Genomic DNA, 86619 nt, shown 5'->3' on the forward strand with positions numbered 1-86619 from the left:
GTTAACTTTCAGCAAGATCCAATTTTCCCTGGATAGCCTCCCTAAAACGAAATTCAATGGATTTAACTGCTCGACCCTCTTTAATAGACCTCCATTCAATTTCAAGGTTAGATTTCACTTGCAATTCTTCGACCGCAGGCTTAATCACTCGCCGAGCAACATCTGCATATCTGACATAGGGCAAATCAAGCTGACGTATCAAATCAGCCAAATCTATACGAAGAAGTCCTGTACTAGAAAATTGAGCCAGCATTTCGAAAATCCGGATCGAATAAGTACTTCGAAGGCCTGCAACACGCTGCAAACTATACGTTGTAAATTTTTCACGTAGCAAAGTGAGCAAGGGCAACACATCCATAGAAAATGTGAGCTCAGCCCACCCCTCGCCGTCGTGGTACTGGACTTTTGAGACCCAACGCATTTTGGTAGTTTGTTTACCATTGACTTCAGTAATCCGGCGTTCAAAAAGTTCGTTTGTTGCCTCTTTAAGTTCTTCGTAGGCTTTTCGCTTATCGATGCCAAATGTCGCTCCAAACTCTACCGCACTTATGCGTACTGAAGTTTGGGAGTGCTTGGGAGTACTAAAGGGGCGACGTGAGTCAAGTTTACTAATGGCCGCAAGAACTAGACGTTGTTCCTGGAGATTTAATTTATAAGACGCTCGGACTAAAGCATTAGATTTGGCAACAATATTGTCAGTTAATCCGCCAAAACTTACTGGCCCAACAGGAAACTCTTGTTCGTCAGGAACAAGTTCTGGATCTTCAGCCTCATCCGTCATCAGTGACACCTTTTATTGATGTCGTTATAATAAAAGAGTGACAAAATCAAGTCAAGTCGTCACACACGCTTTGATCACCACCTTTTTGTCACTTATTGTGGATAACAAATGAAATCAGATTTCATTGTGGATAACAGCACCTATCTGTCACTCGACGCCACCTTTTTGTCACTTTAAAGCACCTATCTGTCACTTCACGCCACCTTTTTGTCCACACACACCACCTTTTTGTCACAACACGCAAAAATTATATGCTCATATCTATATGATAATATTCATTTATATTGAGGCACGGGTTTCCTTAAAAACAAGTTTAAAAAGTTTTTTATAAATAACTAAAAATATATTAAAAACATCACCAGCTTTTATTTATTTGCTTCAACAAAAACCCGTTCCACAAACAAAAACACTACACATCATTTAAAATCCAGCGTAACATTGAACACACTAAATTGATGGAGTGAACACAAATGCCTAATGAAACCATAGTAATCGCAGTAGCAAATCATAAAGGTGGATGTGGTAAAACTACAACGGTAGTTAATTTAGCGAGTGAATTTGGAAGATTAGGTCTTCGAGTTCTGGTTGTAGATATGGATCCACAAGCTAATGCATCAATGCATATTGGAAAAAAACACCCTTCTGAAATAACGGTTACCTGTGCAGAGCTCTTAACTTCAGACATTGAAAGACTCCCACAAGCAATCAATGAAGACACCATGCTTGAAAACGTATCCCTTATTTATGGGAGTTTGGCACTGGGACGTACTGAAGATGAAATTCGAGAACAAACACCACGGCCATCAGAAGAATTGCGTCATAAGCTAGAGCCGTTACAAGGCTTATTTGATGTCATTCTAATTGACACGCCACCATCCCTTAAATTATTGACTAGCAACGCATTAGCTGTTGCTACACACGTAATTGTTCCAATTGAATCAGGTAGCCAATATGGTCTTTATGGTGTCGGCGATTTAATGCGTCACTGTACTAAGATTCGCAAAATAAATCCTTCCTTAGAACTTCTTGGAGCGCTTTTAATTCGACACGATGAACGCCAAACAGTATGTAAATTAATTGAGAACGCTGCAAGAGATCAGATTGGGCGCTTAATCCCAATTAAAATTCCAACTTCAACAAAGGTAGCTCAAGCAGCTATCGCACAGTCAAGCATTCACTCAATAGATCGTACCTCTAAAGTGGCACGTGAATTTAAAGAATTGGCTCGATGGATAGTTCAAGAAACCAAAATCGTCGTAACAAAGGAGCCAACTGATGGCGAGTGATATGAAAACCAAGCTGGCGGCTAAATTATTAGCAAATCAAGAACGCCATGCCCAGGCGGAACAAGAGCCTACCGTCGATTTGGGTCGACAACACATGATGATTTCAATTGAAAAAATTGATCCTAATCCATATCAACCAAGGACAATATTTCCAGAAAAAGAGTTGCAATCACTCGCACAGTCAATTCTTGAAACAGGCTTGATTCAACCAATAACAGTTCGAAAACAAAATGATCGTTATCAGCTAATCGCAGGTGAACGCCGTTGGCGTGCCCACATCCACTTAGAAAGGCGGGTAATTGAAGCAATCGTACAAGATGCATCAGACGATGATCTGGCAGTTGCTGCCTTAGCTGAAAACATTGATAGAGAAGACTTAACAGATTTTGAAATTGGGAAAGCAATTCGGCAAGTAGAAGCCCTATTTCCCTCGCGAACCAAGCTAGCTGAAGGGCTTGGTATGAATCGTGAAGATATGTACCGATATTTTGCTTATGATGCGTTGCCCTCATTCATTATTGAAAAACTAGAAAAAGACCCGCGATTACTTTCGCGTACAGCTGCAGCAGATATAAAATCATTATTAACTCGTGAAAATAGCACCCCAGAAGCACTTAATGCCCTTCGTTCAGCTATTGATTTAGTGATTTCCAAAGAATTAGACCAGACTAAAGTTGCCGATTATGTGACTCGTACCCTTCGAGGTGAAACTGTAAGAAGTTCACTACGAATGGCTACTCCGTTAACGAAAGATGGAATTCGGATCGGCTCCATTACACGCGACACTCGCAATCTTGTAATCAAACTAAAATCGACATCAATTACGGAAAAACAAGAGCAAGCGATTCGCGATTTTCTGGATAACCTTGTTGCGCAAAGTAAATAATAGTTTCATTTGTACATGGACCGTGATGAGATTATCCCTGTTTTGAATCTCAAGCTTGGCTCGTTGCTGCCACTTTATGCGGGTTACGCCAACTAGAAAAATATTTGGCCAGGCTGCCAAACACCAACGTTTAGTGGAAATGTCCCATGTTACAAAAGTGCTTAATGTAATCGAAAATATCCTGGTCGATCAGTTCGACTTTCATCATTTTTACCCCCCTTATTTGAAATCAGTCGTAAGGCTTAGCCTCAAAGGATTGAACATCGTTGCTTACAAGTATCCCTTATTCTCTTACACGATCAGTGACCTCAATTCGATAACAATAGTAAGCGCATGCTCTCATTAGTTGTGTGGAATTAAAACGCTTGTTAGATCTAGTCAGATGTTCTATTTGAAGCGTTCTTACAGTTAACTAAAACCGTAAAGCTGAATGAGTGACAAAAAGGTGGTATCAGTAGTGCTTCGATATACTGACGAATTATGTGTTGATGAGTGACAAAAAGGTGGTGTCTGTAGCGCTGCAACATACTGGCAAATTATGAGGGGATGAGCGATTAAGGGGCGGTATCAGTGGTGTAGAGACATACTGGAGAATTATCAGGCGAAGAGTGACAAAAAGGTGGTGCCTGTAGTGCTGTGACATACAGACCAATTATGAGTCGATGAGTGACAAAAAGGTGGTGTCTGTAGCGCTGCAACATACTGGCAAATTATGAGCTTGTGTTCCCTGCTGAAAATAATATTTCACCTCTTTTTGTAATCGGCCTGATGTTGTTGTCCGACTATTTTTTACTGCCACCTACGTGAAAAGTGCTCGAGTAAATTATGAATATGTATCGATTGTAGCAAGTTGCTACACAACTAAATTATGAGTGCATGTATTTTCCTGTGCTTTTTAAGCTATATCAACAATGACTGCGTAACCGACTAAATACGGCCATAACAAAAGATATTCGGTGTGGCGAGTTGATACACATTAATTCCAAGGAAAAAATCTGCATGAGTTTGACATTTGCCCATGCCCTGATCTACTCTTGATTCCCGTAACACAAACCAAGATCAGATCACTATGACTCAAAACTCCTGGGGCGGTCCCCGTCCCGGCTCCGGCAGAAAACCCGTCTCCGAACCCACCGTCACCCTCCGTGTGCCTGTCAGTCACAAGGAAACTGTCGTGGCGCTGGTGCAGCGCCTTAAATCTTCTCCGGTCGTTCGTGTTCCTTCCTGGCTGGAGGTCCATGCACTGGCAGAACAGCCTCCCTTCCTGGCCATCCCTCTCATGAGCCACTCCGTGCGTGCCGGCTTCCCGTCTCCTGCGGACGACTACATCGAGAAACGGATCGATCTCAATGAAGAACTGATCCAGCACCGTGAAGCGACTTTCTTTCTTCGAGTAAGAGGTCACTCCATGGTGGGGGCCGGGATTGATGATGGGGATGAGCTGATCGTGGACCGGGCTGTTACTCCTGCGCATGGCCGTATTGTGGTGGCTGTCGTAGATGGCGAACTGACCGTGAAGCGCTTCTTTCAGCGTGACGGGGTGGTGAAGCTGGTAGCTGAGAGTGCTGATTTTGCGGATATCGAATTCAAGGACGGGCAGGAGATGGTGATCTGGGGGGTAGTGACCAAGGTCATCAAGTCGGTATGACAACCTTTGCCCTGGTTGATGGGAATAACTTCTATGTCTCCTGTGAACGGGTGTTCAACCCGAAGCTGGAAGGCAAACCAGTGGTGGTGCTGTCAAATAATGATGGTTGCGCTGTCGCGCGCTCCCTTGAGGTCAAGGCACTGGGGGTGAAGATGGGCACTCCCTGGTTCCAGATGAAAGATCTGGCCAGACAACATGGCATCATCGCGCTTTCATCCAACTACACCCTGTACGCCGATCTGAGTAACCGCATGATGTCGGTGTTGAGGATGTTCTCTCCTGACCAGGAGGTGTATTCCATTGATGAATGTTTTCTGAAGCTGGATGGGTTTGGGTTTGATCTGTCCGGGTACGGCCAGATCATCCGCCAGCGGGTACACCGCTGGACGGGTATTCCGGTGTGTGTGGGAATCGGTTCTTCTAAAACCCTGGCGAAGCTGGCCAACCATGTGGCAAAGAAACGGCCACAGTGGAATGGGGTGTGTGATCTGGGCTCGCTGTCTGAATCTGAGCTGCATGCATTAATGGCCAGTATCGAAGTCGGTGAGGTCTGGGGAGTCGGCAGAAAGATCCAGGAGAAACTTGCTGCCATGCAGATTCATACTGTGCTGGATCTGAAGCAGGCGGATGCCGGACAAATCCGGCGTTCGTTGTCGGTGGTGGTGGAACGGACGGTGATGGAGTTGCGGGGGATTTCCTGTCTGGCGCTGGAAGAAATGGCGCCAGCCAAGCAGCAGATCATGTGCAGTCGCTCCTTCGGAGCGCCGGTCATGCTTTTGACCGATCTGCGCGAGGCGGTGACCAGCCATGCCAGCCGGGCGGCAGAGAAATTGCGGCGTCAGGCCTCGGTGGCGGGTGCAATTCACGTGTTTATTTGCACCAGTCCATTTAGAGAAGAGGACCCTCAATATAGTCAGGGTTTGACTATCCCCTTGCCGGATGCGACCAGTGATACCAAGAAGCTGGTTAAAGCGGTGTTGTGGGGCTTGAGGCAGATCTATCGGCCGGGGTATCGGTACGCCAAGGCCGGGGTGATGCTGATGAATCTCTCTCCGGCAGCCACTCAACAAAATTCCTTGTTTGCAGATGAAGGGGCGGATGAAGAATCCGCCCGTCTGATGCAGACGATGGATTTGATTAATCGGAAAAGGGGCAAGGATTCACTCTTTATTGCCAGCGCTGGCGTCAGAAAGCATTGGCAGATGAAGCAGGGGAATAAATCACCCTGCTATACCACGGACTGGGGTGAGCTGGCGGTGGTGCGATGCTAGTCCACGGCTCAGACAATGCGGGCCGCCTGGGTTAAAATGAGAGCATGTGTGGACGCTATACTCTTCATGGATCTCCTGCTGCTCTCAAGGCTCATTTCGGCACGACCAACGAATTGGACTTGAAGCCGCGCTTCAATATTGCACCCAGCCAGACGGTGCCGGTGATTGGTTTGGATGCGACCGGTAATCGGGTTTTTATCGAGGCCCGTTGGGGTTTGATTCCTTCCTGGGTGAAAGACTCGGCAGAGTTGCAACAACCGATCAATGCGAAGGCGGAAACCGCCGCCATCAAGCCAATGTTTCGGCATGCCTATCGTAAAAGCCGCATATTGGTGCCGGCGGATGGGTTCTATGAGTGGGTGGTCAAGAACGGGAAGCAGCCTTATCTGATTCGGTTGAAAGACAATGAGCCGATGGGGATGGGGGGATTACTGGAGCACTGGCAGGGTCCTGAAGGTGAGGTGAAAACATTTACGATTCTCACCATTAATGCGAATCCGCTGATGGCGAAGATCCATGAGCGGATGCCGGTGATTATTCGGCCTGAGCATTACGGGTCATGGCTGGATAAGGGATTAACGGATGTGATAAAAATTCAGGAAATGGTGCAGCCATATCCTGAGCGGTTTATGGAGGCTTATCCGGTGAGTCGTGCGGTGAATAGTCCGGCGCATGACTCAAAGGAGTTGATTGAGGCGGTGGAGGGGTGAGAGAGATTGGTCATGGGTGAGGCAGAACCGTTATCGCCCAGAGTTCGACTGAAGGAACTGTTGGCGATACCTGAAGGGTTACGCATCGACGTTCAGTGGGATGAAATTAATGAGTTGGAGATTTCGCTGGCGGGGGTTAATCGAGAAGGCGAGAAGGCGATAAGACGCAAAATACCAGGACGGAATGGGCATCTGTCTGGTTGTGCTGTTGGTCCTAGGAAGAAAATATTCAGAAAATCTGTTGAAAGAAAAACAGAACACAGGTCAAGAATGTTCTCTTGGCAGGCAAAATCTAGATAGATATAATGCCAACTACGTTGGCAGATGCAGGTGGTTTTGTGGTTCATTTTCACCTCTAGACAGCGCCCTCGTACGTTTCCATGACTTTTCTGGCAGCAAAAGTGGCAGTTCTTTATTGGCCACTCCAGCCTTAAATTCAAAAAACCACAGAATATCAACGAGCGTGGATACTTCCGCATCCGCCCGTTGATTTTTTTGTTTTCCACCGGCTTTGCCCGTGGAAAATCGGCAACCGATCCCAAAAACAATCAACCGCCTCCCTGCGAGGTTTGCCTCCGGCCTGGCCACTTCGTTTGCCCAAATTTGACTTACGTCTTTCAAAAAAATCACAAATGCAGTGGCAAAGCCCCCCTTAAAATTCTGCCCATCCAGAAAGTTTGAAGAATCGATTCGTACGGGGGTAATCGGATTCAATGCGATTGTCTGAGTGACGTTACGAAAAATATTTTAAAAAAATAAATATGTTGTAACTATATGTAGATAAATGATTTTCATTATTTTGTTTTGAACAAAATATACGAATAGCCCAAAAACGCCAGCAAACGCTATCTTCGGTTTGGCATACTAGTGATAAATAAGTTTACGTGGAAACGAGCATGTTAAATCAAAGCGGAATTAATTTTGAAGTTCTATCAGCCTTCATCAGTTGTTACAGCAAGATTGTGATAACGACTGCCCGAAAAAAACAATATTGCCGGACGTGTAACTTGATGGCCTTCAAGTCGGCAGATGAACTGGAAGCCACGGCAGATACTGAATTCAAGTCGTGTGTGATGTGTTACCAGGGGTCACTATTCGGTTACAGGATATCTCGCCAGTGGCATCACGTTACAGGGAGTTACTGATATGTCCACCACAGACAAATCCCTGCTATGGCTCTATTTTTGGCGATTTTCGACAGAGCGCATTGTTGCAACGGCACTTGGATTGGACTATAACAAAAACAGAAATACGCTGGCGCGTTTATCTAATCGCGGGCTTACAAAAAGAACAGAGTCCTCTCGTTCTTCTAGTAAGTTTATCTATCTTCTGACCAAGGAAGGCGTTGATTATTGCAAGAAATGTTATGACATGGAATTAAACTATGACACAGACATAAGCCATATGCGTCAAGGCGGAGTTATCCACACATTGGCTTGTCAGTTAGTGACAGCGAGAAGTGCTGATCTCATCGAATCATATGAGCCAGAAAGGTTGCTCAAGGCAGCTTTCACAACTGGCAAACATCCGGACATTAAGTGGATAGTGAATGGAAAGAATATAGCCGTTGAAGTCGAGCTTGACGGCAAAAGTGGGTGGGACTTGCATATGATGCTGGTTCGTATCGTGGAGTCCATTGAGGGCGGGGATTTTTACGGATATTTAATTTTTTATACTTGCCCCGAAACGCTCGCTCGGTATAAATCGGCATTGTCTCGACAAATACCCCGATGGGAACGTCATGGCGCATCTGGCCAGCCAGTTCAAATCGGTTTTGTTAAAGCACGACCCGAAGTGCTTTCTAGAATCACACATATTTATGTGAAAAATTTGATAAAGGAAGTTTGATGTTTACCCGCAAATTCATTTTAGCCGCTTTTCTCGTTTTGCTGGGAGGTTGCGACAAACAAAGTGACTTTTATTATAAAAAGCAAAAAATTGACACGGATTGGTCGCGGCCCGATGTTTCCCGTTTGGTAATGAGAATGCGGGAATGTAACAAATGGACACCTGACAAAATTGAAGCTGAGATGCAGGTGATGCATGAGCAGCTTTGCGAGGAAGCGCAAGCAGACCTGATCGAGATTGCAACAGCGGCGCGAATATGTGATGGCAACGAGACCTCACCGTGTCGAGAAGTTGAGTCCCAGCTCACACAATTTCGCGGGGATTCACTGCAGAAATTTGAAAATAATGGTGTCGGCTTATCGCAAAGATTTGAAGTTTTCGATATTTATCGCAATCGTCATTGGCTTCTCAGCAGTTTATTCGTCGCATCAGTAGGCGCTCTTTTAGCCGCTGGACTAGCCATAGCGTGTAATTCGCTGGCATCCATCGGTGCGGTCTTGTCAGTCGTTGTCGTCGCCTCCGCCTGCCTGCTGATCATTCGTATTTTGCCTGTTACGAGTGGGTCCTTATTCCTGGATACCGTTGCGACCCGAAGTGTATACATGGCACTTCTTGAGGGGGTTATTTTATATTTTGTGGGTGCAGTTGTTGGCTTCTCTACAGGATCATTGTGGAAGAACAAAAAACAAGAACTGCAAGTCATAAACATGCAATATATTGCGATGATTCCCGGCTTTGCCCAAGTGGCGAGTATTCTCGATCGATTTCCGATCGAGGAATTCGAACAATACGTAAAAGAGAGATATTTTAAAGCGCCGGAGATACCTTCACTCCCTGAATATAATAATGTTGCGGAAGCAACTGAGATAAGCGAGGGAGACCGGTCACTGGACGTTGATGCAGACACTGAAAATACCGTTCCAGAAAAGACCAACAAAGTGACGTTGCCGGACACAAACATAATGAGTGGTGACTCAAATGTGGATGCGGTAATTGAAAAGATCTCGCAGCGCTTTAAGCAATAAAGCCGATCAAGTGTGACAATGGCGTCCTGGCCATTGCTACCCCATTTTTCCTGGCACGGGATCTTCTTCAGCCAAAAAATGGTGACGATACAGCGCACTTGAAGTGCCAGGCATACGTCATACAAGATTTTATGAGAATTGAGCCTCGACCAACTTCTTATCTTTTTAACTGAATTAAGCCAGTCCAAAAGATAAGCACGGTCACGGCCGTGAGTGTCACCCCTGTCATAGCCAGGAGCGGGTGCACCTGTAACCATGGTAAATACATAAGCGTTGACACGATGCCGGTTATATAGCCTTTCATATGCTTCCAATCCTGGATTACACAAATATATCGTTGCTTGGAAATCTCGCTTCATTCTGCTGGAATTCGGAAGAATTTTCTTCTTCATTCAGAGACGGCAGATTTTTTCTGGGGACATTTTTAGACTAGCAAGCGGCGGGGGAAATTGCAACCAATTGATTGTTATTATTTATCCTGTTCACAGGGGACAGGGCGAAGGCGTTCCCAGTGGACAATAAAACGGGAAGACCAACGTACAGATTTTCTGGCTTGTGATTATTGGTCGCTTATGATTAGGCTTCGCTGATCAGAGATGACTGATTCAAATTGTCAGCTAACCTACTTTGATAAACAATCCAATCATAAGGTCCCGGTGGGTTGAGGTCATCTTGGCAGAGTGGGCAATTGAAGTAATTTTTCCAGATGGAGGAATGCCAAACAGTTGAGTTGCACCCTGCAAAACTTGGCCTCCGTTTCTGAGTCTGGATTCAACTGAGTTACCGGTTAAAAAAGTTAAATTTAAAAAAATTTCTACAGTAAATCGATGATCTCCAATTGTAGCGCCTTGGCGAGCCGTTCAATATTGTCGATACTAATATTTCGCTCTCCCCTCTCGACCGACCCCACATAGGTCCGATGTAACTCAGCTAATTCAGCCAACTCTTCCTGAGATATGCCACGCATCAGCCGCGCTTTGCGTAGGTTTATTGCAAATCTCTGTCTCGCCGGGACGGGCTCTTTTCTTTTTTTCATAGAGGCAAGAGTGCCGCTCTTGACGACTTTGAATCTACAGACTATAAGTAGCATCTGGATTGTAATTCTTTATATTTCCAATCCACTTTGTGTCAGAGAAATACTCATCATGACACGGGGAAAGGCACGCGACTGATCACTTTGACCTGCCATGGCGGGTCAAATATCAATCGTTACTTCCGAGATCAAATTCATTTGGTCGGCGGAAGCGAATAACTCGCAGCATCTCACTCATATGCCATTTCGAATCGACAACGTGTCACAGAAAGCCAGTGTCTGGTACTGGAGAATCAAGGGGATCGATGGCCGTGATGTCTATGGCACCTTGTCTACAGGTCAAAACGGACGCGGCCTTTACCAGGTTGCGATTGGGTTCACTCGCATCCTGGTCGTTCCAGAGCGTTTTTACGTGCCCAGCAACTTGCCCAGCGGGGAAGCCTGCCTTTTACTGGCCTTGACGCTGGAGCAGATGGATTGGGGCCCGGAAGTGAATCAGGATGGTGAGGATGAATGATGAGTCATTGGAGTTTTTCAGGACTTAAAAGCGATGGGTGATACTTGAATCCCCTCCCCCACTAAAAATCCAAATCTTAAGAGGAAGACAACGATGCATACACATGTTCTAAGTTTAAATTTAACCGGAAAACCAGAAGAAATAATTGAAGGTAACTCATTGCAGAACCTCGCTTACGAGGTCGCAATGCGCTTTGCCTCTACTTGCCCAGAAACCACTCCACTGCCGTTTACGGCACATGTAAATCCTCGCGGCACCATCATCAGAATGGAACTGAAAGCTGACCTGGGCAACGACTGGTGGCAGGACAATCACCCGCTTTTAGATGGCAGTTGCGGCGTACTCACCGCAGTCATCGAACCCATTAAAAAAAGATCAGAGCGATATCTGATTCCAGAAAACCTGCTTAAAGGCGGTGGGAAGGCGTGGCTGCTAATCAATGACGGGCAAGTCACAGATTTGGTGTACGCCACCAAACAGAGCGTTTCAGCTAATGATCCCGATTTTAAGGCCCGGCTCAAACAAAGAGGGAAGCTCATTAAAGGCAAGGTTTCAGGCGTCTTTTTCTTCCCAGACAAAGAACAATAATTGCAAGCCTGCAGAACGGCTAGCCCGCCTGCTTAAAGACGACAATAACTTAATTTGAATATGAAAAAGAAGTGAGGCACACAATGACTTTCAAGGACAAAATCAAAGATCACATTGAAGAACACAAACCAATCTACATTAGTATTGGTTTCACATCCCTGTACGCGTTTTTAGGCATTCTAGAACTGATGTATGTCGTATCCAACCCATTAATCTGGTGGTTCGGAGTGATATGCATCGGATTAGCAGTTTCGTTTACAGTAAAAATGGTTTTTTACTATATTTTCACAACAGCCATTGCAGATGGTTTTTTAAAGGGCCTGACGAACAACCGCAATAAGTAGGATTAGAGCCTGGAACGGATTTCAGTAGGTGGCGTATTTGCCTATATATAAATTTACAGGCGGTCGCTGGCATGCATTCAATCGTAATGAGCTTGGTATGATGACTATAAGTAGAAATGTGATCCACAAAATATGGAAATAATGAATATGGATACCTCTGTACTGTTCGATAAACTATCTGATCTAAAGGAAGAATACGTCGGTGAGCCAACAGGGCTTTATTCCTTCTGGAGTTTAGTTAATATTTCTATGGTGGCCTATCTGGGCTATTGGGCAATCGATTTCATTTTATTTCCTAGAGCAAATGTTCCGAACCCTGCAGGTGATGTGCAGTTTGGCTACTTCCTTGGGTATCTAGCGCTCATATTCCTATTAACATGGCTAGCAGTCGTCGAGATACTACGCATCTGGTCGCTAGGGGTTTTCTTTTCTTCAATTGCCATTTCTATGTTGGGATTTAATACATACCAGGCAATGCATGGAAACGTGCTATCTATCTTTTTATTTATAATGATGGCGGTAGCCATATTAATGTTAGCTCTGTCGGCTGCAATAGGCAGGCGAGAAATCCGTAATGGCGCTGATCCTGAGGAGGTTGTTGAAGATTACCTCGATGCCCTTTGGAGCAATGACATGGGCCAATATCGCACCCTTCAGAAATTGCGCCGGCAGAACAGGCTCCAGGAAGAGCTGATTGAAGAATTTCGGCACAATCGAAACTCAGATTAAAATAAATTTGTTTTCCCGCTGTTCAGCATGAATGTGCCAAAATGTGCTTTTCAAAAGCAACAGGAATAAAATTTTAAAAGGGTATTGTTTTTTGATTTTAAATCAAGTTATAATTTATCTGTCCCTCAGCGTAGGGATAAGAAAACCTCTTAAACAGAGAAAGCGTCTTTTGTTTTTCCCCCTCAGTGCAGGGGTAGGAAGACCTCTTGAAACTAAAAGAGTATTCTTGTGTTTCCTCTCAGCGTAGAGGTAAAAAAGCTCGGTGCCTATGCCGGGCTTTTTTTGTTTTGTGCGTCTGACAAGCCTCGAGGGAGGAAGCCGTCATAAGGATGGCACTGTCACCATTCGCCGACTCGTGCAAAAAACTGATTCTACCAATCGGACAGGCCTAAGCCATGACAAAATCAGATCTTGCTGATCGCTACAAATCAAAGTTTGGTGGTAATACCAAGGGTATTACTTCCCTGGCTTCGACCTTGAAGCGCACAAAAACCGCCTTAACTGATATTGAGGCGGTTTTTGTGGAAAGTTTGACGGCAGATGAATGCGCTACTTTCCAAAAATGTCGTGAAACGCTCTCCAAGCTGGCCGGCGAGGCCAATCAGGCCAAATCTGAAGTAAAGCGCCATGCCGCCGAGAAACTGGCGCTTCAAACTCGTTTACACAAAGAGGCGCACGTGGCGGTGGCGGCAGCTTTCCCCGTTCAGACCATAGAGGATGCCATCGTTTTTTTGGCTTGGGATACGCCTTTGAAAAACTGGCAATCAACCCATTGGCAAGCCAGTATTAAAAATGAAATCACAGGAAAATCTTACCGGAAAACCCCCGATGTTCTGGCGGAAAGTAAAAACCAGGCGCAAGACTTGATCCGTGAATTTATCCGAACCATAGCTTTCGAGGCAGAAAGCAAGAGTATCGCTGTTACGGAAATCATATCGGCTGCGCGATCAGATTTAGACTCGAAACAGCCTTTGATTCTGGCCAAAATGGAACGATTTATACAAGAAATTCGTGCTGCTGCAGTAGCTCAGTCATTAGACAAGGCAAACCAACATTGACATGCGCATGAAATTTAAAACCCTGCGGCATTATTTGACTTGGACACCGCCAGGAGTGTGATTTCCCGGTGGCGATACTGGAGCGGTTGAAGGCGGCGGCGGAATCTTAAGCCACCAGCCACGCTCTGTTCTATCTATTTCGTCCTCATCCCCCACGCAACTTCGCCAGAGCAGCGGCCATCGCACCACCTACCTGAGGCGGTGATTCGCGCTTGGCCTGGGGTTTGCGTGCAGGTTCGCTGCGTATCGTTGATGCCGCTGGTGCCGCCTCGTCACTGAGACGCATGGTCAGCGCAATGCGTCGGCGAACAGGATCGATCTCTACGACCTTGACCCGTACCACATCTCCCGCCTTGACGATGGTATGTGGATCCTTGACGAACTTCTCCGCCAGCGCCGAGATGTGGACCAACCCATCCTGATGTACCCCGATATCCACAAAAGCCCCAAAGTTGGCCACATTGGTCACCACCCCTTCGAGGATCATGCCGGGCTGTAAATCCTTGAGCTCCTCCACGCCGTCCCGGAAAGCCGCCGTCCTGAATTCCGGACGCGGATCGCGCCCGGGCTTTTCCAGTTCAGCCAGGATATCCTTGACCGTTGGCAGTCCGAATTTATCATTCGTGAATTCTGTCGGCGTCAGGCGGCGCAGTGTTGTACTGTCACCGATCAGCGACTTGATGCTGACGTTGAGACGCGCAACGATGCTTTCCACCAGCGGATAGGCTTCCGGGTGCACCGCAGAAGCATCGAGCGGGTTGTTGCCGTTCATGATGCGCAAAAACCCTGCGGCCTGTTCAAAGGTCTTGTCGCCGAGGCGCGGGACTTTCTTCAAAGCTGTGCGGTTGAGGAAAGCGCCGTGCTCATCACGATAGCTGACGATATTGCCCGCAAGGGTTGCGTTCAGCCCGGAAATTCTTGCCAACAAAGGCGCTGAAGCGGTATTCACGTCTACGCCTACCTTGTTGACGCAGTCCTCCACGACAGCATCCAGGCCGCGTGCCAGTTCGTACTGATTGACATCATGCTGGTACTGGCCCACACCAATTGCCTTGGGGTCAATTTTCACCAGTTCCGCGAGGGGGTCTTGCAGGCGACGAGCGATGGATACCGCACCACGGATGGTCACGTCGACATCGGGAAACTCACGTGCGGCTAGTTCCGAAGCGGAATACACCGAGGCGCCCGCTTCGGACACCACCAGTTTTTGTAATTTTAGCTCAGGAAAACGTTTTATCACCTCGGTCGCCAGCTTGTCGGTTTCGCGTGAGGCAGTACCGTTACCGATGCTGATGAGTTCGGCATGGTGCTTGGTGGCCAGTGCTGCAATCACGGCTACAGATTTATCCCACTCGCGTTTGGGTTCATGCGGATAAATCGTCGCAAAATCGACCAGCTTGCCGGTTGTGTCCACCACTGCAATTTTCACCCCGCTACGCAACCCGGGATCAAGGCCGATGGTAGTCCGCGGTCCAGCTGGAGCCGCCAGCAACAAGTCATGCAGATTACGCGCAAAGACATGAATGGCTTCGGTCTCGGCAGTTTCTCGCAATCGGTTGATCAACTCCAGATCAAGGTGCAGAAAAATCTTCACCCGCCATGACCAGCGCACAGTTTCATTCAGCCACTTGTCAGCGGGTCGGCCCTGATCCGCAATATTGAAGCGCCGTGCGATCATCTGTTCACAGCGGTTGGGTGGTCCGGTGCGTCCCTGTGCCTGTTCGTCTTCTTCCAGCACCAGCGTGCGAAACAGAAAACCCTCGTTGCTGCCGCGCAGTTGTGCCAGCGCACGGTGCGAAGGCACGCGTTTCAACGGTTCACGGGAATCGAAATAGTCGCGAAACTTCGCGCCTTCGGTCTCCTTGCCTTCCACTACGGCGGATTTGAGTATGGCGTTATCCCATAGATGTTCGCGCAATCTGCCGATCAATTCAGCGTCTTCAGAAAACTTTTCCATCAGAATATGGCGTGCGCCTTCCAGTGCGGCTTTGACATCTGCCACACCTTTGCCGGCATCAACGTAGGCCAGCGCAGCTTCCTCCGGAACCAGCATGAAATTGACTAGCAGCGCCTCTGCCAGCGGCTCCAGACCTGCCTCGCGGGCGATCATCGCTTTGGTGCGGCGTTTAGGCTTATAAGGCAAATAAAGGTCTTCCAGCCGGACTTTGCTGTCGGCACCAAGGAGGTCCTTTTCCAGCTCAGGGGTGAGCTTGCCTTGATCGGTGACGCTCTTGAGAATCGCAGAGCGTCTATCCTCCAGCTCGCGCAGATAGCGCAGCCGCTCCTCCAGATTACGCATCTGGGTATCGTCCAGACTGCCAGTGGCCTCCTTACGGTAGCGCGAAATAAATGGCACCGTGGCACCCTCGTCGAGCAGATCGACAGCGGCTTGAACCTGGTTGGGATGAACGGAGAGTTCCTGGGCGATGCGTTGGGTGATGCTGGTAATCATGAGGTTCCGGGGCGGCAGGGAAAGGCGCTATTTTGAACCATTTTTGCGGGACGTGGTGGCCGCCCTGCGCATTTCCGCTTCTCGGCCATTGCCGCCTGTCAGAGAGGCTGGCAAAATAGTGCGGGCGAATGGCTGCTTTAATAAGTTGTGTCATCCAGCACGAATGACCGCGCCCTCCAATACCGGTCAGGCACGACTTTTTTGGGGAAATCAGGGTAGCCGACTCGAATGTCAGCTTTTCCAGAAAAGCGCGAGCGGTTTAGTCCTTTGACCCGGAGCAGTCGGTCATCACCTTGCTAGTCAAGGTCTGTCAGCAGCTTAAAGTCATCCAGCCCCTTCATTCTGGCCGGTATGATAGTGCCCTGCGACCCATTAATAGGCCGCATACGTTCTGAAACCACAATGAACATCGGGGGGCTACAGTGCCAGTTAGACTTTCCTCAGAAAGCAGGCTTTTAGCACGAAGTCGCCAGCGTCCATCTTGCAATCCACTTCGTGGTCGCCGCCGATTAATCGGATGCTCTTGACTTTGGTTCCCACCTTAAGCGTAATGGATGAACCCTTAACTTTTAAATCCTTGACTAGGACTACTGAGTCACCATCGGCCAGCACGTTGCCATTGGCATCCTTTACCACCGCAACCGCTGCGTCATCGATGCGCGCGTCATCCACCAACGGCCACTCGTATCCGCAGTCGGCGCAAACATAATTTATGCCGTCAGGGTATGTATTTTCCATAGTGCATTGGGGGCAGGCAGGGATGGTAGACATATTTGCTTTCAAATCGTAGTAATTTAAAGGGCGCCATTATGCATGGCTATTTCCGTGTTCAGAAATCCTACAAAACCGAGTTCGCCAGCAAACCGTCTCTACCGAGTCGCATCCAGTGACCATTGGCATGGGCTCTATCCGGCCAGGGAGATACCCAGGAATAGAAATTTTCCGGAAAGCACATACATCGTTGTCGGTAGTCTGGCGCCGCATTGAAAAAATATCACTGTGGAATCGACGATGTGCGTTGCTTGAGTCGCTGAGCCACTTTTTGTGCAATGGTATGCAGAGCGACAGTGTGTGTCGGCCCCAGATCCCGGATGCGCTCACTCATCGTGGTCGCCAAAGGTGGGAAATCTTTTCCTTTATATGCGAAGGCAATCTTGTTTCCCCACTCTTCCGCCTCCACGATTACGACCTGACCATTGAAGCTATCTCTGATTCTTGCGGCATAGGTGCCGAACTTGGGATCGCCACTTAGTATGTTGACTACCAATACGCCACCATCCCGGAGTTTGGCATAGCAATGATCGTAGAACCCTGCACTGCATAATTGTCCGGGGTGTCCATCCCGGTCGAAGCCATCGACGAGCAGCACATCGACAAGTTTGGAGCGATCCCGGACATAAACGGCACCGTCGGCACAAACCACCTCGAAATTGGGGCCGTCCTGAGGAATCAGGAATTTATCGCGCAGGGCGATTACCTTAGGGTTGATTTCTACCGCCGTGAAGTGCACATCCGGGACATGGCGCAAGCAATACTTCGCCAACGACCCACCACCCAGACCGATCATCGCGATCCGCTCCGGTTTCGGATGAAAAAGCAGGAAACCCATCATGGTACGGGTGTAACCCAGAACCAGCTTATCGGGATTGGACTTGCGCATATGGCTTTGCGTTGCTGCGAAATCGAAGTGCAACGTTATGTCGCGGTCCCCTTCATGCAGAAAAGGCTTTCCTGCCACAGTCTGAGGCAATGAAGACAGATATTCGAAAAAAAAATCATTCAATTCACTCATGCTTTTGTTTCGTCCTTTTGCTATCGTCAAGTGTTGATCAAAAAGTTCTTGGTGCTAATCACCGAGAACTGAGCTGCACATGGCAATGCTTTGTAGATTGAACATATCGCCACAAGATACATATAATGTTAATATGATTAACATTTACATCCAAAAAACAATCATGGAAACCAAGACCGCTCGCCTTACCCTTCTAATCGACCCCGTAAAGAAAAAAGCCTTTGAGGAGCTGTGTGCGGCGCAAGACCTTACTCCCTCCCAAGTGGTTAGGCAGATGATCCGCGATTACATGAAACTCCACGGCATGGATTACGCCACCAAAAACAAGATTGGTGCAGCTGGATCGAAAGGGGCCAAGTGAAGGCCACCCCCTATGGCTATTGGGGGCGACCACGCAGATAAATTTCGCTTGTTTTTAACATGCCTTCTGCATACTCGCTTAAAACCGCCTGCTTTTCCTGAGCTATTTTCGGGTTCGTTCCTACCAGTAGGTTGCACCGGACGATCGCGGTCGCAAAGTCATTAAAATAATCTTCCGGTTCGATAGCAGCAAGAATGCCCGTCTTATCCAGCTTTTCTCTCACGCGCTCGTTTGCCTCGCACAAAATGATGCGAATGCCGCGCGCTTCCAGATTGAGAATCGCCTCTTCCAAGGTTTGCAAGCCGGTAATATCCATGAACGGCACCCGGCGCAATCGAATGACCAGAATGCGCGGATCAGTATGAGTTTGTGCCAATGTCTGCTCGAAATTTTCCACGGCACCGAAGAAGAACGGCCCATCGATGGCATAGACCAGCACGCCAGGTGGTAAGGTTGTCAATCCCTGATAGGTCAGTTCCATTTCAAGTTCTTTCTCGGCGACCTGCTGCACCTCTACGGAGGAAGCCATGCGGCGCAAGAACTGTAATGTGGCGAGGATGACACCGATATTGACCGCCACCACTAGATCGGTAAACACAGTCAACCCAAAGGTAATCAGGAGAATCGCCACGTCCGCCTGCGGCGCGCGCCGCACCATGTGCGCAAAGTGTTTCATCTCACTCATGTTGTAAGCGACGACGAATAAAATGGCCGCCAGCGCGGCAAGTGGTATGCTGGCCGCCAGCGGCGCCAGGATCAGGATAATAAGCACGAGTGTGATCGCATGGATGATGCCGGCAAGCGGGCTAGTGCCCCCATTACGAATATTGGTTGCGGTACGTGCAATTGCCCCGGTTGCGGCAAATCCACCGAACAGGGGTGCCGCGATATTGGCAATTCCTTGCCCGATCAGTTCCTGGTTCGAATCGTGCCGGGTTCCGGCCATGCCGTCCGCCACCACGGCGGACAGCAGGGACTCGATAGCGCCGAGCATGGCGATAGTGAAGGCAGGCCCGATCAGCTCGATTACGCGAGCCAGCGTGACCGACGGAAGAGCAAAAGCAGGCAAGGTTTGCGGGATACCGCCAAAGGCGCTGCCGATGGTTTCAACGCCGTCGAATTTGAAGATTGACTGGAGCGCGGTTGCAACCACCATTGCCAGCAATGGTCCGGGGATGTGCTTTAGTCCGCGAATCCTGGGCGAAAGCGTTATCAGCAGCAGGCTTAACACCGCCAGCGCTGTAGTCGCAAGCTGGAGTTGCGGCAACACCTCAATGAGATGCAAGAACTTCTCATGGAAATGTTCTCCGGCTATTTTGGGTAGCCCAAAAAAGTCTTTCCATTGCCCTACCCAGATAATAACGCCGATTCCGGCGGTGAAGCCGACGATGACTGGCGCTGGAATAAACTTGATGACCACGCCCATCTTGGCGAACCCCATCAGCAAGAGCATAACCCCGGCCATCAATGTGGCGATTTGCAAACCATCGACACCATGCTTGGCCGCAATCGTGGCCAGAATGACAATAAATGCGCCAGTTGGCCCGGCGATTTGAAGCCGGGTGCCACCAAAAACAGACACCAACAAGCCCGCGATGATGGCGGTGTAAAGCCCCTGCTCCGGTTTTACTCCAGATGCAATGGCGAAGGCCATCGCCAGCGGCAAGGCCACCACCCCGACGATAAGTCCGGAAACAAGGTTGGATGCCCAGTATTTACGGTGCAGCAAACCTGCGCGATAGGCTTCATGTAGGGCAATCATTGTTTTCTTAAATTGATGTGCGTTAACTAAAAATAGTATTATAATCACATTAACATAGAATGAAAATTTGATGCAACATGCCTAAGTTTAAAAACAGGATTGGAATCTGCGCTTTGCTGAAAAACAGGGTTGAAATTTACCCCTTGAGGACAGAAGATTACGCAGCGGCGATGGCGCTTTGGCAAGGGTGCGATGGCATACGCCTGCGGCAGGAAAGCGCTTCCGAGACGTTTTTTCTCCGCTTTATCGCCAGAAATTCTGGGTTATGCCTTGGTGCGTGGGAAGCAGATCATCTGATTGGGGCGGTGCTGGTTGGGCATGATAGCCGGCGTGCGCACCTTTACCATTTGGCTGTCGCGGAGACACATCGACGGCAAGGGATAGGGCGGCGCTTAGTGCAGGCTGTGCTCAAGGAGTTGAACCGGATAGACATTACCAAAGTGCATTTATTCGTCGAGACGGATAACGCCGCTGGCCTGGCTTTCTGGCGAACGATTGGTGCCGAACACCGTACCGATCTGGCAGCCTTCTCGCTAACTGTCGGAACATCCCAGTAGCTGCTAAAGAGGAAGCGGCCAAAATCGGTCGCTTGAGTTTATTTATTAACCGGGCAAATTTCCATGACCAAGCTCAAAAATGATACTTTCCTACGCGCCCTGCTGCGCCAGCCAACCGAATACACACCAGTGTGGATGATGCGCCAGGCAGGTCGCTACCTGCCGGAATACAGGCGGACGCGCAGCAGGGCCGGTGATTTTCTTGGTCTGTGTAAAAATCCGGACCTCGCCACGGAAGCCACCTTGCAGCCACTGGCGCGTTTTCCGCTTGATGCCGCCATCCTGTTTTCAGACATTCTTACCATTCCAGATGCGATGGGCTTGGGGCTGTATTTCAGCACTGGAGAAGGGCCGAAATTTAAGCGGCCACTGCACGATGAGAAAGAAATCTACGACCTGGTTGTACCCGATCTCGTCCATCTGCGCTATGTCATGGATGCCGTCAGCCAGATCCGCAAGGCGCTGAATAATGAAGTACCGCTGATCGGCTTTGCCGGCAGCCCATTTACGCTGGCTTGCTACATGGTGGAAGGCCGCAGCAGCTCGGATTTTATTAGAGTCAAGACGATGCTTTATCAGCGCCCAGAGCTACTGCACCACATTCTTGACGTCAACGCCCGAGCCGTCACCGTCTACCTCAACGCGCAGATCGAGGCCGGTGCCCAGGCGGTAATGATTTTCGACTCCTGGGGTGGAGCGCTGTCACACGCGGCTTATCATGAGTTCTCGCTGGCCTACACAAAGCAGATTGTTGAAGGCCTGAAACACGAACATGACGGCGCAAAGGTGCCGTGTATCGTCTTTACCAAGGGCGGTGGACTGTGGCTGGAAAGCATCGCTGCCAGCGGTTGCGAGGCCATCGGCCTGGACTGGACGGTGGACATCGGCGAAGCACGTCGCCGCGTTGGCGACAAAGTGGCGCTACAAGGCAATCTCGATCCGGCGGTGCTGTTCAGCAACCCCGACACCATCCACGCCGAAGTCGGCAAAGTCCTGCACAGCTACGGCTCGGGCAGCGGCCATGTATTCAACCTGGGACACGGTATTTCCCAGTTCACCAAGCCGGAAAATGCCGCCGCCATGGTTGCTGCGGTGCATGAATTGAGCCGACAATATCATTCCAATTAAGGAAAAAACGATGAAAAAAGTCCTGATCCTGGGCGTGAATGGCTTTATTGGCCACCACCTTTCCAAACGCATACTCGAGACGACCGATTGGGAAGTCTACGGCATGGACATGTACAGCGAGCGCGTCACCGAGCTGATGGCCAACCCGCGCTTCAACTTCTTTGAAGGTGACATCACCATCAACAAGGAGTGGATCGAGTACCACGTCAAGAAGTGCGATGTCATATTACCGCTGGTTGCCATCGCTACCCCCGCGACCTACGTCAAGGAACCGCTCAAGGTTTTCGAACTGGACTTCGAAGCCAACCTGCCGATCGTGCGCCAGTGCGTCCAGTACGGCAAGCACCTGATTTTCCCCTCCACCTCCGAAGTCTACGGCATGTGCCGCGACGAGGAATTCGACCCGGAGAATTCCGAGCTGATTCTCGGCCCGATCAACAAGCCGCGCTGGATCTACTCCTGCTCCAAGCAGCTGATGGATCGGGTAATCTTCGCCTACGCCCTGAAGACCGAATTCAATTTCACCCTGTTCCGCCCCTTCAACTGGATCGGCGCCGGGCTGGACAACATCAACACCGCCAAGGAAGGCAGCTCGCGCGTGATCACCCAGTTCCTCGGCCACATCGTACGCGGCGAGGATATCAAGCTGGTGGACGGCGGCACAGCCAAGCGCTCCTACACCTACGCCTCGGATGGCATCGACGCGCTGATGAAGATCATCGAAAACAAGAATGGCGTGGCAACCGGCCAGATCTACAACATCGGCAACCCGACCAACAACTACTCGGTGAAAGAACTGGCGCAGATGATGCTCGAACTCGCCAAACATTATCCCGAGTACAAGGAAACCGCACAAAAGGTCAAAATGCTGGAAGTCACCTCCGCCGACTACTACGGCAAGGGCTATCAGGACGTGCAGAACCGCGTGCCGAAAATCGACAACACCATGAAAGACCTCGACTGGAAACCTTCGGTCACCATGGCGGATGCGCTCAAGCATATCTATGAAGCCTACCGTGGGCAAGTGGCGGAAGCTCGCAAGTTGATGGATTAAAAATGGGGGCAGGGGTTTGCCGAGGACGCTCGGGTCATGACAAGCAATAGCCAGAAAATCAGGTTTTTCCGAGCACGCATTCCATCGTTCGAGTGCGAACCCGGTTGCCATGATTGCTGTGGGCCGGTAACCGCCTCTACCGAAGAGATGGCAAGGCTCCCAATCAAAAGCGATAAGGAGCATGAAGCGGCACTTGCTGATTTGAGCTGTCCGCACCTTGGGGGCAATGGCTGCCAAGTCTATGCAGAGCGCCCGCTGATCTGCCGTCTGTTTGGAACGACGCCACGGCTCGCCTGCCCGAATGGCAAGCGGCCTGAGGTGATGGTCGATTCGCAAATAGAGCAGCAGATCCACCGTTTTTTTGTGGAGACGCGCCATGTGCTGGTTTGAGCCATACCACAAGCGTAATGCAAGATCATCGAATAACGGCGGGGGTTTCCTACCAAGTTTAGCTTCTCGGTGGTTTATTTTATGGAAATAATTGAGGAATAGTCATGACCGTTGCGACAAGGCAAACTTGGAACCCAGTGCAATATTCTAAAAATGCCCGCTTTGTTTCCGACCTTGGTATGCCGGTAGTTGAACTGCTGGCACCGTGCGCGGGTGAGTGCATTCTGGATTTAGGGTGCGGTGATGGGCCGTTGACCAAAAAGCTGGCTGACTTTGGCTGCCAAGTTGTCGGTGTTGATGCCAGTCAGGAAATGATAACGGCAGCACTGTCGCTTGGGTTGGATGCCTACGTGATGGATGGGCATTCTCTTCAATACAAGTGCAAGTTTGATGCCGTATTTACCAACGCGGCACTTCATTGGATGAAACAACCCGAGAAAGTTATTGCGGGTGTCTGGAAGGCGCTCAAGCCGGGCGGACGGTTCGTGGGCGAGTTTGGTGGCTACGGCAACGTGGCAACTATTGTAGCGGCTTTGGAATCGATGCTCGTTAAACGCGGGATTGAAGCAAAGGCCGTTAATCCTTGGTACTTTCCAGGTATTGAGGAATATAAGAACCACTTAGAAGCGCGCGGGTTTACTGTCAATACGATCATGCTTGTTCCTCGCCCGACGCCTTTGCCTGGCGACTTGGTGGGTTGGCTCGAAACGTTTGCCAAAAGTTTCACTGCGGCCTTGCCTGCGTCGGAGCATATGCAGTTCCTTGAAGAAGCGGCGGGGTTGTGTCGCACGAAACTAAGCAACGCCGATGGCAGCTGGACAGCTGATTATGTACGGTTGCGTTTTTATGCGACCAAAGCCAACAGATGCCGCCCTGGCATGTAGAAGTGCGCCAGTTCCGTATTGGTAAACGCCCCCACCGAAGAGATCCGTCAAAAGCAATGAGGGGCGCGTTCAAAAACCAAGTGCAACATTTTGGGAGTGGGGATTTACAAGGAGTTGAGTATTGAAGAGCGAAGTAATTTAACGGTGTACTAAAATTAAGGAGAGTATGAGATGAAAAAAACATTATTCAGCGTTTTGTTGGTCAGCCTGTTGGCAGCTTGTGCTGGACAGGACGTTAAGGATCAGCCCAAGACGGCGGCCGAGAACAGTGCGGCGAAACAGGCTAGTATTAATACCCAGTCCGCTGGTCAACAATCGGTAACAACCAATCCCCTGAAAGACCCCAACAACATCCTGTCCAAGCGCAGCGTATATTATGATTTCGACAAATCTGACGTGAAGGATGAATACACGCCGATGATCGAGGCGCATTCCAAGTATTTGACCAGTAATAAAAATGCCAAGCTTACCGTGCAGGGCAATTGCGATGAGCGTGGTAGTCGCGAATACAATATTGCTCTGGGCAATCGCCGTGCCGACAGCGTAAAGAAGATAATGAATGTGTTCGGTGCATCAGATAGCCAGATCGAGGTTGTCAGTTTCGGTGAAGAGAAACCCCGTACTGCTTGTCATGATGAATCCTGCTGGAAGGAAAACCGTCGTTCAGATATCGTTTACCAAGGCGAGTGAAATTCAATCCAAAGTAAGTTATTCAGGCTGGGTGAAGCAATTCCCCGGCCTTTTTCCTGTCCAAAACCTTTAACGCACTACGTAAGCAAGATGGGAAGTTTCTATGCATAGTTGAGCGATGGCGGAGATTTGTAATCCTCTGATCACAAGGGGGCACCTGCCGCAAATCACCTTCTGAATCTAAATATCTGTTTGGGTCGGGTGCTGCCGACTAGCTTTTCTGGAAGCCGTCATTCAAGTTAGTTTCCGCGAATATTTCCCAATAAATATTGAAAATGACTGGTGCTGGATCTGGGGCAGTCATTAATTCTGCATACCAAAATTATTTCCTCAAACTGAAAGCAGTCATTCTCCTGTGCCAATTTTCGAGCCTCGCTGACCGGCCGCAATGGCCGATGAAGGGACCGTCACCCAAACCCAGAAAAGTTTACGTAAAAAATCTGTAAATAATATTGACCGTCGAAAATCTCCGCACCCGCCGATTGATTTTTTTGTTTTCCACCGGCTTGGCCCGTGGAAAATCGGCAGGTCACCGATTCCAAAAAACTCAACCGTCTCCTTGCGAGTGTCTGCCTCCGGCCTGGCGCACTTCGTTTGCCTAAATTTGACTTACGTCTTACAAAATCAAGATCAAATACCCAGACAAAGATCTTAAATGACCTTTAATACTACACACACCAAGAGTAGAAATTAAAGAGACAAAGAGCATGGTAAAGAGGCAAGAAAACCATATATACCCGTCCGTAAAAGCCCCCCCGCTTTCCCACCATCAAAAATGACTTGACCATATAGTCATATCTGCCTATTATATGACTACAGGCGTATGACTATAGGAGTTAACCATGAACAACCAGCTTATCTCTAAATCCGAATTCAAATCCAAAGCCCTTGAGTACTTTCGCCAAGTCGAAGCATCCGGCGAAACCGTCATTGTTACCGATCATGGCAAACCGACTCTGGAAGTTCGTCCCTATCGCGGAAGAGCGCGCCCTCCCCTGGATATTTTGCGTGGGTCCGTAATCCGCTACGAAAAGCCCACTGACCCTGTGGGTGAGAATGACTGGGAGGCTGCACAGTGATCGTACTGGATACACACACTCTTATATGGTGGGTTACAGGCGATGCTGCACTTAGCAAAACAGCTAAGGATGAGATCAATCGAGAGCTTGAAGGTGGTGACATCATTATTTCTGCTATCTCAGCATGGGAAATTTCCATGCTGGTTGCAAACCAGCGTTTGGTGTTGTCAATGGAAGTTAATGCCTGGCTTTCAACCGTTGCCGAAATTGAAGCGGTCAGCTTTATGCCTGTCGATATCGAAATCGCCACAAAGTCCGTTGAACTGCCTGGCGAGTTCCACAAAGATCCTGCGGATAGAATGATTGTGGCAACAGCCAGAAAACTTGCTGTGCCTCTGGTCACCAAGGACGAAAAAATTCGTGCTTACCCGCATGTAAAAACTATTTGGTAATTTGGGCGGGAGCAAGTTGGTGAATTTTCGGACAGCTAACTTTTTACTACTTTTCTCAAATGTACGCTGAAAATTATCTGTCCATGATGGACAGCCAGAAAAAGTGGATTTGGCCCTGTCAGAAACCGAACGTTTTTAACACAGGGGCAAAGAATCCAGTAGAAACTGTTAGAAAGTGTACTTGCGTAATATCTAACAGGCCTGTATTATAGACATCGTTTTCTAACAGTCTCGGAGGGCAAAATGGCGATTTTTGGATACAGTCGGGTTTCGACCGGTCAGCAAACCACTGAAAATCAAAAAATGGAAATTGAGCAGTCCGGCTTCAAAATCGATTACTGGTTTTCGGATGACGGGGTCAGTGGAAAAGTCCCTGCTGGAAAACGTCCGCAATTTGCCAAATTGCTCGAAAAAATCCGTGACGGCGAAACGCTCGTTGTCAGCAAGCTCGATCGTTTGGGTCGTGATGCTCTTGATGTCCTCCAGACCACCCGGCATTTAGCCGAACGACAGATCCGAGTTGTTGTCCTGCAACTGGGTGGTACTGATATTACCTCCCCTGCCGGGAAAATGCTGATGTCCATGCTGGCTGCTGTAGCTGAGATGGAACGCGATCTCATGGTGGAACGGACACATGCCGGTTTGGCTCGAGCAAGGAAAGAAGGCAAACAGATTGGGCGCCCTTCGAAGACGACGCCTGAGCAGCGTATTGAGATTCTTGAGGCATTGGGTCGAGGAGAATCGGTCAGTTCTCAGGCTAGGCGTTACAGTATTTCCAGGGCGAATGTGATTGGGATTAGGGAGACGGCATTGAATTGATGAGCTTGCCATCTTTAAAAACCACAGCAGATGATTTAATACACTTGATACCAATACGGTATCAGTCTAGAATGCCAAATGCACATCATTGCTTTTAGAACTTTGCGAGAATGTTGGGAACGTCACCCCCAGGCAGAAACTCCGCTACGTGGCTGGTATGCTGAAACTAGTAATGCCGACTGGGAGACCCCTTCCGACATCAAGGCGGTTTACAGGAATGCCAGTTTTCTGCCCAACAATCGGGTCGTATTCAACATCAAAGGCAACGACTACAGATTAGTTGTCGCTATTCGCTACACACAGGGTCTGATGTTTGTTCGATTCGTCGGCACTCATGCAGAATATGACCGTATTAATGCTGCTACCATTTAGGAGCAACGCCATGAACATTAAACCGATTCACTCCGAAGCTGATTATCAGGGCACGCTAACTGAGATTGAGGCATTGTGGGACGCAGGCGACGGCAGCGAGGCTGCAGAGAAGTTGGAGGTGCTGTCTTTGCTCATCGAGACTTATGAGAAAAAGCACTTCCCAATAGAGGCTCCCGATCCTGTCGATTTTCTGCAGTACATCATGGAGACGCGCGGCCTGACCCGCAAGGATATGGAACCTTACATCGGGCCGCGTGGCCGGGTATCGGATATTCTGAACCGAGTACGGCCAATGTCCCTGGAGATGATTCGTCGTTTGTCTGTGGGTTTAGGATTGCCAGCGACTGTGCTGATTCAGGATTACCCATTGAAACAGGAAGTTGCTTAATTCGCGATATCTTCCGTTTCGTGAGTAGGCTCTAATACGATAAACGTGACATGCTAAGGTTATTTTTCTGGTGCCGTAGACGGTGTGGTTGCTGTGACTAGATCAACCAAACCACCTTTCAGGAAAATCGCATTATTGAATCCCACACTTTTCAGCATGGCGGTAGCGCCCACCGATCTGCTCCAGCCATGGCAAACTACGATGATCGGTTTGTTGGTAGGCAACTTGGCAAGATTTTCTGCCTTGAACAATTCATTCATCGGAATGTTGAGGGTGTTTTTGTAAGAGATTCCCACCACTGCTTGCTCGGCGGGAGTACGCACATCGAGAAACACGAAATCTTCTTTCTTCGCCATCATTTCTAACACTTTAGCCGCTGAGATATTGCCGGTTGATTTAGCAAGCGCGGCCTGGTCCATCTTCGACGTCATTTCCAGGTAGTGCTCGGAGAGTTTTTGGTCAAAGGCATAGGCTGAGCCAATGCTGGCGATGCAGAACGTGAGCACGAAAATGATCTTTTTCATTTCAGACTCCTGGTTAGTAAAGGGGTAATCACCTTTTAACATTAGCACATCATGATATTCTTACAAGTTTGCCAATAAGTACTTTATTCGCAGGAAGCAAACCCCCATGCCCGCAGGTTCACACTAGCCAGAATCTCTGAAAACGCAGGGTTTATCACAATAATAAGTTATTTACTGCTTTCGTCAGCACCATTCACCGGGCTTATTGCTGCTTCAGTTCGTGCTTTCCCATCGCCAGAGGTTCATCGGCCGCAAACATTTGTTGCATGATGTCCTTGAGCCCGGTAATGTGAAATGCGCCTGCTGAAAGCGGAGGAAGGTTGTGGTCGGCGGCAATGATCAGCGGCAGCTTGAAGTCATCGGGATGGCTGGTGCCATGCTGGCGGTCATGTCCGGCATGATCACTCGTCACGACGATAAGGTAGGTGCCGCGTTTGCCGACATCGGCCAGCAACGACGCCAGCTCCAGGTCGATATAAGTAAGCTCGCCGAGGTATTCCGGCGAGAGCCAGCCGTAGTCCGTTCCTGCATCTTCGAGCCCGCTCACGTGCAGGAATGCGAAGCGCTTGCCACCCTTGCTGAAAAAAGCACGGGCCATGTCAATGCCGTCGTCCCGTGCCAGCGCATGCTCGTCCACCGCATAACTGAGCAGATAACCAAGTTTCTGTTTGGCGTAAAAGAAGGCCGTGCGAAATCCGCGCTGCCTAGCGTCGTCAAATAGTGTTTCCCTCGCCACCTGCGGCATGCCCGGCTTCCAGTCGTTGTCCTGCTTGCCGCTTTCCTCGGGCGTGAGCCCGGTCATCATCGCCGTGTGTGCGATCAGGGTTTTCGGCGGATCGACGCTCTTCCCGGCCAAGGTGTAGCGCCCCGACCGCATCAGGGCGTATAGCGTTGGCGAGGTCTTTTCGCTCAACGCGTCGGGATGCAGGGCGTCGATCGAAACGATGAGCACGGTCTCAACTTCGCGGGCAAAAGCGGGCACGGCGAACATCAAACCGAGACACAGAATGCCGATCTTCATCATCACCGAACACCTCAAAACGTGATTACTGGACCGATTCACCAGCGCCCCTCCTACCTTACAAAACGCATTCAGTGCGCTTCCAGCACGTTCTTGTAGTCGTTGTCACGGCGTTTCCCCATGTCCTTGCAAGGCGGCTCCGGCCATGTGTAGACAGGAATTTCCGTCACGTCCACTGATTCGATTGCCGGCCGGCTCACCAGCTTCTTCGCATAATCCCATTGCAAGTCCTGGAACAGGTCGATGTCAGCGGGAGTAAAGCTGCCGGACTCGATTTGTTTCATCTGGGTGCGCACGTCCTTGGGATAGGTGGCGGCGTTGATGACCACGCGCACCGTCTTGCCGGTGGAAATCCGCTGCACCACGAAATCGCTTTCCCTGAGCTTTGGATCAATCAGGTGAGTGCCGAAACGGGTGCGGGTGCCGGTGAGATAGGACGCCACGTCGCCGCCACAGGCGGAGTTGTTGGAGGCGATGCGCAGGTCGGTGCGATCAATGATGCCGTCAGGAAATAACCGGTCGAACGCCACGCGCAAGGCCGTTGCACCTTCCACCAGACCGCCGCAGAAGTGACCGTGGAACTTGATCAGATCTTTGATGGTGATGGTCTTGGTCTCGCTGGCGTAGCGGCCGTACTTGTTCACGGTGTCGCGAACTTCGAATTTTGGTACGTACGGCGCAGTAGCCAACCATTCAGGAAAATACCAGCCCGACGCATTTTCGGGTTCGAACCGTGGCGCCGTTGTGCCGCAGCCAGCAAGAACAAGGACAACCAGAACCATCAATACCCAACGCATCATGACCCACTCCTTGCAAATTACCTTTAAATTCTAGTCCACTTTAGCGCTATGGCCGGTTAATTCGCCGGCCCTACGCTGCCCTGTATATCTGTTCCGTTCATTTCTCTTCCGCGAATGCCTGCTGGCTGGACAAGATCACTTCGATTTCCTCCACGATTTTTTCCTGGCGCAGAGCGTTGCGCTTGAGGGCAAGGCTAGCGATGGTTTCGTCGAGGCGGTCGAGCGCATGTTCCATGTGAGCAAGGCGCTGGCGGTTTTCCGCCGCCAGCGACTCGTAGAGCAGGCCGTACAATGCCCCCAGGAGGTACTGGTCGAGCAGTTCGGAAAAAAACTCTGGCGGCGCGAGTTGCAGGCGCGGCGGATGCGCGAAGTGCGGCGCGTGCGGCGGATCGAAGGGCAAGAGGCGCTTCAGGGCTGGCTCGCCCTCGGCTTCATGGGCCAGACTGAAGAGCGCCGCGCCATCGCCGGAAAGCTGCCGGCTCACCATGTGCAAGGCGTCCATCAGGCGATTCAGCACGCTAGGCACGTCTTCCGTCATGGTTGGGCCGTCGAGTCGGGCGATCACGCCGGGGTGGGTTTCCAGCTTTACCCCAAGACGATGGCCTACCACCAGAAGCGCGGGAGCGGGTTGCTCAATCGGAAGGGCTTCAAGGGCGGCGAGGACGCGCTCGTTGAAGTTGCCGCAAAAACCGCGCTCAGAGCCAATCAGCAACAGGATCGCCGGCTGCTTCCCACCCACGTTCGCGACAGGGAAGAAGCTCAGGAAATCGGCAGCAGCAGCCTGAATGTTGGCCAACATGCGGCGCTGGTGGCCGATGAAACGGGCGAGCTTGCGCGTTTCCACCAGCGACAGGCTTTTCATCGCCGTCATGATGCCGCTGATTTCCTTGAGCCGCGCGAAGCGCTGCGAGAGTTCGGCCTGGCCACTCATGGTACATCATCAAGCCAGTTTTTCAGCCGCACCAGCCATTCGTCCCGGCCTGTATCTAGCGGCAGAGGCACATGTTCCAGGCCGGCCAGAATCTTTTGCAGCGCATCGGGTAAGGTATTCGGCTCGAAGGCATCGAGCAGCCCCGTGTTGAAGGCGATCATCCAGGCGAGGTGGAAGGTAGCGGGCAGAGGATTCAGACGTTCCTGCTTGAGGATTTCGCGCAACAGCCGGCCGCGCCGGATCTTGACCTCTGTACCCGCCTCCAGTTTGGTGCCGAAGCGGGTGAAGACCTCCAGTTCGAGAAATTGCAGATAATCGAGCTTCATCCTGCTCGCCTCTTCACGGATGCGCGGATGCTGCGCCTTGCCGCCGATGCGCGACACCGACAGCGGCACGTCTACTGCGGGCAGGATGCCGGCGGCAAACAGACGCCGGTCGAGGTAGATCTGACCGTCGGTAATGGAAATGAGATTGGTGGGGATGTAGGCGGCAATTTCACCTTCCTCGGTTTCGACCAAGGGCAGCGCAGTCAAGCTGCCGCCGCCGTGATCCGGCGAGAGCCGGGTGGATCGTTCGAGCAGGCGCGCGTGCAGGTAGAAGATGTCGCCGGGATAGGCCTCGCGCCCCGGCGGGCGGTGCATAAGGAGCGACAGCTCGCGGTAGGCGCGGGCGTGGGTGGTGAGGTCGTCGTAGATCACCAGAGTATCCTCGCCGCGTCGCATCCAGCCCTCGGCGATGGCGCAGCCGGCGAAGGGGGCAAGATATTTCATGCCCGGCGTGGCCGTGGCCTCCCCAACCACCACCGTGGTGTAGGCCAGCGCACCGTGGCGCCGCAGCAGGTCGATCACCAGCGCCGCCTCGGAGCGCTTCTGCCCAATCATGACGTAAACGCACTTCACTCCCTGCCCGGCTTGCGCCACCACGGTGTCCAGCGCGAGCGAGGTCTTGCCGGTGCCGGAATCGCCGATGATGAGCTGGCGCTGGCCGCGACCGATGGGAATCAGGGTATCGACCACCTTGGCGCCGGTGTAGAGCGGACGATTGACGAAGTCCCGTGCCACGATGGGCGGCGACGCCCCCTCCAAGGGGGAGAATCCGTCGGCATCATAAGGCGGCATGGCGTCGAGGGGCTTGCCCAGCGGGTCCACCACACGCCCGAGTAGTCCGTCACCGACACCGATCTCAAGCCGCTCGCCAGTATGGGAAACCAGGGAGCCGGAAGCAACGTTCGCCTCCGGGTCGAGCAGGATTACTCCGAGGCGTTCCTTCTGCAATTCGAACACCATGCCACGGCTGCCGTCCTCGAAATGCAGGATTTCCTCCGCCGCCGCCGAGGGCAGGCCATAGACCCAGGCGATGCCATCACCCACCGAGGCAACTCGCCCTTTCTCGCCCAGCCGCAGGGTAAAACGGTAATCTTCCACCCGCCGCGCCAGGCGGTCTAGCAGCCCGACTTCAGCCACCATGGTCGAAGTTCCCGCTGAAAAAACTGAGTTCGTCGCGCAGGTTGGCCATCAGCACCCAGGAGCCGGCCATGATACAGATACCCGCCTTGAGCACGGCATCATCGCTAAATTCGGGTGAGATCGTCCGGCCCGCCAGACGACCAAGAGCCAGGGTGAAGGCCGCGCGCTGCGCATCGTCAAGGGGATAGGCGCTGACCACCTTGATGCTCACACTGGTATCGCGCAGGGCGTCCAGTTTCTCCGGCGCCAGGGCGTCGAGTTCGCTCAGGGCAAGCTCCACCAGCTTGGCTTCCAGCTCGGGGCCAGCCAAGCGATCGAGAAAACGGCTGGCGAAGCGGGCGGCAATGGTCACCGCTTCGCGTTCCAGGGCCGCTTCGTGCTCGCTTCTCTCGCGCGCCTCCAGCATTTGCCGGCGTTGGCGGTCAGTATTGACTTCAGTCTCCACGGCGGCCAGGCGCCGCACCCGCTCGGCGGCGATTTCCTCGGCTAGCCCGGCCCTGGCCGCCACGCGTTCCTGATCCACGCCCGCCAGCCGCCCCAGGCATTCGCTTTTCAGCCCTTCCGCTTCGCGCCGCATCGCCGCAGCGTCCGCGATCGTCTTCGCCGTCTCGGCCTGGCGTTTTTCGATCACCGCCAGCACCGGGCGGTAGAAAAAATGCTTCAGCAGCCACACCAGCACCAGGAAGTTGATCACTTCGAGGATAAAGGTCGTCAGATCGAATTCCATGGCGCGGCTACTTCAGCAGGTATTCGAGCAGCGGGTTGCGGAACAGCACGATGAGTACAATCACCAGCACGTAAATCGCCAGTGATTCGATCATCGCCAGGCCGATGAACAGCGTGCGCGAGATCGCCTTCTCGGCCTCGGGCTGGCGCGCCAGGGCGTCCAGCGCCTGGGTGATGGCACGCCCCATGGCGATGGCCGGAAAGATCACACCGACGGCGATGGCGGCAAGCGCACCGCCGGTGGAAAGCAGGGTAAACCAGGTCATCTTGTCCATCAATGATTACTCCTTTTTATTAAGTTCATGTGATTGCAGGGCGCCGGCCACGTAAACCAGTGCCAGCGTGCCGAAAATATAGGCCTGAACCAACGCCTCGACGATGTGCAGCATGAGGAGCGGTATCGGCGCGAGAAAACCGGCCACCAGCAGCACCAGCAGCGCCGCCATCTCCAGGCTCATCATATTGCCGAACAGGCGCACCGCCAAGGCCAGGGTGCGGGTGACCTCGCCCAGCAAGTGAAACGGCAGCAGGATCGGGTTGGGGTCGAGATAATGGCGCAAATAGGCCCTGAGACCGTCGATGCGGATGCCGAACCAGTGCACCGAGAGGAACACCAGCATGGCCAGCGCCACCGTCAACGACAGGTCGCCCGTGGGCGAGCGCAGGCCCGGCACCAGGCCCATCAGGTTGGCCGCGGCGATAAACAGCCACAAAGTGCCGATGAATGGCAGCAACCGCGCGTCGTTGCCTGGCGCCGTGTCTTCAATCGCCTGCTGCAAGGCAAGCACCGTACCTTCCAGTGCCATTTGCAGGCGCGAGGGCGAATCTACGCTCAGACGCCGCGTACCGAACCAGACGAACCCTACCAACAAGGCCATCAGCAGCCAGGTAGTGAGCACCGTGGCGCCGATGTGCAGCGGCCCGAGGTGAAAAGCCAGCAGCTCCAAAAATTCCGGTTTGCCCATTTTCAGTTTTTCCGGATATACAAATATACGTTCATGCCACCGACGAAAACCCCCGTCACCAGCAGACTCACCGTCCATCGGTAAGAATAGCCTGCCAGCAAACTGTCGATCCAGTGGCCGAGATAGGCGCCGCCCACCACCGGCAGCACGAACAACAGCGCCAGGGTACCGAGAAACACACTCTGGGCGAGCAGCGTCGGCCTGTCCTTCTCCGCCTGAACCATACGCCTGGCCTGTTTCTCGATGTTCTGCCGCAAACGTTCGCCGTTTTCCATCACTCCACTCCCAGTTGCGCCAATCGCCTGAGCATCTCGGCTTCCAGCCGGTGCAGCTTGCGCCGGGTCTGTTCCAGCGCCTGTTCCTCTTCCAGCAATTCGCGGGTGATGGCCTGGGCGATGCGCTCCACATCGGTGTCGCGCAGATAGCGCCGGGTGGAAATGCGCAATTCGTTGTCAACGAAATACAGCAGCCCGCCGGGAAAGCCAAGATATTCGTGGCTGCCATCCGCCATCAGCAGGCGCGCCAAGCCGAAGGTAAGCGCGGTCATGAAGCGCTCGTGCCGCGCCAACAGGCCGAAGCTGCCGCTTTTGTCCTCACCGGTGAAGCCCGCTACGTTCTCGATGCACTCGTATCGGTCGGCGGCAAAAAGGTGCAAGGTTAAAGTGTTCATGGTAGCGCGTCCTGCATGGCGCCGCGCATGTAGCAGCGTTCCTCGGACAATTCATCGTACTCGCCGCGCAGGAAAGCCTCGCAATCAGTCAGGGTTTGGCTGAGCGGCACCGACACGCCACCGGCGGCATTCTGCGCCGTCATGGCGTGAAACGGCTGGGTGAGATAGCGCTGCAGTCGGCGCGCACGCTGCACTACCCGCCGGTCGGCCTCGGACAGCTCCTCGATGCCGAGCATGGTAATGATGTCTTCCAGTTCGCGGTAGCGCGCCAGGTGCTCGCGCACGTCGTGGGCCACTTGATAGTGGCGGTCGCCGAGAAAATGCCGGTCCATAAGATTGCTGCCTGAGGCGAGCGGGTCGACCGCCGGATAAATGCCCTTGGCTGCCTGGGTACGGGACAGGATCACGCGCGTGTCGAGGTGGGAGAGGATGGCGCCTACGGCAGGGTCGGTCATGTCGTCGGCAGGCACGTAGACGGCCTGCACCGAGGTGATGTTGCCGAGCCGGCTGGAGACGATGCGGTCTTCCAGTTCCGCCACTTCCGACGGCAAGGTAGGCTGGTAGCCGACGGTGGCGGGCATGCGCCCCAATAGCCCCGACACCTCGGAGCCCGCTTGTACGAAGCGGAACACGTTATCCATCAGGAACAGCACCTCCTTGCCCAGCGTGTCGCGCAGGTATTCGGCGTAAGTGAGCGCGGCCAGCCCGACGCGGAAACGCACCCCCGGCGACTCGTCCATCTGGCCGAACACCAGCACCGCGTTGGCTAGCGCGCCGTTGTCGCCCATCTCGTGCCACAACTCGTGTCCTTCGCGGATGCGCTCGCCCACTCCGGCGAACACCGACACCCCTCCGTGCAGGGAAGCCACCGCCTGCATGAACTCCATGATGAGCACCGTCTTGCCCACCCCCGCACCACCGAACAGCCCGGTCTTGCCGCCACGGATGAAGGGACAAAGCAGGTCGATGACCTTGATCCCGGTCTCCAGGATGCCGCTCGAAGGCAGAGTATCGGACAATAGCGGCGGCGGTGAGAGCAGGTTGCGAAACTCCTTCGCAGCCAGCGGCACTCCGCCGTCCAGGGGCTGGCCGAAAGCATCCAGCAATCGTCCAAGGCATTCTACCGATACCGGCACGCGCAACGGCGCGCCGCTGTCGAACACCGGCGTGCCGCGCTGTAGTCCCGCAGTGCGCGATAGCGCGATGGCACGCACCTGATGCGGATTGAGATGGTGCAACACTTCCAGCACCGCGCTGCCGCCGTTAATGGCCACTGCGAGCGCCCGATGTAGCGGCGGGAGCTGCTCGCAGGCGATGTCCACGACCGGGCCGTGTATTTCGACGACGCGACCGACAGAAATAGGCAAAGTGTCCACGGCGTTATTCATTCAAACTTCTCCCGCCACCTCATCGGCAGCGCTTATCGGCACCACGAACACCGGTGCGAAGCCACCGCCCGGCGTGCGAAAGTTGGTAGTTTGTCCCGAATATAGCCGTGCTGCAACAAGCTGGATCATGCCGCCGTAGACATAGGCGCGTACGTCGAGCTTGAGGTCGACTGCTGTTCCATCCACTTGGGTCAGGCGTTCGCTTGGCGGGGCGATGGTTTGCGCCACGTAGTCGCCTGCGAGGATTTCTTCCCACACCCGCCGCGTAAGCTTGTCGCCGCGGTAAGCTGCCTTGCTGCCGTAACCCGATGCAGGTTTGAAGAACAGCTTGCGGCGTTGCGACCAGAGTTGCTCCGCCCGTTCCGGCACGACCTGTTCGGTACGCGGCACACCTGCCAGCAAGGTTTCCCGTAGCGCCTGTGGCACGCCCAGTCGAGTGAGCGTCTGAGCATCGCTCAAAATCGCCAGATTGCGCTTGTCGGCATACAGGGCATGGGCACGCGGATGTGGCGTCAGCACCACGGCACCCGCCTCGTAAGCCTGGCGTAGCGCGACGTGGGCGGGGTCTTGCAGATAAAAATCGGTGACCCGGTTGTAAACCATGTTGATACTTTGTTCGGCATGCCACAGCCTGCCATCACGCCAAGCCAGCTCCCTTGCATCGGCGATCTCCGCGTCAGCGCCAAAGCGCGCAAACATGCGCTCGAACAGCTGAAACTCGGGGTAAAGATACTGCGCAGCCGGGTCGTCGTCGACGATGGCGATGCGGCCGAGTGGCATATCGCCGCGCTGGCGGCGCCATTCTCCGGCAAACATGGCAAAAAAAATCTGCTCAAGCTGCATGAGCTCGGTGGGCGGCTGAAACGCCCATTCCATTTCCTGGCAACAGACCTGCTGGGCGCGCGCCAGCACAACGTTGAGCAGCGCGCCGCCGGCGTTGGTGTTGATTTCGATGAGCTGCGGGCCATGCTCGCCGAGATGAAAATCAAAGCCCATGAACGCACCTATGGGGCCATGCTCCAGCCTTGCAATCGCAGGCGCGCGGGCGAGCGTTGCCGCCTGATATTCCGGCAGTGCCACCACACTTTCAATCGCAGCGACAATGTCCGTCATGCCTTGGTACTGTTCAGGCGAAATGAATACCGTCGTGGCAGAGAAAAGATTGGGGCGGCTACGCGCAATTTCTTTATACAGCCCCACGAGCGAAGGATCGGCTTCCAGCTGGCGGCGCAGACGTTCCGGGTCAAGGGTGCGACAAGCGCAGCCGCGATTCAGGCTTTGTGCGGTAACAGGCGTTTTCATGTGCTGGCTCATGGAATTTTTGGCGGATGAACGAGTTCAAGGAACTGGAACCATGCGACGCTTGTATCTCCGCGCATCATAACAGTTCCTCCGGCGCCAGCGTGCCGAGCAGGCCGGCGACCATGCGGCGCCACACGCTCGCCAGCGGTTCGCTGTCGTAACGCACCAGCCTGCCGTCCTCGCGGCCGACCCAGACGAGCGCGGCGTTCTTGTTGCCGGGCTCAGTCAGCTCGACGCGGAATGCCTCTTCTGGTGCCGTGGCCTCCTCAAGCAAGGAAGTAAGTTGTGCGCCCAACGCTGCGCTCTCAATTAGTATAGCAATCTCGGTATTCGATACCCGCGAACGCGGATCAAGATTCATCGAACCGATCAGTACAGATTTTCCATCCACCACTACCGCCTTGACATGCAGACTGGCGCCCGAAGACAGCCCCGGGCGGACACTGCCGGATTGGCCGGCACGAGGCCGCATCTCATGCAGCTCCACGCCACACGCAATCAGCCTGGGGCGATAGCGTGCATAGCCCGCGTGCACCACCGGAACATCGGTGGATGCCAGGGAATTGGTCAGCACGCGGACGTGAACTCCCCGCTTGACGAGGCTGCAAAGCAAATCCACGCCGCGCGCAGACGGGATGAAATAGGGCGAAATCAGGATCGTCTCATGCTGCGCGTTTTCGACAAGCCGACGGATGGCCATGGCAACCGGCCGGCCTTGTTTGGCCGCATCAGCAACCGCTAATGCGGGCACATGTGTATCGTAGACCGTGGCGTACGCGGGCACGAGCGGGAATTGGCCCGCGCGCACCAGGGGCCCGATTCCGCTCGCGCGCAGCGTGCGGGCATATTCCGTGGTGTGGAAGCGCTCGGCATGCGCCGCCATGCGCGACAGAACCAGATCCACATCCCCAGCGCCCGGCGCCCCACCCACAAACGCCGCGATTGGCACTGCCAGATCGCTGTTCCAATATTCGTCGAAACTGCGCGACATCTCCATCACCACCGGGCCGGCTGCGAGCACGTCGAGGTCCGCAAAGTCGTTGTCCGTACCCACGTTGAAGTAGGCGTCGCCCAGATTGCGCCCACCGATAACAGCGACCGCATTGTCGGCGATCCACAGCTTGTTGTGCATGCGCCGGTTGAGCCGGGCGCTGTCGCCGAGCAACTCGAACAACCGGGATATGCCCAGCGGACCGCGATAAGTAAAGGGATTGAAGACACGGACCTGGACATTCGGATGCGCCGCAAGGGCGGCGAGATCGAAATCCCGGCCGACCGCGTAAATGTCGTCGATCAGTAGCCGCTCGCGCACACCGCGCTGTGCCGCGCGTAGGGCCCGGTAAAGCAGCAGCGTGGCGCTCGCATCCTCCGCCACGATGTAATACTGCAGGTCGAGCGTGCGTTCGGATGACTCCGCCAGCGCCGCCCGGGCAAGAAAGGCCTCCTGCCCCGAAACAAGCAGGTGAAAACCGGACAGGTCGGGAGATACCCCGAGTTGCTCGGAAAAGGCGCGTCCTAGCGAGGTTTCTTCCGGATGGCCAATGGCAAATGACGGCGGACGCGGAACATCGGTACGGTAAGTCGAGCAGCCCGTGGTGGCCGCTGTCGCTGCGATCAAGAGTGTCAGGTACAGTGTTCTCAATCTCCAAAACAACCCCTGCCCACCTGGCTGGGCAAATTGGCGGACGATCTCACCGCGACCGAAGCGCACGGTGCTCACTCCACTTTTCCCCGCAGGAACATGACGAGAATCAGCCCGGACAGCAACGCCGCGCCAATGGTCCAGGCCAGCACCGCACCAAGCCCGGTGCGGTAATACCAGGTGGAAATACTGGCGGCGATGAAGCCGATCTCGCTGGCGCCGAAGACGATGGTGAGCCAGAACTGCAACAGAGTCATGTGACGCTGGGAGCGCGTGGTGATGGCGAAGCTCACCGCTTCCAGCCGCTCCATCACGGCATCGTAAATGTCCTCGACGCCGAGCAGGCGTTCGCCGTCAGCGGTCACGGCATCGCTGAAGCGGGTGGCGTTGGTGATCGCGCCGTAGTATTCCTCCAGGCCGTCGATCACCTCCTGCTTGAGCATGATGAGTTCCTCGACCGATTTCGGCATGTGGCGCGATAGCCGGTCGTAGAGGTGTTGCAGCACCGCGTGTTCCAGCAACAGGAGTTCCAACGTGACGAGAAAAGGCAGGGCGCTCTTCGGCGGCAGGCCCGCAGGTGGCACATCCCCGGCAGCGCCTTCCTGGTCATGCAGATCAAGCCCGCTACGGCGCGAGAGCAAGGTCATGCCGCCTTGTCTTGCACAGTAGTCACGGGACAGTTCCTCCGCCACAACTCCGGGCTTCAACGCCCGCTGTGATCGGTCGAGCAACAGCAGGCGCACGAGGTCCGGCCCATTCTGATCGATGAAGGCGGCCAGTGGTTGTTGCCGCAAACGCAGCAAGATCAGCGGGAGATACAACCCCGACCAGGTGGCCTTGCCGGTGATCTCGTGATTGACCGAGCCCAGAAACCGCCACAGACGCACGATCAGTCCGTCTTCCCCTTCCGGGTCGAGCCACGTTATCCAGCGTGCGGCGTCGAAAGACTGCGATGGCGCAGGCAGCCAAACCTCCCAAAGTGCCACGCCCGACTTGTGGCTGAGCAGATAGACGTCGGCATGTGCGGGAGCTTCATCCGCGAGCCCTTCCAGCGCGATACGGCCCAGCGGCCAGCGGGTGATGCGTCGCGCTTCCAGGAAGGTCTTGCCCAGCAGCCGCCGTTCGAACTCGGCAAGGCCCGTCGTGTATGCCTGCGACTCGCCGGGCGGCAGCGGCGCCACACCGGGAGGCAGCGTGCCAAAGCCCTTGAACACGCCTTTCAGCCGGACAGAAAAAAGCAGGGTGAAGGCAGGTTCGACAACGGACGCATTCTGATCCATGCTCACTCCGACAATTCCTTCGCGCTGATCGCGCCGCCATCGCGGTTTTCAAACCAGGCGCCCAAACGGAAGCCTGCGAACGCCAGCCCGGCCAGCCCGGCCAGCGACAACAGGATCAGCCAGGTCGGTAACCCGGTCAGCGCGGCAAGCGTCTGGCCCTTGGGGCCTTGCGCAGCCATGTATATCCCCTGCAGCGCCTTGAAATTTGCGGCAAACAGGGTCGTGCCGATCAGCATGCCCAGCATGAAGACCAGGGCATCGACCCGCCCGGTAAACAAACCGACCACGGAAGTGCCGGGACAGTAGCCGCCGATGGCCATGCCCGCGCCCAGCAGGGCACCACCGATGGTCATGGCCCAGAAAAATGTAGTTTGAATCTTCAGTGCATCGAAGCGCAACCAGCCGATGACGTCGAATAGCCACAGGCCAGCCGCCGCGACGACGATGGCGGTGAACATGACCTTGAACACACTCCAGTCGCGCAGTGTGAATTGCGCAGTCAGTTTGCGCGGGCTACCGAGGCCGGAAACATCGAGAAAATAGCCAAAAAAGAATCCGGCCACGAGCACGGCCAGCATGCCGCTGTTTTCGAGAGGGAAGTTCATTGCCAGAGCCTCCGTGTCAGCGCCGACAGCAACAGGCCGGCGGCAAAGAATGCGATCAGGAATACAAACGCCGCCACCGCCAGCACGGCACCGCCGGAAAGTCCCAATCCGCTGGTGCATCCGCGCGCCAGCGGCGCGCCGAAGCCGGTGAGCACCCCGCCGCCCAAAGCCAATACCAGCCGAACAGCCACGCCGACGATTTCCCAACTGATCCATTCATCGAGGGGATGGCCCTTGGCGAGATAGGGCTTGAAATAAGCGTTGGCTTCGGCCCACACGGGATTAGCCATATCACTCAGCCAGACCGCCGTGCGCGTGAAAAATCCGTTCGCGCCCAGGCCGTGGCCGGTAAACAGAAACATGCCCAGCAACGCCAGGCCCAGCCCGGCACCCGCCGCGAGCGGCGGCCAAAAGTTTTGTGCTTGTCTGTCGTCCATGTTCAACTCCGCGTGTCGATGCGCATCATTCCAGCCCGAAGGAATCAATGACGATGTGGTCGGGGGCGATGCCCGCCGCATGCAGGGCGTCCACCACTGGGGGAATCATGCCGGGCGGCCCGGCGACATAGGCATCGTGGCCGGCGATGGGCAAAGGGCTCTGGCGCAAGGCATCTGCGACATTACCCTCCACCACCATCACCCCGTGCGGAATCCGGAAAGCATCGAGGCCGCGCTCGGCGGCGAGCACGATATGCAGGTTCGGATATTGGCGAGTCCAGGCGACAATCAGGCCCACGGCGTAGCAATCATTCATATCCCGCATTCCCCAGAAAAGCTGCATTTCACGCTGCGGGGCGAGCTTGAGCTGCTGTTCGATCAGCGCCTTGATCGGTGCGAAGCCGGTGCCGCCTGCGACAAACAGCAGCGGCCGGTCGAGCGGCGAGCGCATGGTGAAATGGCCCAGCGGACCGCGCACCTGCATGAGGTCGCCCTCCTTCATGCGCTTGAATGCCCAGTCGGAGAGACGGCCGCCTTCTACCTGGTGAATGTGCAGCTCAATGCTGCCGTCGTCGCGCGGGGTGTTGGCAATGGAATAGGCGCGCGAAAGATAGGGGCTGCCGGGAATCCATACTTCCACATACTGCCCCGGTGCGAACTCGCAGAAGCACTCGCCGCTTGTAACCGGCGCCAGCCGAACTACCAGGATGTCGGGTGTCTGGCGGTAGATGTGATCAACCCGGAGTTCGACCATGCGGTCGGGATGGGGCATCTGCGACGACCAGGCAAGCTGGTCATGGCGTGCGATCAGGTCGTCTTCGATGGCGTGGCGCACCTCGGGTTTTGCTTCGAGCGCGAACACCGTCGAGAGAGGTGGAAACCGTATCGCGTGCGTCGGGCAGGTATTGGCGCAGGTGGTGCAGCCGACCATGCAGTTGAGCGGGTCGACCACCACGCTTTTCTTGCACTCATAATCGAAGCGGTAAACCAGACGGCTGCAACCGGTGACGCAGGTGCCGCAACCGATGCAGGCGTCCTCGATCACCGTCGGGTTCCAGTGGATCTGTTCGCGCGGCACGCCGTGCCAGGGTTTCAGAAATTTCGGATCAGGCATGTTGTTCTCCTTTGAGTGCCGGATTGCCTGTTTCCCGGTTCGCCATCAAATACAGGACGGGCATCAGGAACAGGGACACGAAGTTCTCCATCAACAGACCGCCGATGGCGGCGATAGCCATGGGTTGCAGCATGTCGCCACCGGCCTCAAGCGCCAGCGCCAAGGGAACCAGACCGATCAGAATGGCGGTGGTGACCATGATGCGCGGCCGCAGGCGCAGTTTCGCCGCCTTGAGCACCGCGTCGCGCACCGGTAACTGATTTTCCTCCTCCAGCACGCGGGCATAAGTGAACAGCAGCACCCCGGCATTGACCACCGCCGCCAGGACCACCAGCACACCGATGATGACGGTGGCGCCGAGCGGTTTGCCGGTGAAGAGCAACAAACCCGCCGAACCAGCCAGGCAAAACGGCACGCTGCCGAGGATGAGGGCGGGCAGCTTGACGCTGTTGAACTGCACGGCGAGCACGATGAAGGAAAAGAACACCGCGAAAACGAGAATCAACAGGACGGAGCGGGTCATCTCGCTCATCATTTGCGCCTGGCCGCCATAGGACAGTTGATAGCCGGGCGGGACGGTTTCCTTGGCCATGGCAGTCTGGAGTTCGCCCAGTGCTTCACCCACACTCACGCCGCTCGCATCGCCGCGCACGATCACCATTTTCACCTGATTCTCACGCACGATTTCCACCGGCCCGCTGGCGAGCCGCACCTGCGCCAGGTCGATGAGACGCACGGAGCCGCCCTGAACGGTGGTGATGCGTAAATTTTCCAGATCGCTGCGGTTGCTCACACGGGACTCCGGCACCATCACCCGGATGTCGTAGTCGTAATTCCCCTCGCGCAAGCGCGTGGCGACCGTTCCCGACACTAGGGTGCGCAGAGTGTCCGCCACGTCGGCTACCGACACGCCCATCTCGGCCGCCCGGGCGCGATCCACCTTGACCTGATACTCCGGCTTGGAGAGGTCCATGGCCACGTAGACGTTGGTGAAATGTTTCAGCTCGTTCATGGTTTGCGAGACATGGCGCGCCATGTCGAACAGCCGCGCCATGTCCGCGCCCTTGATTTTTACCTCGATGTCCGCATCGCCCAGTTTGCGCATGCCCTTGACCTTGGTTTGCGAAACCGTGACCTTGCCGCCCGGCGCCGGAACCTTGACGACGATGGGACGCAATTCGGCAATGTATTGCTGGGTACTGATCGTACGTGCCTCGCCCGGCAGTAACTGGACGTTGATCTCGCCCTCGTTGGCGATCTCGAAGGTGACGGTGCCCACCGCCTTGCCACCGGCCATGGCGAACAGGCTTTCGATGCGCTTGTCGCCACCGATGCGCTGTTCGATGTCGCGCAGCACCCGGTCGGTTTCGGCCAGCGAGGCGCCGGTGGGCAGCTTGACCTTGACCAGGATGCGCCCGTCGTCCATCTGCGGCAGGAATTCGCTGCCCAGCTTGACCGTGGCGAATCCACCCGCCACTGCGGTGACGATGAAGACGGCGAGAACCGGATAGCGGTAATCGAGCATCCACGCCAGCCAGCGGCCATAAGCCTGGGTAATGCGATCAAAGAACGCCTCGAAGCGGCCTTTGGCCTGAATTTTCACCGCACTGCCAAGCAAGGCGGCGGTCAGCATCGGGGTGAGGGTAACGGCAGTGGCGAGGCTGATGAGCACAATCCCGGCGATGACCAGGATGAGTTCGCGAAACAGCAGGCTGACCAACCCCGGCACCAGGAGAAAAGGTACGAACAGGGCGAGGAAGGCCAGGGTAGAGGCAACCACCGCCGGGCCGATGTCGGCGGTGGCGGTTGTCACCAGTTCGTTGATCGGCTGTTCGGGGTGTTCATCGCGCTGCCGCGAGATCGCCTCGATCACCAGGATAGAGTTGTCTACCAGCACGCCGATGGCGATCACCAGGCCACCAAGGGAAAAGATATTGAGCGAGAAACCGGCCATCTGCATGAGGCCGAAATTCATGATGAGGATCAGCGGCAGTGCCACGGCAATGACCACCACTTGCCGCCAGGAACCGAGGAATAGCCAGACGATCAGCACCACCAGGATCGCGGCCTCCGCCGCTGCGGTTTTCACCCCCTTGAGCGCATCCACGACATAGGTGCCCTGATTTTCCACCATGCCCAGCGCGATGCCTTGCGGCAGGCCGGACTTGAGTTCGGCGAGGCGTTTTTCCACGGCGCGCGACACCTCGACAGTGTTGGCATCGGCCTGCTTGAGCACCGAAAGCTTGACTGCGGGTTGCCGATCCAGGCGGGTAATGACGCGCGCTTCCCGGTGCGAGTCCACCACCTCGGCCACGTCCCGCAGGAACACCTTGGCCGCGCCATCGCGCAGCAACACGATGTTGCGAATATCATCCAGCGAGGCGTATTCGCCCATGGTGCGGGCGATGATTTCCTGTGGGCCGACCGTCACGCGACCGCCGAACTGCTGCACGTTTTCCTCGCGCAGCCGCTTCAGGACGCCGCTGATGGTGAGGCCGTATTTTTCCAGCGCATCGGGCTTCAAATGCACGCGAATCTCGCGTTGCAAGCCGCCGACGATCTCGGTGCCGGCCACGCCGGGCACTGAAAGTATCTGGTCTTGCAGCCATTCGTCAGTCCAGGTGCGCAGCTTCACCAAGTCGAGGCGGTCGGAACGCACTGTCAGTTGCAGGATCGGTATCTGCGACGGATCGGCCTTGAAGATCACCGGCGGGTCGATGTCCTTCGGCAGCTTGCGCGCCACCCGCGCCAGGGCTGCGGTAGCATCCTGGTAAGCCACGTTGATGTTCACCCCGTAGCGAAAGTTGGCGATCAGGCTGTACATGCCTTCGATGGAGGAGGATTCAAGATAGTCGAGGCCGTCCACCGTCATCATCTGGCGCTCGATGGGATCGGCCAAACCCCGTTCGATCTCTTCCGGCGTAGCGCCGCTCCAATAGATGTTGAGCTTGACCATCGGATAGGTCATATCCGGCAGAAAATTGACCGGCAAGCGCCACAGGCCATATAGACCCAGCACAGCCAGCGCGAGCACGATGGCGCTGGTGGCAAGACGGCGGCGGACCGAGTAAACGGTGATTTTCATGGCTGCGTAGCCTTGGGCTTGGCCGCATCACCCGCATTCTTGGCAGCAGCCTCCGGCAATTTCACCGCCGCGCCATCCTTGAGTTTTTCCTGCCCGGCGACGATGAGCTTGTCGCCTGCGTCGAGACCGCTGACGATGCGCACCCGGCCATCCACCTCGATACCGGTTTCCACCTTGCGTCGCACCGCCTTGCCGTCTTTCGCGACGAACACCGCAAAGCCGCCGCCGGGTATGGCGGCCAGGCTGTAGGCTGGAACCGTGATCGTATCGGCGAGCGTCTCCCTCACCAGAAAAGCGCGGGCGAACATGCCGGGCAGCAGATTGGGCACATCAGCGACGGTGATTTCTGCGGTGCGGGTACGGGTGCGGATGTCGAGATAGGGATAGAGCCGCGACACGCTGCCGGCATAGCGTTTTCCCGGATAGGCGTCGAGTTCGACTTCTGCCTTCATGCCCAGCGCCAGGCGGGCGGCTTCCTGTTCCGGCACCGCGAGGCGCACGATCAGGCTTTTCGGTTCGTAGATTTCGGCCAGCGGCGCGCGTGGGGCGACGAAATCGCCGTCGCGCACCTTCATTTTCGACACCACACCCGCCCAAGGGGCAAGCACCGCATAGTCGCGCGTGGTCTCCTGCGCCTTGACCAGCAGCGCCCGCATCCGCGCCGCGTTCGCCGCCGCACTATCCAGTTGCTCGCCCGCCAGCGCGCCGCTTTCGACTAGGCGGCGGGTGCGGGCAAGATTGTCTTCTTCTTTCTTCAAATCTTCGCGCGATGAGGCAACCAGCGCCGTAGCGCCTTCCGTGCGCCCGAGGGTGAGCAGCACCTGGCCGGCCTTGACCAGGTCGCCTTCGCGCACGCGCACGCCGAGCACCGGGCCTTCGGCGGGCGAGGCCAGTTGCGCGATGCGCCCCGCCTCCACCGAGCCGGTGAGCGCGATAGTCAGCACCAATGGCGCCTTCTTCACGATTTCCACCCGGACTGGCGCGGCTTTCTCGACGGCCTTGTCCTTGGCGGGTTCCACCTTTTTTTCATCCTTGCCGCAGGCGCCGAGGGCAAGCAGGAAAACCAGGCTGACAGCCAGCAGCGGCTTGGCGAAATTGTGGTTCGATTTCATGGCAGATTTTCTCCTGTGGCCAGGGCCAGTTGAGCGGCGGCGGCATTGGCGTCCGCCAGTGCACGGATGTGGTTGGCCTGCGCGTCCAGCAGCGCCGATTGAGCATCCAGCACATCCAGCACGGTACCGCGGGCAAGGGTGTATTTTTCCTGCTCGATGCGCTGGCTCTCCGCAGCCAGGTCGATCACCTTCCCGGTGCTGGCGAGCCGCTCCAGGCCGGAGGCCAGGTTGGCGTAAGCGGTTGCCACTTCCAGGCGAATTTGCAACTGGAGCTTGACCAGGCGTTCGCGCTGGGCGCCCAGCTTGGCGTTTTCTTCATCCACCCGCGCACTGGTGCGACCGCCTTCGTAAAGTGGCATCTCAAAGGTGATGCCGATGCGGGTCACGTCGTCGTTGGTTTGAAGCCCCGCCGGGTGCTGCGTCGGCTGATTCATGATGCGGTTGCCCACGCTGCCGACCAGATTGACCGTAGGCTGGTGTCCGGCACGCGCCGCCTCGACCCGCGCCGTTTGGGCTTCGAATTCCGCGCGAGCGGCAAGCGCGTCCGGGCGGTGTTCCAGCGCCGCCGCTGCAAGCGTTTCAATGCCACGGGTTTCGCCGGCGGGTGGATCCAGCGGTCCCGCCAAGGTAAAGTCGGCCCCCTCGCCCATCAGGTTGAGCAAAGCCTGCCGCTGTACGGCCAGGTTGTTCTTCTCCCGCAACAGCCGCTGGCGGATGTCGGCAAGCTTCACCTTGGTGCGCAAGGCATCCACTTTCGCTGCCTTGCGCGCGGCGATGAGGGCATTGACCCGTTCGAGTTGGGAGGCCAGCGTTTCAGCTGAAAAGTTGAGTGAGTCGATCAGCCGCGCTTGGGCAAGTTGACCGTAGTAAAGGCTGGAGACGTTATAGACCAGCTCGCCCCTGGAGCGCGCCAGACGCTGCCCGGCCGAAGCTTCGAGCAGTTCCGCCGCACGCATTTCGGCAGTGAGCCGCCCACCAGTGTAAAGCGGCAAGCGCAGCACCAGGTCGGCGGCCAGGATATTGTCGCCGAATACGCCAAGTTCGCCGTTGTAGCGTGCGGCGGTCAGACGCAAATCGTCGCCGTAGCGGGTATAGCCGCCCTCAATGGTGATCCGGGGCAGAAGGGCGCCCTGCGCGGTCTGGGTGCGCGCCGCTGCAGCTTGACCGTCGAACGCCGTTGCCGCGACTTCCGGGTTATGGGCGAGTGCGTAGGCAATCAATTGCTTCAGGGGCTGGCTAACGACGGCGGCATGAGCGTCCGCTTCGGGCGCAGCCATGGCTTGGCCGACCGGCATCAAAGCAACAGCGCAGGCGGCCAGGCCTGCCCATAACACGCCCCGCAAGTTTAGCTTCGGAAATACTGAAATCAAGGTGACCCCTCTCTCTTTCATGTTCGTGTCGAGCGGTTTACGGCAATGTGTAGTGCGAGTCATGGATTCCTGTTGCAATGTGGCGTGAGATGATCGTGCATTGCATACAGCCTGATCCATCGTCCGCCCGGCAAGCCTAAGGCCACAACTCGGCATTTCGTCTCGACCGTTCTCAAGGCCGGTACGGCATGGGCAATGTGACATGGGGTCAGGCATGATCATGTCCATGCGGCGTCTCCCCTGCCGGTTTCGGGATTGGAAGCAAATGCAGGACGTGGATGTCGGCTTCAGGTTGCAAGGTAACGTGCCCGATGTCGAAGCGGTCGTGCAGAAGCGTCCGGCTGGCCTCTAGAATGCTCTGCCACTGGTGCATGTCTTCCACCAGCAGGTGGGCGGAGATCATGATTTCATCCGAAGCCACGCTCCACACGTGCAGGTCATGCACCGACTTCACGCCGGGCACACCGGCCAGCGCCAGCCCGATTTCCTCCAGCGAGAGATGCAGCGGCACGCCTTCCATCAGCCCATGCAGCGCCTGGCGCAGGAGACGCAGGCTGGAAACCAGGATCAGCGCGCCGATCGCCATCGATAGCAAGGGGTCAATGGGCGTCCATCCGGTGAAGGTAATCACCACCCCGGCGATCAGCGCTGCCACCGATCCCAGCAGATCGCCGATGACATGCAGCATGGCGGCGCGCGTATTGAGATTCTGCGCCCCGCGCGAGAGCAGCCATGCCACCCCGATGTTGATCGCCAGCCCCAGCGCGGCGGTGAGCGAAACCGCCTCGCCCTGCACTGGTTGCGGCGCTTGCAGGCGAGTAACGGCGGAGACGGAAAGCCACACCACCAGCGCCAGCAAGCCCAGGCTGTTGACCAAGGCGGCGATAAATTCCGCCCGCCCTAGGCCGTAGCTATGCAGACGCGAGGCAGGGCGCCGAGCGATCCAGCCTGCCACGGCGGCAATCACCAGCGCCCCGGCATCGTTGACCATGTGCCCCGCATCGGCCACCAGCGCCAGCGAACCCGCCCACCAGCCGACGCCGGCTTCGACCCCGGCAAAAGCCAGGGTCAGCGCCACAGCGAACCAGAGTACCCAGCCCGCCGCCTCGCCGTGATTATGATCGTGTGTTGCGCTCATGCCTGATCCTTTCGCTTTCTGTTTCTCAGCGCAGCAGACCGCCGACGATGCGGTACACCGCTTCTTCCGGCGTCAACCCCCGCGCCATCAAGGTTTCCATCTGCTGGCGGTCGACGCTGCCGATAGCGGCCTCGTGAGTCACTTTGGCTTCAGGGTGAGTCACGCGAACTATCGGGCTGGCGCTCACCACACCGCGATCCTTGATGATTTCGGTGCAATCCACGTGCCCGCGCGCCCCGGCGGCGTTGCCCTCGGTCATGCCGATCACCTCCGCGCTGGCATCGTCCTCCACCGCCATGCGCGACTTGATCAGGCCGCGGGCGTTGCGCCCGGCGAGCACCAGCCGCTCCTTGAGTTTGATCTTGTCCGTTCCGTGGCCAAACACCTTGCTGGTGAGTTCGGCGACGGCATCTTCGCCGACATTAACGTCGAAATCCACGTCCAGTTTGCCGACCAGGCCTGTGACCAAGGAAAAGTCGGAGAACAGGCGCGCCCCCCGTTCCAGCGTAACCAGCGCGCGGGGCACCACTTCCATGCCGCCCGAAGCGCCGTGGTAGTGGGCTTCCTGATAGCGCAGCTCGGCGCCCGGCCCGATCCTGATGACAGCTTCCATGGCGTGGCGCGCCACGTCAGGCACCGAAAACAGGCAGTGGGACCACAGCGTGGCTTTCGCATTCGCCCCCACGACCAGTTCCAGCGCCACGTTCTGCACGCCGAAGCGTTCGAACAGACCAAAGCACAGGTGGATCGGCTGCACGACCTGCCTGCCCTCGTCGATGACGATTTTGGCCGTGATGCCTTTATCCGATGTCTGGGCGGTGATCGACACGCCAGGGATGGACTGGTGGCTGATGATCTGATGGCCGTAAGCCACCACATGCGCGCTGTCGGCGGACAGAATCCGTCGGGTCTTCTCCGATCATCCCCAGCGCGCGATACAGCTGTTCCAGATCAGTCATGGCAAGTCTCCCCGTCGCAGCGCCGGCACAGGCGCGCCTTGTAATGCGCTACCACTTCTTCGGGCGGCCCGCTGAACACGATGCGGCCGCCGCACAGCTGTGAGGCGCGATCGGCGTGCTCGGCCAGCTCTTGCTGGTGGGTGATGAGCAGCACTGTCGAGCCGGTTTCGCAGAAAAATTCGACCACCGCAATGATCTCCCCCAGCGAAAGCATGTCCACCCCCGCCGTGGGTTCGTCCAGAATCGCCAGTTTTGGCCCCAGCGCAAGCAAAGCGGCGAGCTCCACCCGCTTGCGCTCACCGCCGCTCAAAGTCTTGTCCACCATGCGCAAAAGATATTCCTGATGCGGCAGCCCGACGCGGTCGAGACACTCGGCTGCAGTTCTTTTTGGGCTGCCCAGCGAAAGATATTCCATCACCGTCAGCCCCTCGAAGCGGGCCGGCTCCTGCCAGGCCAGGCTGATCCCCAGCCGCGCCCGCTCGTGGATGGGCAGTTCGGCGATGGATAATCCGCCGAACAGCAACTCGCCATTTTCCGGTCGGTATCCCCCGCAGCCCATGACGAGATAGGCAAGGGTGCTCTTGCCTGAGCCGTTGGCCCCCAGCAGGACGTGGATTTCGCCGGGAGACAGGGTCAACTCCACATCCCGCAGCACCTGCCGCCCATCCAGGCGCAGCGAGACATGGCGCATTTCCAAAAGCGGCGTGTCGTTCATGGCTGATCCTTGCTCAATGCAGCGATCCGGGTCCGCAACCAGCCCTCGATTTCCTCGGTGCGCGGCAGGCCGGAAAAAACCATCTGCCCGTCCACAAGCACCGCCGGAGTTTGTTCAAAAGGAATGCCCAGGGCCTCCGCATCCTTGCGTATCTCCAAATCCAGCGCCAGTCCCAGCCCGGCTGCGGCGCAGGAGAGGCGCTTTTCCAGGCGCAGCATGAGTTCGCCGCTACCCGCCAGGGTCAGGGTGAGGCGAAACGCATTTGGCGGTGGCAGGCGGCATGAATTCATCGCGCGGGTATCGTCAGGATGGGCGCTTGCGGCAGGCCGCCGGTCTCGGCCAGGGAAGCGAACATCATCAAAAAGCGGAAAGTGCGTTTGGAACCCAGGTCGCGATCGTCGATCCAGAACCAGCGGTTGCGGTAACTCACCGCCGCGTAGGCATCGGCGGGCCGCTCGGCGCCGGATGCAATGCGCATGAGCGGTTCGGCACCCCCACTGCCATCGGCTGACAAACGGGATGTAGCACGCCCCTCGCGTAGGTCCTGCTCGGGCACTTCGACGCCGCCGGCCAGTTCCCCCATCACGCCCTGCATGGAGCGCGTGAGCACGGCGATTTCGTCAGGATGGCTGCGCGCTGCACCGAAAACCAGGCGGTATGAATCAAGCTTCGGATTCAGACCGAGAAGTTCCTTCACCAGCGCAATGTTAGTATCCGTTTCCTCGTCCACCGCGCGCCGGAACAGGACGAACGACAAGGTTTGCTCGCCATGCGTCTCGATGCGCACGCCCAGCGCTCCGGCCTCCTCGATCCGGCGCAGCGTCTCGGCGACGCGGATGAACCTGGGGTCGTTCCGGCGCGCCCGGGAGGGCGAGGTCGAGACGTTGTAAATACCATTGATGGCCTGAACCACGGCGCGCAGGATAAAGTCTGCCCGGCCCCCGCCGCCTATGGTCGCAAACACGGTTTCGGGCGGGATCGGCCGCAGCATGCTCTTGACCAGCCGCTCGCCAGTCAGCTGGGTATAGGAGATGGTCGGCGATTCGCTGTAGCGGCCTCCCGCACTCAGGCCGAGATTGTTGCCTTCCGTTGCGCGCGGAAACACGTTCGCCGCGAGACCGATATTGCTTTCCAGCGAGTACGAGCTGATCACGGAGGAAACATCAAGATAAACGGGCGTATCCAGGTAGCGCAGTTTGACGATGTTGAGCAGCATCTGCTCCTTCCACGAGTCGCCGATGGCCGCGGCGTAGCCCATGCGATCGCGCGGCACGCTGGCGGAACCCAAGGTCTGGCAGCCGGCCAGCAGCAGAGCGGTCAATACCAATGAGAACTGGAGTAATTTTTTCATTTTCGAAATAGGCATGGCTCGCTGACTCCCTGTTTCAAGCCTGATTGCTCGCCACGCCCGGTTATGTGGAAACCCTACTTCAGGAAACCCCGTGATTTCATATTGTCGCAGCCATAGCCAGAGCCCATGGGGGCCAGGGTCACACCCTTCTCCTTGGCGCGTGCTTCCATTTGCGTGTGGTGCTCCTGCTGATAAGCTTTGCACTCGTCATAGGTCTTAAAGCTGCGCATCTTGGTCTGGTGCTCGGCGCGTTCCGCAGGGGTCATGACCTGCCAGCCCACGGTATTACCCTTGTTGGCGGCCCAGGGACCTCTGGCCAGGGCTGATCCGGCCGCAAGCGAGGTTGCCAGTGCCAGTGCCACGGTGCTAATCATAAGTTTGTTCATGCTGTACTCCTTTGATTTGCTACAGTCAAAGCCACCATTGTGGTGACGCCAATGAAACAGTACGCTTTTTATAAGGCAGCGCACTGTCGCATATCAATATCAACGCTCATAGCCGGAACAGGGAATGCACACGTGCTTCTCTCCCACCACGCGCACATAGGCGCGGGCGGTGAGTTCGCCACAGGCGGCGCAGGGGGTGAAACCCATGGTCTCCGGCAGCCATTCGCGCTCGAACTGGAATACCTCACCGATGCTCAGCACATCGCTCTCCGGCGCATTCCAGACCAGATCCACCAGCTCCATCTGCTCGGCTTCGGGGATGGCATCCGGCTCCATGCCCTGACCACGCTTGACCATGAAGGCAGAGGCAGCGATCTGCTTGGCAAGGGTCGGCTTGTAGCTTACCCGCACCGCCCGATTGCTGGCCCGCTCAATCAGCGTCACCGCCAGCTTGCCATAGGGGATCTTTTCCATATTGCCCTTGCCGAGGGTGCAACCGGTGGTGAATTGCACCCCATCGCCAAAGCACATGCCGCCGTGGTCTTCGCCAATCTCGACGAAGGCGTGCAGCTGGCGACCACCGGAGCGCTTGACGCCCAGCACGCGCAAAGCGGCCAGACCTATGCGCACGCCCACCACGCTGGCCCAGCAACGATGTCCGTGGAATTTCAAGGTTTCCAGCAGAATCTGTTTATCGTCATTGGCACTCATGGCGCTTCTCCTTTAAGTTTTAAATATATCCCACAACAGCTTGCCCGCCACACCCAGCAGTAGCACGGCGTACAAGCGCTTGACCCAACCCGGCTTGGCGCGGCGGGCCATGAACCAGGCGCCCAACTGGGAGCCCATGATCGCCGCCAGCATGGTGAGCACGGCAAGTAGCGGTTCGATGCGGCCTTCCGCAGCGTGGGCGAGAAAACCGGAAATTGAGGCGAAGGTGACGATGAAGGCGGTGGTGGCAGCCGCCTGCTTGGCGCCATAGCCCATGGCCATGAGAACGGGTGCGACAATGAAGCCGCCGCCCACGCCCAGCAGTGCGCCGACGAAACCCTCGAAGCTGCCCAGGGCGAGGCCGATGGCCATGCGGCGACGTGGACTCATGGGGACGGGTGTTTCGTTCTGACTGGCGGTTTGCAGGCTGCGCAGCCCGGCCAGGAGGGTCAGCGCGGCAAACAATCCGATGAGCATATCCTTGGGCACGAATTGGGTCAGGTGGGCGCCCAGCGGTGCCAGGGCCATGGCAGAGAGCGCCGCAGGCAGGCCGCCGCGAAAATCCACCAGCCCTTCCCGTGCATAGCGCACCAGCGCAGAGGCGGAAGTTACCCCGTTGAGCAGCAGACCGAGCGGTATGGCCACGGTCTTTAAGGGCAGCTCCAGCCACTTGAACAAGGGCACGTAGAGCATGCCTCCACCCAGCCCCAGCATGGCAAACACGGCGGAAACCGCGAACACCAGTCCGGTGGCAATCAGGTGAGTGGAGGTGAGCGGTTCCATGGCTCAGCCCTTGCGGCGCAATACCCCTGAAAGCTGCGTGCCCGGCGCCACGGTATTGAACACAGTGCCGTATTTCTTCACGTTGTCGTGCAGCAGTTCCAGACGGCGATCCGGCTCGTCGCTATCGACAATGATCTCGTAGGTGATGGATTCCATCTTTGGCGGCACGTCCTGGCGCACGCCATCGACGCGCACCTCCACCCCGCGCAGCTCGAATTTCAGTATTGGCATCACCCGCTCGATACCCTTGATGATGCAGGCGGACAGGGCGGCGAGCAGCAACTCGGCTGGATTGAAGGCGTTCGGGTTGCCGGCCATATCGGTATCCAGCGGAATTTCCGCCGCCTTGCAGCGGGAGAGACTGCCGTGCGCGTCGAGACGCACGGTTTCCACGTGGAAGGTCATTTTGGAATTGCTCATAGCATGTTCCTTTCCCCAGAAATTGCAGCTCAGCGAAGACTCAGTTTGCGCTCCAGACCAAGTAAAAACCAGCACCTATCACCAGCACGCCGCAACCTTGGCGAAAGCGCAGGGCACCGCGACTGTGCTCGTTCCAGTCAAGGTAGCGCTGCACCATGCCGGAGGCGGAACCGGCCGCGACGATAACCGAGCAGTGGCCCACGCCGTAGGCAAGTAGCAGAGAGGCGGCAAACAGCGGCGAGGTGGCAGCGCTGCTGAAGGCCACGCCCAGCACCGGTGCCATATAGGCGAAGGTGCAGGGGCCAAGCGCGATGCCGAAGACCAGCCCCAGCGCCAACGCCGGCAACAAGCCCTTGCGCGCGATGGGTACGCTGGCGGGGCTCTTCCACGGCGAGGGCAGCAGGCCGAGCAAGTAAAGGCCGACCAGCAGGAAAACCCCTGCGACGAAATAATTGGCCCACGGCCCCATATCCCCGGCGATGCGGCCCAGCGAGGCGGTAATAGCCCCGATCACGGCGATGGTGATCAGGATGCCGACGGCGAACAGCCCGGAGAGCGCAAAGGCGCGCCTGCCGCTGGCCATCCCCTGGCCGTTGATGAACCCCACGATGAGCGGAATGCCGGCCAGATGGCAGGGGCTGAGCAGCATGCTCGCCACGCCCCACAACGCCGCCGCTCCCAGCGCCCACACCGGCGCGCCGGAAAGACCGTTATTCAGTGCTTCGAAGAGTTCCCCGATCATCGCGCCCGGCCCGCTTCGGCAAACGTAAAACCGAGCTCGCGCCATTTTCCAAGTATCTGCTCACGCGAGTAGAACCCCACGTGGCGAAACAGCTCTTTTCCATTGGCGTCATAGAATATCTGCGTCGGAATCACCTGGATGCGGTAGGGATTGGCTGCTTCCGGGTCTTTCCACATGTCGATGAACACGACCTCGAACTTGCCGGCATATTCACCCCGCAGTTGTTCCAGGATGGGCGCCATCTGCTTGCAGGGGATGCATCTGCTGGCGCCGACATCCACCAGCCGGGGTTTGGCTATCTTTGCAGGTGCTGCCGTACCCGTTGTTTCGGCTGCACTGGTAATGGACACGGTCATCGCCGTAATCGCCAGCGCAACAATCAGCGCCGCTTTGCCTGGTTTATACATGGGGTTCCTTTCAACTTGCCTTCGATTTTTTCCTGCCCGTCACCCAGACGTAGAACATGGGCAGGTAGAACAGGCTCATGAAGGTACCCACCAGCAGTCCGCCGATGGCGGCGTCCGCCAGGGGGGACAGTCGCTCCAGCCCGATGGCATGTTCGATGGCAATGGGCAACATGCCGGCGATGGTGGCGAGCGCGGTCATCAGGATCGGGCGGTAGCGCAGTTTCACCGAGCCTTCCGCTGCCTCTAAAGCGCTCTGACCTTCCTTGCGGCGTTCCTGGATGAAGTCCACCAGCAGGATGGAATTCTTGATGATGATGGAGAACAGCAGCACGACGCCGAGTATCGCCGACAGGGCCAGCGCTTTGCCGAAGGCAAGCAGGCCCCACATCGCGCCGATGATGGACAGCGGCAGGATGAGCACGGACAGCAGCCCCAGCCCCACGCTGCGGTAGGCCGGCACCAGCACACCGAAGAGCAGCAGCACGCCCAGCCCGAGGCCGACAATCATGCGCTTGCCGGATTCCTTGGAGGTGGCGAAGTCGCCCTCGTCGCTGTAGCTCACGTCTTTCGGCATGACCTTGGCCACGGCGGCCACAGCCTCGTCGGAGAGCAGGCTGATGGGCTTGGTGTTGCGATAGGCGAACACGTCCAGGGAGTAATGGATGCCGTTGGTGGTGAGAATGGCGGTGGCAGGCTGGCGCTCGATATGGGCGATCTGGCCCAGTGACACGGCCTCGCCGCTGGGCAGCTGGATCGGCAACAGCATCAGCGCCTGCGGATTGGCGCGGTAGGCATCGCTGAAATAGGTGCGCACCGGCAGGCTGCCAACCGATGGCAATTTGCTCAGACTGGCCACTGGCAGGCCTTTCAGGGGCAACTGACCGACCACCTGATCGGGTGTCGCGCCCAAGGCACGAAGTTTTTCCTCATCAAGCACCAGCACGGCTTCTTCGCTGTTTCTGTCCCAACTGGTGGACACCGTGGTGACGCCCGGCACCATCCTCAGCGCCACCACGACATCGTTGGCGGTTTTTGCCAGCACATGCCAGTCCTCGCTCACGAGGCGGATGTCGATCGGCGCCTTGATGGTGGACAGGGCAGTGGCGCCGGAATCGAACACGTCGGCGCTGATGATGCCCGGCACGACTGCCAGCTGTTTGCGCAAATCGGCCTCGATGCCCCAGCTGCTTTGCGTGCGGTGCAGGCGATCGACATAGGTGATGGTATAGGTAGCCTCGCCCGGCAACTGGCCTGAGCCCAGGGACAGGATGCCGGCCTCCGAACCAAAGGCGGCGCTGATGCGCTCGATGCGCTTATCCTGTGTCAGCGTGCGATCGAAATCCTTGAGCCGCGCCTCGGCCAGTGCCACCGGCACGTTGCCGCCGAATTTGACGTGCACCTTGACGATGCCGGTGTCCATCGGCGGCATGGCGTCGCGGCCGATCAGCGGCATGACGACCTTCACGCTGACCGCCAGCAAAATGATCGCAGGCAGCACCAGCAGGGTACGCCGCAGCCAGCTTCCCGCCAAGGCATAGCGCAACATGCCGACATAAAGCCCCGCGCCGGGCGCCAGAGTGCGCTGGTAGAAGCGTTCGATTGCCTGCTCCCAGCGGTTCTTCGACGGAAGGCCGTTGCGGTACCAGTAGGCCGACATTTTGGGAATGAAGGTGATGGCCAGGAAATAAGACACGAACACCGCGATCAATACGGGGCGGACCAGATGGGAGAAAATCGCCTCGGGGAAGCCGCCCACGTACATCAGTGGGGTGATCACCACAACCGTGGCGACGGTGCCGACCAGGATGGGCGAGAGCACTTCCTCGGTGCCGTGGCGGATGGCGGTGTCCACGTCTTCCTTGAGTTCTTCCAGGTGGCGCTCGATGTTTTCCAGCACCACCACGGCATCGTCCACCAGCATCCCCAAGGCCAGGATGATGCCGGTCATGACGGTGATGTTGAGTTCCTTGCCCATCAGCCAAAGTATCGCCAGGGTGAGCAGGAAGACCAGCGGGATACTGATCAGGGAAGTCACCACCGCGCGCCAGTTGGCGAGGAAAAACAGCATCACCAAGGCGACGAAGATGACGGCGTCGCGCAGCGCTTCGATCATATTGGCATTGGATGTCGCGATCAGCTCCTCCTGCGTGTCGGCAACGGCGAATTCGATATTCGGATAGCGCGCCTTGAGACTGGGCAGAATGCGGTTGGCGTCGTCGATGGCGCCCTGCACACTTTCGCCAGGCGCGCGCTGGATGGCGATGGCGATCGCTGGCTTGCCGTTGCCGTGGAAGGCAGCGAAACGCTCGGCCTGGGTGAGCTCCACCCGCGCCACGTCGCCTAGCGTCAGGCCGTTGGCGAGCGGCAGGCGGCGCAAGGCCTCGGCGCTGACGCGCTCGCCATAGATCGTGAGAGTGGCCAGCGACGCGTTGCCTTGGGTGACGCCCACCGGATAGTCCCGCCCCAGCCTGGCCATGACGTCCTGGAGCTGGGCTTGGCTGATGCGGTAGCGCGCCAGTTGCAGCGGGTCGAACTCCACCCGCAGGGCGGGTTCGTAGCCGCCGAAGATTTCCACGTTGGCGATATGCGGCTGGGTAAGAAAGGCCGTGCGCAGGTCGTTTTCCGCAATCAGCCGGATCTGGGCCAGGCTCGCATGGCTGCCGGGTTTGGGAGACAGCGCCAGGGTCAGCACCGGATTGGTGAAGGCACCTACGGCATACACGGCGGAAGCGGGCGACTCCGGCGGAAGCTTGCCGCGCGCACGGGAAAGGGCGTTATTGACGTCCAGCACCGCCGCATCCAGCCCCTTGGTGTATTCGAATTCGGCGCGCACGATGGACACTTCGTTCTTGTTGATGCTTTGCACATCGCGAATGCCGGACAGGGCATACAGCTCCTGCTCGATCGGGCGCGACACCTTTTGCGCCACGGTCTGGGCAGCCGCACCCGGCAACTGGGTGATGACCGTCACTTGGGGCCGCTCGACATCGGGGTACATGTTGCGCGGCAGATTGACATAACCAACGACGCCTAAAATTGAGCCGATCACCAGAATCATCGCCAGCAGCAAAGGCCGGTCGTAAAAGAAACGGAACAGCATGATTTAGCCGCCTTTTGTGATTTTGAACGGCGTGCCGAGGATCAGTCGGGTGAGCACGTCAGGCCCGCCGCAGGCAATGGTTGCTCCGTTCAGGCGGGCATCCGTGCTGGCCACGCCTTCGCTGCCCGAAGCGGCCAGTTCCACGGTGAGCGGCCGGGCCGGACCGGATTGCGCAAGCTGAAAGATGGTGGCGCTGTGGCCGTCGTTGTTGAGCAGGCAGGTATCCGGCAAGAACACACCCTGGCCAGAAAAAGTCACCAGCTTGACCGACACGCGAGAGCCCGGCGTCAGGCCGTCGGCGCGCGCTTCATAGCGGCGCATCCCCTGTGCACCTGCTTCGGGCCACGGCTTGAGAGGCAGGTCCCTGCCCTGCCAGCGCAAGGCGACCGGGCGAGAGATGTCCGGCAGATTCACCAACAGACGGGACTCTCCCAGGGCAACGAGGCGCAACAAGGGCTTGCCGGGAGTGGCAAGATCGCCCGGCTGCACCGGACGCGCCGCCACCATGCCATTGAAAGGCGCGCGGATGACGGCATAGGCGAGATTCTCACGTGCCGACCGGACGGCGGCTTCCGTTGCGCGCAGGCTAGCCTGATAGCCATCGACAGCGGCCTGAGTGCCGGATAGCCTCGCTTCGGCAGCCGCCTGGTTGCTTTGCTCCGACTGCAACTGCTCCAGGGAAACGCCCTTGATCTTATACAAAGAATCGGCTCGCGCAGCACGGTCGCGCGCAGCTTGGGCGGCGACCTTGGCGGCAGCCAGATCGGCGTTCAGGCTGCCCTGTTGTAACCGGGTGCGAGCCAAGTCAGCTTCGGCGCGCTGCAATTGCGATTGGGCATCGGCATCGTCCAGCCGCACCAGGACATCACCCTTCCTGAAACGGTCGCCTTCAAGGTAGCGCAACTCCGCCACGTAACCGGTCAGGCGACTGGCGATATTGGCTTCCTGTACCGCCTGCACCTCGGCCACCAGCGGCAGGGTGAGGGCGAAACGGGCGCTGACGAGCTGGCGCGCCTCCACCGCCACTGGCACCGATGCCGGCGGCTTTTCTGCCGTCAGTCTGGATTTCTGATGTTTGACCAGCATCCCGGCGCCAACCAGCGCCACGATGGTGAGAATGATGATGACGGTTTTCTTTTTCATGGCTTATCCCACTGTGCGATATAGGTGTCGGGTGGCGTACCCGCCAGAACCTGGGCGGAAGACCAAGCGGCGGCGGCGCGGGCGCGGGCGTCGGCGAAGCGGTATTGGGCGTCGAGCAGGTCACGCTGCTGACGCAGGAGATTTTCCAGTGTTTGCGCACCCAGCCGCCATCTTTCCTGATCCACATTCACTACTTCGCTGCGATAGGCGATTTCCTTCTCCAGCGCCTCGGCGTCGGCGCGCGCGCTGTCATAGGCGGACTGGAGCGCGGCGATCTGGCGCCGGGCCGCCCGCAATGCGGCTCGGCGGTCGTCTTCGGCGGCGAGTGCGCGCGCGCCTTCTGCGGAAGAGCGCAGATAGGTCCCGGCGTCGAGCGGGATGCTCACCCGTCCCATCATGCTCCAGGTATCCATGTCACCACCGCCGCCCTTGTTGTTGTAATAGTCCGCACCCAGACTGAAGGACGGCAGCAGGTTACGGCGCGACTCGCTGGCGCCTGCCTCGGCGGCGCGCGCTTTCGCATCGGCCAGGCGGGCTGAGAGCGTGGCATCTGCATCGAGCGGATTCCACTCAGGGACGGGAATACGAAGCGAGCCGTTCTCGGGGTCGATACCACTGGCGTCGATCAAGTCGGCTCGCGTCTCGCCCAGGATGCCCTTGAGCCGCGCCTCGTCGGCGGATATGCGCGCCACCTCGCTTTGCGCCAGACGCACATCAATTTCGGCGGCGCGGCCCAGTTCGGCCTCCTTGCGCACCCGTTCGGCGCTGGCTTCGACCCGCTCGCGCTGAATGCGCAAGGCATCAGCCTGGGCTTGCAGCGCCTGCTTGCGGACATAGGCATTGCCCGCCTGGTGCAGACGCAGCAGGGTTTCCTGGCTCGCCAGTAGTTCCGCGGCGGCGAGATTGTTCTTAAGTTTTTCGCGCGCGGCGGCAATCACGCCGAACACGTCCACCGGCAGCGCGTAGCTCACGCCGTAGCGGACGATGGCGTCGTCCTTGAGCAGCGGTGCGGTCTGTCCCGGCACGTAGATCCCCACCACCCGCTGGCCCTCATAGCGGGTGCGGTCGGCGACGAGGCTACCGCGTCCGAAATACTGGGCGGTCGCCGCCGACAGGTCGCCCTGAGCGCCTTCCACCTGCCGCTTGCGCGCCTCCACCGCCGGATGATCGAGCGCCGCGCGCAGCACGTCGCCCAGTTCCCCGGCTCGCGCCTGCATGCAAATGCCGGTCGCGAAAAATAGCACCATGGTCAGGCTTTTATGCCTGGGTAAACAGATTTTCATGCCGTGCCTTCCCAATCTCTGCGCTCTCTGTGATCTCTGTAGATTGAATGCTCCCAATACTAAGGAGACGAACGACAGGCCAAAAGGATGCAATCAGATATGCGGTGTACGGGGAACGAAACAGCATACCTTGCCCGCCTCATCAAAGCGTACCTGGCAGGCTTGAGTCAAATGCTCGCGCAGCCGTTTCCGTGCCCGCTGGACGCGGGACTTGGCGCCCGGTAGGGAAATATCCTTAAGCCGTGCATAGTCTTTTTGGTTCAGACCACCCAGATCGCACAGGGTAATGACCTCGCGGTCTTCCTCCGACAATTCCGCCAAGGCGCGCGGCAGGCAAGCCGCCAGACTGTCCACGGCGGCGGGTTCGTCGGTTTCGACTGCCAGATCGTACGGCAGATCCACCTGCTCTTTTTTCAGACGCAAGCGATCCACCAACGCATTGCGCGCCACTTCGAATAGCCAGGCGCGGGCGTTGGCAATCTCGCAGGATTTCTTATCCTGTCTCAGGGCCTTGAGGAACAACTCCTGCACCATGTCTTCGGTGTCGTGTGCGTTGCCCATGCGTCCGCACAACCAGGCCCGTAGCTCGCCCTCGTGCCGGTGCCAGGCGTTCATCAGGCAGCTCATTCCGCCGAGCCTCTAACTCAGCCCAAAACGCTGCTTCAATTCTGGAATCAGCTTCGCCCGAATTTCATCCCGCACTTTGACAAAACTTTCCAGCGGTTCGCCGTGGGGGTCGTGGAACGGCATGTGAATCGCGGGGATGGCCTTGGGAAAGATCGGGCAGGATTCCTTGGCGTTGTCGCACACCGTCACCACCAGGTCGATGGATTCGTTCATCACCACGTCCACGTCCTTGGGGTAAAGTCCCTCGGTGGCCATACCACCCAGCTTCAGAGCCTCGATGGCGCCGTCCGCCACCTTGGGCTGGGGACGGGTACCGGCGGATAGCGCGCGCACGTCCGGGCCGAGGTCGTGGTTGACCAGGACTTCGGCCATCTGGCTGCGGCAGGAGTTGCCGGTGCAAAGGATCAGTACGGTTTTAGTCATGCGCTTATTCCTTGCCGCAGCAACCGCAGCAGGATTCCTTGCCGCCTAGCCATTCGTCGATCTTGGCCTTGCTCGGCACGCCGCCGGCATGCACCACCTTGCCATCGATCACCACGCCGGGGGTGGACATGACGCCATAGCCGAGAATGGCGGCCATGTCCTCGACCTTCTCCAGTTTGACTTCGACGCCCTTGGCAAGCGCAGCTTCCTCGATCAGCTTGAGGGTGGTTTTACAGTTGGCACAGCCGGTGCCCAGTACCTTGATGTCTTTCATTTCAGTATTCCTCCAATAAATTGTTAAAACGTTCGTGGTCAGCAATTAAAATTTATAAAACTGCGTATTCAGGTAAACGACGACATCCGCGTTATCCTGTTCCGACAGCGCCGGGCTGTAATAGTCACCCCAGCGCGCCACTTCCTGGCGTAATGCCTTGAGCGATTTAACCTTGCGTTCCGGCGACGCATACACCCCCGTACCATGGCAGTCGAGGCACGCCGCATGAACCTTCTCGCCGCGCACCAGGTCGCCTGTTGTGGGCGGATTGGAACTGGAAGCGGAGCATCCCGCCAATAGGACAACCGTCGCCACCAGCCCGAGTTTCAGATTGGTTGTGGAGGTTTTCATTGGCTTTGGCCTCCACGCTGGCGCTGCCGCAACGGCTCGCACTGGGTCACGTCAAGGCCGCGTTGACGAACGCGTAACTGCATTTCCTGCTGATGAGCCTGACGGTACGCATCCTTCTCCTCAGGCGTCCGCGCGGCGCGCATGTGCGTGCGGTAGGCTTCGCGCTCCTCGTGGGTCATCTGATCAGCACAGTAAATCAGCTCGCGCTGCTCTGTCGCCTCGGGCTGTTCTCCCGCGCTCTGGGCGAGAACCGGGGCGGAAACTACAAATAATGTAATTGCCAAAACACCCCAGAAAACTTCGGTTATTTTTTGCATGGTTCGCACTCCTGTCTGGAACAGCACGATCATCCGGGCTTGACTGCCTCGATACTGGCCGAGCAAATATAGTCTTCCACTCCCCGCCCCGGCGCCCACTGTCGTATGAACTCGCGGCTGGCATCCCTGGCTTCGATGCGGATAGTTGCAAAACCTGCTGCCGCCAACATCTGTTCGATTTCCTCCGCTGCCGCTGCACCGGCGATGCAGCCAGTGTACAGGGCCAGGTCGCGGCGCGCTTCTTCCGGCAACGGCGCGGTGGTGACGATGTCGGAAATCGCCAGACGGCCACCGTTTTTCAGCACCCGAAAAGCATCGCGGAACACCTGCGCCTTGTCGGGTGAGAGGTTGATCACGCAGTTGGAAATGATCACGTCCACCGTAGCATCGGCCACCGGCAGATGCTCGATCTCGCCGAGGCGGAATTCGGTGTTGGCGTAACCGCCTTTGGCCGCATTGCTCCGGGCCTTGGAAACCATATCCGGCGTCATGTCCACGGCGATCACCCGGCCGCTGCCGCCCACCTGACGCGCGGCAAGAAAACAGTCGAAACCTGCTCCGCTGCCCAGATCCAGCACGGTTTCGCCGGGTTTCAGCGCGGCGATGGCCTGGGGATTGCCGCAGCCCAAGCACAGATTGGCGCCTTCCGGCACCGCGCTCACTTCACTTTCACTATAGCCAATACCGCGCGACAGGATATCTGCGGCTGGTAATTCTGCCGGGGTGCAGCACGCCGGGCCACAACCACAGGCACCGTCGGCGCAAGCTACCGCGCCATAGTTTTCGCGCACGACCTGGCGGATTTCGTCATGCTTAACATCATTCATATCATCCTCCTCTCAACAGCAGGAATTACCTTTTGCCGTAGGTGCGCAGCAGGAGCCTTCCGTTACGGCCGCAGGCTCGGCTGCGGTGTTTGCAGCAGGCGCAAAAGCTTCATTGAATTCACTGTCGATCATCTGCCCCGCTTCGTCGCGGAGATGGCGGGCAATATCCACCACGATGTCGATTTGCGCGTCCGACACACCCAAACTCCGCAGACGTTCGAGCTGGCAGAGGCCCTTCTTGGGGTGGTTGGCAGCAATATTGGCGGACAGCGACACCAGTGCGAGGATGGAGGGATGTAAAACAACATTAGCGGTATCAGTCATGAGAAAACTCCTTTGGATTACAGAACAGCATTGAAAACATAGCCCACCAGCATGATGCCGGCGGCGACCACGCCCGCGAAAGTGGCGATCAGCCGGGGCTTCAGGACCTTGCGCAGGATGATCATTTCCGGTGCCGACAGGGCGATGACGCTCATCATGAAAGCGAGTACGGTGCCCAGCGCCGCGCCTTTGCCCAGCAGCGCCTCGACGATGGGGATGATGCCGGCAGCGTTGGTGTACATCGGCACGCCGATGGCAACGGCGGCGGGGACTGACCACCAGGGTGCATCCTTGCCCATGATCCCGGCCATGAAATCCTCCGGCACGTAGCCGTGTATGCCCGCGCCCAAAGCGATGCCGCCGAGGATGTAGGGCCACACCTTGCCGACGATTTCCTTGATATGGGCCACGCCGGCGTCGATGCGTTCCGCCCATGAAGGACGCTCCAGCACCACATCGGCCACCTTGCCGACGTGAATGGCGCGCACCCAGTCCTCCAAGTGGTGTTCCATCTTGAGTTCGCCAATCACCAGTCCGGCGACGATCGCCACCAGTAGTCCCAGGCCAAGATAGAGCGCCGCCACCTTCCAGCCGAACAGGCCGAACAGAAGCGCCAGCGCCACTTCATTGACCATGGGGGCAGAAATCAGGAAGGAAAACGTCACGCCCAACGGCACCCCGGCAGACAAAAATCCGATGAACAGCGGCACCGCCGAGCAGGAGCAGAACGGCGTGACGATGCCGAGCGTCGCCGCCATCACGTTGCCCACGCCGAGCCGCTTTCCAGACAGCATGGCGCGGGTGCGTTCGGGCGAGACAAAGGTGTGCACGATGCCCATCAGAAACACGATGCCGGTGAGGAGCAGCAAGACCTTGGGCGTATCGTAAAAAAAGAATTGCAACGCCCCGCCCAGATGGGTCTGCGGGGAAAGCCCGGTGAGGGCGAGCAGCGCATCGGCAAACCGGGTCAGGTTGGCGTAGGCGGCCACCCACAGGACAGTCGCCAGGGCGACCCAACCCCAAGGGGCGCGGCGGGAAGTGTTTGCGCTTTCGGGCAGAGCATTCATGATTTGTTTCCTTCGCAGCAGGAATGCCCGCTTTCTTGCACCGGCGGGCACTTCACCGTGCCATAGGAACAAAACACGCAGCAATCCCCGGCCTTAGGTTTCAACAGGGTCCCACAGCCCTTGCACTCATAAAACCACTGGCAGGCATCCGTGGGCATGGTTTCCGTCTCCACATGACCACACTGGGGACAGGTCAAAACCGACTCGAGGATCATGTTCTCGCTCCTCTTTCGTACCAGGCTTTGGAACCATTTACGATGCGCACCACCGACAGCATCACCGGCACCTCGATCAGCACCCCCACCACCGTCGCCAGCGCCGCGCCCGATTCAAACCCGTAGAGCGAAATCGCTGCCGCCACCGCCAGTTCGAAGAAATTACTGGCGCCGATCAGCGCCGAGGGACCGGCCACGCTGTGAGACTCGCCCACAGTTCGATTGAGCCAGTAAGCGAGCATGGCATTGAAATACACCTGGATCAAAATCGGCACCGCCAACAGCAGAATAATCAGAGGTTGATCGAGTATGGCCTTGCCCTGAAAGGCGAATAGCAGCACCAGGGTGGCGAGCAGAGCGGAAATGCCGACCGGGTGCAGGCGTACCATCACGGCATCCAGCACGCCCTTGCTCAACAGCACCCGGCGCAGGGCTTGGGCAATGGCGAGCGGAATAACGATGTACATCACCACCGACAGGAACAGGGTAGCCCATGGCACGGTGATGGAGGCGACGCCCAGCAGCAGGCCGACCAGCGGCGCGAAGGCGAACACCATGATGGTATCGTTAAGCGCCACCTGGGAAAGGGTAAACAGCGGATCGCCCCTGGACAGGTTGCTCCACACGAACACCATGGCGGTGCAGGGCGCAGCGGCGAGCAGGATCAGACCGGCGATGTAGCTGTCTATCTGTGCTGCCGGCAGCCAATCTGCGAAGGCGACACGAATGAACAGCCAGGCCAGCAGCGCCATGGAAAATGGCTTCACTCCCCAATTGATGAACAGGGTAACGGCTATGCCGCGCCAATGTTTCTTGACCTGGCCCAGCGCCGAGAAGTCGATCTTCATCAACATCGGAATGATCATCAGCCAGATCAGCAGCCCCACGGGCAAGTTGACCTGCGCAACTTCCAGCCTGCCCAGAATCTGAACCGGTGCGGGTGCAAGCTGGCCCAGAGCGATGCCCGCCACGATGGACAGAAACACCCATAGCGTCAGCCAGCGCTCGAAAAAACCCAGTTCCGCACCAGCGGCTCTCTTGGCCGTGATTTCACATTGCGCAGTCATACCAAACCCCGATCCCTGAGCTTTTTCCGCATGACGGGAATCCAGATACCCAGGCGCTGCCTGATCTCGTTTCGCACACGGCGGAATACGGCCAGTTTCTCTTCTTCCGTGCCCTGCGCCGCTGCCGGATCGTCGTAACCCCAGTGGATGTTTTCGCTGTCGCGCGGGAAGGTGGGGCAGCTATCCCGGGCGCGGTCGCAGACCGTGATGACATAATCAAACTGAATGTCGAGAAATTCATTGAGATGCTTGCTGTGCTGGCCGGAAATGTCGATATTGCTTTCCGCCATGGCCTTTACCGCACGCGGGTTCAATTCCTGGGGCTCAAGCCCCGCGCTGTGAACCTCGAAATCATTGCCCCCCAGCGTCCGCAACAAGCCCTCCGCCATCTGGGAACGGGCGGAGTTGCCGGTACACAGGAACAACACACGAACGGGATAGTGCATCATGCTCTCCTCGCGAACTCAAGAATTACAGCGCGAACGCTTCATCATAAGGCTGCCCGCCTTCCGACACCGGCAGTGTCAGGTTGTTGCCCCAGTCGCCCCAGCCGCCGTTATAGATGCGCACATCCTTGTAGCCCAGTGCTTTTAGTTGCAGCCAGGCCAGGCTAGAACGGAAGCCGTCATGGCAATAGGTGTAAATAATTTTGTCCTTGGGGACGGATTTGTACAGCGCCGCGATGTCATCCTGCGATTTCCAGGTCTGGCTCTGCCCGTCGGCGCCGTCCAGGCTGACGACGTTGATGGCGCCCGGAATATGGCCGCCACGAACAGAGTGCTGAATCAACTTACCGGTGTACATATCAAAGGGGCGAGAGTCGAGCAGGACAAAAGCCGGGTCGCGGCGCGCCACCACATTGCTGTAAACGTCAGTCCACTCCACCACCACGCCAGGCTTGGCGGGCTTGAGTTTGACGCTACCCGGCTTGCGCTTGGGTTCATCCTTCACCATGTCGTTGAAGGCGCTCCACTCCACGGTGCCACCATTGAGGATTTTTACCCGCTTCATGTCGTAACCGTACAGATCAAGCAAGAAGTAAACGCGCGAGGTCATCGCGGTGACGGAATCATCGTAAAGCACGATGGTCGAGTCGTTGTTCACGCCCCAGGTGCGCAAGGTGCGCTCGAAGGCATCGCGCGAGGGGAAACGCATGGAGGGAATGGCGTGGTTGTCGCCCAGATCCTTAAAGCGCTGCACCTGCACCGCGCCGGGAATATGGCCCACGGTGAAGTAACGGTGCGGGTGATAGCGCACTTCCAGCATCACCAGCTTGGGGTCTTTTAGATTTTTGGCGAGCCAGTCGGCGTCCACCAGGAAATCGGGGTTCCCCGCACTTGCGGCAAATGCCCACAGCGACAGCAAGGCAGCAAAACAGAAACGGTGAATCCAGTTTTTATGATTGTTATTCGCCATGTCAAATATTCTCCGAATCGGATATATAAAGCCAAAAAAACTCAGGCGGCGCAGCGCACCGGACGGTTCGTTGCATTCGCCAGACGTTCAGCGTCCTCGCGATAAGAAACGCCATTGCTCACCCCTTCCACCATCAAGCCCAACATGCGATACGCCCATGCAGGAAGATGCGGATCGAGGCGGTAAAACACCCAAGTACCCTCGCGGCGCTGCGCCAACACGCCGGCATCGCGCAACACTGCGAGATGGCGTGAGGTTTTGGGCTGGGGCACTTCCAGGGCCTGGAACAGTTCGCACACGCACAGTTCCTCGTGCTTCAGGATCAGCACCAGAATGCGGCGGCGGGTTTCGTCGGAGAGGGATTCGAAAAAGGATTGTTCGTTCATAGGATGTAACAATATTCGTTAAAACGGATATTGTCAATCGTGAATTCATCGAAACCCCGGAGTATGGTAAAATGCGCGCAATCGATCATGATGACCCTCTGAATCCAATGTAGTCCGCTGTCTCCCTCCCCTTTACCTGCCTTGGCCTTCCCGGCCACGGTTCAGCACGGCCTAATTCTTCACCCCCCTCGCATGAGGCGCGGGAAACCTTTTTTCTATTGGATATCGCACATGAACGCAAGCAGCTGTTCGAATTTCACCCTCTCCCGCCTCAAACTCTGCAGCTTGAGCGGCCTGACTGTCGCCTTGGCGCTGGTGCCGGAGGCGATTGCCTTCGCCTTTGTAGCCCACGTCCACCCGCTCACCGGCCTCTACGCCGCCTTTATAGTCGGCCTGATTACCGCCGCTTTTGGCGGCCGACCCGGCATGATTTCCGGCGCTACCGGCGCGCTGGCGGTGGTGATGGTGGCCCTGGTGGTGCAGCACGGCGTGGAATATCTGTTCGCCACCGTGGTGCTGATGGGCTTGCTGCAAATCACCTTCGGGCTGTTGAGGCTGGGCAAGTTCATCCGCATGGTGCCCTTCCCAGTAATGCTGGGCTTTGTCAACGGACTGGCCATCGTGATCTTTTTGGCGCAGCTTGGGCATTTCAAAGTACCGGGGCCGGATGGCGCACTGACCTGGATGACCGGCACCCCGCTCTACACCATGCTGGGCCTGATCGCACTGACCCTGGTCATCATCTACCTGCTGCCGCGTTTCACCAAAGCCATTCCCTCCACCCTGGCCGGCATCGTCGCGGTTTCCCTGCTGGTAATCTTCACTGGCATCGAAACCAAGACCGTAGGCGACATGGCTTCCATTGAGGGCGGCCTGCCGCAGTTCCATCTGCCGCAGGTGCCGCTGACCTGGGAAACCCTCAAGATCATCTTCCCCTACAGCCTGATTCTCGCCGCCATCGGCCTGATCGAATCCCTGTTGACGCTGAACCTGATCGACGAAATGACCGACACGCGCGGCAAGCCCAACCGGGAATGCGTGGCCCAAGGTTCTGCCAATGTGGTCACCGGATTTTTCGGCGGCATGGGCGGCTGCGCCATGATCGGCCAAAGCATGATCAACGTGAACAACGGTGCCACCCAGCGCTTGGCCGGCATCGCTGCCGCACTTTTTTTGCTGTCATTCATCATGTTCGCTTCACAGTGGATCGAGATGATCCCGCTCGCCGCGCTGATCGGCCTGATGGTCATGGTCTCGGAAAAAACTTTTGAATGGGGCAGTCTCACTGCCATGCGCAAGGTACCGAAGAGCGACGCTTTCGTGGTGGTCGCGGTCACCGTGATTACCGTGTTCACAGATCTTGCCATTGCCGTGGTCACCGGCGTCATCATCTCCGCCCTGGTATTCGCCTGGCAGCACGCCAAGCATATCAACGTGCAGACCTATCTCGACGACAAGGGCTGGAAAGTCTACGAACTGGAGGGCACCCTGTTCTTCGCTTCAGTGGCGCAATTCCAGACCCTGTTCAACCCCAAGGACGACCCGGACGAGGTGGTGGTGGAATTCCGCCGAGCCCGCGTCAAGGACCATTCTGCCGTCGAGGCTATCGACAGCCTCGCCACTCGCTACCAGCAGACCGGCAAGCGCCTGCACCTGCGCCACCTCAGCCCCGATTGCCTGGAAGTGCTGGAAAAAGCCAAGGACATGGTGGAAATCAACGTGGGCGAAGATCCGCATTACCATCTGGCAGATGACCGACTGGGATGAGCGCCCTTCCAGCGTAGCGAATAATTTTTGGGATTTTTTCCGGACACATAGCAATGAAACGCTTTGCCTTACTCTTTACCCTGCTATTCATGCCATTATTGGCTCACGCCTCCGAAGGCGCTGCGCGTCTTGACCTGACCGGCAGCTGGGTCGGCATTGTTTCGGTGCTGCTATTCTTTGTCGCCTATCTGGTTGTGATGGCCGAGGAATACACCCATCTGCGCAAGTCCAAGCCGGTGATGCTAGCGGCTGGCATCATCTGGGCGCTGATTGCGTGGCACTACCAATCACAGGACATCCCGCATCTGGTCGAGAATGCGCTACGCCATACCCTGGAAGAATACGCCGAGCTGATGCTATTTCTGCTGGTAGCAATGACCTTCATCAATGCGATGGATGAGCGCAATGTCTTCGAAGCCCTTCGTTCCTGGCTAATCCGCAAGGGTCTCGGCTACCGCGCGCTGTTCTGGGTGACCGGCCTGCTGGCTTTTTTTATATCGCCTATTGCCGACAATCTGACCACGGCATTGCTGATGGGAGCCGTCGTCATGGCTGTCGGTGGCGGCAACAAGAAATTCATCATGCTCTCGTGCATCAATATCGTGATCGCCGCCAACGCCGGCGGTGCCTTCAGTCCATTCGGCGATATCACCACACTGATGGTTTGGCAAAAAAACATTCAGGCGACTAATGGCATGGTTGATTTCTGGGTGTTCTTCGCGCTGTTCATCCCATCGTTGGTCAATTGGCTGGTACCAGCGGCCATCATGCACTTTGCCGTACCAAACGAGAAGCCCAAGGGCAGCGGAGTAATAGTTGCAATGCGACGCGGCGCACTGACCATTGTGGCGTTGTTCCTTTTTACCATCATGCTGGCGGTAAGCTTCCACAGCGTCCTGAAACTGCCGCCGGTCATCGGCATGCTCACCGGTCTGAGCCTGCTTCAGTTCTTTGCCTACTACCTGAAAGTGCGCGGCGAGAAAACACACTCACGCAACGGGGATGCAGAAAATATCGGAAACCCTGTTCCCTTCGATATCTTCCGCAAGGTGTCGCGCGCCGAATGGGATACGCTGTTTTTCTTCTACGGCGTGGTGATGTGCGTCGGCGGGCTGAGCTTCATCGGGTATCTGGGCATGATTTCACAAGTCATATACGGTGGCTGGGGTGCGTCCAACGCCAACATCGCCGTCGGCATCATCTCGGCTATCGTCGATAACATCCCGGTCATGTTTGCCGTGCTGGCCATGATGCCGGATATGTCGGTTGGTCAGTGGTTGCTGGTGACACTGACCGCCGGGGTCGGCGGTTCGCTGCTATCCATCGGCTCGGCTGCAGGTGTCGCCCTGATGGGCCAGGCACGCGGTGTCTACACCTTCTTCGGCCACCTCAAATGGACGCCGGCGATCGCACTTGGCTATGCAGCCAGTATTGGGGTGCATATAGCGATAAACCGCAGCCTGTTCTGATACGGCTGATCTGCATTTGCGATGGACGTCAGTTCACACCACGCTCTAATTGATCCTTATAAACCGCAGCTGAACCAATAAAAAACTGCCCATGCTTCGACAAGCTCAGCATGAACGGTTGAAGGGTCGCTACGCGAGTTCCCCCTTAACCACCGGTGGACGACATGAAGCGGACAACCTGAGTGGGATGTTCGCAGAATTCATGTTTGAGCGGCTTGCGTCCGATGCCGTCGAGTAGTGCCTGTTCCAGCTGATCATCGCTGCAGCCGCTGCGCAGCAGAGCTCGCAGGTCTACCTTGTCGTCCTGGCCCAGGCAGAGATAGAGCGTGCCGTCGACGGAGAGGCGCACACGGTTGCAGGTATCACAGAAGTGTTGTGAGATCGGGGTGATGAAACCGATCTGGCAGCTTCCGTCAGGCGACACCAGGTAGCGAGCTGGGCCACCGCCGGCCACTACGCCGTCCACCAGTCCGAAGCAGGTGCGCAGCCGTTCCCGAATCGTGCCAAGTGCAACGAAGGCAGTCTTACGGCCCGTTTCTCCCACCGGCATGGCTTCGATCAACCGCAGCACAAAGCGGTGCTCGATGCAGTAGGCAGCCATGGCGTCGAACTCGTTGTCGGTCGTGCCGGCCATGACGACCATGTTGATCTTGATCGGGCCGAACCCTTCTTCCTTGGCGGCCATCAGTCCATGTAACACGGCATCCAGCGCATCCCGTCCGGTGATCGTAGCGAAGCGGGCCTGGTCGAGGGTATCCAGGCTGACGTTGAGCCGCGTGATGCCGGCGGCGCGCAGGGCCTGCGCGTGTTTTGCCAGTTGGGTGCCGTTGCTGGAAAGGGACAGGTCGGCGATGCCGGGAAGTGAGGAGAGGCGACCGGCAAGCTCGGCCAGATTCCGCCGCAGCAGCGGCTCGCCGCCGGTCAGCCGGATCTTGTGCACGCCGAGGCGGGCGAAGGCCCCCACTACCCGCTCGATTTCATCGAACGTCAGCCAGTTGGCCGGTTCTTCATAGCCCTTGAAGCCTGCCGGCATGCAGTAGGTGCAGCGCAGGTCGCAGCGATCGGTGACGGACAGCCGCAGGTATTCGATGCGGCGTCCGTGGCTGTCACATAGCATGGCATCTCCCACGGAACACTCCTTCCATGTTCTTGCATTGATAAACTTAACGGAAGCCGGGCAGATTGAAGTCCGTCTTGCCTGGTTTCCAGCCTTGTGTACTGTCCCGGCAATCCGGGCACAATTCCAGATGATCAGTCGGCAGCCCGCACTGCTGCAGCCGATCGATGATGACCTTTAATTCACGCGCCGTGGCTATCGCTTTGCCGCACTGCTTGCAGCTCACCAGATCGGCCGCCGTGGCGCGTTTCGAAAAATAGCGATGCGCTGACTCCCTCTCATCCTTGACTGCGGCAGAAAAGAATACGCATTGCTCGTCACGCAGGGCGCTTTCGACTACACCAAGCAGCGCCGAATAAACCGGCGGCAACTCGCGTTCGCGCTCGATCTCGGACACCCTCGCCGCAATTTCTGGCAGGATGCGCCGCAGCAAGCCGCGAATGGCTTCCCTGTCGTCGAGGATGGGTTCAAGAATGTCAGGCCCAGCTGTATCTGCCCGGTGAAAAAGCAGCGCCAAAAATTCCAGAATGGTGGCGACATGATCCGGCGTGTCGTGCATGTCCAGAGATTGTTCCACGCCGTGACGATAGTAGATTTCCGCAAGCATTTTGGCATTGGGTCCGAGCAGCGTTCCATCCAGGTAAATTCCGGCATTCAGCTTGGCTGGAATGGGCGGCACCAGGAACAGCGAGCTGTAGGTTGGCAGCAATGATTCAGCATCAGCGTGAAACAAGGCATCGCGCGCTTCCGTAATGGCTTCGGAAAGATCCATGCTCAGGGTTGTAGCCAAATACTCCAAATCATCAGCCAGGTCTTCACGCAGCGCTCGGGAAAGAATCTCCCCACGCGGCGGGAGGAACGCCTGAGCCAGGCATTGCCAGAGCTCGGCGCGGGGAGAAAAGCTATTGTTCATCGCATCCATGATGTTTTCCCTTTCCACTTGTTCATCCCCGAGCCAACTGCCCGGCAGCTTCCATGCTTACCTTCGGCGCATCAGAGAGATTGAACAGGCGGTCACCGAGAGCGTACAGGGCCAGCGCGGCGCTGATCCCCACGGCCACCAACGCCCATTCAGTCAACGACGGCGTATAGGGCGTCACAGCATTCATCCAGGTACCCTTGAACATCGGCACATTTTGTCCAGCGACGATGAACTGCAGGCGCTCGATAAACATGCCGAGCAACACCAGAAACGATGCCCTGACCTGCCACTTTGGGTCTACCTGCATGGATGGCGTCAGCATCATCAGGAACGGCAGCGCCAGGCATACCCAAACTTCAATGTGGAACCATGGTGTTTTCAGCAGAGCGACGAAGCCTTCCATGCCGTCTATGTTGCTCCACAGCCCCACCCAAATGCGGGTGAGCAGGAACAACAGGACAATGCCGATCAGGGTGGCGAAAACCTTGGGCAACTGGTCTCCTTGAGCCAGCAAACGTAGTGGCTCAGGCATATTTTTCGTATTGAAGCCGTAAGCCAGATGAACGCTGAACACGATGGCTGCCGCGCCGGAGAGAACCCCCGAGAGGATATAGAACACCGAGGTGGCCGAGCCGAACCACATTGGGCGCATCGCCATCGAGCCGAATAGCAGCCCCAGCATGCCACTCGCCAGTATGACCGCCATGAATCCGGCATTGCCGATGAAGTGGCTGAACGGGCTGTCCCAGTCTTCCTTCCACATCAGGTAAAACTTGACGAGCAGGAGACCCAGGTCGATGGTGTAGAACACCCCCATCCAGAACATCGGGGAATGGATCTGCATGCCGAGCGGCACCGCCCACAACATGCGGAAGGGATGGCCGAGCTCCAGCGCCAACACCGAAAAACCCGCGATCAGGGTGACGATCGCCAGCCAGATGCAGCGCTTGGCGATGGGGTAAAACTGCTTGAAACCGAACACCGTCGACAACGAAGCAATGATGGTCAGCCCCGACGAAATCAGCGCGAAGAAAACATATGTGGCAATCGCACTGCCCCAGTTCACGCCGTCGCTCGATGTATTGAACGCTGCGTGGCCTTCAGTGAACAGCATGTAGAACACAAACGCCAGGCTTGCCAACAACACAGCGACCGACAGTTTCCAGATGGTGGCCGTGGTATGGCTTTCGCCGAACATTTTGAGCGCGCCAGACACGGCCTCGCTCGGGGTTTTGGGATAAGTGAAGTTCATGATCGTCCTCCTCAGACTTTCTTGTTGATCGCTCGACTGCTCGGCACCGCGCCGCCATCACCGGTGAGGTAATACACCTGCGGCTTGTTGCCCAACTGGTCGAGCAGCCGCACCCCGCGTTTGTCGCCGATCATGCGCGAAACATTGCTTTCCGGATTGGACAGGTCGCCGAAGAAGCGGGCTCCCGGTGCGCAGGTGACCACGCAGGCCGGCGTAAATTCGCGCAGCTTCGGGTCTTGCGGATCGAGATCGGGCGTTCCCTTGGGCGCCTTGGAAATGCGGTGGTAGCAGAAGGTGCATTTCGACACCACATCGTGCGGCTGGATGCCGACGCCATGCTTCCAGTCTTCCCGTGCGTCTGGCATTTTCCACGGTGGGTTCCACGAATGGCTCTCTTTGCCTTCATGCACCTTGCGCATGTCCGGTGCTACCAGCGGTTTTTCGTCAGTATAGAAACGCACGCCGTAGGGGCAGGCCACCATGCAATATTTACAGCCGATGCACTTGTCCCAGTCCACCAGAACCACGCCGTCCTCGGTCTTGTAGGTGGCGCCGGTCGGGCACACCGCCATACAGGACGGATTCTCGCAATGCTGACAAGGACGCGGGAACCACTTGAGCTGGGCGCTCGGATACGTGCCCTCGGTAAAAAATATCACATCCTGCCAATTTTCACCCGGCAGCCGGTTGTTCTCCATGCCGCACGCCACGGTGCAGGCCTGGCAGCCAACGCATTTTTCCAGGTCTATAACCATTCCCCACTTAGCCATGATTTGGCCTCCTTAAAGAATCAAACTTTTTGCGAGTTTTCACCTTACGGTGAAATACCTGCTTACCCCTCTTGCGAATTTTCGACTTGCGACGAAATACCTGCTTAAACCTTTTCCACGAAAACCTTGGCGCTGTGGTAGCAGCACTGGCCGGAAATCGCATCCGAGACATTCGGCGTCACCTCGTTGGTGCTGCCCGATACGCCGCTGTTCTTGGTCCAGCGCCCCATGCCCCAGTGGCCGTGAATCATCGGCAGCGCCACGGTGTCCGGGCGGATGCCGTTATACAAGCGGGCATAGACCTCGATGGCGCCGACTGAGGATTTGACGCGCACCCGGTCGCCGTCCTTGATGCCGCGTTTGGCGGCGGTTTCAGGATGGATTTCGAGATACACCGTCTTCTTGCCTCCCTGGGTCGGCTGCATGCTGGCCGTTGCGTGGGGCAGGTTGCCTTGGCGCCCCTCAGCCTGCATGGCGAGTTTCGGGCTGACGAAGTGGAGGTCGCCGCCACCAGCATGGTTGGCAGGCAGGTATTGCGGGAAGGCGATCATTTCCGCAGGCAGGCCGAATTTCTCCATGAGATAGTGAACGTGGTGTTCCTCCTCCAGGTAGCCGGACTTGAATTCGAACTTGCCCGAGGGGGTTTTCAACAGGTTTACCTTCACTGCTTCCTGCGTCATCCGCTTGGAGTAGGACTTGGTTGCCTTGTCCCATTCGTAGAACTCGCCGCGAATCTGGCGCCACAGATAAGGCTTCTGGAACCAGACGCCTTTCTCCTTCCAGGTTTCGTAACTGTTGACGCCGTTGTCGCCGGGTTTTTCCACAAAAACCGTGGCAATCGCCTTGATGATATTTTCGGTGTTACCGAGTTTCTTGTAGTACTCGCCCGTCGATCCCTTGATGCGTTTGCCCAGGTCGATCAACATGTCGCCGAACACCCGCGTGTCGTACAGCGGCTTGACCGCAGGGGTACGGATCATCGAAATCGGATAGCCCTGGAAGGGATAAGTATCTGCCACCTGCAGGCGCTCAAGATAAGTATGATCAGGCAGGATCAGGTCGGAATACACCGAGGTTTCATCCGGGAAGGGCGAGGTGTTGATGACAAAAACCTCATTCAACATCTTTTCCCAAGCCGTGCAGTCTGGCCCCGAGAAAATCGGCCCGGTCATGTAGAACATGCAAGTATCCAGCTTGTAGGGTTTCGCCTCGTTATGGTTCCTAGCGACTTCCTGCAGCATGTTGCTGACCATCGGCCATTTGTCGGTACCCTTCATGTCGATCCGCGGCTTCTTGCGTTCCGGTGCCTTGGCGTAGTCATCCATGAAGTCGTCGAGATTGACCGGCCATTTGCCGGCAGGTGATTTCATCTGGTACGCCAACCCTCCCTCGGCAAACATTGAACCGACCAGAGCGTTGAGCGAATGGATCGCCATGCCGCTGTAGGTGCCGTTGGTGTGGGCGTGGGCGCCGCGCTCGAAGATGGCGATGGCGGGGTGAGTGGTGCCGAATTCGCGCGCCACGGCGTGGATGGTTGTGGCCGGGATGGTGGTGATTTTTGCCGCCCATTCCGGGGTGCAGTCCTTGAGCACCGCATTCCACCATTCAGGCAGGCCCAGCACCCACTTCTCTTCGAATAGCGCTTGCCCTGCCTTAATTTCAGATTCCGGTTTTTTCTCTTTATCAAGAGCTTCGCGTTGCTTGCGGTCGGTTTCCTCGGAGAGCGCTTTTTTAGCTTGCTCTTTCTCGAACTTGGCGATCTTTTCGGCAGCAGCTTTTTCGGCTGCGGGATTCCCCTTGGCAAGAATTTGCACCTTTAGCAGCTTGGCCAGGGCCTCCTGTGTCTTGACCTTTTCGGCAGCGGCTTTTGCAGCATTTTTTTCAGCTTCAGCCGCTTTTTCAACTGCGGCTTTTTCCTTGGCAGCAGCCCTGTTTTTGATATCTTCATCGGTGAAAACGGCAGCTACTGGTTCGCCTGTCTTGAAGTGATTCACTCCATCGACGAAGTTGCCGACGAAGGGTTTGTCCCACAGGCCTTCGGTGAGGAGGACATGGGCGATCGCCAGCGCCATCGCGCCGTCCGTGCCGGGTTTGATCAGCAGCGCCCGGTCGGACGCCGCAGCACCGGTATTCAGATGCACATCGACAAACGTCACCTTGGTTTTGGCAGGCTTGGTGCGCATCACGCCCCACGCCTGCATGTTGCCGTTGAAGGGGCGGAACGATTCCAGGAAACCGGCACCGAACACCAGCATGTAGTTGGTGTTAGCGTAGTCGTAGGCATTGTAGCCATGATTGCCGTCGAGAATCTTCTTGGTCTCCTCGCTGCCGTCGGAGCACATCGACGAATGGCCCAGGCCGATGTTGGGCGAACCATAGAGACTGCTGAGTGTTTGGAGTACACCCACGTCGGTGGCGCCCCAGCCACGACCGTAAATCAGTCCGAAGCGGTGGGATTCATTTTTCTCACGCAAACCGTTCATTCGTTTGGCAACGGTGTCCAACGCCTCGTCCCAGCTAATCGGTACAAATTTCGGGTCTTCGGAACGTCCCTTCTTGGGATTGGTGCGCTTCATCGGCCCTTTGAAGCGGTCAGCGTTATACAGCAGGTATTGGCCGTAATGGCCCTTGGGACAGAGCTTGCCCATGGAGAGCGGGTTGTCGAGCGTGCCATACACCGCATGTACCCGACCGTCAGTAGTGTAAACGTCAATGCCGCAACGCGCCGGACACTGGTGACAGAAGCTTTTGGTGATCACCGTTTCACTGGGCTTTCCTGCATCCGTTTTGGCTTGGGCCTTGGCAATGGTAGAGAAGCCAGGCAATTGCCCGATGCCTACCGCGCCGACGGCGCCAGCCACCCCCGCCGCTTGCAGAAAACGGCGACGACTGATTGTTGGGTTGAAGATATTCTCTTTCATGGGTGCCTCCAAAATTAACCAAAGGATATGAGCATCTGATTATCTCTATGCAAACATCGTGCCAAAGAGATCGGCGGCCAAACTACGGGATTTTTCGCAGCGCGGGCACAGGCTTTTGCCGCGCGATGCAAAACGCTCGTGACAGGACATGCAGACACCCCATGGCAAGCGTGTCAGTTCGTGCTGGCCGTGCATGGCGCCATCCACGGACTGGGCCAGATCGAGATCCAGCGCACCCTCCGGGCAGCTTCTGGCACACAGCCCGCAACTCGTACATAGCCAGGGTTCAAAGCGGATTCCAGTTGCGGCATCGTCCTCATAGCGTGACAGCGCACCCGTTGGGCACATGCCTGCGCAAACACCATGGTTTGCGCAGGCATCCGAAATTGAAATCGCCGGGAACAAATCCGCCGGCAGCGGCACGCCGCGTAGTGCTGCCAGGCTCTCCAGAGCTGCGATCAGGCGTATCCGCTCCGGGAAGGTTTTTTCACCCTGCCGGATGAGGCTGCGCGGCAATGTCCTGGTTGGTGGTGCAGTTCGTTCGATCACCACGTCGGCGGCCTTGCCTGCCAGGAAGCTGAAAAAAGCACGCCGCCCGATCGCCTCGCGCTCGGCAGGAACAGGAATCTCTTCGGGCATGAGCGTGGCAGGCAGCGGATCACGCCGTATTTCGGGTAGGTTCTGTTGCGGCCAGCCGAGGCGCGTCAGGGCGCGCCGCACAAATTCGAGTTGTGTAGCCACGGGGGGTTGGGCCGAACCGCCAGCTTGGCATGTCGCACACCAGCCCCTATCCACCAGTACCACGGCCTGCCCTTCGCCCGCTGCAAGCACGCACTCCAGCAAGGAAGCCGCCGAAAGACCGCCCAGACAGGGAACGGCGTGGGTACCTTTAGCAAGTAAACGGGGCGGCACCTTCCAGCATTCGATGGTAATATCGAGGTTACCTTCCGGTAACCCATCGGGAATCTGGTATCCCCGTGCCGACAGCGCGCCGCTGGGGCAGGATGCAACGCAGCGTCCGCATCCCAGACAGCCATCGGCGAGGCTGACGCCCAGCTCGCCCACCGCCAGCACCCCGGTCGGACAGGCTGCGGCGCAGCGCGAACAAGCTGCGGGTGATGAACGCACGGCAAGGCAAGCTTCTTGCTGCAAGGACAGTCCATAGCGGGATTTTAATTCTTGGGATTGCATCAGACTCACCAGAGATTGCAGAATATATCGAGTGGTGCTGCAAGAACCGATCCACCTCGTTGTGAACGCCTGTAGTGTTGGCTTGGCAGCCATAGCAGATAGTCGAACTCAAAGTAAATCCAGGAATATCAGTGAGAACTTGACAATACATGGTCACCATCTGGTAACCTTCAAATGGAAGGGGTTACCAGATAAGAACCACCCGACCTGGAAAATGGAGAACAGCATGTTGCGCTATCTATTAAGGATTCTTGCTTTTTTCGCTGTGCTGGGCATTGCCGCACCCGTTCTGGCAGAATCCCCTGCGTGGCGGGTGGGCATGACCCCGGCCTTTCTCCACGATCAGCACGTCGTGCTCGACGATTGGCGCGCCTATCTGGAAAAGAAGCTGGGACACAAGATCGAGTTCGTGCAGCGCGACAGCTACCGCGAAACCATGGATCTGCTGCGGCTGGGCAAGCTGGAATTCGCCTGGATTTGCGACTATCCCTATGTGCATCTCAAGGATCAGGTACGGCTGCTGGCCGTGCCCGTCAACCAAGGCAAGCCGACGTACCGTTCCTACCTGATTGTTTCCGCCCGCGATCTGCACACCCAGTCGCTCGCCCAGCTCAGGGGCAAGGTGTTCGCCTATGCCGATCCCTACTCCAACACCGGCTTCCTGGTGCCCCGTTACCAGCTCCATCAGATGGACGAGGACCCGGAAAAATTTTTCAGCCGCACCTTCTTCACCTGGTCGCACCGCAAGGCCATCGAGGCGGTGGCCAGCGGCGTGGCCCAAGGCGCCGCAGTGGACAGCTTTGTGTGGGACACGCTGGCCAAAGTCAGTCCGGAGTTGACCGCGCGCACCCGCATCATTTCCCGTTCCCCGGAGTATGGCTTCCCGCCCTTCATCGCCCACCGCTCGGTCAGCAACGGTGATTTCAGGACTATGCAGAAAGGGTTGGTTAATATGGGGCTGGACGCCGATGGCGTTGCGCTGTTGCGCCGTCTCAACCTGGACGGCTTCACGCCCGGAGACCCCACCATCTACCGGGGTGTCACAGAAATGATGAAGGTCCTGGGCGAGTGATAAAGTCTTTGTTCAATCTCAGCTTCCGCGCCAAGATTCCGCTCTGGGGCAGCCTGCTGATTCTGGTCACCGCTGGCCTGGTGGGGCTGACCCTGATGTTCCGTGCCTACGACGACCTGCGCCAGGACGTGCTCATCAGTGCCGACAGCCTGGGACGCACTCTCTCCAACACGCTGTTTCCGGCCATGCTGCACGACGACGTATGGCGCGCCTTCGAGATCATCAATGCACCCTTCCACGGCGCCACGCCGGAAAATCCCGTCCAGGCGAGTGCACTGATCCTGCTGGACAACCAGGAGCGGGTTTACGTTTCGACACTCCCCGAGACCTATCCCACTCTGGCCGATTTCCACCGCTTCGGGCCGCACTATGCGGAACTGGCGGAGAAACTGAAAGATGTTAAAGAAGAAACCACCCAAAGTTTCGAGATTGAAGGCTCCGACCAGATTTTTGTCGCCGCACCCATTTCCGATGGTGGAAAGCGGCTCGGCACCCTGCTGATTCTTTATTCGAAAACGGTCTCCGTTCCACGCTTCAGGGCAACCGCTTTGCGCGCCGGCAGCATCACATTGCTGGTGCTGGTGGTGCTGTTGCCGATCAACTGGTACTGGGGGCGCCGCATGGCGGTGCCGCTGGTGCAACTATCTTCCCGCATGGGCGAAATCGGGACGCGCATTCCAGATGCGCTCGATTCTGACGCCTACGCCTATCAGGACGAGCTGGGACAGTTGTTTATCGCATTCGCGGAGATGGTGGAGGAACTGCGGGAAAGCGAGCGAATGAAAAACGAAATGGTGCAATCCCAGCGACTGGCTGCGGTGGGGTCGCTGGCAGCCGGCATCGCCCACGAGGTCAACAACCCCCTGTGTGGAATGCTGACCGCCGTGGATACGCTCAAGCATCGCCCGGACATCGATCCGCGCGTGATGAAGACAATCGGGATGCTGGAGCGGGGACTGATACAGATCAGCGACACGGTGCGAGCCCTGCTGGTTGAGGCCCGCGCCCAGAGTCGCCCGCTGGCGCCGAACGACATCGAGGACGTGCGCACGCTGCTTCAGCCTCAGACGCAGAAAAAAAATCTGCGCCTGGAATGGCGCAATGAGCTGACAGGCGAAGTTGCCCTGCCCGCCACCGATGTGCGCCAGATACTGATCAACCTGCTGCTGAATGCAATCCAAGCCGCACCTGAGGGCGGTTATGTCGAAAGTGCCATCTCGCCCCTTGCTGGGGAACTTGTCATTTCGATCGCCAACGATGGCAAGCCGCTGACGGATGAACAGATGACCCACCTGTTCGAGCCTTTCGCCACCACCAAGGAAAGCGGACATGGGCTTGGCCTGTGGGTCACCTACCAGATCGTACAGCAGCTGGGTGGCAGCATCGCCGCCGAAAACGCGCCCGGCACCATCCGTTTCACCGTGCGTCTACCCCTGGAGCGCCTATCATGAGTACACCCCCCGCCCGCATCTGCCTGATCGAGGACGACGAAATCATGGGTGAATCTCTGATGGAGCGCTTCGAAATGGAAGGCTACGCCTGCGACTGGTTCCGCACCGGGCAGGAAGCACGACTGACGCTGGCCAACAAGCACTACCAGGTAGCGATCAGCGATATCCGTTTGCCCGATATCAGCGGCCAGGTGTTATTCGAGGAACTGCTGGCCGACGGCATGGCGCTACCGCCGTTCATTTTCATCACCGGTTTCGGCGCGATCGACGACGCGGTGCGCCTGCTCAAGCTGGGGGCGGAGGACTATCTGACCAAACCATTTCAGGTCAACACCCTGCTCGATAAGGTCCGCAACCTTTGCCAGCGCGACCAGACCCTGCCGGGCGAAGCGTTCGTACTTGGCATTTCCAGCGCCATGCGCGAAATCGAGGCGATGCTGGCACGGGTTGCAGCCAGCTCAGGAACAGTGCTGATTACCGGCGAATCCGGCGTGGGCAAGGAAAAGGTCGCCCGCGCCCTGCACGACTTGCGTGACCCGCAAGGCAAGCGTCCCTTCATCGCCGTCAACTGTGGCGCGCTGACCGAATCCCTGCTTGAGGCGGAGTTGTTCGGCCACGAAAAAGGCGCCTTCACCGGCGCCAACCGGGAGAAAAAAGGCTATTTCGAACAGGCCCACAGCGGCACCCTGTTCCTCGACGAAATCGGCGACATGCCGCTCGCGATGCAGGTCAAGCTGTTGCGCGCCATCCAGGAGCGCGCCATCGTGAGGGTGGGAGGTGAAAAGCCGATACCGGTGGAGATCAGATTGATCTGCGCCACCCACCAGGATCTGATAAAAATGGTGAAACTGGGGGAGTTCCGCGAAGATCTTTATTATCGAATCCACGTCATTCACATCCCCGTCCCGCCGCTGCGTGAGCGCCTGGAGGATATCCTGTGGCTGGCTGATCGCTTCCTCGATGAGTTCGCCGCCGAATCCGGGGTGCAGCACAGCTTCCACCCTGCCGCAACGCAGGCCCTGGTGACTTTTTCCTGGCCCGGCAACGTACGCGAACTGCGTAACTGCATCGAACGCGCCTGCATTCTATCCGCCAACCCCGTACTCACGACCAAGGATCTTTTCGACCAGACGCTGTCTTCCAACGAACAAGAAGAAGCGACGGTAGGCAGCCTCACCCATCACCTCCGCACCACCGAACGACACTACATCGAACAGGCGCTAACCGCCCATCAATGGCGCATCAAGGAAACTGCCACCGCCATCGGCATCACCCGCAAGAACCTGTGGGAGAAGATGCGCAAACTCGATATTTCAGCGCCAGAAGAAAACATGTAAATATTCCGGGCCTTCCTGCTTGCTTTATGCAGCTCTCATGCCCAAGCGGCATCGCCACATTGGGGTCGCTGTAGCGGTGCGCCATATTTCTGGCCTATTCACACAAACTTCTCGCTGAAACCGGCTGCTTAAAATATCACCGACTTTCCGAGGACCTCTCCCACCGCGTATTTTCTCCACTCGATTAACTATTGATAAAAGGCGTTATCAATAGTAACTCCAGAATGACATCCCCGTAGCACTCCAGTAATGATTCAATCGATTGACAATGCCCATATTGGGGCTTACTATGCCCTTTATGGGTATGTACGCAGATGCGCTTTTCACAAAAACACAACAGCGGGTGCTGGCGGTGCTGTTTGGCCAGTCGCAGCGCTCATTTTACGCCAATGAAATTATTACACTGGCCGCCTCAGGCTCTGGCGCAGTACAACGAGAACTGGCACGCCTGGAAGCGGCCGCCCTGGTGACGGTGCGACGGGTGGGCAACCAGAAGCATTACCAGGCTAACCCTGACGCGCCCATCTTTGAAGAGCTGCGCGGGATTGTGCTTAAAACCTTCGGCGTGGCCGATGTGTTGCGTGCAGCACTGCAGCCGCTATGGCCGCAGGTAGAGCTGGCCTTCGTTTATGGTTCGCTGGCCAAAGGCGTCGAGCACGCGGGTAGTGACGTGGATTTGATGGTCGTTGGGTCAGCGATGTCGAATGCGCAATTGCTTGAAGCGTTATTGCCCGCCCATGCGCAACTGAGTCGCGCGGTCAACCCAACGTTCTATACGCCTGACGAATTTGCGCAACGCGTCCATGATGGCAAGTCATTCATCATGCGGGTGCTGGAGCAGCCTAAAATCTTTGTGAAAGGATCGGAACATGACATTACCCGGCTCAGTAGCACTGGCTAATCTGGCGCGTATCGGCAAGCTCAAGGCGGAGCTGCCTGATGCCCGGGAGCGAGCAGGTTTGTTACGTTCGGCGACCGTTCGTTTGCAAGATGCCAAACTATCCACCCTTTCGTTGGAAAGCCGCTTTGACCTTGCCTACAATGCTGCGCATGCGGCGGCATTGTCTGCCCTGCGTGTCCATGGATACCGTAGTGACAACCGCTATCTGGTCTTTCAGTGCCTGGAACATACCCTGGGATACAAACCGGAGCAGTGGTTATTGCTCAATCAGGCTCACAAGAAACGCAATTTGGCTGAGTATGAGGGCGATCTTGATGTTACGGCGGGGTTTGTTGAAGAGTTGATCGCCCGTGTCGAGTCTTTGATTGCTGCTGCACAGGCACTGGAGATTCCCTCATGATGAATCATGAATTGCCGCAACTATCATCGACCTCTGGTGCTTTAACTCAGGAATGCGTGCTGACTGCCACTCAATTCCATCAGTTGGCGGAAGTACCGCCGGCGATCACCTGGTTTGCCAATATCGACAACCCGCAAACCCGCCGGGCTTACCAATGCGATTTGCAGGCCTTCATGGTTTTTACCGGGATCAGCCAGCCTGATCAATTTCGTAGTATCACCCGCGCGCACCTGCTTGCTTGGCGGAAAGATCTGGAATCGCGGGCCCTGTCAGGGGCGACCATCCGGCGCAAGCTGGCGGCACTGTCTTCTTTGTTCGACTATCTGTGTGAATCGAATGCGGTGACCAGTAACCCGGTCAAGGGCGTGAAGCGCCCGAAGATGGAAAGCACTGAAGGAAAAACTCCAGCAATTGGTAATCATCAGGCACGAGCCCTACTTGATGCACCGGATACCCATACGTTACTGGGACAGCGTGACCGCGCGATTTTATCTACTCTGTTGTATCACGGCTTACGCCGGGCTGAGCTGTGCACGTTGCTGGTGGGCGATCTGCAGCAGCGGCGTGGCGTGATGCATTTACGCGTTCACGGCAAGGGTGGGAAGTTGCGTTATTTGCCACTGCATCCAGGGACAGCCGGACTCATTGATGCTTATCTGCAAGCGGCTGGCCATACCGATGATGCGCAAGGCGCCCTGTTCCGTCCGATCAGGAACACTATGCATAGTGACAAGCGGGCTTCGATCACTGCCGATGGGATCTACAAGATGCTGGCCGGCTATGCTGCCGGACTGAGTATGGATGTAGCCGGGTTCGGGCCGCATGCGCTACGTGCGACGGCGGCGACCAATGCACTGGAACACGAAGCGGATATTGCCAAGGTCCAGGAGTGGCTGGGACATGCCAACATTTCGACGACGCGCATTTACGATCGGCGAAAGATGCGGCCGGAGGATAGTCCGACTTTCAGGGTGGCTTATTGAGGTGGTTGCACTGGGCAGTCCGCTGAATACAAACTGAGTCAGCTATTTTTTGGGGATTGAGATGGACTCTTCTTACGTTTCGCCGCCTCACGTTTGGCGCTGGCACATTTCTCACAGCACCAGCGGCCATTTCCTTTGGCGTCCTTAATAACTTCACCCGGGGTGCCCGCTGGATAGCGGCGAGTGCAGGCGTAACAAAATAACGACACCACAACCAAGGGAAGTTTCTCCTACCATTAACCTTTAGTACTACAGAGTTCAGCACTAACCCTGAATATGAAATGTAGCAACTTGCTACAAAAATTAACTTTACCAGGATCATATCAACACTCTCTATTTCGCCCCAATGAAA

The 86619-nt window shown here is 56.7% G+C and carries 91 protein-coding genes; 31 read left to right on the forward strand and 60 right to left on the reverse strand.

Going from position 1 to position 86619, the window contains the following annotated elements; genetic code table 11:
• Window position 1: 1 nt before the first annotated feature.
• Window positions 2–781 (reverse strand): replication initiation protein, encoded by a 780-nt coding sequence (locus SCD_RS15030; RefSeq protein WP_009207753.1) that lies wholly within the window; start codon window positions 779–781, stop codon window positions 2–4.
• 470 nt (window positions 782–1251) lie between these two features.
• Between SCD_RS15030 and SCD_RS16260 the strand changes: the two genes are divergently transcribed.
• The 5 genes from SCD_RS16260 (at window position 1252) to SCD_RS15050 (ending at window position 6582) form a co-directional block, all read left to right on the forward strand.
• Complete coding sequence (locus SCD_RS16260) at window positions 1252–2067, forward strand: ParA family protein (RefSeq protein ID WP_009207754.1); 816 nt, start codon at window positions 1252–1254, stop codon at window positions 2065–2067.
• A 1-nt stretch (window position 2068) separates the two neighbouring features.
• The gene (locus tag SCD_RS15035) at window positions 2069–2953 is read left to right on the forward strand and encodes a ParB/RepB/Spo0J family partition protein (protein WP_232504479.1); all 885 of its coding nucleotides are present in this window, start codon (window positions 2069–2071) and stop codon (window positions 2951–2953) included.
• A 1069-nt stretch (window positions 2954–4022) separates the two neighbouring features.
• The gene (locus SCD_RS15040; RefSeq protein WP_009207756.1) at window positions 4023–4601 is read left to right on the forward strand and encodes a LexA family protein; all 579 of its coding nucleotides are present in this window, start codon (window positions 4023–4025) and stop codon (window positions 4599–4601) included.
• Window positions 4598–5872: a Y-family DNA polymerase gene (locus SCD_RS15045; protein ID WP_009207757.1), complete on the forward strand. Its 1275-nt coding sequence runs from the start codon at window positions 4598–4600 to the stop codon at window positions 5870–5872. Before SCD_RS15040 ends, SCD_RS15045 begins: the two co-directional genes overlap by 4 nt.
• Window positions 5873–5916: 44 nt before the next feature.
• Window positions 5917–6582, forward strand: coding sequence for an SOS response-associated peptidase (locus SCD_RS15050; RefSeq protein WP_009207758.1), 666 nt, complete (start codon window positions 5917–5919; stop codon window positions 6580–6582).
• Between the two features lie 312 nt (window positions 6583–6894).
• On the opposite strand, the gene SCD_RS15055 is transcribed toward SCD_RS15050, so the two are convergent.
• A complete protein-coding gene (locus SCD_RS15055; protein WP_041674322.1) occupies window positions 6895–7296 on the reverse strand; it encodes a hypothetical protein in 402 nt (133 codons plus the stop codon).
• A gap of 432 nt (window positions 7297–7728) precedes the next feature.
• Here SCD_RS15055 and SCD_RS15065 point away from each other — a divergent pair, with 432 nt between their 5' ends.
• Together SCD_RS15065 and SCD_RS15070 are read left to right on the forward strand one after the other, a co-directional pair.
• Complete coding sequence (locus tag SCD_RS15065) at window positions 7729–8430, forward strand: hypothetical protein (RefSeq protein WP_009207759.1); 702 nt, start codon at window positions 7729–7731, stop codon at window positions 8428–8430.
• Window positions 8430–9455, forward strand: coding sequence for a hypothetical protein (locus SCD_RS15070; RefSeq protein ID WP_009207760.1), 1026 nt, complete (start codon window positions 8430–8432; stop codon window positions 9453–9455). Before SCD_RS15065 ends, SCD_RS15070 begins: the two co-directional genes overlap by 1 nt.
• Window positions 9456–10269: 814 nt before the next feature.
• Here SCD_RS15070 and SCD_RS15075 read toward each other — a convergent pair.
• A complete protein-coding gene (locus SCD_RS15075; RefSeq protein WP_332370313.1) occupies window positions 10270–10545 on the reverse strand; it encodes a helix-turn-helix domain-containing protein in 276 nt (91 codons plus the stop codon).
• Window positions 10546–10726: 181 nt separating this feature from the next.
• Between SCD_RS15075 and SCD_RS15080 the strand changes: the two genes are divergently transcribed.
• The 4 genes from SCD_RS15080 to SCD_RS15100 all read left to right on the forward strand — a co-directional run bounded on the left by SCD_RS15080 (window position 10727) and on the right by SCD_RS15100 (window position 13724).
• On the forward strand, window positions 10727–11005 hold the full coding sequence (locus tag SCD_RS15080) for a hypothetical protein (protein ID WP_148290872.1): 279 nt from the start codon (window positions 10727–10729) through the stop codon (window positions 11003–11005).
• Window positions 11006–11098: 93 nt separating this feature from the next.
• Entirely contained in the window at window positions 11099–11593 is a 495-nt protein-coding gene (locus SCD_RS15085) for a hypothetical protein (RefSeq protein ID WP_009207763.1), read from the forward strand.
• Between the two features lie 485 nt (window positions 11594–12078).
• Entirely contained in the window at window positions 12079–12666 is a 588-nt protein-coding gene (locus SCD_RS15095; RefSeq protein ID WP_021035839.1) for a hypothetical protein, read from the forward strand.
• A 395-nt stretch (window positions 12667–13061) separates the two neighbouring features.
• Window positions 13062–13724 carry a hypothetical protein gene (locus SCD_RS15100; protein ID WP_041674327.1) on the forward strand — a complete coding sequence of 221 codons (663 nt, stop codon included), beginning with the start codon at window positions 13062–13064 and terminating at the stop codon, window positions 13722–13724.
• 145 nt (window positions 13725–13869) lie between these two features.
• On the opposite strand, the gene SCD_RS15105 is transcribed toward SCD_RS15100, so the two are convergent.
• The 3 genes from SCD_RS15105 to SCD_RS15115 all read right to left on the reverse strand — a co-directional run bounded on the left by SCD_RS15105 (window position 13870) and on the right by SCD_RS15115 (window position 17968).
• On the reverse strand, window positions 13870–16173 hold the full coding sequence (locus SCD_RS15105) for a Tex family protein (RefSeq protein WP_041674346.1): 2304 nt from the start codon (window positions 16171–16173) through the stop codon (window positions 13870–13872).
• 432 nt (window positions 16174–16605) lie between these two features.
• Complete coding sequence (locus SCD_RS15110) at window positions 16606–16947, reverse strand: zinc ribbon domain-containing protein YjdM (RefSeq protein WP_021035840.1); 342 nt, start codon at window positions 16945–16947, stop codon at window positions 16606–16608.
• Window positions 16948–17170: 223 nt separating this feature from the next.
• Complete coding sequence (locus SCD_RS15115) at window positions 17171–17968, reverse strand: spermine/spermidine synthase domain-containing protein (RefSeq protein WP_009207769.1); 798 nt, start codon at window positions 17966–17968, stop codon at window positions 17171–17173.
• 163 nt (window positions 17969–18131) lie between these two features.
• On the opposite strand from SCD_RS15115, the gene SCD_RS15120 reads away from it, so the two are divergent.
• Entirely contained in the window at window positions 18132–18329 is a 198-nt protein-coding gene (locus SCD_RS15120; protein WP_021035841.1) for a hypothetical protein, read from the forward strand.
• A 16-nt stretch (window positions 18330–18345) separates the two neighbouring features.
• On the opposite strand, the gene SCD_RS15125 is transcribed toward SCD_RS15120, so the two are convergent.
• Window positions 18346–20091 carry a SulP family inorganic anion transporter gene (locus tag SCD_RS15125; protein WP_009207771.1) on the reverse strand — a complete coding sequence of 582 codons (1746 nt, stop codon included), beginning with the start codon at window positions 20089–20091 and terminating at the stop codon, window positions 18346–18348.
• Between the two features lie 143 nt (window positions 20092–20234).
• Between SCD_RS15125 and SCD_RS15130 the strand changes: the two genes are divergently transcribed.
• From SCD_RS15130 to SCD_RS15180, 11 genes are all read left to right on the forward strand, one after another.
• A complete protein-coding gene (locus SCD_RS15130) occupies window positions 20235–20648 on the forward strand; it encodes a GNAT family N-acetyltransferase (RefSeq protein WP_161626952.1) in 414 nt (137 codons plus the stop codon).
• A 63-nt stretch (window positions 20649–20711) separates the two neighbouring features.
• Window positions 20712–21776 carry a uroporphyrinogen decarboxylase gene (gene hemE / locus SCD_RS15135; protein WP_009207772.1) on the forward strand — a complete coding sequence of 355 codons (1065 nt, stop codon included), beginning with the start codon at window positions 20712–20714 and terminating at the stop codon, window positions 21774–21776.
• A gap of 10 nt (window positions 21777–21786) precedes the next feature.
• Window positions 21787–22830 carry a bifunctional UDP-4-keto-pentose/UDP-xylose synthase gene (locus SCD_RS15140; protein ID WP_009207773.1) on the forward strand — a complete coding sequence of 348 codons (1044 nt, stop codon included), beginning with the start codon at window positions 21787–21789 and terminating at the stop codon, window positions 22828–22830.
• 36 nt (window positions 22831–22866) lie between these two features.
• Window positions 22867–23220 (forward strand): YkgJ family cysteine cluster protein, encoded by a 354-nt coding sequence (locus tag SCD_RS15145; protein ID WP_041674330.1) that lies wholly within the window; start codon window positions 22867–22869, stop codon window positions 23218–23220.
• Between the two features lie 104 nt (window positions 23221–23324).
• Window positions 23325–24104 carry a class I SAM-dependent methyltransferase gene (locus SCD_RS15150; RefSeq protein WP_009207774.1) on the forward strand — a complete coding sequence of 260 codons (780 nt, stop codon included), beginning with the start codon at window positions 23325–23327 and terminating at the stop codon, window positions 24102–24104.
• 171 nt (window positions 24105–24275) lie between these two features.
• Window positions 24276–24794, forward strand: coding sequence for a peptidoglycan-associated lipoprotein Pal (gene pal, locus SCD_RS15155; protein WP_009207775.1), 519 nt, complete (start codon window positions 24276–24278; stop codon window positions 24792–24794).
• Window positions 24795–25636: 842 nt separating this feature from the next.
• Window positions 25637–25873 carry a type II toxin-antitoxin system Phd/YefM family antitoxin gene (locus SCD_RS15160; protein WP_009207776.1) on the forward strand — a complete coding sequence of 79 codons (237 nt, stop codon included), beginning with the start codon at window positions 25637–25639 and terminating at the stop codon, window positions 25871–25873.
• Window positions 25870–26265: a type II toxin-antitoxin system VapC family toxin gene (locus tag SCD_RS15165; RefSeq protein ID WP_009207777.1), complete on the forward strand. Its 396-nt coding sequence runs from the start codon at window positions 25870–25872 to the stop codon at window positions 26263–26265. Before SCD_RS15160 ends, SCD_RS15165 begins: the two co-directional genes overlap by 4 nt.
• A 243-nt stretch (window positions 26266–26508) precedes the next feature.
• A complete protein-coding gene (locus tag SCD_RS15170; protein ID WP_009207778.1) occupies window positions 26509–27084 on the forward strand; it encodes a recombinase family protein in 576 nt (191 codons plus the stop codon).
• A 78-nt stretch (window positions 27085–27162) separates the two neighbouring features.
• Window positions 27163–27456: a type II toxin-antitoxin system HigB family toxin gene (locus SCD_RS15175; protein ID WP_009207779.1), complete on the forward strand. Its 294-nt coding sequence runs from the start codon at window positions 27163–27165 to the stop codon at window positions 27454–27456.
• A 10-nt stretch (window positions 27457–27466) separates the two neighbouring features.
• Entirely contained in the window at window positions 27467–27844 is a 378-nt protein-coding gene (locus tag SCD_RS15180) for a helix-turn-helix domain-containing protein (RefSeq protein ID WP_009207780.1), read from the forward strand.
• A 59-nt stretch (window positions 27845–27903) separates the two neighbouring features.
• Here SCD_RS15180 and SCD_RS15185 read toward each other — a convergent pair whose 3' ends face one another.
• The 47 genes from SCD_RS15185 to SCD_RS15410 form a co-directional block, all read right to left on the reverse strand.
• Window positions 27904–28368, reverse strand: a complete 465-nt coding sequence (locus SCD_RS15185; protein WP_041674332.1) for a rhodanese-like domain-containing protein — start codon at window positions 28366–28368, stop codon at window positions 27904–27906.
• 202 nt (window positions 28369–28570) lie between these two features.
• Window positions 28571–29431 carry an alkaline phosphatase family protein gene (locus SCD_RS15190; protein ID WP_148290873.1) on the reverse strand — a complete coding sequence of 287 codons (861 nt, stop codon included), beginning with the start codon at window positions 29429–29431 and terminating at the stop codon, window positions 28571–28573.
• A 29-nt stretch (window positions 29432–29460) separates the two neighbouring features.
• Window positions 29461–30189 carry a formylmethanofuran dehydrogenase subunit E family protein gene (locus SCD_RS15195; RefSeq protein ID WP_009207783.1) on the reverse strand — a complete coding sequence of 243 codons (729 nt, stop codon included), beginning with the start codon at window positions 30187–30189 and terminating at the stop codon, window positions 29461–29463.
• A gap of 97 nt (window positions 30190–30286) precedes the next feature.
• Window positions 30287–31120 carry a F0F1 ATP synthase subunit gamma gene (locus SCD_RS15200; protein ID WP_009207784.1) on the reverse strand — a complete coding sequence of 278 codons (834 nt, stop codon included), beginning with the start codon at window positions 31118–31120 and terminating at the stop codon, window positions 30287–30289.
• On the reverse strand, window positions 31117–32586 hold the full coding sequence (locus SCD_RS15205; RefSeq protein ID WP_009207785.1) for a F0F1 ATP synthase subunit alpha: 1470 nt from the start codon (window positions 32584–32586) through the stop codon (window positions 31117–31119). The genes SCD_RS15200 and SCD_RS15205 overlap by 4 nt, the downstream gene beginning before the upstream one ends.
• Entirely contained in the window at window positions 32576–33313 is a 738-nt protein-coding gene (locus SCD_RS15210) for a F0F1 ATP synthase subunit delta (RefSeq protein ID WP_009207786.1), read from the reverse strand. Before SCD_RS15210 ends, SCD_RS15205 begins: the two co-directional genes overlap by 11 nt.
• 7 nt (window positions 33314–33320) lie before the next feature.
• Window positions 33321–33587, reverse strand: a complete 267-nt coding sequence (atpE, locus tag SCD_RS15215) for an ATP synthase F0 subunit C (RefSeq protein WP_021035842.1) — start codon at window positions 33585–33587, stop codon at window positions 33321–33323.
• Window positions 33588–33593: 6 nt separating this feature from the next.
• A complete protein-coding gene (locus SCD_RS15220; protein WP_009207788.1) occupies window positions 33594–34277 on the reverse strand; it encodes a F0F1 ATP synthase subunit A in 684 nt (227 codons plus the stop codon).
• Window positions 34278–34279: 2 nt separating this feature from the next.
• Window positions 34280–34552, reverse strand: a complete 273-nt coding sequence (locus SCD_RS15225) for an AtpZ/AtpI family protein (RefSeq protein WP_009207789.1) — start codon at window positions 34550–34552, stop codon at window positions 34280–34282.
• Complete coding sequence (locus SCD_RS15230; RefSeq protein WP_009207790.1) at window positions 34552–34947, reverse strand: F0F1 ATP synthase subunit epsilon; 396 nt, start codon at window positions 34945–34947, stop codon at window positions 34552–34554. Before SCD_RS15230 ends, SCD_RS15225 begins: the two co-directional genes overlap by 1 nt.
• Entirely contained in the window at window positions 34944–36335 is a 1392-nt protein-coding gene (gene atpD, locus SCD_RS15235; protein ID WP_009207791.1) for a F0F1 ATP synthase subunit beta, read from the reverse strand. The genes SCD_RS15230 and atpD overlap by 4 nt, the downstream gene beginning before the upstream one ends.
• Window positions 36336–37637, reverse strand: coding sequence for a hypothetical protein (locus SCD_RS15240; RefSeq protein ID WP_232504481.1), 1302 nt, complete (start codon window positions 37635–37637; stop codon window positions 36336–36338).
• Between the two features lie 76 nt (window positions 37638–37713).
• A complete protein-coding gene (locus tag SCD_RS15245) occupies window positions 37714–39357 on the reverse strand; it encodes a phospholipase D family protein (protein ID WP_051338867.1) in 1644 nt (547 codons plus the stop codon).
• Window positions 39354–40559: a hypothetical protein gene (locus tag SCD_RS15250; protein ID WP_009207794.1), complete on the reverse strand. Its 1206-nt coding sequence runs from the start codon at window positions 40557–40559 to the stop codon at window positions 39354–39356. The genes SCD_RS15245 and SCD_RS15250 overlap by 4 nt, the downstream gene beginning before the upstream one ends.
• Window positions 40560–40561: 2 nt before the next feature.
• Complete coding sequence (locus SCD_RS15255; protein WP_009207795.1) at window positions 40562–41164, reverse strand: DUF6691 family protein; 603 nt, start codon at window positions 41162–41164, stop codon at window positions 40562–40564.
• Window positions 41161–41601, reverse strand: coding sequence for a YeeE/YedE thiosulfate transporter family protein (locus SCD_RS15260; RefSeq protein WP_009207796.1), 441 nt, complete (start codon window positions 41599–41601; stop codon window positions 41161–41163). Before SCD_RS15260 ends, SCD_RS15255 begins: the two co-directional genes overlap by 4 nt.
• Before the next feature lie 25 nt (window positions 41602–41626).
• Entirely contained in the window at window positions 41627–42715 is a 1089-nt protein-coding gene (locus SCD_RS15265; RefSeq protein WP_009207797.1) for an FAD-binding oxidoreductase, read from the reverse strand.
• Window positions 42708–45800, reverse strand: coding sequence for an efflux RND transporter permease subunit (locus tag SCD_RS15270; RefSeq protein WP_009207798.1), 3093 nt, complete (start codon window positions 45798–45800; stop codon window positions 42708–42710). Before SCD_RS15270 ends, SCD_RS15265 begins: the two co-directional genes overlap by 8 nt.
• Window positions 45797–46912 carry an efflux RND transporter periplasmic adaptor subunit gene (locus SCD_RS15275; protein WP_009207799.1) on the reverse strand — a complete coding sequence of 372 codons (1116 nt, stop codon included), beginning with the start codon at window positions 46910–46912 and terminating at the stop codon, window positions 45797–45799. Before SCD_RS15275 ends, SCD_RS15270 begins: the two co-directional genes overlap by 4 nt.
• A complete protein-coding gene (locus tag SCD_RS15280; RefSeq protein ID WP_161626953.1) occupies window positions 46909–48345 on the reverse strand; it encodes a TolC family protein in 1437 nt (478 codons plus the stop codon). Before SCD_RS15280 ends, SCD_RS15275 begins: the two co-directional genes overlap by 4 nt.
• 145 nt (window positions 48346–48490) lie before the next feature.
• Window positions 48491–49420, reverse strand: a complete 930-nt coding sequence (locus tag SCD_RS15285) for a cation diffusion facilitator family transporter (RefSeq protein ID WP_009207801.1) — start codon at window positions 49418–49420, stop codon at window positions 48491–48493.
• 25 nt (window positions 49421–49445) lie between these two features.
• Window positions 49446–50294: a SufB/SufD family protein gene (locus SCD_RS15290; RefSeq protein WP_232504477.1), complete on the reverse strand. Its 849-nt coding sequence runs from the start codon at window positions 50292–50294 to the stop codon at window positions 49446–49448.
• A gap of 77 nt (window positions 50295–50371) precedes the next feature.
• Window positions 50372–51094, reverse strand: coding sequence for an ATP-binding cassette domain-containing protein (locus SCD_RS15295; RefSeq protein WP_009207803.1), 723 nt, complete (start codon window positions 51092–51094; stop codon window positions 50372–50374).
• Window positions 51091–51384 carry a thioredoxin family protein gene (locus SCD_RS15300; protein ID WP_009207804.1) on the reverse strand — a complete coding sequence of 98 codons (294 nt, stop codon included), beginning with the start codon at window positions 51382–51384 and terminating at the stop codon, window positions 51091–51093. Before SCD_RS15300 ends, SCD_RS15295 begins: the two co-directional genes overlap by 4 nt.
• Window positions 51381–52460 (reverse strand): hypothetical protein, encoded by a 1080-nt coding sequence (locus SCD_RS15305; RefSeq protein WP_009207805.1) that lies wholly within the window; start codon window positions 52458–52460, stop codon window positions 51381–51383. The genes SCD_RS15300 and SCD_RS15305 overlap by 4 nt, the downstream gene beginning before the upstream one ends.
• 59 nt (window positions 52461–52519) lie before the next feature.
• Window positions 52520–52831, reverse strand: a complete 312-nt coding sequence (locus tag SCD_RS15310) for a hypothetical protein (RefSeq protein ID WP_009207806.1) — start codon at window positions 52829–52831, stop codon at window positions 52520–52522.
• Window positions 52832–52930: 99 nt separating this feature from the next.
• Complete coding sequence (locus tag SCD_RS15315) at window positions 52931–53542, reverse strand: FmdE family protein (protein ID WP_009207807.1); 612 nt, start codon at window positions 53540–53542, stop codon at window positions 52931–52933.
• Window positions 53543–53554: 12 nt separating this feature from the next.
• Window positions 53555–54325: a sulfite exporter TauE/SafE family protein gene (locus SCD_RS15320; protein ID WP_009207808.1), complete on the reverse strand. Its 771-nt coding sequence runs from the start codon at window positions 54323–54325 to the stop codon at window positions 53555–53557.
• 3 nt (window positions 54326–54328) lie between these two features.
• Window positions 54329–54745, reverse strand: coding sequence for an OsmC family protein (locus SCD_RS15325; protein ID WP_021035844.1), 417 nt, complete (start codon window positions 54743–54745; stop codon window positions 54329–54331).
• A gap of 40 nt (window positions 54746–54785) precedes the next feature.
• Window positions 54786–55487 (reverse strand): cytochrome c biogenesis CcdA family protein, encoded by a 702-nt coding sequence (locus tag SCD_RS15330; RefSeq protein ID WP_009207810.1) that lies wholly within the window; start codon window positions 55485–55487, stop codon window positions 54786–54788.
• On the reverse strand, window positions 55484–55894 hold the full coding sequence (locus SCD_RS15335; protein WP_009207811.1) for a thioredoxin family protein: 411 nt from the start codon (window positions 55892–55894) through the stop codon (window positions 55484–55486). Before SCD_RS15335 ends, SCD_RS15330 begins: the two co-directional genes overlap by 4 nt.
• Window positions 55895–55904: 10 nt before the next feature.
• On the reverse strand, window positions 55905–58994 hold the full coding sequence (locus SCD_RS15340) for an efflux RND transporter permease subunit (RefSeq protein WP_009207812.1): 3090 nt from the start codon (window positions 58992–58994) through the stop codon (window positions 55905–55907).
• A 3-nt stretch (window positions 58995–58997) separates the two neighbouring features.
• Complete coding sequence (locus SCD_RS15345; protein WP_009207813.1) at window positions 58998–60137, reverse strand: efflux RND transporter periplasmic adaptor subunit; 1140 nt, start codon at window positions 60135–60137, stop codon at window positions 58998–59000.
• Window positions 60134–61420 (reverse strand): TolC family protein, encoded by a 1287-nt coding sequence (locus SCD_RS15350; protein ID WP_041674335.1) that lies wholly within the window; start codon window positions 61418–61420, stop codon window positions 60134–60136. The genes SCD_RS15345 and SCD_RS15350 overlap by 4 nt, the downstream gene beginning before the upstream one ends.
• 93 nt (window positions 61421–61513) lie before the next feature.
• Window positions 61514–62035: a sigma-70 family RNA polymerase sigma factor gene (locus SCD_RS15355; RefSeq protein WP_009207815.1), complete on the reverse strand. Its 522-nt coding sequence runs from the start codon at window positions 62033–62035 to the stop codon at window positions 61514–61516.
• Between the two features lie 24 nt (window positions 62036–62059).
• Window positions 62060–62470: an arsenate reductase ArsC gene (locus SCD_RS15360; RefSeq protein WP_021035845.1), complete on the reverse strand. Its 411-nt coding sequence runs from the start codon at window positions 62468–62470 to the stop codon at window positions 62060–62062.
• 4 nt (window positions 62471–62474) lie between these two features.
• On the reverse strand, window positions 62475–62744 hold the full coding sequence (locus SCD_RS15365) for a thioredoxin family protein (RefSeq protein ID WP_009207727.1): 270 nt from the start codon (window positions 62742–62744) through the stop codon (window positions 62475–62477).
• 45 nt (window positions 62745–62789) lie between these two features.
• Window positions 62790–63095 (reverse strand): c-type cytochrome, encoded by a 306-nt coding sequence (locus SCD_RS15370; RefSeq protein WP_009207728.1) that lies wholly within the window; start codon window positions 63093–63095, stop codon window positions 62790–62792.
• A complete protein-coding gene (locus SCD_RS15375) occupies window positions 63092–63412 on the reverse strand; it encodes a hypothetical protein (protein ID WP_148290875.1) in 321 nt (106 codons plus the stop codon). The genes SCD_RS15370 and SCD_RS15375 overlap by 4 nt, the downstream gene beginning before the upstream one ends.
• 29 nt (window positions 63413–63441) lie before the next feature.
• Window positions 63442–64239 carry an arsenite methyltransferase gene (locus SCD_RS15380; protein WP_009207730.1) on the reverse strand — a complete coding sequence of 266 codons (798 nt, stop codon included), beginning with the start codon at window positions 64237–64239 and terminating at the stop codon, window positions 63442–63444.
• Window positions 64240–64251: 12 nt separating this feature from the next.
• On the reverse strand, window positions 64252–64563 hold the full coding sequence (locus SCD_RS15385; RefSeq protein WP_009207731.1) for a hypothetical protein: 312 nt from the start codon (window positions 64561–64563) through the stop codon (window positions 64252–64254).
• A gap of 17 nt (window positions 64564–64580) precedes the next feature.
• On the reverse strand, window positions 64581–65630 hold the full coding sequence (locus tag SCD_RS15390) for a permease (protein ID WP_009207732.1): 1050 nt from the start codon (window positions 65628–65630) through the stop codon (window positions 64581–64583).
• Window positions 65627–65845: a GDCCVxC domain-containing (seleno)protein gene (locus SCD_RS16945; RefSeq protein ID WP_009207733.1), complete on the reverse strand. Its 219-nt coding sequence runs from the start codon at window positions 65843–65845 to the stop codon at window positions 65627–65629. The genes SCD_RS15390 and SCD_RS16945 overlap by 4 nt, the downstream gene beginning before the upstream one ends.
• A complete protein-coding gene (arsB, locus tag SCD_RS15395) occupies window positions 65842–66912 on the reverse strand; it encodes an ACR3 family arsenite efflux transporter (RefSeq protein ID WP_009207734.1) in 1071 nt (356 codons plus the stop codon). The genes SCD_RS16945 and arsB overlap by 4 nt, the downstream gene beginning before the upstream one ends.
• On the reverse strand, window positions 66909–67361 hold the full coding sequence (locus tag SCD_RS15400; RefSeq protein ID WP_009207735.1) for an arsenate reductase ArsC: 453 nt from the start codon (window positions 67359–67361) through the stop codon (window positions 66909–66911). The genes arsB and SCD_RS15400 overlap by 4 nt, the downstream gene beginning before the upstream one ends.
• A 22-nt stretch (window positions 67362–67383) precedes the next feature.
• The gene (locus SCD_RS15405; protein WP_009207736.1) at window positions 67384–68328 is read right to left on the reverse strand and encodes a sulfurtransferase; all 945 of its coding nucleotides are present in this window, start codon (window positions 68326–68328) and stop codon (window positions 67384–67386) included.
• 41 nt (window positions 68329–68369) lie between these two features.
• Complete coding sequence (locus tag SCD_RS15410; RefSeq protein WP_009207737.1) at window positions 68370–68714, reverse strand: metalloregulator ArsR/SmtB family transcription factor; 345 nt, start codon at window positions 68712–68714, stop codon at window positions 68370–68372.
• Between the two features lie 231 nt (window positions 68715–68945).
• Between SCD_RS15410 and SCD_RS15415 the strand changes: the two genes are divergently transcribed.
• Both SCD_RS15415 and nhaD read left to right on the forward strand, forming a co-directional pair.
• Window positions 68946–70481, forward strand: coding sequence for a SulP family inorganic anion transporter (locus SCD_RS15415; protein WP_009207738.1), 1536 nt, complete (start codon window positions 68946–68948; stop codon window positions 70479–70481).
• Window positions 70482–70534: 53 nt separating this feature from the next.
• Window positions 70535–71950 (forward strand): sodium:proton antiporter NhaD, encoded by a 1416-nt coding sequence (gene nhaD / locus SCD_RS15420; protein ID WP_009207739.1) that lies wholly within the window; start codon window positions 70535–70537, stop codon window positions 71948–71950.
• A 145-nt stretch (window positions 71951–72095) separates the two neighbouring features.
• Here the strand turns inward: nhaD and moaA are convergent, their stop codons facing one another.
• From moaA to SCD_RS15450, 6 genes are all read right to left on the reverse strand, one after another.
• Window positions 72096–73067 (reverse strand): GTP 3',8-cyclase MoaA, encoded by a 972-nt coding sequence (gene moaA / locus SCD_RS15425; RefSeq protein WP_041674338.1) that lies wholly within the window; start codon window positions 73065–73067, stop codon window positions 72096–72098.
• Between the two features lie 46 nt (window positions 73068–73113).
• The gene (locus SCD_RS15955; RefSeq protein ID WP_009207741.1) at window positions 73114–74007 is read right to left on the reverse strand and encodes a molecular chaperone TorD family protein; all 894 of its coding nucleotides are present in this window, start codon (window positions 74005–74007) and stop codon (window positions 73114–73116) included.
• Between the two features lie 4 nt (window positions 74008–74011).
• On the reverse strand, window positions 74012–75241 hold the full coding sequence (gene nrfD, locus SCD_RS15435; protein WP_009207742.1) for an NrfD/PsrC family molybdoenzyme membrane anchor subunit: 1230 nt from the start codon (window positions 75239–75241) through the stop codon (window positions 74012–74014).
• An 11-nt stretch (window positions 75242–75252) separates the two neighbouring features.
• The gene (locus SCD_RS15440) at window positions 75253–76011 is read right to left on the reverse strand and encodes a 4Fe-4S dicluster domain-containing protein (protein ID WP_009207743.1); all 759 of its coding nucleotides are present in this window, start codon (window positions 76009–76011) and stop codon (window positions 75253–75255) included.
• 104 nt (window positions 76012–76115) lie between these two features.
• On the reverse strand, window positions 76116–78932 hold the full coding sequence (locus SCD_RS15960; protein WP_009207744.1) for a molybdopterin-dependent oxidoreductase: 2817 nt from the start codon (window positions 78930–78932) through the stop codon (window positions 76116–76118).
• A 45-nt stretch (window positions 78933–78977) separates the two neighbouring features.
• On the reverse strand, window positions 78978–80123 hold the full coding sequence (locus tag SCD_RS15450) for a DUF362 domain-containing protein (RefSeq protein ID WP_021035848.1): 1146 nt from the start codon (window positions 80121–80123) through the stop codon (window positions 78978–78980).
• Between the two features lie 226 nt (window positions 80124–80349).
• On the opposite strand from SCD_RS15450, the gene SCD_RS15455 reads away from it, so the two are divergent.
• From SCD_RS15455 to SCD_RS15480, 6 genes are all read left to right on the forward strand, one after another.
• The gene (locus SCD_RS15455; RefSeq protein WP_009207746.1) at window positions 80350–81195 is read left to right on the forward strand and encodes a substrate-binding domain-containing protein; all 846 of its coding nucleotides are present in this window, start codon (window positions 80350–80352) and stop codon (window positions 81193–81195) included.
• Window positions 81192–82646, forward strand: coding sequence for a sensor histidine kinase (locus tag SCD_RS15460; protein WP_009207747.1), 1455 nt, complete (start codon window positions 81192–81194; stop codon window positions 82644–82646). The genes SCD_RS15455 and SCD_RS15460 overlap by 4 nt, the downstream gene beginning before the upstream one ends.
• On the forward strand, window positions 82643–83983 hold the full coding sequence (locus SCD_RS15465) for a sigma-54-dependent transcriptional regulator (RefSeq protein WP_009207748.1): 1341 nt from the start codon (window positions 82643–82645) through the stop codon (window positions 83981–83983). The genes SCD_RS15460 and SCD_RS15465 overlap by 4 nt, the downstream gene beginning before the upstream one ends.
• 298 nt (window positions 83984–84281) lie before the next feature.
• On the forward strand, window positions 84282–84884 hold the full coding sequence (locus SCD_RS15470; RefSeq protein ID WP_009207749.1) for a nucleotidyltransferase domain-containing protein: 603 nt from the start codon (window positions 84282–84284) through the stop codon (window positions 84882–84884).
• Window positions 84853–85284 carry a hypothetical protein gene (locus SCD_RS15475; RefSeq protein ID WP_009207750.1) on the forward strand — a complete coding sequence of 144 codons (432 nt, stop codon included), beginning with the start codon at window positions 84853–84855 and terminating at the stop codon, window positions 85282–85284. Before SCD_RS15470 ends, SCD_RS15475 begins: the two co-directional genes overlap by 32 nt.
• Complete coding sequence (locus tag SCD_RS15480; RefSeq protein ID WP_021035849.1) at window positions 85284–86267, forward strand: tyrosine-type recombinase/integrase; 984 nt, start codon at window positions 85284–85286, stop codon at window positions 86265–86267. The genes SCD_RS15475 and SCD_RS15480 overlap by 1 nt, the downstream gene beginning before the upstream one ends.
• The last annotated feature ends 352 nt before the right edge of the window (window positions 86268–86619 follow it).

Origin of the sequence: Sulfuricella denitrificans skB26 (genome assembly GCF_000297055.2) — a bacterium.
Classification (GTDB): domain Bacteria; phylum Pseudomonadota; class Gammaproteobacteria; order Burkholderiales; family Sulfuricellaceae; genus Sulfuricella; species Sulfuricella denitrificans.

Excerpts from the sequence above, each read along its gene's own strand:
- SCD_RS15350 (WP_041674335.1), bottom strand. The coding sequence starts at position 61,420 with ATGAAAATCTGTTTACCCAGGCATAAAAGCCTGACCATGGTGCTATTT.
- SCD_RS15240 (WP_232504481.1), bottom strand. The coding sequence starts at position 37,637 with ATGAAAACGCCTGTTACCGCACAAAGCCTGAATCGCGGCTGCGCTTGT.
- SCD_RS15220 (WP_009207788.1), bottom strand. The coding sequence starts at position 34,277 with ATGGGCAAACCGGAATTTTTGGAGCTGCTGGCTTTTCACCTCGGGCCG.
- SCD_RS15065 (WP_009207759.1), top strand. The coding sequence starts at position 7,729 with ATGTCCACCACAGACAAATCCCTGCTATGGCTCTATTTTTGGCGATTT.
- SCD_RS15370 (WP_009207728.1), bottom strand. The coding sequence starts at position 63,095 with ATGAAAACCTCCACAACCAATCTGAAACTCGGGCTGGTGGCGACGGTT.
- SCD_RS15150 (WP_009207774.1), top strand. The coding sequence starts at position 23,325 with ATGACCGTTGCGACAAGGCAAACTTGGAACCCAGTGCAATATTCTAAA.
- nrfD (WP_009207742.1), bottom strand. The coding sequence starts at position 75,241 with ATGAACTTCACTTATCCCAAAACCCCGAGCGAGGCCGTGTCTGGCGCG.
- SCD_RS15375 (WP_148290875.1), bottom strand. The coding sequence starts at position 63,412 with ATGCAAAAAATAACCGAAGTTTTCTGGGGTGTTTTGGCAATTACATTA.
- SCD_RS15085 (WP_009207763.1), top strand. The coding sequence starts at position 11,099 with ATGCATACACATGTTCTAAGTTTAAATTTAACCGGAAAACCAGAAGAA.
- SCD_RS15365 (WP_009207727.1), bottom strand. The coding sequence starts at position 62,744 with ATGAAAGACATCAAGGTACTGGGCACCGGCTGTGCCAACTGTAAAACC.
- SCD_RS15210 (WP_009207786.1), bottom strand. The coding sequence starts at position 33,313 with ATGGAATTCGATCTGACGACCTTTATCCTCGAAGTGATCAACTTCCTG.
- SCD_RS15300 (WP_009207804.1), bottom strand. The coding sequence starts at position 51,384 with ATGAATTCATGCCGCCTGCCACCGCCAAATGCGTTTCGCCTCACCCTG.
- SCD_RS15125 (WP_009207771.1), bottom strand. The coding sequence starts at position 20,091 with ATGATTGCCCTACATGAAGCCTATCGCGCAGGTTTGCTGCACCGTAAA.
- hemE (WP_009207772.1), top strand. The coding sequence starts at position 20,712 with ATGACCAAGCTCAAAAATGATACTTTCCTACGCGCCCTGCTGCGCCAG.
- SCD_RS15310 (WP_009207806.1), bottom strand. The coding sequence starts at position 52,831 with ATGAACAAACTTATGATTAGCACCGTGGCACTGGCACTGGCAACCTCG.
- SCD_RS15280 (WP_161626953.1), bottom strand. The coding sequence starts at position 48,345 with ATGACTCGCACTACACATTGCCGTAAACCGCTCGACACGAACATGAAA.
- SCD_RS15405 (WP_009207736.1), bottom strand. The coding sequence starts at position 68,328 with ATGGCGAATAACAATCATAAAAACTGGATTCACCGTTTCTGTTTTGCT.
- SCD_RS15035 (WP_232504479.1), top strand. The coding sequence starts at position 2,069 with ATGAAAACCAAGCTGGCGGCTAAATTATTAGCAAATCAAGAACGCCAT.
- SCD_RS16945 (WP_009207733.1), bottom strand. The coding sequence starts at position 65,845 with ATGATCCTCGAGTCGGTTTTGACCTGTCCCCAGTGTGGTCATGTGGAG.
- SCD_RS15385 (WP_009207731.1), bottom strand. The coding sequence starts at position 64,563 with ATGACTGATACCGCTAATGTTGTTTTACATCCCTCCATCCTCGCACTG.
- SCD_RS15045 (WP_009207757.1), top strand. The coding sequence starts at position 4,598 with ATGACAACCTTTGCCCTGGTTGATGGGAATAACTTCTATGTCTCCTGT.
- SCD_RS15285 (WP_009207801.1), bottom strand. The coding sequence starts at position 49,420 with ATGAGCGCAACACACGATCATAATCACGGCGAGGCGGCGGGCTGGGTA.
- SCD_RS15185 (WP_041674332.1), bottom strand. The coding sequence starts at position 28,368 with ATGAAAAAGATCATTTTCGTGCTCACGTTCTGCATCGCCAGCATTGGC.
- SCD_RS15050 (WP_009207758.1), top strand. The coding sequence starts at position 5,917 with ATGTGTGGACGCTATACTCTTCATGGATCTCCTGCTGCTCTCAAGGCT.
- SCD_RS15175 (WP_009207779.1), top strand. The coding sequence starts at position 27,163 with ATGCACATCATTGCTTTTAGAACTTTGCGAGAATGTTGGGAACGTCAC.
- SCD_RS15170 (WP_009207778.1), top strand. The coding sequence starts at position 26,509 with ATGGCGATTTTTGGATACAGTCGGGTTTCGACCGGTCAGCAAACCACT.
- arsB (WP_009207734.1), bottom strand. The coding sequence starts at position 66,912 with ATGACTGCGCAATGTGAAATCACGGCCAAGAGAGCCGCTGGTGCGGAA.
- SCD_RS15070 (WP_009207760.1), top strand. The coding sequence starts at position 8,430 with ATGTTTACCCGCAAATTCATTTTAGCCGCTTTTCTCGTTTTGCTGGGA.
- SCD_RS16260 (WP_009207754.1), top strand. The coding sequence starts at position 1,252 with ATGCCTAATGAAACCATAGTAATCGCAGTAGCAAATCATAAAGGTGGA.
- SCD_RS15030 (WP_009207753.1), bottom strand. The coding sequence starts at position 781 with ATGACGGATGAGGCTGAAGATCCAGAACTTGTTCCTGACGAACAAGAG.
- SCD_RS15315 (WP_009207807.1), bottom strand. The coding sequence starts at position 53,542 with ATGAGTGCCAATGACGATAAACAGATTCTGCTGGAAACCTTGAAATTC.
- SCD_RS15160 (WP_009207776.1), top strand. The coding sequence starts at position 25,637 with ATGAACAACCAGCTTATCTCTAAATCCGAATTCAAATCCAAAGCCCTT.
- SCD_RS15400 (WP_009207735.1), bottom strand. The coding sequence starts at position 67,361 with ATGATGCACTATCCCGTTCGTGTGTTGTTCCTGTGTACCGGCAACTCC.
- SCD_RS15250 (WP_009207794.1), bottom strand. The coding sequence starts at position 40,559 with ATGGATCAGAATGCGTCCGTTGTCGAACCTGCCTTCACCCTGCTTTTT.
- SCD_RS15260 (WP_009207796.1), bottom strand. The coding sequence starts at position 41,601 with ATGGACGACAGACAAGCACAAAACTTTTGGCCGCCGCTCGCGGCGGGT.
- SCD_RS15340 (WP_009207812.1), bottom strand. The coding sequence starts at position 58,994 with ATGCTGTTCCGTTTCTTTTACGACCGGCCTTTGCTGCTGGCGATGATT.
- SCD_RS15355 (WP_009207815.1), bottom strand. The coding sequence starts at position 62,035 with ATGAACGCCTGGCACCGGCACGAGGGCGAGCTACGGGCCTGGTTGTGC.
- SCD_RS15275 (WP_009207799.1), bottom strand. The coding sequence starts at position 46,912 with ATGAAATCGAACCACAATTTCGCCAAGCCGCTGCTGGCTGTCAGCCTG.
- moaA (WP_041674338.1), bottom strand. The coding sequence starts at position 73,067 with ATGCTATGTGACAGCCACGGACGCCGCATCGAATACCTGCGGCTGTCC.
- SCD_RS15335 (WP_009207811.1), bottom strand. The coding sequence starts at position 55,894 with ATGTATAAACCAGGCAAAGCGGCGCTGATTGTTGCGCTGGCGATTACG.
- SCD_RS15345 (WP_009207813.1), bottom strand. The coding sequence starts at position 60,137 with ATGAAAAAGAAAACCGTCATCATCATTCTCACCATCGTGGCGCTGGTT.
- SCD_RS15145 (WP_041674330.1), top strand. The coding sequence starts at position 22,867 with ATGACAAGCAATAGCCAGAAAATCAGGTTTTTCCGAGCACGCATTCCA.
- SCD_RS15465 (WP_009207748.1), top strand. The coding sequence starts at position 82,643 with ATGAGTACACCCCCCGCCCGCATCTGCCTGATCGAGGACGACGAAATC.
- SCD_RS15255 (WP_009207795.1), bottom strand. The coding sequence starts at position 41,164 with ATGAACTTCCCTCTCGAAAACAGCGGCATGCTGGCCGTGCTCGTGGCC.
- SCD_RS15040 (WP_009207756.1), top strand. The coding sequence starts at position 4,023 with ATGACTCAAAACTCCTGGGGCGGTCCCCGTCCCGGCTCCGGCAGAAAA.
- atpD (WP_009207791.1), bottom strand. The coding sequence starts at position 36,335 with ATGAATAACGCCGTGGACACTTTGCCTATTTCTGTCGGTCGCGTCGTC.
- SCD_RS15410 (WP_009207737.1), bottom strand. The coding sequence starts at position 68,714 with ATGAACGAACAATCCTTTTTCGAATCCCTCTCCGACGAAACCCGCCGC.
- SCD_RS15455 (WP_009207746.1), top strand. The coding sequence starts at position 80,350 with ATGTTGCGCTATCTATTAAGGATTCTTGCTTTTTTCGCTGTGCTGGGC.
- SCD_RS15295 (WP_009207803.1), bottom strand. The coding sequence starts at position 51,094 with ATGAACGACACGCCGCTTTTGGAAATGCGCCATGTCTCGCTGCGCCTG.
- SCD_RS15120 (WP_021035841.1), top strand. The coding sequence starts at position 18,132 with ATGGAAACCAAGACCGCTCGCCTTACCCTTCTAATCGACCCCGTAAAG.
- SCD_RS15100 (WP_041674327.1), top strand. The coding sequence starts at position 13,062 with ATGACAAAATCAGATCTTGCTGATCGCTACAAATCAAAGTTTGGTGGT.
- SCD_RS15080 (WP_148290872.1), top strand. The coding sequence starts at position 10,727 with ATGCCATTTCGAATCGACAACGTGTCACAGAAAGCCAGTGTCTGGTAC.
- SCD_RS15095 (WP_021035839.1), top strand. The coding sequence starts at position 12,079 with ATGAATATGGATACCTCTGTACTGTTCGATAAACTATCTGATCTAAAG.
- SCD_RS15270 (WP_009207798.1), bottom strand. The coding sequence starts at position 45,800 with ATGAAAATCACCGTTTACTCGGTCCGCCGCCGTCTTGCCACCAGCGCC.
- SCD_RS15380 (WP_009207730.1), bottom strand. The coding sequence starts at position 64,239 with ATGAATGATGTTAAGCATGACGAAATCCGCCAGGTCGTGCGCGAAAAC.
- SCD_RS15450 (WP_021035848.1), bottom strand. The coding sequence starts at position 80,123 with ATGCAATCCCAAGAATTAAAATCCCGCTATGGACTGTCCTTGCAGCAA.
- SCD_RS15305 (WP_009207805.1), bottom strand. The coding sequence starts at position 52,460 with ATGCCTATTTCGAAAATGAAAAAATTACTCCAGTTCTCATTGGTATTG.
- SCD_RS15195 (WP_009207783.1), bottom strand. The coding sequence starts at position 30,189 with ATGATGCGTTGGGTATTGATGGTTCTGGTTGTCCTTGTTCTTGCTGGC.
- SCD_RS15225 (WP_009207789.1), bottom strand. The coding sequence starts at position 34,552 with ATGGAAAACGGCGAACGTTTGCGGCAGAACATCGAGAAACAGGCCAGG.
- nhaD (WP_009207739.1), top strand. The coding sequence starts at position 70,535 with ATGAAACGCTTTGCCTTACTCTTTACCCTGCTATTCATGCCATTATTG.
- SCD_RS15180 (WP_009207780.1), top strand. The coding sequence starts at position 27,467 with ATGAACATTAAACCGATTCACTCCGAAGCTGATTATCAGGGCACGCTA.
- SCD_RS15480 (WP_021035849.1), top strand. The coding sequence starts at position 85,284 with ATGAATCATGAATTGCCGCAACTATCATCGACCTCTGGTGCTTTAACT.
- SCD_RS15475 (WP_009207750.1), top strand. The coding sequence starts at position 84,853 with ATGACATTACCCGGCTCAGTAGCACTGGCTAATCTGGCGCGTATCGGC.
- SCD_RS15325 (WP_021035844.1), bottom strand. The coding sequence starts at position 54,745 with ATGAGCAATTCCAAAATGACCTTCCACGTGGAAACCGTGCGTCTCGAC.
- SCD_RS15330 (WP_009207810.1), bottom strand. The coding sequence starts at position 55,487 with ATGATCGGGGAACTCTTCGAAGCACTGAATAACGGTCTTTCCGGCGCG.
- SCD_RS15230 (WP_009207790.1), bottom strand. The coding sequence starts at position 34,947 with ATGAACACTTTAACCTTGCACCTTTTTGCCGCCGACCGATACGAGTGC.
- SCD_RS15140 (WP_009207773.1), top strand. The coding sequence starts at position 21,787 with ATGAAAAAAGTCCTGATCCTGGGCGTGAATGGCTTTATTGGCCACCAC.
- atpE (WP_021035842.1), bottom strand. The coding sequence starts at position 33,587 with ATGGACAAGATGACCTGGTTTACCCTGCTTTCCACCGGCGGTGCGCTT.
- SCD_RS15390 (WP_009207732.1), bottom strand. The coding sequence starts at position 65,630 with ATGAATGCTCTGCCCGAAAGCGCAAACACTTCCCGCCGCGCCCCTTGG.
- SCD_RS15200 (WP_009207784.1), bottom strand. The coding sequence starts at position 31,120 with ATGAGTGGCCAGGCCGAACTCTCGCAGCGCTTCGCGCGGCTCAAGGAA.
- SCD_RS15320 (WP_009207808.1), bottom strand. The coding sequence starts at position 54,325 with ATGGAACCGCTCACCTCCACTCACCTGATTGCCACCGGACTGGTGTTC.
- SCD_RS15440 (WP_009207743.1), bottom strand. The coding sequence starts at position 76,011 with ATGGCTAAGTGGGGAATGGTTATAGACCTGGAAAAATGCGTTGGCTGC.
- SCD_RS15960 (WP_009207744.1), bottom strand. The coding sequence starts at position 78,932 with ATGAAAGAGAATATCTTCAACCCAACAATCAGTCGTCGCCGTTTTCTG.
- SCD_RS15265 (WP_009207797.1), bottom strand. The coding sequence starts at position 42,715 with ATGCCTGATCCGAAATTTCTGAAACCCTGGCACGGCGTGCCGCGCGAA.
- SCD_RS15205 (WP_009207785.1), bottom strand. The coding sequence starts at position 32,586 with ATGGTGGCTGAAGTCGGGCTGCTAGACCGCCTGGCGCGGCGGGTGGAA.
- SCD_RS15470 (WP_009207749.1), top strand. The coding sequence starts at position 84,282 with ATGGGTATGTACGCAGATGCGCTTTTCACAAAAACACAACAGCGGGTG.
- SCD_RS15415 (WP_009207738.1), top strand. The coding sequence starts at position 68,946 with ATGAACGCAAGCAGCTGTTCGAATTTCACCCTCTCCCGCCTCAAACTC.
- SCD_RS15110 (WP_021035840.1), bottom strand. The coding sequence starts at position 16,947 with ATGTCTACCATCCCTGCCTGCCCCCAATGCACTATGGAAAATACATAC.
- SCD_RS15075 (WP_332370313.1), bottom strand. The coding sequence starts at position 10,545 with ATGCTACTTATAGTCTGTAGATTCAAAGTCGTCAAGAGCGGCACTCTT.
- pal (WP_009207775.1), top strand. The coding sequence starts at position 24,276 with ATGAAAAAAACATTATTCAGCGTTTTGTTGGTCAGCCTGTTGGCAGCT.
- SCD_RS15115 (WP_009207769.1), bottom strand. The coding sequence starts at position 17,968 with ATGAGTGAATTGAATGATTTTTTTTTCGAATATCTGTCTTCATTGCCT.
- SCD_RS15360 (WP_021035845.1), bottom strand. The coding sequence starts at position 62,470 with ATGACTAAAACCGTACTGATCCTTTGCACCGGCAACTCCTGCCGCAGC.